This is a genomic window from Variovorax sp. GW821-FHT09D07, assembly GCF_059416345.1.
On sequence record NZ_JBWKOY010000004.1, the window covers coordinates 558,814 to 662,580 of the forward strand.

General features: G+C 66.9%; 107 protein-coding genes and 3 tRNA genes (1 of these 110 only partly in view). 77 read left to right on the top strand and 33 right to left on the bottom strand.

The annotated features are described in order from the left end of the window. Positions 1 to 230: the 3' end of an alpha/beta fold hydrolase gene (locus AC07OX_RS18260; RefSeq protein WP_495260968.1), read on the top strand. The gene continues 574 nt to the left of window position 1, outside the view; 230 of the gene's 804 nt are visible here — the last part of the coding sequence; the start codon falls outside the window, past its left edge; its stop codon occupies positions 228 to 230. Next, positions 227 to 1,105, top strand: coding sequence for a quinone oxidoreductase family protein (locus AC07OX_RS18265; RefSeq protein ID WP_495260967.1), 879 nt, complete (start codon positions 227 to 229; stop codon positions 1,103 to 1,105). The genes AC07OX_RS18260 and AC07OX_RS18265 overlap by 4 nt, the downstream gene beginning before the upstream one ends. Before the next feature lie 14 nt (positions 1,106 to 1,119). Here AC07OX_RS18265 and AC07OX_RS18270 read toward each other — a convergent pair whose 3' ends face one another. Next, positions 1,120 to 1,596: a MarR family winged helix-turn-helix transcriptional regulator gene (locus AC07OX_RS18270; protein WP_062475035.1), complete on the bottom strand. Its 477-nt coding sequence runs from the start codon at positions 1,594 to 1,596 to the stop codon at positions 1,120 to 1,122. Positions 1,597 to 1,740: 144 nt separating this feature from the next. Here AC07OX_RS18270 and AC07OX_RS18275 point away from each other — a divergent pair, with 144 nt between their 5' ends. The 24 genes from AC07OX_RS18275 to AC07OX_RS18390 all read left to right on the top strand — a co-directional run bounded on the left by AC07OX_RS18275 (position 1,741) and on the right by AC07OX_RS18390 (position 29,717). Beyond that, positions 1,741 to 3,933: a thiamine pyrophosphate-dependent enzyme gene (locus AC07OX_RS18275; protein WP_495260966.1), complete on the top strand. Its 2,193-nt coding sequence runs from the start codon at positions 1,741 to 1,743 to the stop codon at positions 3,931 to 3,933. A 4-nt stretch (positions 3,934 to 3,937) separates the two neighbouring features. Continuing rightward, complete coding sequence (locus AC07OX_RS18280) at positions 3,938 to 5,443, top strand: indolepyruvate oxidoreductase subunit beta family protein (RefSeq protein ID WP_495260965.1); 1,506 nt, start codon at positions 3,938 to 3,940, stop codon at positions 5,441 to 5,443. A 13-nt stretch (positions 5,444 to 5,456) separates the two neighbouring features. Beyond that, a complete protein-coding gene (locus AC07OX_RS18285; RefSeq protein WP_495260964.1) occupies positions 5,457 to 6,443 on the top strand; it encodes a PDR/VanB family oxidoreductase in 987 nt (328 codons plus the stop codon). Between the two features lie 32 nt (positions 6,444 to 6,475). Continuing rightward, positions 6,476 to 7,789 carry an aromatic ring-hydroxylating dioxygenase subunit alpha gene (locus tag AC07OX_RS18290; protein WP_095746383.1) on the top strand — a complete coding sequence of 438 codons (1,314 nt, stop codon included), beginning with the start codon at positions 6,476 to 6,478 and terminating at the stop codon, positions 7,787 to 7,789. Continuing rightward, positions 7,789 to 8,286: an aromatic-ring-hydroxylating dioxygenase subunit beta gene (locus AC07OX_RS18295; protein WP_495260963.1), complete on the top strand. Its 498-nt coding sequence runs from the start codon at positions 7,789 to 7,791 to the stop codon at positions 8,284 to 8,286. The genes AC07OX_RS18290 and AC07OX_RS18295 overlap by 1 nt, the downstream gene beginning before the upstream one ends. A gap of 10 nt (positions 8,287 to 8,296) precedes the next feature. After that, on the top strand, positions 8,297 to 9,922 hold the full coding sequence (locus AC07OX_RS18300) for an AMP-binding protein (RefSeq protein ID WP_495260962.1): 1,626 nt from the start codon (positions 8,297 to 8,299) through the stop codon (positions 9,920 to 9,922). Next, positions 9,919 to 11,091 (top strand): thiolase family protein, encoded by a 1,173-nt coding sequence (locus tag AC07OX_RS18305; RefSeq protein WP_159275707.1) that lies wholly within the window; start codon positions 9,919 to 9,921, stop codon positions 11,089 to 11,091. Before AC07OX_RS18300 ends, AC07OX_RS18305 begins: the two co-directional genes overlap by 4 nt. Beyond that, positions 11,088 to 12,341, top strand: coding sequence for an SDR family NAD(P)-dependent oxidoreductase (locus AC07OX_RS18310; protein WP_369646150.1), 1,254 nt, complete (start codon positions 11,088 to 11,090; stop codon positions 12,339 to 12,341). The genes AC07OX_RS18305 and AC07OX_RS18310 overlap by 4 nt, the downstream gene beginning before the upstream one ends. 16 nt (positions 12,342 to 12,357) lie before the next feature. After that, a complete protein-coding gene (locus AC07OX_RS18315; RefSeq protein ID WP_056571816.1) occupies positions 12,358 to 13,173 on the top strand; it encodes a cyclase family protein in 816 nt (271 codons plus the stop codon). Further along, a complete protein-coding gene (locus AC07OX_RS18320) occupies positions 13,170 to 13,904 on the top strand; it encodes an SDR family NAD(P)-dependent oxidoreductase (protein WP_159275709.1) in 735 nt (244 codons plus the stop codon). Before AC07OX_RS18315 ends, AC07OX_RS18320 begins: the two co-directional genes overlap by 4 nt. Before the next feature lie 61 nt (positions 13,905 to 13,965). Beyond that, positions 13,966 to 15,132: an ABC transporter substrate-binding protein gene (locus AC07OX_RS18325; protein WP_062474998.1), complete on the top strand. Its 1,167-nt coding sequence runs from the start codon at positions 13,966 to 13,968 to the stop codon at positions 15,130 to 15,132. A 37-nt stretch (positions 15,133 to 15,169) separates the two neighbouring features. After that, positions 15,170 to 17,635, top strand: coding sequence for a penicillin acylase family protein (locus AC07OX_RS18330; protein ID WP_495260961.1), 2,466 nt, complete (start codon positions 15,170 to 15,172; stop codon positions 17,633 to 17,635). A gap of 43 nt (positions 17,636 to 17,678) precedes the next feature. After that, positions 17,679 to 18,821 carry an ABC transporter substrate-binding protein gene (locus tag AC07OX_RS18335; RefSeq protein ID WP_159273269.1) on the top strand — a complete coding sequence of 381 codons (1,143 nt, stop codon included), beginning with the start codon at positions 17,679 to 17,681 and terminating at the stop codon, positions 18,819 to 18,821. A 140-nt stretch (positions 18,822 to 18,961) separates the two neighbouring features. Continuing rightward, positions 18,962 to 20,281 carry an aromatic ring-hydroxylating dioxygenase subunit alpha gene (locus AC07OX_RS18340; protein WP_495260960.1) on the top strand — a complete coding sequence of 440 codons (1,320 nt, stop codon included), beginning with the start codon at positions 18,962 to 18,964 and terminating at the stop codon, positions 20,279 to 20,281. Further along, complete coding sequence (locus tag AC07OX_RS18345; RefSeq protein WP_495260959.1) at positions 20,278 to 20,742, top strand: aromatic-ring-hydroxylating dioxygenase subunit beta; 465 nt, start codon at positions 20,278 to 20,280, stop codon at positions 20,740 to 20,742. The genes AC07OX_RS18340 and AC07OX_RS18345 overlap by 4 nt, the downstream gene beginning before the upstream one ends. Positions 20,743 to 20,781: 39 nt before the next feature. Continuing rightward, positions 20,782 to 21,945: an ABC transporter substrate-binding protein gene (locus AC07OX_RS18350; protein ID WP_070062348.1), complete on the top strand. Its 1,164-nt coding sequence runs from the start codon at positions 20,782 to 20,784 to the stop codon at positions 21,943 to 21,945. 55 nt (positions 21,946 to 22,000) lie between these two features. Then, positions 22,001 to 23,056: a branched-chain amino acid ABC transporter permease gene (locus AC07OX_RS18355; RefSeq protein ID WP_495260958.1), complete on the top strand. Its 1,056-nt coding sequence runs from the start codon at positions 22,001 to 22,003 to the stop codon at positions 23,054 to 23,056. Further along, entirely contained in the window at positions 23,053 to 24,840 is a 1,788-nt protein-coding gene (locus AC07OX_RS18360) for a branched-chain amino acid ABC transporter ATP-binding protein/permease (protein WP_062474982.1), read from the top strand. Before AC07OX_RS18355 ends, AC07OX_RS18360 begins: the two co-directional genes overlap by 4 nt. Then, positions 24,837 to 25,568 carry an ABC transporter ATP-binding protein gene (locus AC07OX_RS18365; RefSeq protein ID WP_095950531.1) on the top strand — a complete coding sequence of 244 codons (732 nt, stop codon included), beginning with the start codon at positions 24,837 to 24,839 and terminating at the stop codon, positions 25,566 to 25,568. The genes AC07OX_RS18360 and AC07OX_RS18365 overlap by 4 nt, the downstream gene beginning before the upstream one ends. Beyond that, the gene (locus AC07OX_RS18370; protein WP_495260957.1) at positions 25,558 to 27,147 is read left to right on the top strand and encodes an ATP-dependent acyl-CoA ligase; all 1,590 of its coding nucleotides are present in this window, start codon (positions 25,558 to 25,560) and stop codon (positions 27,145 to 27,147) included. The genes AC07OX_RS18365 and AC07OX_RS18370 overlap by 11 nt, the downstream gene beginning before the upstream one ends. Continuing rightward, entirely contained in the window at positions 27,144 to 27,893 is a 750-nt protein-coding gene (locus AC07OX_RS18375) for an SDR family NAD(P)-dependent oxidoreductase (protein WP_495260956.1), read from the top strand. The genes AC07OX_RS18370 and AC07OX_RS18375 overlap by 4 nt, the downstream gene beginning before the upstream one ends. A 53-nt stretch (positions 27,894 to 27,946) precedes the next feature. Continuing rightward, positions 27,947 to 28,723, top strand: a complete 777-nt coding sequence (locus AC07OX_RS18380) for an SDR family NAD(P)-dependent oxidoreductase (protein ID WP_495260955.1) — start codon at positions 27,947 to 27,949, stop codon at positions 28,721 to 28,723. Next, on the top strand, positions 28,720 to 29,253 hold the full coding sequence (locus AC07OX_RS18385; protein ID WP_062473285.1) for a MarR family winged helix-turn-helix transcriptional regulator: 534 nt from the start codon (positions 28,720 to 28,722) through the stop codon (positions 29,251 to 29,253). Before AC07OX_RS18380 ends, AC07OX_RS18385 begins: the two co-directional genes overlap by 4 nt. Then, entirely contained in the window at positions 29,250 to 29,717 is a 468-nt protein-coding gene (locus tag AC07OX_RS18390) for an acyl-CoA thioesterase (protein WP_495260954.1), read from the top strand. Before AC07OX_RS18385 ends, AC07OX_RS18390 begins: the two co-directional genes overlap by 4 nt. Positions 29,718 to 29,723: 6 nt before the next feature. Here the strand turns inward: AC07OX_RS18390 and AC07OX_RS18395 are convergent, their stop codons facing one another. Further along, complete coding sequence (locus AC07OX_RS18395; RefSeq protein WP_492699948.1) at positions 29,724 to 30,140, bottom strand: hypothetical protein; 417 nt, start codon at positions 30,138 to 30,140, stop codon at positions 29,724 to 29,726. A 3-nt stretch (positions 30,141 to 30,143) separates the two neighbouring features. Further along, the gene (locus AC07OX_RS18400; RefSeq protein WP_495260953.1) at positions 30,144 to 30,473 is read right to left on the bottom strand and encodes a hypothetical protein; all 330 of its coding nucleotides are present in this window, start codon (positions 30,471 to 30,473) and stop codon (positions 30,144 to 30,146) included. 283 nt (positions 30,474 to 30,756) lie between these two features. Between AC07OX_RS18400 and AC07OX_RS18405 the strand changes: the two genes are divergently transcribed. The 4 genes from AC07OX_RS18405 to AC07OX_RS18420 all read left to right on the top strand — a co-directional run bounded on the left by AC07OX_RS18405 (position 30,757) and on the right by AC07OX_RS18420 (position 31,902). Further along, positions 30,757 to 30,833, top strand: a tRNA-Pro gene (locus AC07OX_RS18405). A 140-nt stretch (positions 30,834 to 30,973) separates the two neighbouring features. Beyond that, on the top strand, positions 30,974 to 31,186 hold the full coding sequence (locus tag AC07OX_RS18410) for a short-chain dehydrogenase (RefSeq protein ID WP_495260952.1): 213 nt from the start codon (positions 30,974 to 30,976) through the stop codon (positions 31,184 to 31,186). Between the two features lie 35 nt (positions 31,187 to 31,221). Beyond that, a tRNA-His gene (locus AC07OX_RS18415) sits at positions 31,222 to 31,295 on the top strand. A 43-nt stretch (positions 31,296 to 31,338) separates the two neighbouring features. Continuing rightward, positions 31,339 to 31,902 carry an HNH endonuclease gene (locus AC07OX_RS18420; protein WP_159275721.1) on the top strand — a complete coding sequence of 188 codons (564 nt, stop codon included), beginning with the start codon at positions 31,339 to 31,341 and terminating at the stop codon, positions 31,900 to 31,902. A 128-nt stretch (positions 31,903 to 32,030) separates the two neighbouring features. On the opposite strand, the gene AC07OX_RS18425 is transcribed toward AC07OX_RS18420, so the two are convergent. After that, positions 32,031 to 32,207, bottom strand: a complete 177-nt coding sequence (locus AC07OX_RS18425; protein WP_157627325.1) for a hypothetical protein — start codon at positions 32,205 to 32,207, stop codon at positions 32,031 to 32,033. A 109-nt stretch (positions 32,208 to 32,316) separates the two neighbouring features. Between AC07OX_RS18425 and AC07OX_RS18430 the strand changes: the two genes are divergently transcribed. From AC07OX_RS18430 to AC07OX_RS18560, 27 genes are all read left to right on the top strand, one after another. Beyond that, positions 32,317 to 32,730 (top strand): hypothetical protein, encoded by a 414-nt coding sequence (locus AC07OX_RS18430; protein ID WP_369646165.1) that lies wholly within the window; start codon positions 32,317 to 32,319, stop codon positions 32,728 to 32,730. A 259-nt stretch (positions 32,731 to 32,989) separates the two neighbouring features. After that, positions 32,990 to 33,241, top strand: coding sequence for a hypothetical protein (locus tag AC07OX_RS18435; protein ID WP_492728214.1), 252 nt, complete (start codon positions 32,990 to 32,992; stop codon positions 33,239 to 33,241). A gap of 104 nt (positions 33,242 to 33,345) precedes the next feature. Beyond that, positions 33,346 to 34,917, top strand: coding sequence for a hypothetical protein (locus tag AC07OX_RS18440; RefSeq protein WP_495260951.1), 1,572 nt, complete (start codon positions 33,346 to 33,348; stop codon positions 34,915 to 34,917). 318 nt (positions 34,918 to 35,235) lie between these two features. After that, complete coding sequence (locus AC07OX_RS18445) at positions 35,236 to 36,084, top strand: HNH endonuclease (RefSeq protein ID WP_495260950.1); 849 nt, start codon at positions 35,236 to 35,238, stop codon at positions 36,082 to 36,084. Positions 36,085 to 36,376: 292 nt separating this feature from the next. Continuing rightward, a complete protein-coding gene (locus tag AC07OX_RS18450; protein WP_495260949.1) occupies positions 36,377 to 37,693 on the top strand; it encodes a tyrosine-type recombinase/integrase in 1,317 nt (438 codons plus the stop codon). Between the two features lie 90 nt (positions 37,694 to 37,783). Beyond that, positions 37,784 to 38,089 carry a hypothetical protein gene (locus AC07OX_RS18455; protein WP_495260948.1) on the top strand — a complete coding sequence of 102 codons (306 nt, stop codon included), beginning with the start codon at positions 37,784 to 37,786 and terminating at the stop codon, positions 38,087 to 38,089. Between the two features lie 205 nt (positions 38,090 to 38,294). Continuing rightward, complete coding sequence (locus tag AC07OX_RS18460; protein ID WP_495260947.1) at positions 38,295 to 38,729, top strand: hypothetical protein; 435 nt, start codon at positions 38,295 to 38,297, stop codon at positions 38,727 to 38,729. 16 nt (positions 38,730 to 38,745) lie between these two features. Continuing rightward, positions 38,746 to 39,354 carry a hypothetical protein gene (locus tag AC07OX_RS18465; RefSeq protein ID WP_495260946.1) on the top strand — a complete coding sequence of 203 codons (609 nt, stop codon included), beginning with the start codon at positions 38,746 to 38,748 and terminating at the stop codon, positions 39,352 to 39,354. Positions 39,355 to 39,449: 95 nt separating this feature from the next. Then, entirely contained in the window at positions 39,450 to 39,716 is a 267-nt protein-coding gene (locus AC07OX_RS18470; protein WP_495260945.1) for a hypothetical protein, read from the top strand. Then, complete coding sequence (locus AC07OX_RS18475; protein ID WP_495260944.1) at positions 39,716 to 40,102, top strand: hypothetical protein; 387 nt, start codon at positions 39,716 to 39,718, stop codon at positions 40,100 to 40,102. The genes AC07OX_RS18470 and AC07OX_RS18475 overlap by 1 nt, the downstream gene beginning before the upstream one ends. Further along, the gene (locus tag AC07OX_RS18480) at positions 40,099 to 40,374 is read left to right on the top strand and encodes a hypothetical protein (RefSeq protein WP_495260943.1); all 276 of its coding nucleotides are present in this window, start codon (positions 40,099 to 40,101) and stop codon (positions 40,372 to 40,374) included. Before AC07OX_RS18475 ends, AC07OX_RS18480 begins: the two co-directional genes overlap by 4 nt. Beyond that, complete coding sequence (locus tag AC07OX_RS18485; RefSeq protein ID WP_495260942.1) at positions 40,371 to 40,574, top strand: hypothetical protein; 204 nt, start codon at positions 40,371 to 40,373, stop codon at positions 40,572 to 40,574. The genes AC07OX_RS18480 and AC07OX_RS18485 overlap by 4 nt, the downstream gene beginning before the upstream one ends. Beyond that, positions 40,571 to 41,317: a helix-turn-helix domain-containing protein gene (locus AC07OX_RS18490; protein ID WP_495260941.1), complete on the top strand. Its 747-nt coding sequence runs from the start codon at positions 40,571 to 40,573 to the stop codon at positions 41,315 to 41,317. The genes AC07OX_RS18485 and AC07OX_RS18490 overlap by 4 nt, the downstream gene beginning before the upstream one ends. Then, positions 41,314 to 41,655 (top strand): hypothetical protein, encoded by a 342-nt coding sequence (locus tag AC07OX_RS18495; RefSeq protein ID WP_495260940.1) that lies wholly within the window; start codon positions 41,314 to 41,316, stop codon positions 41,653 to 41,655. The genes AC07OX_RS18490 and AC07OX_RS18495 overlap by 4 nt, the downstream gene beginning before the upstream one ends. After that, complete coding sequence (locus tag AC07OX_RS18500) at positions 41,646 to 42,614, top strand: DnaB-like helicase C-terminal domain-containing protein (protein ID WP_495260939.1); 969 nt, start codon at positions 41,646 to 41,648, stop codon at positions 42,612 to 42,614. The genes AC07OX_RS18495 and AC07OX_RS18500 overlap by 10 nt, the downstream gene beginning before the upstream one ends. Before the next feature lie 57 nt (positions 42,615 to 42,671). Then, positions 42,672 to 43,502: a hypothetical protein gene (locus AC07OX_RS18505; protein ID WP_495260938.1), complete on the top strand. Its 831-nt coding sequence runs from the start codon at positions 42,672 to 42,674 to the stop codon at positions 43,500 to 43,502. 11 nt (positions 43,503 to 43,513) lie between these two features. Then, positions 43,514 to 44,515, top strand: a complete 1,002-nt coding sequence (locus tag AC07OX_RS18510) for a helix-turn-helix domain-containing protein (protein WP_495260937.1) — start codon at positions 43,514 to 43,516, stop codon at positions 44,513 to 44,515. Positions 44,516 to 44,939: 424 nt separating this feature from the next. Further along, on the top strand, positions 44,940 to 45,173 hold the full coding sequence (locus tag AC07OX_RS18515) for a helix-turn-helix domain-containing protein (RefSeq protein ID WP_495260936.1): 234 nt from the start codon (positions 44,940 to 44,942) through the stop codon (positions 45,171 to 45,173). 1 nt (position 45,174) lies between these two features. Beyond that, complete coding sequence (locus tag AC07OX_RS18520; protein ID WP_495260935.1) at positions 45,175 to 46,020, top strand: hypothetical protein; 846 nt, start codon at positions 45,175 to 45,177, stop codon at positions 46,018 to 46,020. Continuing rightward, positions 46,017 to 46,349, top strand: coding sequence for a hypothetical protein (locus tag AC07OX_RS18525; protein ID WP_495260934.1), 333 nt, complete (start codon positions 46,017 to 46,019; stop codon positions 46,347 to 46,349). Before AC07OX_RS18520 ends, AC07OX_RS18525 begins: the two co-directional genes overlap by 4 nt. Beyond that, positions 46,346 to 46,936 carry a hypothetical protein gene (locus AC07OX_RS18530; protein ID WP_495260933.1) on the top strand — a complete coding sequence of 197 codons (591 nt, stop codon included), beginning with the start codon at positions 46,346 to 46,348 and terminating at the stop codon, positions 46,934 to 46,936. Before AC07OX_RS18525 ends, AC07OX_RS18530 begins: the two co-directional genes overlap by 4 nt. Before the next feature lie 73 nt (positions 46,937 to 47,009). Beyond that, on the top strand, positions 47,010 to 47,978 hold the full coding sequence (locus AC07OX_RS18535; protein ID WP_495260932.1) for a hypothetical protein: 969 nt from the start codon (positions 47,010 to 47,012) through the stop codon (positions 47,976 to 47,978). Continuing rightward, positions 47,975 to 48,598, top strand: a complete 624-nt coding sequence (locus AC07OX_RS18540; protein ID WP_495260931.1) for a hypothetical protein — start codon at positions 47,975 to 47,977, stop codon at positions 48,596 to 48,598. Before AC07OX_RS18535 ends, AC07OX_RS18540 begins: the two co-directional genes overlap by 4 nt. Next, a complete protein-coding gene (locus tag AC07OX_RS18545; protein WP_495260930.1) occupies positions 48,595 to 48,882 on the top strand; it encodes a hypothetical protein in 288 nt (95 codons plus the stop codon). The genes AC07OX_RS18540 and AC07OX_RS18545 overlap by 4 nt, the downstream gene beginning before the upstream one ends. Before the next feature lie 8 nt (positions 48,883 to 48,890). Then, positions 48,891 to 51,224, top strand: coding sequence for a hypothetical protein (locus AC07OX_RS18550; RefSeq protein WP_495260929.1), 2,334 nt, complete (start codon positions 48,891 to 48,893; stop codon positions 51,222 to 51,224). A gap of 148 nt (positions 51,225 to 51,372) precedes the next feature. After that, positions 51,373 to 51,558 (top strand): hypothetical protein, encoded by a 186-nt coding sequence (locus AC07OX_RS18555; RefSeq protein ID WP_495260928.1) that lies wholly within the window; start codon positions 51,373 to 51,375, stop codon positions 51,556 to 51,558. Between the two features lie 245 nt (positions 51,559 to 51,803). Then, positions 51,804 to 52,397 carry a hypothetical protein gene (locus AC07OX_RS18560; RefSeq protein WP_495260927.1) on the top strand — a complete coding sequence of 198 codons (594 nt, stop codon included), beginning with the start codon at positions 51,804 to 51,806 and terminating at the stop codon, positions 52,395 to 52,397. 211 nt (positions 52,398 to 52,608) lie between these two features. On the opposite strand, the gene AC07OX_RS18565 is transcribed toward AC07OX_RS18560, so the two are convergent. From AC07OX_RS18565 to AC07OX_RS18600, 8 genes are all read right to left on the bottom strand, one after another. Then, positions 52,609 to 54,015 carry a restriction endonuclease subunit S domain-containing protein gene (locus AC07OX_RS18565; RefSeq protein ID WP_495260926.1) on the bottom strand — a complete coding sequence of 469 codons (1,407 nt, stop codon included), beginning with the start codon at positions 54,013 to 54,015 and terminating at the stop codon, positions 52,609 to 52,611. Positions 54,016 to 54,065: 50 nt separating this feature from the next. Beyond that, a complete protein-coding gene (locus AC07OX_RS18570) occupies positions 54,066 to 56,039 on the bottom strand; it encodes a type I restriction-modification system subunit M (protein ID WP_495260925.1) in 1,974 nt (657 codons plus the stop codon). A 189-nt stretch (positions 56,040 to 56,228) separates the two neighbouring features. Beyond that, positions 56,229 to 56,304: transfer RNA gene (locus tag AC07OX_RS18575), tRNA-Thr, on the bottom strand. A 25-nt stretch (positions 56,305 to 56,329) separates the two neighbouring features. Further along, the gene (locus tag AC07OX_RS18580) at positions 56,330 to 57,343 is read right to left on the bottom strand and encodes a class 1 fructose-bisphosphatase (protein WP_495260924.1); all 1,014 of its coding nucleotides are present in this window, start codon (positions 57,341 to 57,343) and stop codon (positions 56,330 to 56,332) included. A gap of 23 nt (positions 57,344 to 57,366) precedes the next feature. Continuing rightward, positions 57,367 to 60,066: an aminopeptidase N gene (gene pepN / locus AC07OX_RS18585; RefSeq protein WP_062473310.1), complete on the bottom strand. Its 2,700-nt coding sequence runs from the start codon at positions 60,064 to 60,066 to the stop codon at positions 57,367 to 57,369. Beyond that, entirely contained in the window at positions 60,050 to 60,739 is a 690-nt protein-coding gene (locus AC07OX_RS18590) for an HAD family hydrolase (protein WP_070062371.1), read from the bottom strand. The genes pepN and AC07OX_RS18590 overlap by 17 nt, the downstream gene beginning before the upstream one ends. 3 nt (positions 60,740 to 60,742) lie before the next feature. Next, a protein-coding gene (gene prfB, locus AC07OX_RS18595; RefSeq protein ID WP_108137465.1) for a peptide chain release factor 2 occupies positions 60,743 to 61,847 on the bottom strand; the annotation gives its coding sequence in 2 pieces (ribosomal slippage) (positions 60,743 to 61,765 and positions 61,767 to 61,847; 1,104 coding nt in all). A gap of 126 nt (positions 61,848 to 61,973) precedes the next feature. Beyond that, positions 61,974 to 62,798: a MetQ/NlpA family ABC transporter substrate-binding protein gene (locus tag AC07OX_RS18600; protein WP_493193492.1), complete on the bottom strand. Its 825-nt coding sequence runs from the start codon at positions 62,796 to 62,798 to the stop codon at positions 61,974 to 61,976. Between the two features lie 235 nt (positions 62,799 to 63,033). On the opposite strand from AC07OX_RS18600, the gene AC07OX_RS18605 reads away from it, so the two are divergent. Genes AC07OX_RS18605 through AC07OX_RS18620 form a run of 4 tightly spaced genes read left to right on the top strand, consistent with a single transcriptional unit; the run spans position 63,034 to position 65,802 of the window. Beyond that, entirely contained in the window at positions 63,034 to 63,903 is an 870-nt protein-coding gene (locus AC07OX_RS18605; RefSeq protein ID WP_070062373.1) for a methionine ABC transporter ATP-binding protein, read from the top strand. Continuing rightward, positions 63,896 to 64,558: a methionine ABC transporter permease gene (locus AC07OX_RS18610; RefSeq protein ID WP_492728203.1), complete on the top strand. Its 663-nt coding sequence runs from the start codon at positions 63,896 to 63,898 to the stop codon at positions 64,556 to 64,558. The genes AC07OX_RS18605 and AC07OX_RS18610 overlap by 8 nt, the downstream gene beginning before the upstream one ends. Before the next feature lie 40 nt (positions 64,559 to 64,598). Beyond that, positions 64,599 to 65,423: a MetQ/NlpA family ABC transporter substrate-binding protein gene (locus AC07OX_RS18615; RefSeq protein WP_070062374.1), complete on the top strand. Its 825-nt coding sequence runs from the start codon at positions 64,599 to 64,601 to the stop codon at positions 65,421 to 65,423. Positions 65,424 to 65,451: 28 nt separating this feature from the next. Next, positions 65,452 to 65,802 (top strand): hypothetical protein, encoded by a 351-nt coding sequence (locus tag AC07OX_RS18620; RefSeq protein WP_369646171.1) that lies wholly within the window; start codon positions 65,452 to 65,454, stop codon positions 65,800 to 65,802. Positions 65,803 to 65,845: 43 nt separating this feature from the next. Here the strand turns inward: AC07OX_RS18620 and AC07OX_RS18625 are convergent, their stop codons facing one another. Next, entirely contained in the window at positions 65,846 to 67,147 is a 1,302-nt protein-coding gene (locus AC07OX_RS18625; RefSeq protein ID WP_495260923.1) for a D-amino acid dehydrogenase, read from the bottom strand. Positions 67,148 to 67,275: 128 nt separating this feature from the next. Here AC07OX_RS18625 and AC07OX_RS18630 point away from each other — a divergent pair, with 128 nt between their 5' ends. The 3 genes from AC07OX_RS18630 to AC07OX_RS18640 are packed head-to-tail and all read left to right on the top strand — an operon-like array spanning position 67,276 to position 68,651. Then, a complete protein-coding gene (locus AC07OX_RS18630; RefSeq protein WP_062473326.1) occupies positions 67,276 to 67,743 on the top strand; it encodes an Lrp/AsnC ligand binding domain-containing protein in 468 nt (155 codons plus the stop codon). Next, positions 67,740 to 68,219 carry a GNAT family N-acetyltransferase gene (locus AC07OX_RS18635; protein ID WP_495260922.1) on the top strand — a complete coding sequence of 160 codons (480 nt, stop codon included), beginning with the start codon at positions 67,740 to 67,742 and terminating at the stop codon, positions 68,217 to 68,219. Before AC07OX_RS18630 ends, AC07OX_RS18635 begins: the two co-directional genes overlap by 4 nt. 30 nt (positions 68,220 to 68,249) lie before the next feature. Beyond that, the gene (locus AC07OX_RS18640) at positions 68,250 to 68,651 is read left to right on the top strand and encodes an OsmC family protein (protein ID WP_070062377.1); all 402 of its coding nucleotides are present in this window, start codon (positions 68,250 to 68,252) and stop codon (positions 68,649 to 68,651) included. A gap of 131 nt (positions 68,652 to 68,782) precedes the next feature. On the opposite strand, the gene AC07OX_RS18645 is transcribed toward AC07OX_RS18640, so the two are convergent. Then, positions 68,783 to 69,136 (bottom strand): winged helix-turn-helix transcriptional regulator, encoded by a 354-nt coding sequence (locus AC07OX_RS18645; RefSeq protein ID WP_495260921.1) that lies wholly within the window; start codon positions 69,134 to 69,136, stop codon positions 68,783 to 68,785. A gap of 127 nt (positions 69,137 to 69,263) precedes the next feature. Between AC07OX_RS18645 and AC07OX_RS18650 the strand changes: the two genes are divergently transcribed. Continuing rightward, a complete protein-coding gene (locus tag AC07OX_RS18650) occupies positions 69,264 to 70,142 on the top strand; it encodes an NAD(P)-dependent oxidoreductase (protein WP_495260920.1) in 879 nt (292 codons plus the stop codon). Positions 70,143 to 70,145: 3 nt separating this feature from the next. On the opposite strand, the gene AC07OX_RS18655 is transcribed toward AC07OX_RS18650, so the two are convergent. Further along, on the bottom strand, positions 70,146 to 71,285 hold the full coding sequence (locus AC07OX_RS18655; protein ID WP_495260919.1) for an alpha/beta hydrolase: 1,140 nt from the start codon (positions 71,283 to 71,285) through the stop codon (positions 70,146 to 70,148). A gap of 165 nt (positions 71,286 to 71,450) precedes the next feature. On the opposite strand from AC07OX_RS18655, the gene AC07OX_RS18660 reads away from it, so the two are divergent. From AC07OX_RS18660 to lpxO, 3 genes are all read left to right on the top strand, one after another. Continuing rightward, entirely contained in the window at positions 71,451 to 72,134 is a 684-nt protein-coding gene (locus tag AC07OX_RS18660) for a response regulator (protein ID WP_062473337.1), read from the top strand. Beyond that, the gene (locus AC07OX_RS18665; protein WP_159275735.1) at positions 72,131 to 73,561 is read left to right on the top strand and encodes a sensor histidine kinase; all 1,431 of its coding nucleotides are present in this window, start codon (positions 72,131 to 72,133) and stop codon (positions 73,559 to 73,561) included. Before AC07OX_RS18660 ends, AC07OX_RS18665 begins: the two co-directional genes overlap by 4 nt. Before the next feature lie 93 nt (positions 73,562 to 73,654). After that, positions 73,655 to 74,551, top strand: a complete 897-nt coding sequence (gene lpxO, locus AC07OX_RS18670) for a lipid A hydroxylase LpxO (protein ID WP_062473341.1) — start codon at positions 73,655 to 73,657, stop codon at positions 74,549 to 74,551. 10 nt (positions 74,552 to 74,561) lie between these two features. On the opposite strand, the gene AC07OX_RS18675 is transcribed toward lpxO, so the two are convergent. Beyond that, positions 74,562 to 75,254, bottom strand: a complete 693-nt coding sequence (locus AC07OX_RS18675) for a phosphatase PAP2 family protein (protein WP_495260918.1) — start codon at positions 75,252 to 75,254, stop codon at positions 74,562 to 74,564. A 121-nt stretch (positions 75,255 to 75,375) separates the two neighbouring features. On the opposite strand from AC07OX_RS18675, the gene AC07OX_RS18680 reads away from it, so the two are divergent. From AC07OX_RS18680 to AC07OX_RS18690, 3 genes are all read left to right on the top strand, one after another. Beyond that, positions 75,376 to 76,056, top strand: coding sequence for a response regulator transcription factor (locus AC07OX_RS18680; protein ID WP_495260917.1), 681 nt, complete (start codon positions 75,376 to 75,378; stop codon positions 76,054 to 76,056). Between the two features lie 61 nt (positions 76,057 to 76,117). Continuing rightward, positions 76,118 to 77,470, top strand: coding sequence for a sensor histidine kinase (locus AC07OX_RS18685; RefSeq protein ID WP_495260916.1), 1,353 nt, complete (start codon positions 76,118 to 76,120; stop codon positions 77,468 to 77,470). Positions 77,471 to 77,486: 16 nt separating this feature from the next. Beyond that, complete coding sequence (locus tag AC07OX_RS18690) at positions 77,487 to 77,708, top strand: oxidoreductase-like domain-containing protein (RefSeq protein WP_062473346.1); 222 nt, start codon at positions 77,487 to 77,489, stop codon at positions 77,706 to 77,708. On the opposite strand, the gene AC07OX_RS18695 is transcribed toward AC07OX_RS18690, so the two are convergent. The 11 genes from AC07OX_RS18695 to AC07OX_RS18745 form a co-directional block, all read right to left on the bottom strand. Continuing rightward, the gene (locus tag AC07OX_RS18695; protein WP_495260915.1) at positions 77,705 to 79,138 is read right to left on the bottom strand and encodes a hypothetical protein; all 1,434 of its coding nucleotides are present in this window, start codon (positions 79,136 to 79,138) and stop codon (positions 77,705 to 77,707) included. The genes AC07OX_RS18690 and AC07OX_RS18695 overlap by 4 nt on opposite strands. 10 nt (positions 79,139 to 79,148) lie before the next feature. Then, positions 79,149 to 79,967, bottom strand: coding sequence for an aminoglycoside phosphotransferase family protein (locus tag AC07OX_RS18700; RefSeq protein ID WP_495260914.1), 819 nt, complete (start codon positions 79,965 to 79,967; stop codon positions 79,149 to 79,151). Further along, entirely contained in the window at positions 79,967 to 80,443 is a 477-nt protein-coding gene (locus tag AC07OX_RS18705) for a nucleoside deaminase (protein WP_062473350.1), read from the bottom strand. The genes AC07OX_RS18700 and AC07OX_RS18705 overlap by 1 nt, the downstream gene beginning before the upstream one ends. Before the next feature lie 11 nt (positions 80,444 to 80,454). Then, positions 80,455 to 81,225 carry an ABC transporter permease gene (locus tag AC07OX_RS18710; RefSeq protein WP_070062385.1) on the bottom strand — a complete coding sequence of 257 codons (771 nt, stop codon included), beginning with the start codon at positions 81,223 to 81,225 and terminating at the stop codon, positions 80,455 to 80,457. A gap of 10 nt (positions 81,226 to 81,235) precedes the next feature. Next, entirely contained in the window at positions 81,236 to 82,099 is an 864-nt protein-coding gene (locus tag AC07OX_RS18715) for an ABC transporter ATP-binding protein (RefSeq protein ID WP_492745334.1), read from the bottom strand. Next, a complete protein-coding gene (locus tag AC07OX_RS18720) occupies positions 82,099 to 83,133 on the bottom strand; it encodes an ABC transporter substrate-binding protein (RefSeq protein WP_495260913.1) in 1,035 nt (344 codons plus the stop codon). The genes AC07OX_RS18715 and AC07OX_RS18720 overlap by 1 nt, the downstream gene beginning before the upstream one ends. A gap of 155 nt (positions 83,134 to 83,288) precedes the next feature. Beyond that, positions 83,289 to 84,287, bottom strand: a complete 999-nt coding sequence (locus AC07OX_RS18725) for a TRAP transporter substrate-binding protein (RefSeq protein WP_495260912.1) — start codon at positions 84,285 to 84,287, stop codon at positions 83,289 to 83,291. A 49-nt stretch (positions 84,288 to 84,336) separates the two neighbouring features. Then, a complete protein-coding gene (locus AC07OX_RS18730; RefSeq protein ID WP_062473357.1) occupies positions 84,337 to 85,602 on the bottom strand; it encodes a TRAP transporter large permease in 1,266 nt (421 codons plus the stop codon). A 1-nt stretch (position 85,603) separates the two neighbouring features. Beyond that, positions 85,604 to 86,221: a TRAP transporter small permease gene (locus AC07OX_RS18735; protein WP_495260911.1), complete on the bottom strand. Its 618-nt coding sequence runs from the start codon at positions 86,219 to 86,221 to the stop codon at positions 85,604 to 85,606. 38 nt (positions 86,222 to 86,259) lie between these two features. Next, a complete protein-coding gene (locus tag AC07OX_RS18740) occupies positions 86,260 to 87,174 on the bottom strand; it encodes a dihydrodipicolinate synthase family protein (RefSeq protein WP_369629726.1) in 915 nt (304 codons plus the stop codon). A gap of 297 nt (positions 87,175 to 87,471) precedes the next feature. Further along, a complete protein-coding gene (locus AC07OX_RS18745; protein ID WP_495260910.1) occupies positions 87,472 to 88,251 on the bottom strand; it encodes an IclR family transcriptional regulator in 780 nt (259 codons plus the stop codon). Positions 88,252 to 88,411: 160 nt separating this feature from the next. Between AC07OX_RS18745 and AC07OX_RS18750 the strand changes: the two genes are divergently transcribed. Genes AC07OX_RS18750 through AC07OX_RS18760 form a run of 3 tightly spaced genes read left to right on the top strand, consistent with a single transcriptional unit; the run spans position 88,412 to position 91,970 of the window. Further along, positions 88,412 to 90,073, top strand: a complete 1,662-nt coding sequence (locus tag AC07OX_RS18750) for an OPT/YSL family transporter (protein ID WP_495260909.1) — start codon at positions 88,412 to 88,414, stop codon at positions 90,071 to 90,073. A 42-nt stretch (positions 90,074 to 90,115) separates the two neighbouring features. Next, a complete protein-coding gene (locus tag AC07OX_RS18755; RefSeq protein WP_390342157.1) occupies positions 90,116 to 91,165 on the top strand; it encodes an S-methyl thiohydantoin desulfurase domain-containing protein in 1,050 nt (349 codons plus the stop codon). 13 nt (positions 91,166 to 91,178) lie between these two features. Beyond that, positions 91,179 to 91,970: an aspartate/glutamate racemase family protein gene (locus tag AC07OX_RS18760; protein ID WP_495260908.1), complete on the top strand. Its 792-nt coding sequence runs from the start codon at positions 91,179 to 91,181 to the stop codon at positions 91,968 to 91,970. Between the two features lie 74 nt (positions 91,971 to 92,044). Here AC07OX_RS18760 and AC07OX_RS18765 read toward each other — a convergent pair whose 3' ends face one another. After that, positions 92,045 to 94,345, bottom strand: coding sequence for an NADP-dependent malic enzyme (locus AC07OX_RS18765; protein ID WP_495260907.1), 2,301 nt, complete (start codon positions 94,343 to 94,345; stop codon positions 92,045 to 92,047). A gap of 220 nt (positions 94,346 to 94,565) precedes the next feature. On the opposite strand from AC07OX_RS18765, the gene AC07OX_RS18770 reads away from it, so the two are divergent. Then, on the top strand, positions 94,566 to 95,906 hold the full coding sequence (locus tag AC07OX_RS18770; RefSeq protein WP_307637763.1) for an NAD(P)/FAD-dependent oxidoreductase: 1,341 nt from the start codon (positions 94,566 to 94,568) through the stop codon (positions 95,904 to 95,906). A 1-nt stretch (position 95,907) separates the two neighbouring features. On the opposite strand, the gene AC07OX_RS18775 is transcribed toward AC07OX_RS18770, so the two are convergent. Genes AC07OX_RS18775 through gcl form a run of 3 tightly spaced genes read right to left on the bottom strand, consistent with a single transcriptional unit; the run spans position 95,908 to position 99,445 of the window. Beyond that, positions 95,908 to 96,825 (bottom strand): 2-hydroxy-3-oxopropionate reductase, encoded by a 918-nt coding sequence (locus AC07OX_RS18775; RefSeq protein ID WP_495260906.1) that lies wholly within the window; start codon positions 96,823 to 96,825, stop codon positions 95,908 to 95,910. Positions 96,826 to 96,848: 23 nt separating this feature from the next. After that, positions 96,849 to 97,634: a hydroxypyruvate isomerase gene (gene hyi, locus AC07OX_RS18780; RefSeq protein ID WP_495260905.1), complete on the bottom strand. Its 786-nt coding sequence runs from the start codon at positions 97,632 to 97,634 to the stop codon at positions 96,849 to 96,851. Between the two features lie 17 nt (positions 97,635 to 97,651). Beyond that, a complete protein-coding gene (gene gcl / locus AC07OX_RS18785) occupies positions 97,652 to 99,445 on the bottom strand; it encodes a glyoxylate carboligase (RefSeq protein ID WP_062473376.1) in 1,794 nt (597 codons plus the stop codon). Between the two features lie 111 nt (positions 99,446 to 99,556). Between gcl and AC07OX_RS18790 the strand changes: the two genes are divergently transcribed. Continuing rightward, complete coding sequence (locus AC07OX_RS18790; RefSeq protein WP_062473378.1) at positions 99,557 to 100,459, top strand: LysR family transcriptional regulator; 903 nt, start codon at positions 99,557 to 99,559, stop codon at positions 100,457 to 100,459. A 141-nt stretch (positions 100,460 to 100,600) separates the two neighbouring features. Here the strand turns inward: AC07OX_RS18790 and AC07OX_RS18795 are convergent, their stop codons facing one another. Further along, positions 100,601 to 101,956 (bottom strand): LLM class flavin-dependent oxidoreductase, encoded by a 1,356-nt coding sequence (locus tag AC07OX_RS18795; protein WP_495260904.1) that lies wholly within the window; start codon positions 101,954 to 101,956, stop codon positions 100,601 to 100,603. Further along, positions 101,953 to 102,786, bottom strand: a complete 834-nt coding sequence (locus AC07OX_RS18800) for a MetQ/NlpA family ABC transporter substrate-binding protein (RefSeq protein ID WP_495260903.1) — start codon at positions 102,784 to 102,786, stop codon at positions 101,953 to 101,955. The genes AC07OX_RS18795 and AC07OX_RS18800 overlap by 4 nt, the downstream gene beginning before the upstream one ends. A 132-nt stretch (positions 102,787 to 102,918) precedes the next feature. On the opposite strand from AC07OX_RS18800, the gene AC07OX_RS18805 reads away from it, so the two are divergent. Next, on the top strand, positions 102,919 to 103,620 hold the full coding sequence (locus AC07OX_RS18805) for an aspartate/glutamate racemase family protein (RefSeq protein WP_495260902.1): 702 nt from the start codon (positions 102,919 to 102,921) through the stop codon (positions 103,618 to 103,620). Positions 103,621 to 103,767 lie beyond the last annotated feature (147 nt).

Below are 103,767 nucleotides of genomic sequence, written 5' to 3' on the forward strand. Positions count from 1 at the left end.
GCGCCGTGGCCTCGTACCGCATGGAAGACCGCATCGGCCGCGTCGCGCAGCCGACGCTCATCGTGCGCGCCACGCTCGACCCGTTTGCCGCACCGCATGCGGCAGAGCTGCAGCATCACCTGCCGCAGGCGCGCATCGTCGACATCGACGGCGGCATGGTGCCCTTGCCCGACCAGATGCCCGAGGCCTTCGCGCGCACGGTGCTCGACTTTCTGGCGACACGGCCATGAAGGCCGTTCGCATCCATGGCTTCGATGCGGTGCCGGTGCTCGAAGACGTGGCCGACCCCGTGGCGCGACCCGGCCGCACCCTTGTGCGCATGCAGGCCGCCACCGTCGGCCACATCGACCGCACCGTGTGGCAGGGCCGCTTCCTGCGGCATCCGCCGTTGCCGTACACGCCGGGCGTGGAAGCCGCGGGCGCTGTCGTCGCGAGCGAGCGATATGCCGAGGGGCAACGCGTGTGGTTGCGTGGCAGCGGCTTGGGCACGCTGTTCGACGGCACGTGGTGCGAGCTGATCGATGCGCCTGACGACGCACTTGGTGTGTTGCCCGATGCTGTGCCGATGGCGCTCGGCGCAGCGTTCTTCTCGCCCACCACGTCGGCCTGGGTCGCCTTGCATGAGGTCGCCCGATTGAAGCCTGGAGAGCAAGTGTTGGTGACGGGCGCAAGCGGCGCGGTGGGTTCGTTGGTGATGCAGCTGGCACGCGATGCAGGCTGCACCGCAACGCCTGTCGATCCAAAGGCCGCACCGCCTGAAGCCGCCAGCGCCGACCTGCTCATCGACACCGTCGGCGGCGACGTGCTCGCGGCGGCCTTGCCTGCCGTGCGCCCCGGCGGCCGCGCCGTGCTGGTCGGCTACACCGCGGGCCCGACGCTGCAGCTGGACATCGCGCACTTCCTGCAGCGCGACGTGGCGCTGCTGCCGCTCAACATGTTCCGGCGCGAAGCCGCAGGCCGCGCAGCCGCTCCAGAGTTGCTTGCGCGCCTGGCCGACGGCCGACTGCACCTCGACGTGCAGCCCTTCGCGCTCGCCGATGCAGCCCTCGCGCTCGACTGGATCGCGCAACGCGGCCATCGCGGCCGAGCCGTGCTCGTGCCCTAGCCCGGCCCCGCGCTTCAGTCTTCGTCCGGCACCTCGACCGGCACATGCACATGCAGGTCGATCATCTGCCGCAGCGTCTGCTTGAGCTCTTCGGCGCGTCGCAGGCCGAAGGGTTCGAGCACGCGGCGCTCGTGCTCGCGCGCCAGTTCCATCAGGTGCTCGACCGCCTTCAGCCCCGCGGGCGTGATGCGCACCAGCGTGATGCGGCGATCACTTTCATGGGGCAGGCGCTCGACCTGGCCGCGCGCTTCCATGCGGTCGAGCAGCCGCGTCACGGTCGGCTGCTTGGTCACCGTGACCTGTGCGAGCTGGCCGATGCTGACCGCGTCGCTGCCTGCCAGCGACGCCATCACGCGCCACTCCGACACCGAAAAACCCTGCTGCCGCGCCACCTCGTGGAACTCCGAAGAGATCAGCTGGCTGGCCTGCGCGAGCAACGCGGGCAGGTAGTCATCGACGAAGCGATGCGTTTCCTTGGATGGTTCAGACATGAAGGCGCCTCCTGTTTGCCGCAGGCATGCGGATTGCATGGCTAGGGTAATTCATGATTGTGGATACATTCATTTCTAAACATTATAGGAACCGTGATGTGACCCCGGGGCCGCATCCTCCCACGAGAAAGAAGAAGGACATCCATGGCTGAGCGTTCGTTCGTCGAAGAAGTCAAGAAGCTGCGACTTACTGGTGGAGAAGTGTTCCGTGGCGAAGGCATTCTGGCCGTCACCAAGGCCCTGCTGGAGTCGGGGGTGTCGTACGTGGCGGGCTACCAGGGCGCGCCCATCTCGCACCTGATGGACGTGCTGGCCGACGCGCAAGACATCCTGGCCGACCACGGCATCCGCTTCGAGAACAGCGCCAGCGAAGCCACTGCTGCCGCCACGCTGGCTGCTTCCGTCAACTATCCGCTGCGCGGCGCTGTGACCTTCAAGGCGACCGTGGGCACCAACGTGGCGTCCGATGCGCTGGCCAACCTGGCCTCGGGCGGTGTCACCGGCGGCGCACTCATCATCGTGGGCGAGGACTACGGCGAAGGCTCGTCGATCATGCAGGAGCGCAGCCATGCGTTCGCCATGAAGTCGCAGATCTGGCTGCTCGATCCGCGGCCCAACCTGCCGAGCATCGTCGATGCAGTGAAGACCGGCTTCGACCTCTCCGAGGCCAGTAACACGCCCGTGATGCTGCAGCTGCGCATCCGCGCCTGCCACGTGCACGGCCACTTCATCGCCGGCGACAACAAGCGCGCCAAGTTCACGCTGAAGGAAGCGCTGGAGAACCCGCAGCGCGACGTCAGCCGCATCGTGCTGCCGCCCGCGAGCTTCGTGCATGAGCAAGAGAAGGTGAAAGACCGCTGGCCCGCCGCCGTGCGCTTCATCGAGGAGCGCCAGCTCAACGAGTTCTTCTCGGCCGATGCCGACGACATCGGCATCATCGTGCAGGGCGGCAGCTACAACACGCTGCTGCGTGCGCTCGAACGCCTGGGCCTGGCCGACGTGTACGGCGAGACCCGCGTGCCGCTGTACGTGATGAACGTGGCCTATCCCGTCATCGAGAGCGAAGTCATCCGCTTCTGCGAAGGCAAGCGCGCCGTGCTCATCGTGGAAGAAGGCCAGCCCAATTTCGTCGAGCAGAACCTCGCGACCATCCTGCGCCAGGCCGGCTCCACCACCGCGCTGCACGGCAAGGACATGCTGCCTGTGGCCGGCGAGTACACGACGCTCGAACTGCTCAAGGGCACGCGCGCCTTCTGCGAGCGCTACGAACGCCTCGCGCCGCTGCCCGTGCCCGTACCGGTGCGCAAGGTGATCCCGCTGAAGGAAGTGGCGGCCATCGGCGTCGACGATGCACCCGAGCCCGCGCAGCCGTCGAGCGCGCTCGGCGATGTGGTGCATTCGCGCCCGCCGGGTTTCTGTACCGGCTGCCCCGAGCGCCCGATCTTCAGCGCCATGAAGCTGGTCGAGCGCGAACTCGGTGCGCACCACGTGAGCGCCGACATCGGCTGCCACCTGTTCTCGATCCTGCCGCCGTTCAACATCGGCAACACGACGATGGGCTACGGCCTCGGCGGCGCGGGCGCTTCGGCACTCAACGCACCGGCCGGCAAGCGCGCGATCTCGATGATGGGCGACGGTGGCTTCTGGCACAACGGCCTGACGAGCGGCGTGGCCAACGCGGTCTTCAACAAGAGCGACAACCTCACCATCATTGTCGACAACAACTACACCTCGGCCACGGGCGGGCAGGACATCCTCTCGTCGACCGCCGTCAACAAGACGCGCAGCACCGGCCACGAGATCGAACGCGCCGTGCGCGGCGTGGGCGTCGAATGGGTGAAGACGATGCGCCGCACCTACGACGTCGCCGGCATGCGCGATGCGCTGAAAGACGCACTCACCACCACGAAGAAGGGCCCCAAGGTCCTCATCGCCCAGTCGGAGTGCATGCTCAACAAGCAGCGGCGCGAGAAGCCGCTGGTGCGCAAGGCCATCGCCGACGGCAAGCGCATGGTGCGCGACAAGTTCGGCGTCGACGCCGACACCTGCACCGGCGACCACTCGTGCATCCGCCTGTCGGGCTGCCCCTCGCTCTCGATCAAGCCCAACCCCGACCCGCTGCGCGTCGACCCCGTTGCCACCGTGCTCGACAGCTGCGTGGGCTGCGGCAACTGCGGCGACGTCTCGCACGCCGCCGTGCTCTGCCCCTCGTTCTACAAGGCGCAGGTCGTGAGCAACCCGACCGCCTGGGACCGCTTCCGCCAGCGCGTGCGCACCACCGTCATCGGCTGGCTGCAGCGCGGCGATGCGCGCCGCCGCGACGCCTATGCCTTCTGACGCCATGACGAACAAGGTTCAACCGATAAAGATTGCCATCCTCGCCATGGGCGGGGAGGGCGGCGGCGTGCTCGCCGACTGGATCGTTGACATGGGCGAGGCCAACGGCTACGTCGCCCAGACCACCTCCGTGCCGGGCGTGGCCCAGCGCACCGGCGCGACCATCTACTACGTCGAGCTGTACCCCGACGCGCAGGCGCAGTCCGACGGCGGTCGCCCCGTGCTCGCGCTGATGCCGCTGCCGGGCGACGTCGACGTGGTGCTCGCCTCCGAGCTCATGGAAGCCGGCCGCGCGGTGCAGCGCGGGCTGGTCACGCGCGACCGCACCACGCTCATTGCCTCCACGCACCGCGTCTTCTCCATCGCCGAAAAGAGCGCCATGGGCGACGGCCGTGTCGACAGCGAGCAACTGCTCGCCCACACCGCGCGCGCCGCCAAGCGCTTCATCCGCTTCGACATGGCGCAGGCCGCCGAAGCCTCGGGCAGCGTGATCAGCGCCGTGCTGTTCGGCACGCTCGCGGGCTCGGGCGTGCTGCCGTTCGGCCGCGCGCAGTTCGAAGCCACCATCGAGCGCGGCGGCGTGGGCGTGAAGCCCAGCCTCAAGGCCTTCGGTGCAGCATTCGATCGCGCGCAGGACGGCGACGACGGCGAACCCGCCAAGGTCGCACCGGCCGCCACGCCCGCACCGCAGCCGCGCCACCCGGCCGTGCGCGCGCTGGTCGAACGCGTGCAGCGCGACTTTCCGCTGCCCGCGCACGACTTCCTGCTCGAAGGCGTGCGCCGCCTCATCGACTACCAGGACCTGGCCTACGCCGGCCTGTACCTCGACCGCATGGCCGCTGTGGCCAAGCTCCCCGACGACGCCCACCGCCTGCTGCGCGAAACCGCGCGCCACCTGGCGCTGTGGATGTCCTACGAAGACACGGCCCGCGTCGCCGCCCTGAAGACCCGCGCCACCCGCTTCGAGCGCGTGCACGGCGAGGCCGGCGTGCAGCCAGGCCAGCTGCTCGCCATCCACGAGTACATGCACCCGCGCCTGCAGGAAATCTGCGAGACGCTGCCCGGCGGCCTCGGCCGCTGGCTCATGCACTCCACGGTGCCCAAGAAGATCGTCGAGCGCTTCACGCAGCACGGCCGCGTGATCCACACCAGCTCGCTGCGCGGCTACCTGATGCTGCGCATGGTCGCGGCCTGCAAGGGCTGGCGCCGCTCGACGATGCGCTACGCCGACGAAAACCGCCGCATCGAGGAATGGCTGCAACGCATCGCCGCCACCGCGCCACGCAACCCCGCGCTCGCCGTCGAGCTTGCCCAGTGCCAGCGCCTGGTCAAGGGCTACAGCGACACGCACGAACGCGGCCTGCGCAACTACGACACCGTGATGCGCGCGTTCGAACGTGCGGGTGCCGCGCTGGCGCCCGCCACCCTGCGCGAACTGCGCGACGCGGCGCTCGCCGACGAACACGGCCACAAGCTGCAGGCCGCGCTGGTGCAGCACGCCTTGGCCTGAAGGGACCCGAACCATGACCGCCCCCACGCTCCAGCTTCGCGTCGCCGAAGCGCGCGCCCTCAACCCGTTGATCCGCCTGCTGCGCCTGCGCGCCGAAGACGGCCGCGCGCTGCCCGGCTTCGCCGCCGGCGCGCACATCCGCGTGCAGGTGACGCTGGCTGACGGCACCACCGACTGGCGCCACTACTCGCTCATCAACTTCGCGACCGAGCGCAACGCCACCAACGCCCCCACCGACTACGTGATCGCCGTGCGCAAGGAGGCCGAAGGCCGCGGCGGCTCGCGCTTCATGCACGAAGGTCTGGCCGAGGGCAGCGTGCTCACCATCGAGCCGCCGAAGAACGACTTTCCGCTGCACACCGGCCCCGGCGGCACGGTGCTGGTGGCCGGCGGCATCGGCGTGACGCCGCTCGCGTCGATGGCCGCGCGCCGCCGCGCCGAAGGCGCTGCCGTTCGCATGCACTACGCCGGCCGCAGCCGCGACCTGATGGCCTTCCTGCCCGAGCTGCAGGCGCTGCTGGGCGACGACCTGCGCGTGCATGCCGACGCCGAGGCCGGCGCGCCGCTGGACATCGACGCGCTGCTCGACGCCGTGCCCGCCGGCGACCGCCTCTACGTCTGCGGCCCCAAGGTCATGCTCGACGCCGTGCTCGCGCGCACCCAGGCCCGCGGCTGGGAGCATGACCGCGTGCACTTCGAGCTCTTCACCGAACCCGTCGTGGAGGAGGGCGACCAGCCCTTCGAGGTGGAACTCGCCCAGTCGGGCCAGCGCTTCACCGTGCCGGTCGGCCAGAGCATCCTCGATTGCCTCATCGAGCACGGCTGCGACCCGATGTTCGATTGCAAGCGCGGTGAATGCGGCGTGTGCGCCGTGCCCGTGATCGAGGGCGAGATCGACCACCGCGACTACGTGCTCACCGCCCGCGAGAAGGCGGAAGGCACCGTCATGCAGATCTGCATCTCGCGCGCCAAGGGAGCGCGCCTGGTGCTCGACCTCTGAGAAAAGCCAGCCAGGAAGGAGCCAGGAGAACCATGCCTTCGTACCGAGACAACCCCGATGCCGTTCGCGCGCTCGTGCAGAACGACCGCGTGCACCGCGACCTGTACACCAGCCAGGAGCTCTTCGAGCTGGAGCAGGAGCACTTCTTCGCCAACACCTGGAACTACGTCGGCCACGAGAGCCAGCTGCCGAAGTCGGGCGACTGGATCACCAACGAGATCGCGGGCCGCCCGCTGATCGTCGTGCGCCACAGCGACGGCAGCGTGCGCGTCATGATGAACCGCTGCGCCCACAAGGGCTCGCGCCTGGTGAACGGGCCCTGCGGCAACACCGGCAAGTTCTTTCGTTGCCCGTACCACGCCTGGACCTTCAAGACCGACGGCGCGCCGCTGGCCATTCCACTGAAGACCGGCTACGAGCACACGCAGCTGCACGAGTGCGAATCGGGCAAGGGCCTCACCCCCGTGAAGCACGTGCGCAGCCACCGCGGCTTCATCTTCGTGAAGATCAACGACGCGGGCCCCGACTTCGACGAGTATTTCGGCGACTCGCTGAGTTCCATCGACAACATGGCCGACCGCTCGCCCGAGGGAGAGCTCGAAATCGCCGGCGGCTGCCTGCGCTTCATGCACCAGTGCAACTGGAAGATGTTCGTCGAGAACCTCAACGACACCATGCACCCCATGGTGGCGCACGAGTCGTCGGCCGGCACCGCCAAGCGCATGTGGGCCGACAAGCCCGAGGACGAGCCCAAGCCCATGGCCGTGGAGCAGTTCGTGCCCTTCATGTCCGACTACAAGTTCTTCGAGGACATGGGCATCCGCACGTATGACCACGGCCACAGCTTCACGGGCGTGCACTTCAGCATCCACAGCAAGTACAAGGCGATTCCCGAATACGACGACGCCATGAAGGCGCGCTACGGCGAAGAGAAGACGGCGCAGATCCTGGGCATGGCGCGGCACAACACCGTGTACTACCCGAACCTCACGATCAAGGGCGCGATCCAGGCGATCCGCGTGGTCAAGCCCATCTCGGCCGACAAGACCCTCATCGAGAGCTGGACCTTCCGCCTCAAGGGCGCGCCGCCCGAGCTGCTGCAGCGCACCACCATGTACAACCGCCTCATCAACTCGCCGTTCTCGGTGGTGGGCCACGACGACCTGCAGGCCTACCGCGGCATGCAGGCCGGCCTGCACGCCAGCGGCAACGAGTGGGTGAGCCTGCACCGCGACTACGACGAATCGGAGTTGAAGGGCGGCGAGATCACCACGGGCGGCACCAACGAGCTGCCCATGCGCAACCAATATCGAAGCTGGGTGCAGCGCATGACGGAGACGATGTAATGGCCGCCGTCGACATCACCCGGATCACCCGCCAGGACCTCGTCGACTTCGTCGTCAACGAGGCGCGCCTGCTCGACACCCGCCGGTACGAGGAATGGAACGCGCTCTTCACCGACGACGCGTTCTACTGGATTCCGCTCGTGCCCGAGCAGGAAGACGGCCTCAACCACACCTCGCACCTGTACGAGGACAAGCTGCTGCGCGAGCTGCGCATCGAGCGCCTGAAGAGCCCGCGCGCGTTCTCGCAGCAGCCGCAAAGCCGCTGCCACCATCTGCTGCAGGTGCCCGTGGTCGAGACCTTCGACACCGAGGGCCAGCGCTTCGTGGTGCGCACCGAATTCCACTACACCGAGTCGCAGGGCGACGAACTGCAGTTCTACGTCGGCACCTTCTTCCACCACCTCACGGTGCAGGACGGCGCGCTGCGCATGACACTCAAGCGCGTCGACCTGCTCAACTGCGACGCGGCGCTTCCGGCCGTGCAGCTCTTCATCTGACAGGGACGCGATGACCCACGCCACCGTCCACCAGGTGTTCGCCGCCACGGCCGCGCGCACACCGCGGGCTGAATTCCTCTTCACCGAATCGGTGACCGCCGCCGCCTACGGCATCGCCGCCGGCGCCATCCGCTGGGGCGAAGCCGCCGCAGAAATCGAGCGGCTGCGCAGCGCCTACGCGCAGGCCGGCTACGGCCACGGCCACCGCGTCGGCCTGCTGCTGGAGAACCGGCCCGCCTTCATCTTCCACTGGCTCGCGCTGAACGCGCTGGGCGCGAGCGTGGTGCCGATCAACGCCGAGATGCGCTCGGCCGAGCTGGTCTACCTCATCGGCCACAGCGAGATCGGCCTGGCCGTCACGCTGCCCGAGCGCGCCGCCGACCTGCAGGCTGCCGCCGCGCAGGCCGGCGTGGCCTTCGAGACCATGGGCCCCGACGATGCCGTGCCGCCCGCGAAGACCGCCGCGCCGCGCGCCGGCGAGCCCGTGGGCACCGACACCGAATGCGGCCTGCTCTACACCTCGGGCACCACGGGCCGGCCCAAGGGCTGCATCCTGAGCAACGCGTACTTCCTGCGCGCCGGCGAGTGGTATGCCGCGCTCGACGGCGTGTGCAGCATCCGCCCCGACGCCGAGCGCGTGATCACGCCGCTGCCACTCAACCACATGAACGCGATGGCGTTCTCGACCATGGTGGTGCTCATTGCCGGTGGCTGCCTCGTGCAGCTCGACCGCTTCCATCCGAAGAGCTGGCTGGCCAGCGCGAAGGAAAGCGGCGCGACCATCGTCCACTACCTGGGCGTGATGCCCGCGATGCTGCTGTCGGCCCCCGCGTCGGCGGCCGACCGCGACCACGCGATCCGCTGGGGCTTCGGCGCCGGTGTCGACCGCAAGAACCACGCGCCCTTCGAGGAACGCTTCGGCTTCCCGCTGGTCGAGGCCTGGGCCATGACCGAGACCGGCGCGGCCGCCTGCATCATGGCCAACCGCGAGCCGCGCCTCGTGGGCACCAGCTGCTTCGGGCGGCAGGAAGACTTCGTCGAGATCCGCCTCATGGGCGAGGACGGCAGCGACGTGGGCACCGACATGCCCGGCGAACTGCTGGTGCGCTCGGCCGGCGCCGACCCGCGCCGCTACTTCTTCTCCGGCTACCTGAAGGACGAAGAGGCCACGCGCGAGGCCTGGGCCGACGGCTGGTTCCACACCGGCGACCTCGTGCGCCGCGACGCCGACGGCAACTTCTTCTTCGTCGACCGCAAGAAGAACGTGATCCGCCGCAGCGGCGAGAACATCTCGGCCGTCGAGGTCGAGAGCGTGCTCAACCAGCACCCGGCCGTGAAGACCTCGGCCGTGGCCGCCACGCCCGATGCGGTGCGCGGCGACGAGGTGCTGGCCTGCATCGTGCTGCGCGACGGCAGCGATGCGTCGCAGCGCGCGGCGGTCGCGGCCAGCATCGTCCAGCACGCGCTCGCGCAGCTGGCGTACTACAAGGCGCCCGGCTACGTGGCCTTCGTCGACGCGTTGCCGCTCACGCCCTCGCAGAAGATCCAGCGCGGCCAGCTGCGCGAGATGGCGCAGTCGCTGCCGGGCCAGGGCCATTGCATCGACACGCGCTCCATGAAAAAGAGGCAGGCATGACCAAGCGACGGCTCTCTTATGAAGGCGTCGCGGTCGCGGTGCCCGTCACCGTGCCCTACGTGCGCTACTCCACGCGCACCGCGCACTGGTTCGTCGGCCAGGCCATCGACGCGCTGGTGCAGGCCAGCGGCGTGGCCAAGGAACAGATCGACGGCCTGTGCCTGAGCAGCTTCTCGCTCTCGCCCGACACGGCCGTGGGCGTCACGCAGCACCTGGGCCTGTCGCCGCGCTGGCTCGACCACATGCCCACCGGCGGTGCTTCGGGCGTGATGTGCCTGCGCCGCGCGGCGCGCGCGGTGCAGGCGGGCGATGCCGACATCGTCGCCTGCGTGGGCGCCGACACCAACCACGTCGACTCCTTCCGCCAGACGCTGGGCAGCTTCAGCAACTTCGCGCGCGACGCCAGCTACCCCTACGGCTCGGGCGGCCCGAACTCGATCTTCGCGTTCATCACCGCCAACTACATGCGCACCTACGGTGCCACGCGCGAAGACTTCGGCCGTATCTGCGTCGACCAGCGCACCAACGCGCTGGGCAACCCCAACGCCATGTTCAAGAAGGGCCTCACGCTCGACGAGTACATGGCCGCACGGCCCATCTCCGACCCGATCCACCTGTTCGACTGCGTGATGCCCTGCGCCGGCGCCGACGCCTTCCTCGTGATGAGCGAGGAGCGCGCGCGCGACCTGGGCCTGGCGCACGTCGTGATCCGCGGCGCCATCGAGCGCCACAACGCCTACGCCGAAGACCCGGTGATGGTGCAGGGCGGCTGGCGCAAGGACCGCGACGACCTCTACGCACAGGCCGGCGTGCAGCCCGCCGCGCTCGACTTCGTGCAGACCTACGACGACTACCCCGTCATCGTGATGATGCAGTTCGAAGACCTGGGGTTCTGCGAGAAGGGCGAGGGCTCGGCCTTCGTGCAGGCCAACACCATGACCTTCGACGGCAGCTTTCCGAACAACACCAGCGGCGGCCAGCTCTCGGCCGGGCAGGCCGGTGCGGCGGGCGGCTTCCTCGGCATGGTCGAGGCGATCCGCCAGCTGACCGACCAGGCCGGCGCGCGCGCCGTGCCCAACGCCCAGCTGGGCCTCGTCGCCGGCTTCGGCATGGTGACCTACGACCGCTGCCTCTGTACAGGCGCGGTCATCCTGGGGAGACCCGCATGACGATGCCGATGATGCGCCCCCCGCGCAAGAACCCGGTGCTGCGCACCCGGCAGATGAACCTGCCGCCCGGCGCGCGCGGCCGTGTCGCGCTCGGCCTCACGGCCGCCGCCGCCGAAGGCCGCTTCGAGCTGCAGACCTGCGAGGACTGCGGCACCGTGCAGTACCCGCCGCGCGAGGTCTGCCACAAGTGCCTGTCGGCGGCGCTGCGCTGGCGCCAGCAGAGCGGCGAGGGCGCGCTGCTCGGCAGCACCACGCTGCACCACAGCAACGACCTGTTCTTTCGCGAGCGGCTGCCCTGGCGGCTGGGCCTGGTGCACCTGGATGCCGGCCCCACGCTCATGGTTCATCTGCACGGCGAGGTCGGCGATGCGCCCACGCGCGTGCGTGTCGGCGCCCGGCTCGACCGCGCCGGCCAGGCCGTCCTCATTGCTTTTCCGACTGAAGGGAGTCCTCACATGGCCGACGACAAGATGCTGCGCGAAATGACCAGCGACCCCAAGTTCCGCAAGGTGCTGGTGACCGACGGCAAGACCGAGACGGGCCAGGCCCTCGTGCGTGCGCTGGTGAAGGCCGGTGCCGACATCGTCTGGGTCGGCCATGCCGAGCCGTGGAAGAAGATGGGCGACGGGCTCGATGACATCTCGGCCCTGCCGCAGGTCACGCTCGTGCCGCTGGACCTCACCAACGGCCGCCAGGTGACCGAGCTGGCCGGCTCCATCGGCGGCAAGGTCGACATCGTGATCAACAACGCCGAGGTGCACCGCACCTTCGGCATCGGCGCGCGCCGCGGCACCGACGTGGCCAAGGCCGAAATGGACATCAACTACTTCGGCCTGCTGCGCCTGGCGCAGGAGTTCGGCCCCGCGCTCAAGGGCCGCTCGGCCGACGGCGCCACGGGCGCGACGGCATGGGTCAACCTGCTGTCGATCTATGCGCTGAGCAACTTCCCGCCGCACGGCACCTTCAGCGCCTCGAAGGCCGCGGCGCATTCGCTGGCGCAGTGCCTGCGTGCCGAGATGCGGCCCGCCGGCATCCGCGTGATCAACGTGTTCCCCGGCCCCATCGACGACGAATGGAACCAGCACACGCCGCCGCCCAAGCTGGCGCCCACCGCGCTGGCCAACGCCATCGTGAAGGCGCTGCGCGACGGCGTGGAAGACGTGTACCCGGGCGACGTGGCGCAGGAGTGGCTGGAGCGCTGGCGCGACAACCCGAAGGTGCTCGAACGCGAACTCGCGGCGGGCGGCTGAGCAGAGGAATCACACGATGACCACGACCACCAACGAACTGATGTCCGCCGCCGAAGTCCTCGGCAGCCTCGTGACCGCCATGGCCAGCGGCCGCATCCGCGTGATCGACCTCACGCAGACGCTCACGCCCGAGTTTCCGCAGATCGCGCTGCCGCCCGAGATGGGCCAGTGCTGGCCCTTCCGCATCGAAGAGGTGTCGAAGTACGACGAGCGCGGACCGGGCTGGTACTGGAACAACTTCTCCTGCGGCGAGCACACCGGCACGCACTTCGACGCGCCGATCCACTGGATCTCGGGCCGCGACCTGCCGAACAACTCGGTCGACACCATCCCCGTGCAGCACTTCGTGGCGCCGGCCTGCGTGATCGACTGCTCGCCGCAGGTGAAGGACGACCCCGACTACCTGCTGACGCTCGAAGACATCGAGGCCTACGAGGCCGCGCACGGCCGCATCCCCAAGGGCGCGTGGGTGCTCATGCGCACCGACTGGTCCAAGCGCACCGACCCCGAGGCCTACCAGAACTTCGACGAGACCGGCCAGCACACGCCCGGCCCGAGCACCGAGGCCGTGCGCTTCCTGGTCGAGCAGCGCGACGTGCTGGGCTTCGGCTCCGAAGCCATCGGCACCGACGCGGGACAGGGCTACCACCTGCGTCCGCCGTACCCCTGCCACTACTACATGCACGGCGCGGGCCGCTACGGCCTGCAATGCCTGAGCAACCTCGACCTGCTGCCGCCGTCGGGCGCGGTGCTGATCTGCCCGCCGCTGAAGATCGAGAAGGGCAGCGGCAGCCCGCTGCGCGTGCTGGCCCTGGTGGGAGCCACGGCATGAGCGCCGCCGCCCCCAAGGTCGCGGCCGTCACCGGCGGCAGCGCCGGCATCGGCAAGGCCATCTGCGAAGACCTGCTCGCGCAAGGCTACGAGGTGGTTTCGCTCGCGCGCCGCAAGGCCGAGATCGACCACCCGAAGATGCACAGCCTCGAGGTCGACCTGGCCGACCGCGCCGCCACCGGCCAGGCCGTGCGCGAACTCGTCGAGCGCTTCGCACCGACCACTCTCGTCCACAACGCCGGCGTGATCCGCGCCGCGCTGCTGCCCGACGTGAAGCTCGACGACCTCGACGCATTGGTCGACCTGCACCTGGGCTGCGCCATCCAGCTCGTGCAGGGCGCACTGCCCGCGATGCGTGCGCAGCGCTTCGGCCGCGTGGTGCTGCTGTCGTCGCGCGCCGCGCTGGGCCTGGCCACGCGCACCAGCTACTCGGCCACCAAGGCCGGCATGTTGGGCATGGCGCGCACCTGGGCGCTGGAGCTCGCGGCCGACGGCATCACGGTGAACGTGGTGGCGCCGGGCCCGATCCGCACCGACATGTTCTATGACGTGGTCGAGGCCGGCAGCGAGAAGGAGCGCGCGCTCGCGGCCTCGGTGCCCGTCAAGCGCCTGGGCGAATCGGCCGACGTGGCACGCGCCGTGCGTTTCTTCGCTGCGCCCGAGAACAGTTTCGTCACCGGCCAGGTGCTGTATGTCTGCGGCGGCACCAGCGTCGGCAGCCTGGCCCTCTAGTTTCATTTCAGCGTCCGTTTCGTTCCGTTCCATTCAAAAACATCACCTCTGGAGCATCGCCATGAAAGTCCTGAACCGAATTCGCACCCTCGCGGCCGTGGCCGCGGGCCTCGGCGCGCTGAGCGCCGCCAGCGCGTGGGCCGCCGATCTCAAGGTCGGCTTCATCACCTCGCTGTCGGGGCCGGTGTCGTCGCTGGGCATTCCGTACGAAAAGGGCATGAAGGCCGCGCTCGCCTACAAGGCCGACCTGGGCGGTCGCAAGATCCAGCTGGTGCAGCTCGACGATGCCTCCGACCCGACCACGGCCGCGCGCAACGCACGCAAGATGATCGACGAGGACAAGGTCGACGTGATCATCGGCACGGCCGGTTCGCCCGGCGCGCTGGCCATTGCCGGCGTGGCGCGCGAAACCAAGACGCCGCTGATCTCCATCGCCAACGCCAACCTGCCGGGCGAGGAGGGCGCGTGGATGGTCACGCTGCCGCAGCCCGCACCGCTCATGGTGAGCGCGGTGGTCGAGCGCATGAAGAAGTCGGGCGTGAAGACGGTGGGCTACATCGGTTTCTCCGACGCCTGGGGCGACCTGGTGTACGGCGCGCTGCAAAAGAGCGCCGAGCCGGCCGGCATCAAGATCGTGTCGAACGAGCGCTATGCGCGCGGCGACGCCTCGGTGACCGGGCAGGTGCTCAAGATCGTGGCGCTGCGCCCCGACGCGGTGATCACCGGCACCTCGGGCACGCCGGGCGCGCTGCCCTACCTGGCCCTCTCGGAGCGCGGCTACAAGGGCCAGATCTACGGCATGCACGCGCTCATCAACCCCGACTTCGTGCGCGTGGGCGGTGCCTCGGTCGAAGGCCTGCTGGCCCCCACGGGCCCGGTGATCGTGGCCGAGCAGCTGCCCAACGACAACCCGATCCGCAAGGTGTCGATGGACTTCCGCGCGGCCTACCAGAAAGCCAACGGCGCACCGCCGACCGACGCCTTCTCGGCCTACACCTTCGATGCATGGCTGGTGTACCTGGACGCCGCCCAGCGCGCGCTGGCCACCAAGGCCGAGCCCGGCACGCCGCAGTTCCGCCTGGCGCTGCGCGATGCCATCGTGAGCACCAAGGAGCTGGTGGGCACGCACAGCGTCTACAACTTCAAGCCGACCGAGCGTTACGGCTCGGACGACCGTTCGCGCGTCGTCGTGAAGCTCGAGAAGGGCCAGTGGAAGCTGGTGCCCTGAACGCCCTCGCGTCGATCCGATGAACGCCGCCCACCCCATGCACCCGCTGCTTCGTTCCCTGCGTCGCCGGCGCGCGACCGGCACCGTGCTGTTCGCCGCCGCGTTGCTGGCCGGCTGCGCCGCGACCGCCCCCGGCAATGGCGCGAGCAGCGGTGAAGTCACCATCAAGCGCGACCGCTACGGCGTGCCACACGTCTACGCCAGCGACACGCGCGGCCTGTTCCACGGCTTCGGCTATGCCGTCGCCGAAGACCGGCTCTACCAGCTGGAGATGGCGCGGCGCTCGGGCAACGGCAGCGTGGCCGAGGTGCTGGGGGCCGAGTTCGTCGCGACCGACAAGGCCACGCGCGCCAACATCGATCCGGTGTCGATCCGCCGCCAGATCGATGCGCTGAACACGGACGACCGCGCCATGTTCGAAGGCTACGCCGCGGGCGTCAACGCGCGCATCCGCGACGTGCTGGCCGACCGTGCGAAGTTGATGCCGCGCGAGTTCATCGACAACGGCTTCGAGCCCGCACCCTGGACCGCGGACGACGTGGCCATGGTCTGGATCGGCCTGATCCTCAACCGCTTCTTCGCGGGCACGGCGGAAGTGGCCAACCTCTCGCTGCTCAACCAGCTCAAGGCCGCGCGCGGCGACGCGGCCGGCCTGCAGCTGTATGAGCAGCTGCGCTGGCTCGAAGACCCGACCGCGCCGACCATCGTGCCGCGCGGCAACGCGAACCGGCTGGCAAGCGCCGAGCCCGGCGACGCCGCGCTCGCGCCGGTCTCCGCGCAGGCCGCGGCCGATTTCCGCGCCATGCAGGTCGCCCGCATGGGCCTGGCCGCCACCGAAGGCATGCCGACCGCCAGCAACGCCTGGGTGCTCGGCCCCTCGCGCACCAAGGAAGGCGTGGCCGTCCTGTACAACGGCCCGCAACAGGGCTTCAACAACCCGTCGTTCGTGCACGGCATCGGCCTGCACGGCGCGGGCTACGACCTCACGGGCCTCACGCCCATCGGCCTGCTGCCGGTGCTGTTCGGCACCAACGGCACCATCGCCTGGGGATCGACGGTGGGCTCGCTCGACACCAACGACATCTACCAGGAAGAACTGAACCCGGCCAACCGCCACGAATACAAGTACGACGGCGCTTACCGCCCGATGACCCGTCGCACCGACGTCATCCGCGTGAAGGGCGCCGCGCCGCAGAGCGTGGACATCTACGCCACGGTGCATGGCTTCGTGCAGAGCTGGGACGTGGACAACGCCCGCGCCTACACCGCGCGCAGCACCTGGCAGGGCCGCGAGGTCGAGACCATGCTGGGCTGGGCGCGTGCCGCCCGGGCGCGCGACTGGTCGGGCTTTCTTGCGCAGGGCGAGCGCGTGGCGGCGTCCATCACCTGGTTCTACGCCGACGTGGCGGGCAACATCGGCGCCGTCGGCCTGGGCCGCATGCCGCGCCGCCCGGCCACGCAGGACATCCGCTTTCCCGCACGTGGCGACGGCAGCATGGAGTGGCAGGGCAGCCTGCCGTTCAGCGCCAACCCGCGCGCCTACAACCCCGCGCAGGGCTACCTCGCGAGCTGGAACAACCAGATCGCCGAAGGCTTGCGCGCGGACGGCGCGAACTTCTCGCACGTCGACCGCGTGGCCGAGATCCATGCGCAGCTGCAGGGCGCGGCGAAGCTGGGCGCCGACGAGGTCTGGCGCGTGAGCCAGGGCGCCGCACTGGCCGACCTGAACGCACGCTACTTCGTGCCCCTCATCGTCGACGCGGCCAAGGGTCTGCCGGCCGGCGACCCCGCGCGCCGCGCGGCCGACCTGCTCGCGAACTGGGACCTGAAGAACCGCGTCGCCCCGGGCGGCGAGGTGTACGACAACCGCGCCACCACCGTGCTGCGCGCCTGGCTGGGTGCGATGTCGCGACGCCTGCTGGCCGACGACCTGCCGCCGGCCGTGTTCGCGACCTACGCCAACTTGGGCTACCCCACGCTCACGCCGCGCGGCTCGCCGGGCAGCGCCCAGCCCGCGGCCGTGGCCAAGCTGCTGTGGAACGCACTGAGCGGCCCGGCGTCGGGCGTGCCGCAGCGCCACGACTTCTTCAATGGACAAGACCCGCGCACGATGGTGCGCGCCGCGCTGACCGATGCGGTGGGCGAGCTGCGCACCCGCCTCGGGCCCGACATGGCCGCGTGGACCACGCCCGTGGTGCGGCACCGCTTCTCGCGCATCAACGCCATCGGCGTGCCGTGGGCCGGCGCGGGCGACGAGCCCGAGGTCAGTCCCTACATGAACCGCGGCACGCTCAACTACCGCGTCGTGATGCGCCCGGGCGCGCTCGACATGTGCTCGGTCGCGGCGCCGGGGCAGAGCGGCTTCGTGAGCCCGGCCGGCGTGCGCGACCGCCACTACGCCGACCAGCTGGCGCTGTTCGAGCGCTTCGAATGCAAGCCGGAGCGGCTCACGCCCGCGCAGGTCGACGCCGACCTCGAATCGCGCCGCACCTTGCGCTACTGATCCGTCCCTCGTCCCCATTCCAACCCCCGAAGAGGAAGCTCCCATGAAGAAAATCTCCCGCCTTGGCCTCGCGCTGCTGGCCGCCTTCACCGCCGTCGGTGCGGCCGCGGCAGACCTCAAGATCGGCTTCATCAGCTCGCTCTCGGGGCCGGTCGCGGCGCTGGGCGTGCCCTACGAGAAGGGCATCCGCGCGGCCATCGCCGAGCGGCCCGAGATCGGCGGGCGCAAGGTGCAGCTCATCGTGCTCGACGACGCGTCGGACCCGACCACCGCCGGGCGCAACGCGCGCAAGCTGGTGACGGAAGACAAGGTCGACGTGCTCATCGGCACCTCGGGCGTGCCGGGCGCGATGGCCATCGCCTCGGTGGCGCGCGAGCTCAACACGCCGCTCATCTCGCCCACGCCCGTGACCATCCCGGGCGCGGACGGCGCATGGACCGTCACCGTGTCGCAGCCGTTCCCGCTCATGGTGGCGGGCGTGGTCGAGCGCATGCAGAAGTCGGGCGTGAAGACGGTCGCCTTCATCGGCTTCTCCGACGCGCTGGGCGACCTGGCCTACGACTCGCTCGTGAAGAGCGCCGCCACCGCCGGCATCAAGGTGGTGGCCAACGAGCGCTATGCACGCAGCGATTCCTCGGTGGCCGGGCAGATCCTGAAGATCGTCGCGGCGCGGCCCGACGCGGTGTTCGCCGGCAACTCCGGCACGCCGGGCGCGCTGCCTTACCTGGCATTGGCCGAGCGCGGCTACAAGGGCAAGATCTACGGCACGCACGGCCTCATCAACGCCGACTTCGTGCGCGTGGGCGGCACGGCCATCGACGGCCTGCAGGTGCCCAGCGGCCCCGTGCTGGTGGCCGACCAGCTGCCCGACAGCAACCCGATCAAGAAGGTCGCGATGGGCTTTCGCGCTGCGTACCAGAAGGCGAACGGCGCGGTGCCCACCGATGCCTTCTCGTCGTACACCTACGACGCCTACCTGCTGCTGGCCGACGCGGCCTCGCGCACCAAGGGCGAGCCCGGCACGCCGCAGTACCGCACGGCGCTGCGCGATGCCATCGTGGGCACGAAGGAGCTGGTGGGCACGCACGGCATCTACACCTTCAAGCCCGACGACCGCTACGGCTCGGACCAGCGCGGCGTCGTGATCGTGCAGATGAACAAGGGCCAGTGGAAGCTCGTCCCATGAATTGGCTCGCCCCCAGGCTGCGCGCACTTCGTGTCGCTTCGCCAACCCCCTACCGGGGGCAACACCAGTGGCCCGGCGAAGCCGGTTCCACGGTGTTCCTCGGAGCACGCTGACATAGCTCGAAGCAGGAGCACGCTCACATGACCGCCTACCGCAACCGCCCCGATCTCGTCGCGGCGCTGGTCCGCGACGACCGGGTGCACCGCGACCTGTACCTCAGCGACGAGCTGTTCGCGCTGGAGCAGGAGCGCCTGTTCGCCCGCACCTGGGTCTTCCTGGGCCATGCCAGCCAGGTGCCGGCGGCGGGCGACTTCGTCACGCAGGAGATCGCGGGGCGCCCGCTGCTCATGGTGCGCCAGCCCGACGGCGCGGTGCACGTCATGTACAACCGCTGCGCCCACAAGGGCACGCAGCTGCTGACCGACGAGAGCGGCAACACCGGCCGCTTCTTTCGCTGCCCGTACCACGCGTGGACCTACAAGCTGGACGGCGCGCCGCTGGGCTTGCCGCTGAAGAACGGCTACGAGGGCACGCAGCTCAAGGCCTGCGAGTCGGGGCAGGGGCTGTCGGTGGTGAAGCACGTGAAGGTGTACCGCGACTTCGTGTTCGTGCGGTTGTCGGACACGGGCCCGTCGTTCGAGGACTACTTCGGCGACGTGCTCGGCGCGCTCGACAACATGGTCGACCGCTCGCCCGAGGGCAAGCTCACGGTGGGCGGCGGCGTGCTGCGCAACATCGTCCATTGCAACTGGAAGATGTACCTGGAGAACATCAACGACACGGTGCACCCGATGTCGACGCACGAGTCGGCCACCAAGGCCGCCGAGGCGCTGTGGGAAGGGCATGCGCCCACCGACCCCAAGCCGATGGCGATGGAGCAGATCCTGCCCTTCGGCTCGGGCTACGAGTTCTTCGACCAGATGGGCGGGCGGGTGTTCGCCAACGGCCACAGCGTGCTGGGCGTGAACTTCAGCATCCATTCCAACTACGCGCAGCTGCCCGAGTACGAGGCCGCGATGCAGGCCGCACACGGCGCGCAGCGCGCCGCCGACATCCTGCAGCGCTCGCCGCAGAACTCGGTGCTGTACCCGAGCCTGTCGGTCAAGGGCTCGCCGCAGGCCATCCGCGTGATCCGCCCGCTGGCGGCCGACCGCACGCTCATCGAGGCCTGGAGCTTCCGCGCGGCCGGTGCGCCCGCGCTCTTGTTCGAGCGCGCCATGAGCTACAACCGGCTCGTGTTCTCGCCCATGTCGGTGGTCGCGCACGACGACGTGCACCTGTTCGAGAGCATCCAGAAGGGCCTGCGTGCCGGCGGCAACGAATGGATCAGCCTGCACCGCAACCACGACCCGGCCGAGACACAGCAGGCCACGGTGACCACCAACGGCACCAACGAGCTGCTCATGCGCAATCAGTTCCGCGCCTGGGCCCGGGGCATGACGCCGGAGGTGGCGGCATGAACGACCCGCGCGACTTCATCGCCCACGAGGCGGCCCTGCTCGACGCGCGCCGCTTCGACGACTGGCTGGCCCTGTTCGCCGACGACGGCCACTACTGGGTGCCGCTGCTTGGCGCGGCACAGGCCGATCCGTTCTCGCACAACTCGCTGGCCTACGAAGACCGGCTGCTGCTGCAGCTGCGCGTGGAGCGCCTGAAGAACCCGCGCGCGCATTCGCAGCACCCGGCCAGCCACAGCCAGCACGTGCTGCAGCCCTCGCGCATCGAGGAAGAGGGCGCCGACGACGTGCGCCTGCGCACGCCCTTCCTCTACATCGAGGCGCGCGGCGACGACCAGATCCTGCTGAGCGGTACCGCCCGCCACCACCTCGTCCGCACCCCCACGGGCTGGTCCATCCGCGAGAAGCGCATCGACCTGCTCAATGCCACGCGCGCGTTGCCCGCGATCCAGTTGTTCATCTGAGTTTCTGTTCCTTCCATCCTTCCTCACTGGAGCTACGACATGAAGAACCTGATGCAGACCTTGACGCGCGGTGCCCTCGCCGCGGCGCTGACCGCCTGTGGTGTGGCGAGCGCACTGGCGGCCGACCTCAAGGTCGGTCTCAGCGTGTCGCTGTCGGGGCCCAACTCCTCGCTGGGCGTGCCGTACGCCAAGGGCATGCAGGCCGCGCTGGCCTACAAGGGCGAGGTCAATGGCCGCAAGATCCAGCTCGTGGTGCTGGACGACGGCTCCGACCCGACCACGGCCGGGCGCAACGCGCGCAAGCTCATCGAGGACGAAAAGGTCGACGTGCTCATGGGCACCTCGGGCGTGCCGTCGGCCATCGCGATGGCGCAGGTGGGCAAGGAGGCCAAGACGCCGATGATCGGCCTCACGCCCATCCTGCTCGACCCCAACGAGAACCCGTGGGTCATGACCGTGGCGCAGCCCACGCAACTCATGATCGATGCGGTGGTCGAGCGCATGAAGCGCAACAACGTCAAGACGGTGGGCTACATCGGCTTCTCCGACGCCTGGGGCGACCTGGTGTACGAGGCCCTCATGAAGGCCGCGCCGGGCGCCGGCATCAAGGTGGTGAGCAACGAGCGCTACGCACGCGCCGATGCCTCGGTGACCGGCCAGGTGCTGAAGATCGTGGCGCTGCGCCCCGACGCGGTGATGACCGGCGGCGCCGGCACGCCGGGCGCGCTGCCGTTCCTGGCGCTGCAGGAGCGCGGCTTCAAGGGCGGCGTGTACGGCCAGCATGGCCTGATCAACCCCGACTTCGTGCGCGTGGTCGGCGCGGCCGGTCAGAACGCGCTCATGCCCACGGGCCCGGTGATCGTGGCCGAGCAGCTGCCGGCCGACTACCCGACCAAGAAGATCGCGACCGACTTCCGCGCCGTGTTCCAGAAGGTCAACAACGCACCCACGAGCGACGCCTTCTCGGCCTACTCGTTCGACGGCTGGCTGGTGTTCGCCGACGCCGCCTCGCGCGCCATGAAGAAGGCCGAGCCGGGCACGCCCGAGTTCCGCGTGGCGCTGCGCGACGCGATCTTCAGCACCAAGGAGGTGGTCGGCACGCACGGCGTCTACACCTTCAAGCCCGGCAGCCTGTACGGCGTGGACGAGCGCGCCCGCGTGATCGTCAAGCTCGACAACGGCCAATGGAAGCTCGCCCCTTGAATCTCCTGTTTCCCTTCACGACAACGACAACGATGACTCCGACTGAGGTTTTTCTATGAACTGGGACGTGGCATTGATCCTCGTCACCGACGGCCTGGCCAACGGTGCCGTCTATCTGCTGGCCGGGCTCGGGCTGGTGCTGATCTTCTCGGTCACGCGGGTGGTGTTCGTGCCGTTCGGCGACATCGCGGCCTTTGCCGCGCTGTCGCTGGCGGCCTTCGAAACCGGCCGCGTGCCGCCGACCATCGGCATGGTCGCGGTGCTGGCCGCGCTGGCGCTGGCCACCGAGGTTGGCAGCCTGCTGCGGCGCGGCGAGGCCGCGCGCATTCCCAAGGCGGTGCTGACCTGGGGCGTGCTGCCGGCCATTCCGTGCGTGCTCGCCTGGCTGGCGGCGCGGCCCGGCGTGCCGGTGGCGGTGCACATCGCGGTGGCCGTGCTGCTGGTGGTGCCCATCGCGCCGCTGCTGGCGCGCGTGGTGTTCCAGCCGATCGCCGATGCCTCGGTGCTGGTGCTGCTGATCGTGTCGCTGGCGCTGCACTTTCTGCTGTCGGGCCTGGGCCTGCTGTTCTTCGGGCCCGAGGGCTCGCGCACCACGCCGCTCACGAGCGCGGTCTTCACGCTGGGCGACGGCTTCACGGTCAGCGGCCAGGTGGTGCTGATGGTGGGGGCGGCCGTCGTGCTGAGCGGGCTGTTCTTCCTGGTGTTCGAGCGCACGGTGGCCGGCAAGGCGCTGCGCGCCACGGCCGTGAACCGCGTGGGCGCACGGCTGGTCGGCATCCGGCCGGTGCGCACGGCGCTGCTGGCCTACGGCTGCGCCTCGCTGCTGGCGGGGCTCATCGGCGTGCTGATCGCGCCGGTGACCACCATGTACTACGACTCGGGTTTCATCATCGGCCTGAAGGCCTTCGTGGCCGCGATCATCGGCGGGCTCGTGAGCTACCCGATGACGGCCATCGGCGCGCTGGCGGTCGGCGTGGTCGAGAGCTTCGCGTCGTTCTGGAGCGGCGCGCTCAAGGACGTGATCGTGTTCAGCCTGCTGATCCCGGTGCTCATGCTGCGCTCCTTCATGGCGGCCCATTCGGAAGAGGAAGAAGACGAGGTGGACCAATGAACGGCAACACGAAACGCATGGCGTGGATCGCGGGCGTGATCGTCGTGCTGGCCCTGGTGCCGGCCGTGGCGGGCAGCTTCACGGTCTCGCTGCTCAACGACATCGGCATCGGCGCGCTGGTGGCGCTGGGCCTCGTGCTGCTCACCGGCGTGGGCGGCGCCACCTCGTTCGGCCAGGCGGCCTTCGTGGGCATTGCGGCCTACGCCACGGCGTGGCTCACGACCGCGCAGGGCCTGTCGCCGTGGCTCGGGCTCCTGTTCGCGCTGCTGCTCACGGGCTTGTCGGCGCTGGCCATCGGCATGCTCACGCTGCGCCTGGGCGGGCACTTTTTGCCGCTGAGCACCATCGCCTGGGGGCTGTCGATCGCGATGCTGTTCGGCAACGTCGACGCGCTCGGGCGCCACACGGGCCTGTCGAACATCCCGCCGCTGCAGATCGGCGGCTGGTCGCTGGCCGATCCGCGCGCGATGTACTACCTGATCTGGGTGGTGGTCGGGCTGGCCTGCCTGTTCAGCCACAACCTGCTGCAGTCGCGGCCCGGCCGCGCGATTCGCGGGCTGCGCGGCGGCGCCACGCTGCTGGCCAGCGTGGGGGCGGATGCCTACCGCGTGCGGCTGTCGCTGTTCGTCACGGCGGCGCTGTTCGCGGGGCTGGCGGGCTGGCTCTATGCGCACATGAACCGCTTCGTGAGCCCGTCGCCCTTCGACGTGCGCGCCAGCATCGAGTACCTGCTGATGGCCGTGGCCGGCGGGCTCGGGCAGTTGGCGGGCGCGCTGGTGGGCGCGGCGCTGGTGCTGGTGCTGAAGAACGGCCTGCAGGATGTGCTGCCGATGCTCACGCAGCGCGCCGGCCAGCTGGAGGCCGTGGCCTTCGCGGCGCTGTTCATCCTGCTGCTGCACTTTGCGCGCGGCGGCGTGATGGGCCTGCTGCGGCGCTGGACGCGCCGGCGCGCCGCGCCGCAGGGCGCCTCGCGCTACACCGGTGCGCCGGTCGAGCCGCTGCCGCACCGGCAGCTGCCGGCACGCGGCACGCAGGTGCTGTCGGTCAACGGCGCCGTGAAGCGCTTCGGCGGGCTGGTGGCGGTGAACGACGTGAGCTTCGACGTCAAGGCGGGCGAGATCATCGGCCTCATCGGGCCAAACGGCGCGGGCAAGTCGACCATGTTCAACCTGCTGACCTGCACGCTGCCGATGAGCGCGGGCCAGGTGCGCTTTCTCGAGCACGACATCGCCGGCATGCCGCAGCGCGCGGTGGCTCGGCTCGGGCTGGCGCGCACCTTCCAGCACGTGAAGTTGCGCCCGCACATGAGCCTGCTGGACAACGTGGCGCTGGGCGCGCACTCGCGCACGCGCTCGGGCATCCTGAAGGCGGGCCTGCGGCTGGACCGCACGGAAGAAAGCCAGATCCTGCAGGAGGCGCAGCGCCAGCTCGACCGCATCGGCCTGGGCGACCGCGCGCACGAGCTCGCGGGCAGCCTGCCGCTGGGCACGCAGCGCATTCTGGAAATCGCGCGTGCGCTCGCTGCCGACCCCGTGCTGCTGGTGCTCGACGAGCCTGCGGCCGGCCTGCGCCGCAAGGAAAAGATGGCACTCGGTGACCTGCTGCGCAAGCTGCGCGAGGAGGGCGTGACCATCCTGATCGTCGAACACGACATGGACTTCGTGATGAAACTGGTGGACCGTTTGGTGGTGATGAACTTCGGCTCCAAGCTCGTGGAGGGCGTGCCATCGGCGGTGCGCGCCGACGAGCGTGTGCAGGCCGCATACCTCGGGAGCGTCGTATGACCGCGATGCTGGAGATTGGCGATCTGCACGTGTCGTACGGGCAGGTCGAGGCCGTGCGCGGCGTGTCGCTCGACGTGCAGCGGGGCCAGATCATCTCGGTGATCGGCCCCAACGGCGCGGGCAAGACCACGCTGCTGGCCGCGGCCATGGGCCTGCTGCCGTGCAAGGGCACGCTGCGCTTCGAAGGTGAAGACCTGCAGGGGCTCGATGTGGAGTCGCGCGTGGAGCGCGGGCTGTGCCTCGTGCCCGAGCGGCGCGAGCTGTTCGGCGAGCTCACCGTGCTCGACAACCTGCAGCTCGGCGCCTACGCCAAGCGGCTGCGGGGCGACGCGATGAAGCGGCAGCTGCAATCGGTGTACGACCGCTTCCCACGACTGGCCGAGCGCCGCGCGCAACGCGCCGACACGCTCTCGGGCGGCGAGCGGCAGATGCTGGCTGTGGGCCGCGCGCTCATGTCGGCACCGCGCCTCTTGATGCTCGACGAGCCCAGCCTGGGCCTGGCGCCGCTGATCGTGCGCGACATCCTCACCATCGTGCGCAAGCTGCGCGACGACGGCGTGTCGATCCTGCTGGTGGAGCAGAACGCGCGCGCCGCGCTCGAAAGCTCGGACGAAGGCTATGTGCTGGAGACGGGCGAGATCGCGCTGTCGGGTGCTTCCGGTGACCTCGCGAGCGACCCGCGCGTGCAGGCCACCTACCTCGGCGGAGGCACGCACGATGACGAGTGACCCGCGCGCGGTGCCGCCGGCGCAACGCACGCTGCCCGCCATGCTGCAGCGGCAGGCGGCGCTGTTCGGCAGCCGCCCGCTGCTGCGCATCGCGGGCCGACAATGGACGCACGCCGACGCGGCCGACGCCGCGGCGACGCGCGCCGGTGCATTGGCCCAGCATGGCGTGGCGCGCGGCGACCGCATCGCCGTGATGTGCGGCAACCGCATCGAGTTCCTCGACACCTTCCTTGGCGCGGGCTGGCTCGGTGCGTCGGTCGTGCCGGTCAACACCGCGTCGATGGGGCCGCAGATCGAGTACTTCCTCGCGAACAGCGAGGCGAAGCTGCTGGTGATCGAGGCGGGCTTTCTCGATCGACTGGCCACGGCCGACCTGGCCCGTACGGCGCTGCGCGAGGTGTGGGTGGTGGGTGAGGCCGAAACGCCATGGACGCCGCCCGCCGGCGTGCGCGTGTCGGCCTACCCGCCGGGCGCGCAGGCCCTGCCGCCCGCTGCGGTGCAGCCGGGCGACCCGCTCGCCATCCTCTACACCTCGGGCACCACGGGCCCGGCCAAGGGCGTCATCTGCCCGCAGGCGCAGTACTTCTGGTGGGGCGTGAACAGCGCCGAGGTGCTCGGCGTGGGCCGCGACGACGTGCTGTGCACCACGCTGCCGCTGTTTCACATCAACGCGCTCAACACCTTCGCGCAGGCCGCGCTCACCGGGGCCGAGGTGGTGTTCGAGTCGCGCTTCTCCGCCTCGGGCTTCTGGCCCGCGATGCGCGCCAACGGCGCGACCGTGGTCTACCTGCTCGGCGCGATGGTGCCCATCCTGCTGGCCCAGCCCGAAGGCGAGGGCGAGCGCAACCACCGCGTGCGCACCGGCCTCGGGCCCGGCGTGCCTGCGGCGGCGGGGCAGGCCTTCAAGGCGCGCACGGGCGTGGCGCTGCTCGAAGGCTACGGCTCGACCGAAACCAACTTCGCCATCGCCACCGCACCCGATTCGCCGCGCGGCGGTGTCATGGGCTGGCTGCGCCCCGGCTTCCAGGCCTGCGTGGCCGACGAAGACGACGTGCCGCTGCCGCCCGGCGAAGCCGGCGAACTGCTGCTGCGCGCCGACGAGCCCTATGCCTTTGCCAGCGGCTACTTCCACATGCCCGAGAAGACCGTCGAGGCCTGGCGCAACCTGTGGTTTCACACCGGCGACCGCGTGGTGCGCGATGCCGACGGCGCGTTCCGCTTTGTCGACCGCATCAAGGACGCGATCCGCCGGCGCGGCGAGAACATCTCGTCCTTCGAGGTCGAGCAGGTACTGCTGAGCCACCCCGGCGTGGCCTCGTGCGCGGTGTACCCCGTGCGCTCCGAGCTGGCCGAAGACGAGGTGATGGCCGCGCTGGTGGCGCGCGACGGCGTCGCCATCGACCCGGCCGAGCTGGCGCGCTTCTGCGAGGGCCGGCTGCCGTATTTCGCGGTGCCACGCTACATCGACCTCCTGCCCGACCTGCCGCGCACCGAGAACGGCAAGGTGCAGAAGTTCAAGCTGCGCGAGCGCGGCGTGGGGCCGCAGACCTGGGACGGTCGGCCCGCTAAAGCCGGATGACACACGCCACCGCGCTTCCACTGGCAGGGCGCGTGGCCTTCGTGACGGGCGCGGGGCAGGGGCTGGGCGCAGCCATCGCGCGCGCCCTGGCGCAGGCCGGTGCGCGCGTCGCGCTGGCCGACATCGACGAAGCCAATGCCCAGGCCGTTGCCGCCGAGGTCAACGGCTTCGCGTTGCCGCTCGACGTGCGCGACGAGCAGGCCTTCAGCGACCGCTTCGCGCAAGCAGTGGCGCACTTCGGCGCGGTCGACATCCTGGTCAACAACGCGGCGCGCACGTCGACCACCTCGCTGTGGGACATCACGCCCGCCGAGTGGGACGACGTGCTCGCCATCAACCTGCGCGGCAGCTTCTTCGGCTGCCGCATCGCGGGAAGGCACATGCGCGAGCGCGGCGCGGGCCGCATCGTCAACCTGGCCTCCCTGGCGGGGCAGCAGGTCAGCAGCGCCACTGGCGCGCACTACGCGGCCAGCAAGGCCGGTCTGCTGGCGCTGACGCGTGCCTTTGCGCAGGAACTGGCGCCGCACGGCGTGACCGTGAACGCGCTGGCCCCCGCCGCCATCGACAGCCCCGCACTCGCCGCGCTGCCACCCGAGCGGCAGCAGGCGCTGAAGGCCGGCATCCCGCTGGGCCGCTTCGGGCTGGCCGACGAGGTGGCCGCCGCCGTCGTCTACCTGGCCTCGCCGGCCGCCGCCTTCATGACCGGGGCGACGCTGGACCTCAACGGCGGCCGTTTCATGCGGTAGCACCCTGCTGGTGCGCAAATGGCTAAAATGATTCAGAACTAAACCATTCAGGTATGCACACAAATTCGCTCACTGGCCGTCATGCCCTCATCACCGGCGCCGCTCGCGGCATCGGCGCAGAGATCGCCCGCACCCTCGCTGCCCAGGGGGCAGTGCTGACCTTGCTGGGCCGCGACGCGCAGGCCCTGCAGCGCGTGGCCGACACCCTGGCGGGCAGCGGCCACGGCGTGGTGGCGGCCGACGTGGCCGACCCGGAGGCTGTTCAGTCGGCCTTTGCGCAGGCGCGGGCCGAACGCGGGGCGGTGACCGTGCTGGTCAACAACGCGGGCGCCGCCGAGAGCGCGCCGTTCCTGAAGACCTCGGTCGAGCTGTGGCAGCGCATGCTGTCGGTCAACCTCACCGGCAGCTTCCTGTGCGCGCAGGCCGCGCTGCCCGACATGCTCGACGCCGGCTGGGGCCGCATCGTCAACATCGCCAGCACGGCCGGGCAGAAGGGCTACGCCTACGTGTCGGCCTACACCGCGGCCAAGCACGGCGTGATCGGCCTCACGCGCGCGCTGGCACTCGAGGTGGCGCGCAAGGGCATCACCGTGAACGCCGTGTGCCCGGGCTACACCGACACCGACATCCTGCGCAACAGCGTCGCCAACGTGGTCGGCAAGACCGGCCGCAGCGAAGCCGATGCGCTGGCCGAGTTCTCCAGCGTGAACCCGCAAAAGCGCATCGTGCAGCCCGCCGAAGTGGCCGACGCCGTGCGCTGGCTGTGCGGCGAGGGCGCCGCATCGGTCACGGGCCAGTCGATCTCCGTTTCCGGAGGAGAAGTCACATGAGTCGCAACGATGCCTCCCACGCCGTGCTGAGCGACGCCGAAGAACTCGGCCACGAAGCGCGCGCCGGCCACGAAGACCACGCCATGCTCAAGCTGTGGCTGCGCATGCTCGCGAGCACCACCCAGATCGAGGCCGAGATCCGGCGCCGGCTGCGCGAGCGCTTCGGCATCTCGCTGGCGCGCTTCGACTACATGGCGCAGCTGTACCGCTACGAAGACGGCCTGAAGATGCGCGTGCTCTCGCGCTACCTGATGGTGACCGGCGGCAACGTCACCGGCCTGACCGACGAGCTCGAGCGCGAAGGCATGGTGGCGCGCGCGCCCAGCCCCGACGACCGCCGCGCCTGGATCGTGAGCCTCACGCCCGAAGGCCGCAACGCCTTCGAAGCCATGGCCACCGAGCACGAGCAGTGGATCCTCGAGATGTTCTCGGGCCTGGACATGAAGACCGTCAAGCAGATGCACAACCAGCTCGGGCTGCTGCGCGTGCACGTGATGCGCGGCGACGGCGCGGTCGAGGACCGCGCATGAGCGGCGAGGGCGGTGGTGTGGAGTTCCAGCGCCCGCGCCTGATTCGTTTTTCCGACTGCGACCCGGCGGGCATCGTCTTCTATCCGCAGTACTTCGTGATGCTCAACGGCCTGGTCGAAGACTGGGTGAGCGAGGGGCTCGGCGTGGGCTACCACGCACTGATCGGCGAGCGCCGCGTCGGCCTGCCGACCGTGAAGCTCGACGCCGACTTTCGCGCCGTGAGCCGCATGGGCGACCGCGTGATGCTCGGCCTCTCGGTGGCGCAACTGGGCTCGCGCTCGATCACGCTGTCACTGCGCTGCTTCGAGCCCACCACGGGCGAGCTGCGCATGCAGGTGCGGCAGGTGCTGGTGACGACCTCGCTCGACACGCACCGCGCCATCGCCGTGCCCGACGACATGCGCGCGGCCATCCTGCGCGATGCGCCGGCGTTGGCTACTGCCGAGGCCGCTGGCAAGGCCTGAGCAAGGCTAGGGCGCCGGCGCAGGGCCGTCGGCAGGCTCGAGCGCCTTCTTCTCCAGCGCGTGCTTCTTCAGCCAGCCGCTGAGTTCCCGCTTTCCCTTCGCATTGGCCTGGCGCCACGCCTCACGCGCGGCGGCCACGAAGCGCTCTTCCGCCGCATCGGGCGGTGCTTCCGAAGGCGCAGTGTTGTCTTCGTCGAGCCAGCCGGCGGCCACGTCGCAATGCCGTTCGATCTGCCGTGCGAGCTTGTCACCGATGGGCCGCGCACTCTTGATCTGGCTCCACATGCTCGGAGAGATTTCGAGCTTGCGCGCGAAGGCCTGGTCGAGCCCCTTGGCGGGCAGGCCCGCCGCGACGGCGTCCTCGAGAAAGCGGCGATGCAGCACAAGCGCATTGCGGCGGCGCGCGACGGTGGTATGGGGCACTGTTCAAAAACAACAACAAGACAAGAAAAGATTGTCCCGGTTGTTGACGTCGCCGTAAACACTCTTTACAGTTGCCTCCAATTCACGGCACAAGCCGTCCCTTTTTTCCAACCCCTTACAGCCGACAGCGGCAATTTTTGACCAGGAACCATCGTGAACACCGCACTGACCCTCACCAGCATTCGACCCGCCTCGGGCCGACCGCTCGTGCGCGTCGGGTTCTGCCATGGTTTCGACATGCCGTCGCCCCTGTCGTTGTCTTCGCACCTGAACACCGCGTACGCCGCCAAAGCCGCAGCCCGTCTGCGCGTGGGTGGTCAGTTCGAGGCTCATCAGGTGCCCCCGGGTGGAGGTCGCGCGTAGGCGCGCATCTCTCAAGCTCTCTCGCAAAGAGGCCCGGACACCGCAAGGTTCCGGGCCTTTTTGTTTTGCCGCTTTCCATTTCGGGTGTGCCTTCACCCCACCGCCAGAAATTGCCGCGTCGACGGTCTGGCGGGATGTGCATGAGTTGATCACTCCTGTGCAGCGACGTTCGACGGGGCCGCGCCCAGCGCGCGGCCCGTCGCGTGAGGACACAACCGAAATGGAAGCGCGGCAGGCTTCTTTTGTTCTTCTTCCGTGTGTGGCGCAGCCTGGTAGCGCATCTGGTTTGGGACCAGAGGGTCGCAGGTTCAACTCCTGCCACACGGACCACACCCGAGCGGGACCGGGCCATGCCAACGCGTGGCCCGCCCGCGGAAACCGGCCGCAAAGATAGGGCGGCGCCGGAACCCGTCACCGGACATTTTTCAAGTCATCACTTTCTTTTTTCGTCACCCACCAAGGAGGCCCTCATGCGCAAGCGCAACTCACCGATCCGGATGATCGCCGTGCACCCGGCGCCGCTGCCGCGCAGGCACATGGTGTGGTCGCTGGCCCAGCGCTTCGGCGTGGGGCTCGGGCCGCGCTACGTGGCCGATCGCGCGTCGGCATTGCCAAGCGGCAACGAGGCGTCGCTCGACAGCCTCGACCTCGACCAGCGCGTGCGCGCGTCGGGCGAGTGGTAGCAGCTCAGCACTGCTCGTCTTCTGTTTCTTCAATGGTGCGTGTAGCTCAATGGTAGAGCCGCGGGTTGTGGTCCCGCTGACAACGGTTCGATTCCGTTCGTGCACCCCATCCGTTCACCACAAGCCATCGCCGCGAAGGGAGGCGATTCGTCATGCATTCACACGTCCTGCAACTCGATATTCAGGGCACGCCGCAAGCCTGGATCTCGCTGGAGCAGGCGGTGTTGCACTACGCCACCGGCAACGTGGCCTGGGAAGACGGCGCGCTGCCGCTGGCCACGCTGCGCGGCGGCTTCAACGTGGCGCGCGGCGTGCAGTCGCGCATCGACGTCGCGCCCATCATCGCGCTGCGCGGTGCGTCGAAGATCAACCTCTTCGACGTCGTGCCCGGCGTGACCAAGGCCAAGCTGCTGCGCCGCGACCGCCACACCTGCGCCTACTGCGCACAGGTGTTCGCCGACCGCGACCTGCAGTGCGAACACGTCATGCCCGAGTCGCGCGGCGGCCCGTGGAGCTGGACCAACCTCGTCAGCGCCTGCGCCGTCTGCAACAACCGCAAGGCCGCGCGCACGCCCGAAGAAGCGGGCATGCCGCTGGTCTACCTGCCGTACGTGCCGAGCCGCTTCGAGAACTTCCTGCTCGAAGGCCGCAACATCCGCGCGGACGTGCACGAGTGGCTGGCCAGGCGCCTGCCGCGCGGCTCGCGGCTGCAGTAGCGGCATGCGCACAAAGAGAAAAGCCCGCTGCCCGTTGGATCAACGGACAGCGGGCTTTGCCTTGTGCGGCTCGCGGTGCGCGAGCGATGCGTATGTGAGTGAATGAAGGCGCGAGTGGCTTGTTGTGTTCAGCGCCCCGCGCCGAAGAAGCTGTAGGCCACTGCTGTGGCTGCTGCCAAGCCGCCGAGCAAGATAAAGAGCACCTTCGTCGTACGGCGAGGGCCGCGCCGTGAACGGACCCAATGTTCCGGCCCGATCAGATCGATCGGAACCGTGGGTTTGCCTATGTCGGATGCCTTTTCCATGCCAAGAAATATAGCGCAGGCGCCAAGGCAAGAAGTTACAACGGCTTTTTGGCCCCATCGCACCGTGGCCGCTTGCCGACACCAGACAGAAACGTGTGAAATATTCCTCATGAACCAACAAATCATTCTCGAGAGCCTGGTCCGCGCCCTGGAGAGCTGGGTCCGCAACGCCTCCGCGGCCGAGCTGTGGCGCGTGCACCGCGAGGGCGGCCTGGGCGCATCGATCCGCACCGAAGGCGAGAGCGTCGTGCACGTGCGCATCGCGCTCGACGGACCGCCCGATGCGTTGTCGAGCATCGGCAAGACCGACGGCCGCCTGCCCATGACCGAAGCGTTCAGAGGCGCCAACGGCGAAGCAGGGTGGGGCACCCCGCCACCGCAAGGCAGCGCCGAGCGCGAGCAGTGGTTTCTGTCGAGCGATGTGGCGCAAGAGCAGGCGCGGCAGTACCTGTTGGCGGAGGTGGTGGCGCGGCGGGATGTGTTGGTGCGGCGGGTGGAGGCGTGGGCTGCGGGTGCTGGTTGAGGCCGGTGCGCGATTCGCACGGCGATCGTCTTCGCGTGCGCGACTACAAGTCGACGCGAGTCCTCATTTGTTCACCGTGAGAGGCTTCCGCTGACGCGCTTCTCTCCCTACATTTGAACGACCGCCGCGCCTCACGGCGGGACATCGATGCACACCGCAGCGATGTCGATGTGAGGCACAAAAGGCGACGGCCAGGGTGCGCTAACACCCTGACCGTCTGACCAAGTGACGTGCATGACTTTGGTAAGGAGCACACCAGATGGCTGATCAAATTATCGCCGGGCAAACCACGCCCGAATCCCACGACGCGAACCACCAGCCGGACGCGTCAGACATCCTTGAGAACAAGCTGACCCAGCTGCAGTCTTTGCTGAGTTGCTGCTATGGGGACGAGGGCGAGTGGTTCGAGGCGATTGGCCCTCGGCATCGGGACAACATCATGTGGATTGCCGCTGACTTGGCCGGCGATGCATCGAGACTGCTTCATCGTGCAATGGCAGACAGAATCTAGCGGCGTGCGTCAAGACTGATGCTGTGATCGAGTGGCCGATCGATTGATCTGGCGTCGCATGTTGCCAATCGAAGTAGGTGCGGTTGAACGGTACGATCCGCCGCATGAAGTCGCTGCCATTTGCTGAGCTGCCGCCGGGAACTCCGCTGTCCGCTTGGCACGACGCCCTCGCTGGTGATTCTCAAACAGACTCTGAGCGCTATTTGACGGCACTCGCTCGCAGAGCATTTCTTACGCTTTGGAGCTATCCAAATGTGTTCACGGACGAGGGGCGAAGCAAGGGAAAGGGCGATGGCAAAGAGCTTTGCGATCTGCTGGCAATTTTTGGCAATGACATCCTGATCTTCTCGGACAAACAATGCGAATTCATCCCACACGCCGACGTCAAAGTGGCCTGGGGACGGTGGTACAAGCGAGCCATAGAGAAATCAGCTAACCAATTGGCCGGCGCGAAATCTTGGATCCTTCGCCATGCCGATCGGCTCTATTTGGATAGGCAGTGTCAACATCGCCTCCCGATAGAGATCCCCGATCTCGAGCACTGCCGAATTCACCTGATTGCAGTTGCGAAGGGCGCTACCGAGCATGCCGCTAGATATTGGGAAACTGTTGCGGTGGAGCATGCGGAGACGGGGATGCTTTTCGATCCGACGTCTGGCCCCAGTTCCGGAAGTTTGATGATTCGTACTGAAATCGTGGGCACCGATCACAGGGCCACACCCTTCCAAGTGGGGTGGCCTCTTGGTAGAGCGCACATGATCCACGTGTTTGACGAGCAGACACTCGACGTAGTTTTGGGTGAGCTGGACACCGTCCCGGACTTTGTTGCGTATCTTCGCAAGAAAGAAGAGTTCTTTAGGCGAGAGGAGGTACTCCTTGTCATTCCTGGCGAAGAGGACCTGCTTGCGAGCTATCTCTCGTCATCAACTTACGAGCTTGAGGGACCGAAATTTCCTGACATACCCCCCGGTGCCATGTTTCTTCTCGGTGAAGGTGAATGGAAAGAGCTGAAGACGAGCAAGCGCTATCGGAATCGGGTGAAGGCAAATCGAGTCAGCTATCTGTGGGATGCCCTCATCGAGTTTCAGACCTCACACATATTGGCTGGGTCTTCGGGTGTAGTACGTTTACCCGCTTCGCTTAACAGTCTCGCTCCTTCAGTACAGCAGGAGATGATTCTTCGAAAAATGGCGGAAGAATCGCGATCGACTCGGCGGATGCTTGGCGCGGCCGTTGATCGAGCACGTAGTGTCAAAAAGAAAGATACGCGATACACGTCGACCGTGCTTGGGCGTCGCGATAGCACGAGAGCGTATGTCGTCATGGCGCTGCCAACGCCTCGCGACATGCCGTATGAAACCTATCTAGAGCACCGGCGGCATCAACTGATGACCTATTGCGAAGGGTGCAAGCTCAAGAATCCGCACTTGAAGGAAGTGCTTGGTATCGCAATGGAGCCTTATTCGACGAGAACGATCTCGGTGGATTTCTTGCTCATGATCGTGCGCGACGAAAATCTTGTAGCGGACTCGGCTGAAATTCTTCAACAGAAGTTGAACGAAGAAGGCATGTGGCAGCCAGAGAAAATGAAGTGGTCGCGAGCCTCACTTCATGAACTTCCTGGAGGTCCATCGCTATGGCACAGGATCTTGAGCAAGCTGCTTAAGCGTTCCTAGGATACGTAGACACCTTTGCAAGGTGCACAAGACGCGGTCCAGCTATCGCGAACGGGGCGCCACGCACTTGTTGCATCCCGATTGACTGCTAGCCCCTAGCACTGCGGGATGAGCATTCTGTTGTGCACGCCCATCAGTTGGCCCTGCCTCGAAGAAGCCAGCGGTTTCAGTACATCTGCTAGTCCATGCCGCACGGAAGACGCAGAGATCGTGGGTGTCAGATGCTTGCATGGGATTTTTAGGAGACATACGTTAAAGTGGGTTCACAACAGTGAACCGAACGTTAACTATGAGCTGCCTGTGCGGAGAGATGAGCCCGTGTCAGATCTGAATCTCGGTGTGCCCGAATTTACGTTGGGCAAGATCTATCGCCGTAAGACGGAGCTTCACGAACCATTTGGAGGCAGCGGACAAAGCGGTATTTCACCGTCCGCGCACTTCCTCGTAGTTTTCTTGTTTACCGGTGATAGCGGTGAGCAGTACGGCTACAAGGATCACTTCGATGAGGATGGGACCTTCTTTTTCACGGGAGAAGGTCGGCGTGGAGACATGGTATTCAAGCGGGGAAATCTCGCGATTCGCGATCACTCTTCACAGGGCAAGGCGCTGCATCTCTTTCGGACGGTCGGAAAAGGCAAAGGGCAGAAGTACCTTGGGGAGTTTGTCTATCAAGATCACGAGTGGGTTGACGCGATCGATGCAGATAAAAGAACTCGAAAGGCGATCGTCTTTCGACTTGTGCCGGTGGCCCGCCTTGAACGAGACGAACTTGGAGAGACGAGCGAAAAGCCAATAGGCCTGACGCTTGAAGAGGCAAGACGCCGCGCAGTTGCGGCGGCGAAAACCGACGCTTCAAAGGATGGTAAACAAGGGCATCGCATGCTTTACGAGAGAAGCCGCGCTGTTCGTGACTACGTGCTGCAGCGCGCCGCAGGTGTGTGCGAGCTTTGTGAACAGCCCGCACCGTTCCTTCGCAAAGGAGGAGGCCCTTATCTTGAGCCTCATCACACCACGCGCGTTTCAGACGGTGGACCGGACCACCCCCAATTCGTTGCCGCTCTTTGCCCCTCCTGCCACCGCGAAGTTCACTATGGCGAATATGCGCAAGCGAGGAATACGGGACTTATTGAGAAACTCCAGAAGATCGAGCAACGTGGCAACCGGTAGATGAAGGTCGCCGGAACGAACTTTTGTGGCCGACCATATGAAAAAAGCCCGCTATCTTTTGGATAGCGGGCTTTTCAATTGGTGCCGGAGAGATGAATCGAACACCCGACCTTCTCATTACGAATGAGGAAAAGATGAAATGGATGGAGATTGATGTGTGTTGATATTCCCTCTGTAAGCAAGAGGGAAATCGAAGAATTTGAGTTCGAATGATTCCGGATTGTTGATCTCTATTCCAAAAACTCTCTTACATCCTGCGTTACATCGAAGCCGATGTAAGAGAATCGGTCGTATGGCAAAAATCTCGTTCACTGCACCGCGTGTGGCTGCCTTCACGTGCCCATCCGACAAGGCCCAAGCGTTCCTGTGGGACGCCAAGGCACCGGGCCTCGGACTTCGGGTAACGCCGCGCGGCGCGCCCGCCTTCGTCTTCCAGGGCGTCTACCAGGGCAAGAGCTTGCGCGTCACGATTGGCGATGCGACGGCATGGCGTATCCCCGACGCGCAGGCCAAGGTTCGAGAACTTCAACGCTTGATCGACGAGGGGCGTGATCCGCGCGCGGTCAAGGCCGAAGCAATCGCGAAGGATGTCGCCCAGCGCGAGGCTGAGCGCCTCGAAGCCGTAACGGTCGGCGACGTGTGGCCGACGTATCTCGCCGAGGGTTCGCCGAAGCGGCGCGCCGCGTGGAAGCCCCGCTATCGGGCTGACCTTGAAGCGATGGCCGCAGCCGGCGGCGTCGCGAAGAAGAGAGGGAAGGGGCTCACTCGGCCCGGCCCACTGTATCCACTGCTCGCGTTGCCGCTCGCCAATGTGGATGAGGACGCGCTGAAAAGCTGGTACGACCGCGAGGCCAGGGCGGGGAAGCATCAAGCCGCTCGCGCATTGATGATGTTTCGCGGTTTCTTGCGCTGGTGCTCCGCCCGTCCAGCGTACCGTTCGGTCATTGATCGCGACGCAGGCAGGGGCGCGTCCATCGTTGAAGCGCTCCCGGCCAACACTCGCCGGACCGACGCCCTCGAAGGCGCGCAATTGCCCGGCTGGTGGGCCGGAGTGGAGGAGTTGAGCAACCGCACGGCGTCCGTGTACTTGCGCGCTTTGCTACTGACCGGCACACGCCGCGAGGAACTGGCTACGCTCCGGTGGGCCGACATCGACTTTCGATGGAAAAAGCTCACGATCGCCGACAAGGTGGACGCGACGCGGACGATTCCTCTGACGCCGTACCTCGGGCAGTTGCTGGCGACACTTCCACGCCTCAATGATTTCGTGTTCGCATCCACCAGCGGCAAGACCGGCCGAATCGCAGACGCACGCGCGAGCCACTCCAAGGCGCTCCAAAGTGCTGGCATTGATGGGTTGACCATTCACGGCCTGCGCCGCTCGTTCTCGCTGCTTGGAGAGGCCGCAGGCGCGCCTGCTGGCGCCATCGCGCAGGTGATGGGGCACAAGCCGAGTGCGACCGCCGAAGGGTATCGGCCGCGCAGTGTCGACGCGCTACGGCCGTTTCTCTCGATCATCGAGGAGTACATCTTGGAGAAAGCCAAGGTGCAGTGCATCGAAGAGCTGAAAGCGCTGCCGGGCAATGTCGTGCCGCTGAAAGCCGCCTGAGCTCTTGATGATCTATCGCTCGGCGTCGTCTGATCTAAGGGCGCGCGCCCTCTTTCTCTGGTGCACCTTGACACCGGCCCCTACCTGCCTGTGACCGACATCAACATGAGCTTCGACGCATTCAGTGCATCCATGCGTGCCTTCGTTGCTGCCCGTGAGCGCCAAGCGGACCGCGCTTACCTCAACAGCCTGATCGACGGCTCGGGCGACCTCCTGGCCGAGGACACGTTCGCGCGCCTTGAGCCGATGTTCGGGCGATATGCCGAGGGCACCGAAATGTTCTTCCTGCTGGAAAAGGCTGCGACGGTCTACGCCGATGCGGCTTGCGCCGCCGCCTATTGGGCAATGGCTGGCTGGGCGATCGCGGACGCGCAGCGCAGCTCACGAGGCCTTTGAGCGGGTCTGTGCGCCCGTGGCACATCCCACAAGCCCGCCGCTCGCGGGCTTTTTCATGCCCGACGGCTCGTCAAGAGCCGACTGAAGCACGGTGCTCAGATCGTTTCTCGTCGGCCATTGGCGGCACCACGTTGATAACACTTGTATGCTTGACAAGCATAGTTTGTGAAACCAACAATGCAGCCTCTACCAATCAGGACGCACCATGTCACCCATCAAATCAGAAGCAACCGATACTGAACTCCTGCAGCGCGCGTTGGCCGGGTACTTCCGTGCTGGCTCGACCATGCAGCCGTCGAAGAACAGTCGCGTTGTGATTCACGACGACCATCGATACGTTGTGCTCAGCAACGTGAACGGCTTGCTCGCTGTTTATCGCGTCCGCAATGACGGGGTGCTGAAGCGCCTCAAGCGCTGGCCGACCGGGCTGGACCTCCCCGAGAGCCCGATTGATTCGAGCACCGACCGCCTGCATCAGGCAGTCGAGATTGCCGACCGCCTGATCGCGAAGGCCGCCGGTGCGGAAAAGTCGGACCTGAAGAAGTTGCGGACGCTCATCGCGATAGCAGGCTTCGAGCTGGACTCGACCGATGAGAGCGCTGGCGAAGATCTGCGTGCGGTTTGGGGCTTGAGCGCCTGAGACGGGACGGACGCAAGTGAATGATCTGGTAAGAGCCTTCCTCATTGACGCTGCGCGCGACGACAAGAAGCGTACCGATGCGGAACGTCTGACCCTCGCAGATATTCAGGCGCCGCAGCCGACCGTACTGGACCGCGACGAAATGAAGCCGCTTCGGGAGATTGTGGCCTCGATGCTGGGTCTCAGGCCGATCGCGCACGCTTGGGCGGCAGAGTACGGCCCATGCATCAAGGACACTGCGGGGCGCGCTTCGCTGGCCCTGCTGGTGAAACGTACGAACCTGCTCGCGAACGAACTGAAGACAGGGGCGGCAGACCTGAGGCCGGGTGACAAGGTTCGCGTGGACAAGGTGCTCGACATCGCGGTCGCGCGGGGCTGGACGCCGCTGGCGGGCTTCCCCGGTACTCAAGCATGTGTCGGAACGAGCGCCAGTGCCAAAACTGAGACGCAGGAAGAGCGACAGGCGCGACGCTTTCAACTCTGTGTCGATGAAGGGCTCAAGATGCCGAATGACGACTACGCGCGCCTCCCAAACGGCATCCGCCGGCTTGCGGATCGCGAAGGTATCACGCGTCAATCGTTTGCTTCAGATGTGAAAGCCTACCTCGCCCGAACCAAACGGTAGGAAGACGGCAGGTAAGTGGCAGGCGCCTCCCTGCCGCTATATGACAAGAATTGATTTCCATGCACCGATAGGGATTGGTGCCATGGAGATTCACCTTGCAAGCCGACGCCAAGCTGCCGCCTATCGCGGCGGCAGACAAGAAGCCAAAGACCGAGCGCGCACCGCTCGATAGCTTCCCCCCGCTGATCGAGGTCACGAGCCCGACGGTCGACACAGACGTGGCAGCGTTCTATGTGAACCGCCTGCCGCAGACCCTCCGTAAGTGGGCCTGTCTCGACAACGGCCCGATCCGTCCCCTGCGCATCAACGGCCGCCTCGCGTGGCCTACAGCGGCACTGAAGACGCTGCTGGGTGTTGCGTAATGCGCGGCGACGACATCACCTTCGTCGGCCACGTCGGCCACACGCTGCCCGCCGAGCCCCGCGACAAACCGGCCGTCCAAAAAAATGCTACCGAGGGGCGCGAACACCCGGCGGCCAATGCCCTCGAAAGGGCTCCCCATGGAATCAACCCGCAGGATTGCATCGCCGAGGCTGCGATCGACCCCTGCCTTTCCGCCTCCGAAGAAGAGTGGCAAGCGGCGTTCCCTGACCAGTGCGTGCACCGCCGGGTGCCGAACCGCCAGCGCCTCGCGATGCGCTTTGCACAAGGCATGGTCCGCGCCGTGGCTCGCGGTGACTTCGAGGTCGCCGTCGTCTTCTTCAACCGGCTGCACAACATCCCGCGTTCGAACAAGGGGACCGCATGACGCAGAGCCACTCCCCGATCGACGCGATCAGCAAGGCCGCGATGCGGCTCACTCCGGATGACCTGCGCACGTTCAAGGCGCAGTTCGACCTCCTCCGCAAACTCGCACATCGCCTCGATCTCGAAACTACCAGCGACGGCCGCTTGCGATTTCTGATCGGCCACGCCGGCTGGTTTCGGCACATCGACTCGCTCGAAGGGGTGATCGAGTTCACCGATCGCGCCCAGACGTGCGCTGGGGTCGCAAATTCCCGGAAGCGAGTTGCCAATTGAAGCACCCCATTGATGCCCTGGAGCGCAAGGCCATCGCAACCCTCGCCGCCCGCTTCGCGCTGGCCGGCGGAAGCCTCACCCTCGAAACCGGCATCGACGGCCGCACGCGCTATCTCGTCGAACTGCGTGGTCGTGTCCATCCCTTCGACAACATCGGTCAGGTGGAGGCCCTCGTCGACATCCTTGAGGGCGCGCAATGAGTGTCCGCGTCATCTCGCGCGTCCTCGACGACTCCGCACACAGCGGCACAGACCTGCTCATGCTCATCGTGCTGGCCGACTACGCCGACGACGACGGCAACAGCTACCCGGCCGTGGCATCGCTGGCGCGCAAGTGCCGAACAACGCCGCGCAATGCCAACCGCATCCTGGCATCGCTGCGCGACAGCGGCGAGCTTGAGGTCCGCCAGAACGAGGGGCCGAAGGGGACGAACCGTTATCGCATCCTGTTGCAGGCGCTTGGCACCTCCAAGAGCGCGAAGGCTGCGCAAGCCCTGACTCCCACGTCACCCCTGACCTCGGCGTCACCCCTGACTCCCACGTCACCCCTGACCTCGGCGTCACCCCTGACGCCCATGTCCAGGCCCCCTGACGCCCATGTCCCGAAACCCCTGACGCCCACGTCAGACGAACCGTCATTGAACCGTCAAGAACCGTCAATGGCAAACACCGGCTTCGACCGTTTCTGGGCTGCATGGCCCTCAAGCAACCGCAAGGGTGCAAAGTCGAAATGCCTCGACGCATGGAAGAAGGCGCACGGCGAACGCGATGTGGAAGTGATCGTCGCGCACGTCGAAGCCCTGAAGGCGTCGGCCGGTTGGACGAAGAGCGGCGGGGAGTTCATCCCGGCCCCGCTGGTCTACCTCAACCAACGTCGCTGGGAAGGTGCGGATCTCGCCGACGGCTCCGCGTCGAGCGACCCGTGGGCGGGGGCGATCAATTGAGCGCCGAGGCCCTGGCGAAGCTGCGGTCGTCCGGCCGAGCCCCCGTTGCCGTCTGGGTCGTCGTCGGCGAATGCCAAGCCCGCCTGCGCGGCCTGCCGGACACCATCCACGTGCGTGCGACCGACAACCCGACCGGCATGGACTGGCGGCCCGTGATCGGCCTGCATGTTGACGTGTTCAACACGGGCGCAAGCGATGCGCTGCTGGACAAAACGCTGGAGGCGATTGAAGCCGCACAACCCAAGGCCGTCAGCGTGGCGTGCGAGCACGGCGTCGTCGGCCTATCGCACGAACACGAAATGACCCTGCATCGAATTTGGAGACACCTGTGCACGTAATCCCCGACGACATCGACTTCGACGCATACCTGCGCGAAACCGACGCGAAGACCCACGTGAAGCCGGCCTCGGTCTGGCTGCACGATCTGGTGGAGCGTCTGCGCAACCCCGACTTCACCAAGAAGGTCCATCTGCCGTGGGAGAGCGCTCGCGACGTGTTCGCCTTCCGCCCCGGCGAAGTCACGCTCTGGGCGGGGCAGAACGGCCACGGCAAGACCCAGGCTGTGAGCCAAACCGCGCTGTCGCTGATGGGTCAGGACGAGAAGGTCGTGATTGCGTCGTTCGAAATGAAGCCGGCGACCACCATGCAGCGCCTCGCCCGCATGTACGCAGGGACGAACCCATTCAGCCCGGAGTACCAACACGCCGACGGCATCGCGGCACTGGAGGCGCTCTACAGCGAGTTCGGCCAATGGACCGACGGCCGGCTGTGGATGTACGACCAGCAAGGCACGGTCAGCGCAGACCGCGTCATCGGCATGGCGCGCTATTGCGCGAAGGAACTCGGCGTTACGCACATCGTGATCGACTCCCTCATGAAGTGCGTGCGCGGCGAAGACGACTTCAACGCCCAGAAGGAACTGGTGGACGAACTGACCGCACTGGCTCGTGACAACGGTGTCCACGTGCATCTGATCCACCACCTGCGCAAGCCCCAGAACGAAGCCGCCATCCCCGACAAGCACGACTCGAAGGGCTCTGGCGCGATCACCGACCTCGTGGACAACGTGCTGATGGTCTGGCGGAACAAGCCCAAGGAAGACGACTTCAAGGCCAAGGGTGCGCGCTCAACCAAGCTGACCGAACACGACGCCGCGATCCTGTGCCGCAAGCAGCGCAACGGCGAAGACGAACCCACGATCCGCCTCTGGTTCGACCGCGACTCACAGCAGTTCAAAGGCGGCCCCGACGAGTCCCTGATGTTCTTCCCGAACTGGCCTCACCGCCCGACCCCATGACCCTCGCCAAACCAGCACGACAACCCGCAACCACCTCAATCAACCCCGCCTGACCACATGACCACGACGAACGCCAGCACCACCGACACTGCGGCATCCGCCGCCTACTCGAAAGCCGAGCCCGGCGCCATCGACCCCGCACGCTACTGCGGAAATTGCGCCCATCTGCGCTCCGACGTTGATCCGGGCGAGCACCCGGAGGGCATGTGTGGCCGCTTTGGCTGGGGCTTGCTCGACGAGAACATCGCGCGCTGCACCGGCCACCAGACAGACGGCGAGAAGGTCATCGGCCTGCACCGGCCCGCGAAGGCCATGAATGCTCCGACCGCATGGGGCACATCGGCGGCGTGCCTTGACGCTATGGCCGAGATGTTTCGCCTCAAAGAGGCCGGCGATACCGACTCCGCCGAGTTCTCGGCCGTCATGTGCACCATGATCGAAACGGCGCCGAAGAGCTACTTCGACGGGCTCGAAGCCGCGCAGGCCGGCGCCGCCGCCGAATGGCGGACGTGGGCGGCTGCCCATCGCGCGTGGCTGCAGGACCAACAGGACCGTGCCGACTATCCCGACTTTTTCGAGGGGCTGAAGAAGATCGGCGAAGCGGTCGACCTGCACGGCGAAGAAGCGGTGCACGGCAACCCCGAGTACGCCGGTCTGTTCGCCGACCTGATGCTCTGCGCACCGCCCCGTTTCAAAGCAGAGGCCGACCGCATTCTGGGGCCGCTGATCCCGAAGGCCACGCACGTCAACGACGACAGCGAGCCGGTGTTCAGCCTGGAGCAACTGAGTCAGACCCTCGGCGAGCCGGTTGAGAAGCTGCAGGCATTTGTCGACGAGCACGTCGACCCGACCCGGCTGCATCGCGGCCCGACCCATCCGATTCAGTAAGGACCAGCAACATGCAGACCATCTCTACCCGCATCCCCGCCCGCACCGCCGCAGCCCAGGCCGCCATTGTTCGTGCCTTGTCCGGCGATCCCACGCCCGCGCAGGCCCCGACGGTTGCAGTCAATGTCCTCAGGCATCAGCATCACCCCACCGTGCCGGAGCCGATGGTCATTCCCGCGGCGACTGAACCTGCCGATGTCGACCTCGACGAGTCCGAAGCCGATGAGCAGGCCGACCCCGCGCCCGCCGCCAACGTGTTCGCAGGCCTGATGGTCGACCGTTCGGCGGTTCCCGCCGCGAATGATGCCGAGGCCGATTGCAGCCCGGCAGATCAGCCTGCGAAGCGCGAGCACAGGAAGACTGGCGATGCAGGCGCCGATGTTGTGGCGCGCGGCGTCAGCGTCGATGCGAACGCGCGCCTGCGGAGCGTTGTTGGCCCCCGACTAGTGCGCGCGAGGCTCCTGTCCGGCTTGAGTCAAGGCGACGTGGCTCGGCTGCTCGGCTTCAAGAATCAAACGCAGGTCGCCCTCTGGGAAAATTCTCGTCGCTTGATCACTATGCCCGACTTGATCCGAGTGGCCGAGGTGCTCAGCGTGCCCGAGTCCTATCTGCTCGGCACTTCGGATGAACCGGAACGCGATCCTGCCATCGCCCTGCGACATGCGTGCCTTCGTGGTGTACGCGATATGCTGACGAAGGTTGCGTCGATCACGGTTGACGAAGTCGCGCGACATGCCCGGCTCGTCGGGCCGCATACCGGCACCGTTCGGGGCCTTGTCGACTCCGGCCATTGCCTGCTCGATGCATTGAACACCTTCATCCGTAGGAACAGCGGTGCTTTCGCCAATCAGCGCGGAAGTGCGTCCGTTGTGCGCTTTTCCGAAGAGTTCGAGGCTGCATTGAGTGACGCCCGCAAGCGGATCGCTCTGCACGACGCGCTCGACGCCGACCTGCGATGCGCACTGAACGAACTGCCCGACGCCGACCCCGCGCTGCCGGGCGACGAGGCTTGACGATGGGCATGACCGAGCGGCGCGCAGCCGCCACGCTCGCCGCTGCCCAGGCTTGGACCGATGCGCGCGGTGCGACGCGCGATCGACCGCGAGAAGCGCCTCCTGGCCCGGCTTGACCGCGAAGAAGGTGTCTGCGGAGACGGTCTTGCGGGAGGTCGCGCCACTCGTCCTCGCCACCTATTCCAGCGCCGTGCGTTCGCGCTTCCGGGCCTCGGCAAGGTCGGCCTCCGCCGTGTGCAGGCGGGCCGGGTCTTCGAGAAGATCGAGGAACCCCGTTCGTCGATGTCGATTTGGTGGCGCTGCCACGCGACTGACGAAACGAAAGGGCTGAAAACCGGCACCTTTCGTTTCGGAAAAGCCTCCCCTGATGTCCAGCGGCACCCGGACAAGATCGGGATTTTCCAGTCATTCACAGGGTTTCACAGTGCTCAACGACAACGCCGATCCCGCTGCGGACCCGCAGCTTCAGACCGAAGAGCAGGCTTCATTCATCCTGACGGTCTCTCCCGAAACGATGGCCGATTGGCGTCATCGCAACCGCCCCAATCGGCCGCCTCATGTTCGCGTCGGTGGTGCGATCCGCTACCGCAAGTCTGACCTGCTCAAGTGGCTGGAAGAGAACACGAACAAGCCCATGGCCGCTGCCCCAGAGGTCTGATATGCGCCTCGCCATCGCCAACCTGATCGAGGCAGCGCGCCTCAGCTTCAACGTCAACGCCGTTCCGAGCCCCGCCCAGCCTGTCAATTCATCCGTCTGTCCCATTACCAGCCCCATCGCCGCCGACCACCTCAAAACGCCGCAAAAGCAAATCACCATGAAGACCTTCACGCGTTCCCCGCTTGCCAGCTCCTGCGCCCTGTCCGCCCACGAGGTCGACGCTATCGACTCTGTTTTCAGCAACGACAGAGTGCAGCGCGTGGCGGGCCAACTGCATCTGAAGCGGGTGCGGTTGCTCGAAGTTGCAGGTTTTCGGAGTGCAATCGCCGAGGCCGTCGCGGCTGCTGATGAGCCGACCACCGTCACGCCCGAGCAGGTTGTCGCGATCCTTGACCGGATGGCGGCAGAGGTTGACGACGAGGTTGCTGCCGTTCGCGAAGATCGCGCTCGGCATGATGCCCGTCACAAAGCGCGCCTCGAACGCCTCACGCCCCTTCGCCGGGCAGTGGCGACGCGCATTGGTGCCCTGGCTAGCGAGAGGACGCACTGCGTCGAAAGCATCGACGCGGCGCGCCGCGCTTCGACCATGACGCACGCCGCGGAGCAGCGGCACGCCAACCTTGTCGCGGCCGGTCTCACCGCCGAAGAAATCCTCAAACTCCGCCCCGCCGCTCAGGCACCCGTAGATCAAGAGGCGGCGATCCGGGCGAGGATCAATGACATCGACGCGCAGATCACGCCGCTGCGGACCTTCCTGGCGAACGAGGCCGATGTGACGCCGCTCGTGGGCCTCGGTTTCGAAGCGCTGATCAACGCCCGTGCCGCCGCCGAACAGGAACCGGCATGAACGCTGTCAGCGAGCGCTATTTCCCGTGCGTGCCGCTCGGCGCCACGGGCGCGGATGAGGCGCACGTTTGGGTGATCGCCGATGTGCAGGCTGCCCGCCGCAACAAGCGCCTGCGGTCGCTGGCGAAGAGCGCGGCTCATCAACTGCGCCACCTGACCGACGCGGCGGCGATGGAGAGCTTTCTGTGTCGTGCTGCGCTGGCGGCGATGGAGGGCGCGAGCCCCACCGAGTGGCTCGAAGCCCAAGTTCGGGCCATCGAGGAAGAGCAGTCCGCGACCCGCGCGGAGCACGCTCGCATGGAATCGCGGGTCGCCGAGGCCAACGCATGACGATCCACGGCCCGACCGAACCCCGCAAGCGCGGCTCGCAGTCCGGCGTGGCGCGTGGCCCCTACAAGCCCCGTCGCATCAAGGCGGAGGAGCCGCAGACGCCCGAGGAGCTTGCCGCGCTGCGCGAGCGCGCGCGCGAGTACTGGGGCGACCTGTACGCCAAGGGGAACATGGTGTACGCCCGCGAACTAGGTCGATATGTCTCGGTGCTGGCCTACGTCCCGCCGCCCGAACTCGAACGGGGCACGGTCGAAAAGGAGGAAGTCACGTCAAAGGTTTGCTCTGGCTGCGGGCTCGAATGGGCGCTGCATCACTTCAGTCCGAGCCGCGGCGGGCGCGGCGGCGGCAAGTCCAAGTGCAAATCCTGCTGCGCCGAGTACGCCCGTGAGCACGCGAACACCACACAAGGCAAGGCCGCCCGCGCACGTGCGCAAGCGAAGTTTCAGGCCCATCTGGCAGCCGAGCAACGCGGGCTCGCGGCACGTGCTGCTTTCATCGAAGCCGCCGGCAAAACCCTGGCGGGACGCGCGCTCCTGGCCGCCGTTGGGGTGACCCAAGCGACACATGAGAAGGACGCGCAATGCTAAGTTTTGCTAAGTTTTTTCGTCAAATCTTTGAAATTGGCTATTGCCCGGTTCGGCGCGCCGAGGGGGAAAGTCAATGACGACGCCCCCGCGCATCGGCAACGCCATCTCGGCGTTGAATCGCCTCCGTCAGGACGAGCTGGAGAGCCGACGGGCGGCGCGCACGATCCTTCAGCCGAGCGAGGTCGCGGGCAAGCTGTCGCCCGCGCGTATGCTGACGACCCGGCTCGGTGGTGCCGGCGCCCGCCTCATCACGCCCGCCGATCTGGCTCACTTCAAGAGGGAAGTCGAAGCCCTTGGTGACAAGGCCCGGCAGGGCCTGACCGCGAAAGAGGCGCTGGGCCTGTCGCGGTCGATTGATATCGATCGTGCGAAGGCCGAAATCCGCTATTCAATGCCCGTCCGGCTTCAGGCCGGCAAAGTGCACCTCGTCACCGATTCGGGGCCGAACTCCAAGGTCACGCGGCATCACGTCAACTTGGAGTTCGCGCTGTACTCGGCTGCCTTGTCGCGGCCTGGAACAGCTTCGCAGGCTGCACAGTGGCTGATGAAGGAGTCTCCGCTGCGGTTTGAGTGCGACTGTCAGCATTTCCGCTACTTCCTGCGCTTCGTCGCGACGGCTGGGGGCTGGGTTGCGGGCCGTGCAGAACATGGCCTGCCGAAGCTAACCAACCCGACGCTGGACGGCGCGTGCTGCAAGCACTTGGCACGGGTGATGACGGACGTTCAAATGAGCGTCGGGATGCGCCAGCGTGTGACGCAGATGGTTGAAGCCGATCGCGCTCGTATCGACATGCCGGGCAAGGCCAAGCCCCGCACCTTCACGGTCACGCAGGCCGACGCCGAGCGCATGCTGCCGAAGAACGCGCGCCGCATCGTGGTGCCGGCGGCATCGCGAGGCGCCAAGCTGCCGCCGCCGGCCAGCGCAGCCGACATCCAGACCGCGCTCCAGGCCTTCACCGGCAGGCACGACACGAACAGCCGTGCAATCGCCCGCGCGCTGCAAAACCTGCTCCCAGCCCAGCAGAAAGCGGTACGCGCGTGACCATTCCCGAGAACCTCAAGAGCCGCGCCGCGCGCCTGCTTGCCCTCGTGGCGATCAGTCGCGCGCGTGCTCCGAGACCATCCCTGAACCCCGAAACGCCCGCAGGGCACCAGACCATGACCTACCTTGAACCCGAGCCGACCAACGAAGTGAAGGCCCTCACCGCTGAGTTGCTTGATCACCTTACCCTCAATGCCGATGGGCAGTCTTTCGACGACCGAGACACTGAAACTTGGCAGGCAGCCGATGAGGCCGAGTCCGAGGTCGTGAGCCTCGGCTTCGCGAAGTTCAAGATTGTCGATTCGGACGCGAACGACCTTGCCCTTGCGGCCGGAGCGATCGATGAGAACTCGCTTCCGACTCTGTGCCTGCGCGTGCGCTTCGCGGATGACGAAGACCAGCCCCCTCGGCGCGCCGGTCAGTACATCGCAATCGACACGGAGGCCGGGGTCAAGCTTTTGTTCCGCGTGTGGCTGACGGGCGAGGACGTTCACGATCCGGTGCCTGAAGGGTTCGATCTCGGCCCTGGTGCCGACAACGAGGCGCTCAACGTGCTCCAGCCCGGCGAAGCGCTGCTCGTGCAGGTCTTCGACGAGACCAACGAGGCGGAGGCCGCATGAGCCACGCACTCGAACGTGCTCGTGCCGTTTCGGCCGCCCTGGCTGCACATCACGCCCGGGGGAGGGCGCTTGATGACCTGATCGAGCTGTCCCAGCGGCGCGTCGCGGAGGGGTGGGCCGCGCTCGACGCTCACATCGAGGCGCAGCGGGTGCGGATCGCCAAGCTTGGTCCGACGCGAGTTGCTCCGCGGCTTGTCGACCCGCCTGCGGCATCGCTCCCGGCTTCGATGCCGGATCGCGACAACGATTTCTTCGCGGCCATAGCGCGCCGCCTTCAACATTGAGAATCAGCATGGCATCCAGCAGCTACCAGCACGACGCACAAGGCTTCCTGATCGGACAGGCCATCGAGAGCGCGCGCGACCTCATGCGCCTGCAAGGGCAGAGCTACGCGACGTTGAAAGACATCCGCGCCGACGTGCGCTTGATCGGCCGCGCGGTCGGTGCTCAGGTCGCGTCGCGCATTCGCGCAAGTCGTCCGAGCGCCGCACCGCGCGCAGTTGTGAGCAGCGGCTACCGCATCTCGGGAGGCCAGCGCGCCGCGGTGGCGACGACTGCCGAGCGCAGCGCGTCTGCACAGCGCGGCGGAGCTGGCGCGCGTGCCAGCGTGGCCGTGACTCAGCAGCGCGCGGCCAACGGGAGGTTCGTGGCCGGAGGGCAGCGGCCCGGCGGTGGTGGTGCCGGCGGCGCGGCCGGCGGCGGCGAGCGCGGCGGCACTGGCGTCATGAGCAAGCTGTCCGATTCGGTCGGGAAGCTCGCAGGCTCACTGGCGGCGGCGGACAACATCGACCCGACGATCAACGCGGCGAAGGAAATCAAGGATGTCGTGGCGCCGCTTGGCCGCGGCTTGACCTTCATGTTCGGGCGGACCGCCGAGCGCAAGAAAGAGGTGTGGTATCGCCGTTTCCTGAAGGCGCTCACGCCGTCGAAGAAGAACGGCGCGCAGGGCGTGGCGGTAGCCGGGGGCGGTGGCCTGTTCGGCCTGGGCGGTGGCGGCGGCCTCCTGAGCGGCCTGCTCGGTGCGGCCGGCGGCGGCGCTGCGGGCGGGGTGCTGGGTGCGCTCATGGGCAAAGGCAAGGCGCTGATGAAGGGCGGCGGCGGACTGCTGCGCAAGGTGCCGTTGCTCGGCGCGCTCCTGGCCGGCGGCGGTGCGCTGGCATCGGTCTTCGGCGGCGGGTCGCGTGAAGAGAAGTACAAGGGCGTCGGCGAGGCCGGCGGCATGCTGGCGGGCGGTCTCGCGGGTGCGAAGGGCGGGGCGATGCTCGGCGCGTTCGTCGGTCCGATCGGCGCGGCCGTCGGCGCATTCCTCGGCGGCGTCGGTGGTGCCCTGCTGGGCGAGAAGTTCGGTGACAAGGTAGGCGAGTGGACCATGAGCCTCGTCGACGCGGACCTGCCCGGCAAGGCGCTCGCGGCGTGGCAGGTCACGACCGCGGCGATCGGCGCTGCCTGGGACTCGCTGGCGGGCGACGCTCGCTCGGCCTGGGAGACGGTCACGTCGAAGGCATCCGAATGGCTCGATGCGGCCAAGATCGGCATCGATGCAGTCGGCAAGACTTTGGGCGACGCAGGCAACGCGATCAACACGTGGATCAAGGACAAGACCGGCATCGACGTGAAGGGTGCGGCCGAGAAGGTCGCCGAGAAGGTGGGTGAAGTCGCTGGTGCTGCCTGGGACAAGGCCAAGGGCGCCGCGAGCGCCGGCTGGTCGGCGGCAAAGGGCTATGGCTCGGATGCGCTCGACGCGGCGCAGGCCGGCGCCGCCGCAATGGTTCCGAACACCGTGAAGCGGGCCTACAACGCTGGCGCGGCAGCGGCCACGCAGGCGAAGGCGGGCTACGACGTGGCGCGCGGCAACGGAACTACCGCCGGGGCGCCGAGTGGCGCGCTGCAAAGTGGTGCGCGCGCCGCGGGCGGTGCAGCGGGTAATGGCATCAACAAGGTGCTCGCGACTGGCGCTGGCTACAACGTCACGCAGAACGCTGACGGCTCGGTGACGCGGCAGGATGGGGCGCGCAACTGGCGCAACAACAACCCAGGCAACATCGAGTGGAAGGCAGGCGGCTTCGCTCAGAAACATGGGGCCATCGGTTCGGATGGTCGTTTCGCGATTTTCCCCGACTACGCCACCGGCCGAGCCGCAAAGTCGGCGCTTATCTTCGAGAACATGAACTACAAGGACAAGAACCTCACCGACGCGATCGCCCGCTACGCGCCGCCGAGCGAGAACAACACGGCTGCTTATCAGAGTGCGGTTCTGGCGGCCGCGGGCGGCAAGAACAAGCCCATGAATCAGTACACGCCGGCCGAGCGTGAGGCCATCATGGACGCGATGCAGAAGGTCGAGGGCTACAAGGTCGGCAGGACCACGGCGGTGCCGAGCGGCGCCTACAACGTGCCGCCCGTTCGGTCGGCGGCCGTGCCGTCCTCGGTGCCGCTGGCGATCCCGCGCGCGCCGGAAGTGAAAGACCCGGCCGCGCCGCTCAATTCGCTGAGCGGCGGAGCTGGGCGCGAGCTGGTGCAAGTGAACGTTCCCGAGGCGATTGGTCAAAACGTCAGCGACCGGGGCGTCGCTCACATTTTGACCGGCGGCATCGGCATGGGCGGAGGCGCGACGGGCGGGTGGTGAAGCTGCACCCGCGACGGCGTGCCGGGACCGAAGCAGGAATTGCCGCCTCGCTGCGCCTTCCGGGGGATAGCGTTTTGCAGCCCCCTTGTATTCGGAGTGACCGACGGAAACACTGATGGCTTGATCCACGACCTCGCGAAAACGCCCGATGAGTGACCCAAGAACTGAACCGAAATTCGGCCTCTACCTGATGCAGGATGACGATGCCCTGTGGTGCTGGTGTTTCGCCAATCAGCCGCCTGGTGAATTGTTTCACGTGCACATTGACGAAGAACGCTTTACGACGCCAGACGCCGCGTTATTGGCCGGCCAACGTCACCACGGTCTGCGCTGATCCGCCCGATCGCCGCAAGGGGGTGCACAAACCGCATCCCCTTCAAGCGGGTCGCGGCAAGCCTAGCGCATGGCATTCTGTTTGGGGCACTACAGGAATCTTGTCGTGGCGCAGAAAAGCCTGCACGCGCGAAGGCCTTGGGATGTGCCAATGGCCCCAACGCGACCGCGCACCACCTTGGCAACTTCGCGCACGGGCTGCGGCAATGGCAACGACCTGAGGGTCTGCGGCTAACATCAACCAAAATGAAAGCAAAAATCCAAGACCGCTTCGACCTGAATATCTCGCGAGTAAAGAACCTCGTCACGATCTATGGAACGATTAAGGGGGCTGGTAAAGGTCGGCGGGGCCACAGCAAGACAGATGTTCTTCGTGCGGCAACTGTCCTGCTGCATGCGACAGTGGAGGACGTTCTTCGGAGTCTTGCCTACTGGAAGTTGCCGCTTGCCGCCCCTGCAGTACTGGAGGGCTACCCCCTTCCTGGTGCTGGCGTCTCTCCCAAGTTCCATCTCGGCCAGTTGGCGGCGCATCGCGGTAAGACAGTGGATGCAGTCATCACCGAAGCAGTTCACGCGTATCTGGAGCGCTCGAACTACAACAACACCTCTGAAGTCGCCAAGCTCCTCACCGACATTGGCGTCCCACTTCCTTCGCTGACGCCCACATTCCCTGAGCTTGAGAACCTGATGAAGCGGCGTCATCAAATTGTCCATCGCGCCGACCGAAACGAGGCTGGCGGAAAAGGGCACCACAAGGTGACCTCTATATCCCCGGCACAGGTGAATATTTGGATCGACACCGTGGAAACGTTTGTCACGGCTACGATGCTCTTGGTTTAGGACAGTGGGCCAGTTCGTTGTGTGGACCATCTCAGCGACGACCTTAACTACGCCGCGCCATTCGAGGACTTAGTGACGATCGGCACCAGTCCGATCTTTTGGCCCCCACGAAAGCCTCGGATGCACCGGAGACTCGAACCGTTGATTGTTCGGACGGTGCGGCGAAGAGGCCCGGCGTGGGGGCTGGGCAAACCAATGGCAGGTTGTGCTCTTATTCGGTATTGCGCTGGAAACCTGTCCAATCCCCTGTGAGTAGCTTATCGACCAAGCGGTCAACTTCTCCAGCTATCTCGTTTTCGATGATGTCAGCTTCGGCAAACATGCGCGCCCCTTCTTCGGCGAGATCTGCAATCTCATCCTCGAACTTCGACTTCAGACGCACCAATGGCAGGCATTTGACGTCTGCAACGTCGATATGGGGAATGCTGGATCCGTAAGCAATTGCCTTAACTATCGGGCGGCCGATAGTGGGATGCGAAAGTGCGGCGTACACATACCCGGTTCGCGCGCTGCAACGAGAGTTTGGTGCAATTCTGATGGCATCGTCCGAGATGACTTTACCCTCATGAAACTCATTGGCGATCCCTAGCGTCCCGTTCAACCCATAGGTTTGGCCGGATCGGGCTAATAGTAGCCAACCTCGTTCAACCCGTCCCTCATATTTGTCTCCAAAATCAGTGTTCGCAATGCGTTTTCGGAGATCTGGATTGATCTCGAATAAATCAGCACTCCCAACCAAAGTTAGCCCTTCTTCTGCAGGTATCCTTCGGAAACGTGTGGGAAGCCAAATATCGAAGCCGAGGTCGCCTAATTTTTCTGTGCGCAGACCCCTTAGTTCAAAATGCGATTGGACCTCTCGCACAGCTGGACTATGGAAAATTCCTTCAAATCTTCGACGTCCGGACATTAGCGAACTGGCTGAGACTGAGAAACCATCCTCGCCAAAATCCATGGTCATGGGAGTGCCGACTCTCGATTCAAACAGTGCCTCAGCCTTTTCCGTTAGCTCGACAGCAAGGTTTCGTGCACGAAGTACTCGATGAACTTCTCTCTGAAATTTCGCTGCCAAAGCTTCGCTCGGTTGCGGTATCGGCAGAGCCGAAAGATGGCTTGGTTCGAGGTGCTTGATGATGTGGCCATATTTGGCTGAAGTCATCATGGCCCTCGCCTTGGTTGATCGAAGGTAGGCATACAGCCATCCCCAAAGCTGCTCTTCCATCGGCTCGATCCGCAGCAGATCGTGCGAAATGAGGACTCCCGACAGCGCCTTTGTTGCCAATGTCGCCCTTCCGACTGTGCCAGAGCAGGTCAGGAGAATCGTTCCTTCGCCTGTGAAACGCTCGGCAGAGCTTTCAGTCCTTTCCAGTGCGAGAAACTTTCTGGCATTGGGTCGCATATCGAAAACCTGGGTCGCCGCCAGAAAGGGTACGCCGAAATCTTTGTCGACGGTAATTCCCTTTAGTCGCGAGGGTTGCCAAACTCGGGCCATATTTCCAAGGCGAGAACTGCTCTGCAGCAGAGCTTCCATCGCAAGGAAATGCCCATAGCCGCTCGACAAATAGTTTTCCGCCTCCATGCGGCGTTCGCCGGACCAAAGAGCGGAAGCTGGCAGGGCCATTGAATTGGCCTTGTGCCAGGGCCAATTTACTTGCTCCTCGCGGGGAGGGCTTAGTCTTGCTCGGAGAGCCATTTGCGAAATTGTTGTGCGACCTGCAACGTATTATCATCGGCGACCTTGCGAAGCATTTTTTGCTTCTTATAGACAGGCTGGCCGCCGTCATACTCTTTTACTGTCTCGTCAAGTTCTTCGACGATTTCATTTCCCTTTTTGTCTCTTACATATGTCTTGTTGCCGCGCTTGTCGTGACCAACGTGATTCGCCACAGCCATAAAAACGCTGTAGTCGTTCTTTTGGCCCTTTGCCTCCTCCAACGCCACCAGCTCATCTGTCTTGCGTTGCAGGACCAGAATGCTGGTCTGAACGCTCACATTTGGTTGAAATGTGTCGGGGTGCAGATCGATCGATGCCAATACGTAGGTTTTTTGGAGAATCCATTCACGGACGTAGCCGAGGCCAGGCGAGCCCAAGACTCCATCAGGTAGGACCATTGCCAGCCGACCTGTACCTTGTTTCAAAAACCGAACGCAGCGTTCGATAAATAAAATCTCAGGAGGCTGAGACTTCTGTATGCCGTCACCCATCGTCCATTGGTCAGACTTTTCATCGAACGCCCATGAATGGCCAAGATCGTATTTTTCAAGAATCGCCGGGTCGTCAACTGGAATTTTTGAACCAAAGGGTGGATTGGTAAATATGAGGTCCACATTTCCAATCAAATCCCGCTCGCGCAAGCCTTCTTCCCATGTCGCGGGACTCGCAAGTGAGTTGGCTTGATAGAGGCCCCCAGCACCGTCATTGTTCATGACCATGTTCATCTTCGTGGCTTTGACCAGCTCGGGGTTGAAGTCCAATCCCACGATGCTGGCGCCAGCGAACTTGGAGATGCGCGCCGCAATTTTCGGATCAGCCCGCTTTGGGTCGCCTTTCCACTTTGCCAGTTCTGCAACACGAATCTTTTCGATGACATGATTCATCGCAGAAATCAAGAACCCGCCTGTTCCGCATGCTGGGTCCAGAATTAGTTGGCCTTCCGAGGGGTCGAGCATCGACACGGCCATATTGCAGATGTTTCGCGGTGTAAAAAACTCACCTCTGTCGCCTCTGAGATTGGAGCCGACAATCTCCTCATAGGCGTGTCCCTTCACGTCGACGTCGCTCTCCAGAAGTGAATACATTTGGAGCTGCGAGACGATATAGGCAAGTACTTGAGGCTTTAGCGCAACGACATCGTTGGTTTGGAAGATCGCGGGATAATCAGCTTTAACTGCCTCGAAGAGGGCATCAATGCGTTTCTTAACCTTAAGTGGTCCGTTAATTCCGCCTCGCTCATTGCCGGCCGCAAAGAATTCCACGTCACTACTGTCGCGCTCGTCGTGGATCTTGCAAAAGATGAGCTTCAGTAGCTCCCAAAAGGCTTGTGGCTTTTGCAGACCTTGATTGCCGGCAATGTAGTTATGGCATCGGCGAAAGGCAAAAAGGAGGGCATCAGAAGAAGCGGGCTTAAGTTGGTCAAACGCAGGCCGATCCGACTCATCGCTCGATCGGCCGTAGCTCGGGAGATCGGGGATTTCTTCGAAGAGAAGTTTTCCTTTGCTCTCGATTTTGCGATAGCAGAACCGTTCAAGCCCGTTGGTCCACATGCCGTAGGCCACATTTGGACACGCTGCCATATAGCTGTGCAGTTGTCCGACGCCCTCCTTCTTGTCGCTGGATTTGACCTTCTGCTCCTTGCACTCGACGATGACATAGGCATTGGCTTGATCGCGGTCCTCGTCAGCGGCGAAGATCACGATGTCGGCCCTAGGCTTTCGGCTTCCGAGTCTTAGGGTGAACTCGATCGCGATATCGGTCTTCGGATACCTGTACTCGCGCACGAGGGACTTCGCGATCTCTTGTCGGACATACTCTTCGGGTGTTTCCTCGCGTTGAGTTTGTCCGTCGATGAAGTCGAGCGTCTTGCCTTGCTGAACGATGACCGCGATCAGCTTGTGCGGAGTTGCTTCTGCAATGGTGGATGCCATCCTTTTCTCTTTCTTGTGTGCGGCGTCAAGATGTCGCCTCCTGTCGGTCGCGGCCCCGCGATAGAGGCTCCGAGGCTATCCAGGCGAGCGCTACGAATCCGCTAGAAATTGTCTTACATCAGCCGTTACATCACAATGAAAAAAGGCCCGGATGCTATATTTTTTATAGCATCCGGGCCTTATCCATATTGGTGCCGGAGAGATGAATCGAACACCCGACCTTCTCATTACGAATGAGCTGCTCTACCGACTGAGCTACACCGGCGAAGCCTCAGATTATAGCCAAGAAATCAAGGCTTCTCGGCGTGGTACTGCGTCAAACGCTCCACTTCGTGACGCGAACCCAACATCACGCTCACGCGCTCGTGCAGTTTGGTGGGCTTCAGGTCGAGGATGCGCTGCTTGCCGTTGGTGGCGGCGCCGCCGGCCTGCTCGACGAGCCAGCTCATGGGGTTGGCCTCGTACATCAGGCGCAGCTTGCCGGCCTTTTCGGGCTCGCGCTTGTCCCACGGGTACATGAACACGCCGCCGCGCATCAGGATGCGGTGCACGTCGGCCACCATGCTGGCAATCCAGCGCATGTTGAAGTCCTTGCCGCGCGGGCCTTCCTTGCCGGCCAGGCATTCGTCGATGTAGCGCTTCACGGGCTCGTCCCAGTGGCGCATGTTGCTCATGTTGATGGCAAATTCCTTGGTGTCGACTGGAATCTGGATGTCTTCCTGCGTGAGCACGAAGCTGCCTTGCTCGCGGTCGAGCGTGAACATGGCCACGCCGTTGCCCACGGTGAGCACCAGGGTGGTTTGCGGGCCGTAGATGCAGTAGCCGGCGGCCACTTGCTGGCTGCCGGGCTGCAGAAAGTCGGCTTCCTGCACGCCGGGGGTGTCGTCGGGCTTCTTCAGCACGCTGAAGATGGTGCCGATGCTCACGTTGACGTCGATGTTGCTGCTGCCGTCGAGCGGGTCGAACATCAAGAGGTATTCGCCCTGCGGGTAGCGGTTGGGCACCACGTGGATGGTTTCCATCTCCTCGCTGGCCATGGCCGCGAGGTGGCCGCCCCATTCGTTGGCTTCAATGAGCACTTCGTTGGCGATGATGTCCAGCTTCTTCTGGATTTCGCCCTGCACGTTCTCGCTCTCGGCGGTGCCGAGCACGCCACCCAGCGCGCCCTTGTTGACGGCCTGGCTGATGCTCTTGCAGGCGCGGGCGACCACTTCGAGCAACAGGCGCAGCTGGCCGGGAATGAGGCCGTCGGCGCGTTGCTGCTCGACGAGGTAGCGGGTGAAGGAGATTTTTTGTTGAGCCATGGATCTTGTGGGGTTCAGTGGGTTCAGTTTCCGGCGAGGGCGCGCGTCACGACTTCGTGGGTGTCCTTGCTCAGGTCGGGCTTGGCGGCCACGCGGGCAATGGCTTCGCGCGCGGCGCTGCGGTAGGGCTCGGCCAGCTTGCTCCAGCGGTCGAGTGCGCGCGCCAGGCGTGCGGCCACCTGGGGGTTGATGGCGTCGAGCTCGATCACGCGCTCGCTCCAGAACACGTAGCCGGCGGCGTCGGCGCGGTGGAAGGCGCCGGGGTTGCCGCTGCAGTAGCTGAAGATCACGCTGCGCGCGCGGTTGGGGTTCTTCAGCGAGAAGTCGGGGTGCTTCATGAGCTGCTTGACCAGCGGCAGGATGTCGCCGCCGCGGTCGCTGGCGCCGGCCTGCAGCGAGAACCACTTGTCGATGACCAACGCCTCGTCCTTGAACATGGCGTGGAAGCGCGCAAGCGCCTGCGCCGCCAGGGTGTGGCCCGACGACACGAGGGCGTTGAGCGCGTTGAAGCGGTCGGTCATGTTGCCCGCGTCTTTAAAACGCTGCAGGGTCTTGCCGGGCCACACGGTGTCGCCCGAGGCGCGCGCCGCCAGGCACAGGAAGTTGAGCGCCATGCCGGCCAGCGCGCGGCGGCCCGACGAGGTCGGGTCGGGCGTGTAGGCGCCGGTGTCCTTGTTGTCTTCGTAGGCCTGTTCCCAGTCGGCGAAGAGGGCGGTGGCGAGCTGGGCGCGCATGGCTTCGCGCACGAGGTGCACGCGCTGCGGATCGACCACGTCGAGCTGTTCGGCGATGTAGGTTTCCGACGGCAGCGTGAGCACCAGTTCCTTGAAGGCGGCGTCGAGCTGCGGGTGGCGCAGCACGCCGCGCATGGCGTCGAGGTAGGCGTCGTTCAGCACCGGCGTGGTGTCGGTGGCGTGCGCGGCAATGGCTTGCAGCGCGGCGCGCAGGCCCAGGCGTTGGCCGGCTTCCCAGCGGTTGAACGGGTCGGGGTCGTTGGCCAGCAGGGTGAGCAGCTGGGCGTCGGTGTACGCAAAGTCGAGGATCACCGGCGCGCTGAAGCCGCGCAGGATGGACGGCACGGGCTCGGCGTCCAGGCCCACGAAGGTGATCTGCTCGCCGGCGCGCGACAGCACGATAGTGCGGGTGCCGCGTGCCACGTCGCTTTCGCCCTCGAGCTGCATGGGCAGCTCGCGGCCGGTGGCGGCGTCGAGCAGGCCGATGTTCAGCGGAATGACGAAGGGTTCCTTGGTCTGCTGGCCCGGCGTGGGCGGGCAGCTTTGCACCACGCTCAGGGTGTAGCTGCGGTTCTGCGCGTCGTACACGCCGTGCGCGGCCAGGCGGGGCGTGCCGGCCTGGCTGTACCAGCGCTTGAACTGGGGCAGCAGGCGGGCCAGTTCGGAGTCGGGGTTGGCGTCGGCAATGGCCTGGGCGAAGTCGTCGCAGGTCACGGCCTGGCCGTCGTGGCGCTCGAAGTACAGGGTGATGCCCTTTTCGAAGCCCTTGCGGCCGACCAGCGTCTGCATCATGCGAACGACCTCGGCACCCTTTTCGTAGATGGTGACGGTGTAGAAGTTGCTGATCTCGATGTAGCTGTCGGGCCGCACCGGGTGGGCCATGGGGCCGGCGTCTTCGGGGAACTGGGCGGTGCGCAGCACGCGCACGTCCTCGATGCGCTTCACGGCGCGGGCCGAGGCGTCGGCGCACAGGTCCTGGCTGAACTCCTGGTCGCGGAAGACGGTGAGGCCTTCCTTCAGCGACAGCTGGAACCAGTCGCGGCAGGTCACGCGGTCGCCGCTCCAGTTGTGGAAGTACTCGTGGCCGACCACGCTTTCGATGTTGCTGTAGTCGGCGTCGGTGGCGGTGGCCTGGTTGGCCAGAACGTACTTCGTGTTGAAGATGTTCAGGCCCTTGTTCTCCATGGCACCCATGTTGAAGTCGCTGGTGGCCACGATCATGAAGCGGTCCAGGTCCAGCGGCAGGCCGAAGCGGGCTTCGTCCCAGAGCACGGAGTTGACCAGCGAGTTCATGGCGTGCTCGGTCTTGTCGAGGTCGCCGGCGCGCACGTACACCTGCAGCAGATGTTCCTTGCCGCTGCGCGCTTTGATGCGCTGCTCGCGCGCCACGAGCTTGCCCGCCACCAGGGCGAACAGGTAGCTGGGTTTCTTGAAGGGGTCGACCCACTTGGCGAAGTGGCGGCCCTCGGGCAGCTCGCCCTGGTCGACCAGGTTGCCGTTCGACAGCAGCACCGGGTAGGCGGCCTTGCTGGCGCGCAGCGTGACGGTGTACATCGCCATCACGTCGGGACGGTCGAGGAAGTAGGTGATGCGGCGAAAGCCCTCGGCCTCGCACTGCGTGAAGAAGGTGTCTTCGCTCACGAACAGGCCCATCAGCTTGGTGTTCTTGATGGGGCAGCAGGTGGTGAAGAGTTCGAGCTCGAAGGCGTCGGGCAGACCGTCGATGACGAGCTGGTCGCCTTCCATGCGGAACGAGGCGCCCTGGCCGTTCACGAGCACGCGCGCCAGGTTGAGCTCGTCGCCGTCCAGGCGCAGCGGCTGGGCCGGCACCTCGGGGTTGCGGCGCAGCTGCATGCGGTTGAGCACGCGGGTCTTGGCGGGGTCGAGGTCGAAGGTCAGGTCGACGGTGTCGATCCAGAACGCCGGCGCGGCATAGTCTTCGCGGCGGATGGCAATGGGTTGCCCTTGGGCGTCACGCTGAAGCAGCATCGAGGGTCTCCAGAAAATTCGAATGGGCCAGTTCGTTGTAGTCGCGAACGGCGGCGATCACGTGGGGGCCGGCCAGCTCGGCGGCCGTATGGGTGCTGCACACGGCCACGGCGCGCATGCCGCCGCGGCGGGCCGCTTCGATGCCGAAGGGCGCGTCTTCGAAGACGATGCAGCGCTCGGGCGCCACGCCGATGCGGCGCGCGGCTTCCAGGAAGATCGCGGGCGTGGGCTTGCCCGAAAAGCCTTCGTCGCCGCCGACGATGGCCAGCGGCAGCGGGTCCATCTTCAGGCGCGACATGGCGAACGCGATGTTGTGCCTGTCGCCGGCCGTGCCGACCGCGACCTTCAGGCCGCGTGCCACCGCGGCCTTGGCGAAGGCGGTGAAGCCCGCCACTTCGGTGAAGTTGTCGTGGAAGAGCTCGCGGTAGATCTCTTCCTTCTCGTGCACCATGGCCTGGCACTCGGCATCGGAGAGCTCGCGTTCGAACAGCTCGCGCATGCTCTCGGTGCCGGTGCGGCCCGTGGTGCGCGCGAGGATCTCGCTCACGTCGAGCTGCACGCCGTGGCGCTGCGCGAAGGTCACCCACGAGCGCGCATGCCAGGGCATGGAGTCGATCATGGTGCCGTCCATGTCGAAGATCAGGGCTTCGACCCTGCCGGTGTTCAGGCTCATCGGTCAGACGCCTTGCTTGAGCGAGGCTTCGATGAACACGTCGAGGTCGCCGTCGAGCACCTTCTGTGTGGCCGAGACTTCGACGTTGGTGCGCAGGTCCTTGATGCGGCTGTTGTCCAGCACGTAGCTGCGGATCTGGTGGCCCCAGCCCACGTCGGTCTTGCTGTCCTCGAGCTTTTGCTGCTCTTCCTGGCGCTTGCGCATCTCGTGGTCGTACAGGCGCGAACGCAGGCGCTTCCACGCCACGTCGCGGTTGCTGTGCTGGCTGCGGCCGTCCTGGCACTGCACGACGATGCCGGTCGGGATGTGCGTCAGGCGCACGGCCGAGTCGGTCTTGTTGATGTGCTGGCCGCCGGCGCCCGAGGCGCGGAAGGTGTCGGTGCGCACGTCCGAAGGGTTGATCTCGATCTCGATCGAGTCGTCGATCTCGGGGTACACGAAGATCGATGCGAAGCTGGTGTGGCGCCCGCCCGACGAGTCGAACGGCGACTTGCGCACCAGGCGGTGCACGCCGGTCTCGGTGCGCAGCAGGCCGAAGGCGTAGTCGCCCTCGACCTTGATGGTCGCGCCCTTGATGCCGGCGGTGTCGCCGGGCGTTTCGTCTTCGATCTGCGTCTTGAAGCCCTTGCGCTCGGCGTACTTCAGGTACTGGCGCAGCAGCATGCTGGCCCAGTCGCAGGCCTCGGTGCCACCGGCGCCGGCCTGGATGTCGACGAAGGCGTTCAGCGGGTCGGCCGGGTTGTTGAACATCCGGCGGAACTCGAGCTGCTTGATGTCGGCTTCGAGCGTGGCGGCGTCATCGGCAATGGCCTGCAGGCCGTCCATGTCGCCGTCTTCCTTCGACATTTCGAAGAGTTCGGTGTTGTCCGAGAGCCCGTTGGTGAGCCGGTCGAGCGTGACGACCACGTCGTCGAGCGACTTCTTTTCCTTGCCCAGTTCCTGGGCCTTCTTCGGGTCGTTCCAGACGTTCGGGTCTTCGAGCGATGCGTTGACTGTCCTCAGTCGTTCAGCTTTGGCATCGTAGTCAAAGATACCTCCGTAAATCGACCGTACGGACGCTCAGGTCCGCGAGCATTGCGCCGATTTGGTTGATCTGTTCTGCGTCCATGGGGTGTCCTGACTGTGTGAGGTTGGTGTTCGGGGGAACCCGTCATTTTCTCACGGTCCGCCAACCCGCCAGGCAGCGCCCCTGTATTGCGCCTTCCCTCTCGGGGGGAAGGCGCGGGCACCGGAATCAGAACGCCGGAATCAGCGACCCCTTGAACTGCGTCTCGATGAAGCTGCGCACCTCCGGCGACTGGTAGGCCGCCACGAGGCGCTTGGCCCAGGGCTTGTCCTTGTCGGCGCGGCGCACGGCGATCAGGTTGGCGTAGGGGCTCTGGGCCGATTCCTTGATGACGGCGTCCTTGCCGAACGACAGGCCGGCCTTCTCGGCGTAGTCGTTGTTGATGGCCGAAATGGCCAGGTCGTCGAGCGAGCGCGGCAGCTGGGCGGCGTCCAGCGACACCAGCTTGAGCTTCTTGGGGTTGGTCACCACGTCCAGCGGCGTGGCGTTGTTGTTCTTCACGGCCTCGGGCTTGAGGGTGATGAGCTTGGCCTGTTGCAGCAGCAGCAGGGCGCGGTTGCCGTTCGAGGGGTCGTTCTGGATGCCGACCGAGGCGCCGTCGGCCAGCTGGTCGATCGACTTGATCTTGCGCGAGTAGAAGCCCAGCGGCGCGGTGATGGTCAGGCCCACGGGCACGAGGTCGAAGCCGCGCGCCTTGATCTGGTTGTCCAGGAAGGGCTGGTGCTGGAAGGCGTTGGCGTCGAGGTCGCCGGCGGCCAGCGCCGCGTTGGGCAGCTGGTAGTCGTTGAACACCACGACCTGGACGGTCAGGCCGTCCTTGGCGGCCACCTTCTTGACCACCTCGAACACCTGCTCGGCGCTGCCGACGGAAATGCCGACCTTGACGGTGTTCTTGTTGTCCTGCGCAAAGGCGGCGTTGCCAGCGAAAAGGGCGGTGGCGAGGGTGGCGAGGGTGGCGAGCGTGAGGCCGCGGCGGCGGAAAGTGGAATGCATGGTGGCGCGAAATCGAAGAAATGAAGGCGCCGAATGTGGCATTGCCGCCGCGGATCGGGAACGAACCAATCCTCATATCGATATGGCGTCCACTCGCTTCATGTGGTCTTTCTTATTTGATTTTTCATATAAGCACGAGCCGATTTGTTCGTTCCCTTTCGGTCTCTTTCTTTACATACTCGGCACCTTTTTGCGAACCTGCGCGATCGCGCCCTTGAGGCCTGCGCCTTCTTTCATGACCTTCCCTTCGCCTGATGCGGCACGCGGCAACGCGGCGCCGGTCATCCGTCTTCAATCGGTGCAGAAGTCGTTTGCCTTGCCCAGCGGCGAGGTGTTCGACGCCGTGCAATCGCTCTCGCTCGAGATCCAGCAGGGCGACGTGTTCGGCCTCATCGGCAAGAGCGGCGCCGGCAAGTCGACCTTGCTGCGCCTCATCAACCTGCTGGAGCGGCCCGACGCGGGCCGGGTGTTCGTCGGCGGGCGCGACCTCACGACGCTCTCGCGCCGCGAGCTGCGCGACACGCGCCAGAACATCGGCATGATCTTCCAGCAGTTCAACCTGCTGCAGAACGCCACGGTGTTCGACAACGTGGCGTTCCCGCTGAAGATCCACGGTCGCCACTCCAAGGCCGAGATCAACGAGCGGGTGCGCGAGTGCCTCGACCTCGTGGGCCTGGCCGAAAAGATCGACACCTACCCGGCCCAGCTCTCGGGCGGCCAGAAGCAGCGCGTGGCCATCGCCCGCGCGCTGGCGCCGCGCCCGCAGGTGCTGCTGTGCGACGAGCCCACCTCGGCGCTCGACACCGAAACCACCCGCGCGCTGCTCGAGACGCTGCGCGACATCAACCAGAAGATCGGCGTGACCATCGTGATCGTCACGCACGAGCTCTCGGTGGTCGAGGTGCTGTGCCGCAACGTGGCCATCCTCGAAAAGGGCCGCCTCATCGAGCAGTTCGCCGTCGATGCACCGAGCGAAGAGCGCAAGACCGCGCTGGGCCGCGAGATCGACGAACTGGTGCGCCGCCGCGAACGCGAGGCGCGCGAACCCGTGGCGCCGCGCGTGGCGACCGCACAGCGCAACGCGCAGGAGCTGGCCTATGTTTGAGAACATCACCCCCATCCTTCCCGAGCTGTGGACGGCCACGGGCCAGACCTTTTTGATGCTGGCCATCGGCCTGTCGGCGGCGGTGCTCATCGGTGGGCCGCTGGGCATCCTGCTGTTCCTGCTGGGCCCGGGCCAGTCGCTCGAGAACAAGCCGGCGTTCCACGTCCTCAACTGGATCGTGAACACGGTGCGTTCCTTCCCGTTCATCATCCTGCTGGTGGCGCTGGTGCCGTTCACGCGGATCATCGCGGGCACCTCCATCGGCCCGCTGGCGGCCGCGGTGCCGCTGTCGTTCGCGGCCATTCCGTACTTCGCGCGGCTGGTCGACCAGTGCCTGCGCGAGGTGCCGCGCGGCGTGATCGAGGCGGCGCATGCCATGGGCGCCTCGGAGCTGCAGATCGTCTGGCGCGTGCTGGTGGTCGAGGCGCGCTCGGGCCTGGTGCTCGCGCTCACCGTGCTGGCCGTGAGCTTCCTGTCGTACTCGGCCATTGCCGGCGTGGTGGGCGGCGGCGGCATCGGCGACCTGGCGATCCGCTACGGCTACTACCGCTTCCAGACCGACGTGATGGTGCTCACCGTGGCGCTGCTCGTGGTGCTGGTGCAGATCCTGCAGTTCGTGGGCAACACCACGGCGCGCCGGCTCGACAAGCGTTGATTTCTCTTTCTTCCTTTCCTCTCTTCTTTCTGCTCATTCCATGAAAACCGCACTGCTGCGCCGTTCCGTCCTCGCCGTTTCCCTCGTCGCGCTGTCGCTCGGCGGCCTCTCGCTGTCGGCGCAGGCGCAGGACGCCAAGAAGAACCTCGTGATCGGCGGCACCGCCGGCTCCAACGCCGACCAGCTCAAGGCCGGCATCATTCCGATCCTCGAGAAGAAGGGCTACAAGGTGAAGCTGGTCGAGTTCAACGACTACGTGCAGCCCAACCTCGCGCTGGCCCAGGGCTCGCTCGACGCCAATTTCTTCCAGCATCGGGTCTACCTGCAGAAGTTCTCGGCCGACCAGAAGCTGGACCTCGCCGAGCTGGTGCAGGGCCCGATCGCGCCCATGGGCGTGTACTCGACCAAGCGCAAGACGCTGGCCGACGTGAAGGAAGGCGACCGCGTGACGCTGCCGAACGACCCGAGCAACCTGGCGCGCGCGCTGGTGCTGCTGGAGCAGAACAAGCTGGTCACGATCAAGGCCGGCATCGATCCGCTGCGCGCGTCCGAGAAGGACGTGGCCGAGAACCCGAAGAAGCTCAAGTTCATTCCGCTCGAGGCCGCGCAGCTGCCGCGTTCGCTGGGCGACACCGAGTACGCCATCGTCAACGGCAACTTCGCGATCTCGTCGGGCCTGAAGCTCACCGAGGCCGTGGTGCTCGAGAAGACGCCCGACTACTACCTGAATGTGGTCGCCGTGAAGAGCGCCGACAAGAACGCCGCTTGGGCCAAGGACATCGCCGACGCCTACCGCTCGAAGGAATTCAAGACGGTGGTCGACAGCAAGTTCCAGGGCTACGCCAAGCCCAGCTTCCTGCAGTAATCCACCACGCTTCAGCGAAGGACGCCCCATGCCCGTGCTCGCCGTATTCGATGGCCAGGCCAATTGGCGCGACACGCACGTGTGCGACGGCTGGATCAGCGACCACCTCGCGCGCCACGGCGTGCGCTGGGGGCGCGGCGAGGCCGACGGCCAGCGCGTGCTCGACAGCGCGGGGCTGTTCTACCTGCCGACGGCGCAGGGGTATCTGGGGCTGTTGGTCGAAGGCGGGGAATGGGTCGCCATTCCCGCCGATGCGCCGCATTTCTTCGATGCGGGCGAGGCCGCTTCGCTCGACGGGCTGCCTGCCGCGTTGCCGCGCTTCGAGGCCTTTGTCGAAGAGGTGCTCGCGATGACGGGCAACGACGCCAGCGACGAGTAAGTCAGCGACGGGCCTGCGCGGCCCGTCGCATCCCCGGCGTCGGTCAGGCCGGCGCCGTCGTCGGGCTCGGGCGCGCCGAATGCGACGGCCCTTGCGTGTAGCGGTCCATCGCCAATCCATCTGTGCGGATCTCCGGCCGCTGGCCCGTCACCAGGTCCGAGATCAGCTTGCCCGAGCCGCAGGCCATGGTCCAGCCCAGCGTGCCGTGGCCGGTGTTCAGGAACAGGTTCGGGTAGCGCGTGGCGCCGACGATGGGCGTGCTGTCGGGCGTCATCGGGCGCAGGCCGGTCCAGAAGCTGGCGTTGGGCAGGTCGCCGCCCGGGAACAGGTCGCTCACCACTTTCTCGAGCGTGGCGCGGCGCGCCGGGTTCAGGCGCAGGTCGAAGCCGCCGAGCTCGGCCATGCCGCCCACGCGGATGCGGTTGTCGAAGCGCGTGACGGCCACCTTGTAGGTTTCGTCGAGCACGGTCGATTGCGGCGCGAGCGATTCGTCGAGCAGCGGCACCGTGAGCGAGTAGCCCTTGACCGGGTACACGGGGATGTCGAGGCCCAGCGAGGCGATGGCGGCGCGCGAGTAGCTGCCGAAGGCCATCACGTAGCGGTCGGCCGTGAGGATCTTGCCGGCGCGCGTGCGCACGCCGGTGATGCGGCCGCCGTCGGTCTCGAGGCCGTCGATGGTCTGGCCGAAGCGGAAGTCCACGCCCAGGCCGCGCGCGATCTCGGCGAGGCCGCGTGTGAACAGGTGGCAGTCGCCGGTTTCGTCGTTGGGCAGGCGCAGGCCGCCCGTGAGGCACTCGCGCGCGCCGGCCAGGCCGGGTTCGACGCGCGCCAGGGCATCGCGGTCGAGCAGTTCATAGGGCACGCCGCATTCCTCGAGCACGGCGATGTCGCGCTGCACCGCGTCGAGCTGCGCCTGCGTGCGAAAGAGTTGCAGCGTGCCGCCGGTGCGGTGCTCGTACTGCAGGCCGGTGTCGGCGCGCAGCTGCTGCAGGCAGCCGCGGCTGTATTCGGCCACGCGCATCATGCGTTCCTTGTTGACCGCGTAGCGCTCGGGCGAGCAGTTGCGCAGCATGGCGGCCATCCAGCGCAGCTGGAACAGCGTGCCGTCAGGGCGTATCGACAGCGGCGCGTGCTTCTGGAACATCCACTTGATCGCCTTCAGCGGAATGCCGGGCGCGGCCCACGGCGTCGAGTAGCCAGGCGACACCTGGCCGGCGTTGCCGAAGCTCGTTTCCTCGGCCGGGCCGGCCTGCCGGTCGAGCAAGGTGACTTCGGCGCCGGAGCGCGCGAGGTAGTACGCCGTGGTGGTGCCGATCACGCCGCCGCCGAGAACGATGACTTTCATGGTGTATCCGCTGATCTGAATGGAATGATGTGAATCTAAAGTGCACAATGCAGTGGATTCCATTGTTTTTAGGTCTTTGGCCGTGAAAATCGCTGCCGAAAACCGTCCAAGGCCCCGCGCGGAGTGAAATGCCCGAACTCGACCGAATCGACCGCAAGATCCTCGACCTGCTGCAGCGCCAGGGCCGCATTTCCATGACCGAACTGGCCGAGCGCATCGGCCTGTCGGCCTCGCCCTGCGCCGAGCGCGTCAAGCGCATGGAGCGCGACGGGGTCATCACCGGCTACCACGCGCACGTGTCGCCCGAGGCGCTGGGCAAGACGCTGCTGGTGTTCGTGGAGATCAAGCTCTCGGCCAAGTCGGGCGACGTGTTCGACAAGGTGAAGCAGGAGCTGCTGCACATGCCCGAGGTGCTCGAATGCCACCTGGTGTCGGGCAGCTTCGACTACCTCGTGAAGGCGCGCCTGAGCGGCATGAGCGAGTACCGGCACCTGCTGGGCGACATCCTGAAGAAGCTGCCGGTGGCGGCCGAGTCGCACAGCTACGTGGTGATGGAAGAGATCAAGGAAACGCTGATGCTGGCGGTGGACCGGTGAGCGCCACCGTCATCACCATCCGGCCCTGGCGCCTGGCCGACTTCGATGCGGTGAAGGCCATCCTCGACGACACCTTCGCGAGCACCTGGCTGCCGCAGCTCACGCCCGAGGCCGCGAAGGCCTATGCCGACAGCGGCGAGCCCGTGGGCTACATCGACGAGAGCGGCCCGGCCTTCTTCGTGGCGGAACTCGAGGGCGAGGTGGTCGGCATGGTGCACTGGGAACACGACTTCGTGCAGGCCCTGCACGTGCCCGCCGCGCACCAGCGCAAGGGCATCGCCCGTGCGCTCATGGCCTTTGCCGAAGCCGGCATGCGCGCCGACGGCGTGGCGCAGGCGCGGCTGGAGACCGACACCTTCAACACGCAGAGCCAGGGCCTGTATGGCGCGCTCGGCTACCGCGAGGCCGGCCGCTACCCCGACCTCGAATGGCACAGCGGATTCACGACCATCCTGTATGTGAAAGACTTGGCCTGAGCTTTCTTTCCCCCCTTCAAGGACATCGGCATGACCCTCTCGATCCGCCGCGACGGCACCACCGGCACGCGCCACATCCTCAAGATCCGTAACCACGAGATCCCCGTCGATGCCTCGCCCGCGGGCGGTGGCAGCGACGGCGGTGCCGAGCCGCACGACCTGTACGACGCGTCGCTGGCGGCCTGCAAGGCGCTCACGGTGCTGCTCTATGCGCGCCGCAAGGGCATTCCGGTGGAAGACATCGAGGTCGTGGTCGACCGCGACGACAGCGAGGAACGCAAGGGCATCTACCGCCTGAAGTCGGGTCTGCGTTTGACCGGTGACCTGACCGAGGCGCAGCGCGACGAGCTGCTGCGCGTGGCCGGCAAGTGCCCCGTGCACAAGCTGATGACCGAAGTGAAAACAGAAATCGAAACCGGCTGGGCCGACTGAAGGCGCAATAAACCTACTGCGCGTCCCGATCTCGCATCTGCGGTCCTCACCGTACGGGAGTACGGTTCCGGTCCTCGACGCGACCTCGGGGCGCTCGCTACGGTTTCTTCGCGCCTTCAGAGGCGCCGGTCTTACTTCGCCGCTTCGGCCTGCTTGCGCGCCGCCGCCACGCGCTTGGCATAGCGGTCGCCCCAATCGGCCAGCGGCCCCAGCGCCGCATTGAGCGTGGCGCCGAGCGAGGTCTCGGAATACTCGACGCGCGGCGGCACTTCGTGGAACACCTCGCGGTGCACGAGGCCGTCGGTTTCCATCTCGCGCAGCTGCTGGATCAGCATCTTCTCGCTGACCTCGGGCAGCAGCCGCTTCAGCTCGCCGAAGCGGTAGGGCTGCAGGTGCAGCTCCCACAGGATGACGGCTTTCCACTTGCCGCCGATGACCTCGAACGCGGGGCTGATGCCGCAGTTGTAGGGCTTCTTCGCTGCCATCTCTTGCTCCTTGCGATTCCAATACTTCCCATTTGGTAGGTACCTTACTTTATCGTAGGTACTTGACCATGTGGAAGTGTAATTTCTACCATGCAGGCGTCATCAACCACCACTGCATCGGATTGCCATGAGCAACACCAACAAGGAAGTTTCGGTTCTGGGCCTGGGCGCCATGGGCGTCGTCATCGCGCGGCTCTTTCTCGACCAGGGCTACAAGGTCACGCTGTGGAACCGCACGGCCGACAAGGCCGACGCGCTGGTCGCCCGTGGCGCCGTGCTGGCGCGCAGCGCGGCCGAGGCCTTGCGCGCGAGCCGCATGGCCGTGATGTGCGTGTACGACTACCGCGCCGCCGACGCGATCTTCGCGATGGACGGCGTGGCCGCCGCCATGGACGGCCGCCTGCTCGCGCAGCTCACCACCGGCAGCCCGAAGGACGCGCGCGAGGCCGAGGCCTGGGCGCACCGCCACGGCGCTGCGTACCTTGAAGGCGCGATCCAGGCTGCACCGGACCAGATGGGCCGGCCCGACACGCCGCTGCTGGTGTCGGGTGCGCAAGCCGTGTTCGCCGAGGCCGAGCCCTTGCTGAAGGTGCTGGCCGGCGGCATCGTCTACCTCGGCGAGAAGGCCAGCGCCGCCGCGGCCATGGACCTGGCCACGCTGTCCAGCATCTACGGCACGATGCTCGGCTTCCTGCACGGCGCGCGCATCGCCGAGCACGAAGGCTTCGACGTGGCCGAGTACGGCCGCATCGTGGCCGGCATCATGCCGACCTTCGCGGGCTTTCTCCAGCACGAGGGCGCGGTGATCCAGTCGGGCGACTTCGCGATCACGCAGAGCCCGATGCGCATCTCGGTCGAGGCCACGCAGCGCATCCTGCAGACCGCGCAGGAGGCGAGCATCAACACCGAGTTCCCGGCCTTTGCCGCGGACCTGTTCCAGCGCGCCGATGCGGCGGGGCTCGGCGGCGAGGAACTGGCGGCGCTGATCAAGCTGCTGCGGAAATAGACGTCAGGCCCAGCGCATCGACTGGATCGCGCGCACCACCTCGGCCTCGCGTTCCATGAAGAAGTCGGTGTGGTTGCAGTGGTCCAGCGTGAGCCGGTGCGAGGTCTGCAGCGCGGTGGCCAGGCGGTCGGCGTCGGCGCGGCGCACGCGGCGGAAGATGCGCAGGAAGTCGGCGGCGTCCTGGCCGGTTTGCGCGTCCAGCGGTCGTTCGAGCCAGGGGAACAGGTCGCGCTGGTCGAACGGCAGCGCGGTCACCACCAGCGCCGGCGCGCGCACCGGGCGGTAGTCGGGCGAGAAGCGGTGGGCCGCGGTGTCCATCGCGGTTTCCACGGCGTCGGGCGTGTTGGGGCGCACGCTGCCGTCGGCCAGCGCGTCGAGCGCGTCGCGCAGGTTGGCTTCGAGCGCCGGCCACCAGTTCTTCGACTTGCGCCGCAGGTACGCGATGGCCGCCTTCATCGAGCGGCCGTCCTCGGGCGTGGGTGCGGGCTCGTCGAGCCGGCGGTTCATCGGCGGGTCTTCGCCGCCGGTGTCGGCGTCCTTCGTGTAGTCGAAGGTGGTATCGAGGTACACCAGGCCGCGCACCCGCTCGGGAAAGCGGCCTGCGAAGCGCGTGAGTTCGTTGCCGGCGATCGAATGGCCGCCGAGCACCACGCGCGTGAGGCCGAGCGCGTCGCACAGCGCGGCCAGGTCGTCGACCAGCGTGTCGACCTCGTAGTGCTGCGTGGCGCTCTTCACCGGCAGCGGCTTGTCCGACAGGCCGTAGCCGCGCCGGCTCACGGCGAGCACGCGCGAGGCGGCGCCGGCCGCGACCAGCGCGGGCGCCAGGCTGTCGAAGCAGCGCGCGTTGCCGCCGAGGCCGGCGAGCAGCACGAGCACGGGGCCGCCGTCGTCGCTGCGCTGCCAGTCGCGCACCTGCAGCGAGACGTCGGGCGTGGTCGACACTTTCACGCGGCGGTCGGTGGCCGCCACGGGAAGGTCGTTGCCGATGGGGGCAGTGCCGGCGTTGCCGCCGCCACCACCGCCGCCGCAAGCGGCCAGTCCGGCCGCGCTGCCCAGGAGCACGGCGCGCAGCAGGTCGCGGCGCTGGAAGTGAAGCGGGTTCGCCCAGTGCGGGCGAACCGTGGAAAGGCAGGGGCGAGGCACGTCGATGCTCCAGGCAGGAGAAGAAAGTAAGAGCCTTGCAGTGTGGGCACGCCGCCTGAAGAAGCCCTGCAGCCTTCATGAAGGCTTCCTGAAGCGCAGCGACGGGGTGTGGCAGATACTTCGGCCACTTCCCGGAACCGGGCTTGTTCGCTTGGAATCCTTCCCATGAATCTTTTGCTTGTTGAGGACGATCTTGATCTTGGCAATGGCGTGCGCATTGCGCTCGCCAACCAGGGCCTGGACGTGGTGTGGGTCCGCCGGCTCGACGACGCCTTGCGCACCCTCGACAACGGCGCCTTCGACATGGTGCTGCTCGACCTGGGCCTGCCCGACGGCGACGGGCTCGACCTGCTGCTGCGCCTGCGCCGCACCCGCCAGATCCTGCCGGTGCTGGTGCTGAGCGCGCGCGACGCGCTCAACGACCGCCTGCGCAGCCTGGACGACGGCGCCGACGACTACCTCGTGAAGCCCTTTGCACTGGCCGAGCTGCTGTCGCGCGTGCGGGCTCTGGCGCGCCGCAGCTACGGCTTCAACGACGAGACCATCCGCATGCGCGGCCTGGCGCTGCACGAGCCCACGCGCGGCGTGATCGTCGACGGCGAGCCGGTGGAGCTGTCGCGCTGCGAGTTCGACCTGCTGGCGCTGTTGCTCAAGCGCACCGGCCGCGTGGTCACGCGCCGCGTGATGGAAGAGCAGGTGCTGCCCGGCGGCCAGGCCAACGGCAGCAACTCGCTCGAGGTGCACATCTCCAACCTGCGCAAGAAGATCGGGCAGGGCTACATCCGCACGGTGCGCGGCATCGGCTATGTGATCGACACCCAGTCGCTGGTGCGGAGCCCGTCGAAATGATGCGCCAGCTGGCGCGCGGCTGGAAGAATTGGAACCAGCCGTCCCTGATGCGCCGCCTGCTGGTGGCGCAGATGGCCGTGGTCGCGCTGCTGTGGACCTCGGCCGTGGGGCTGCTGCTGTACGACTCGTACAAGGACCCGGGGCTGCTCCGGTTCACCAGCATCTTCAAGGCGGCGATCTCCATTGCGCAGAAGCTGGAGGACCAACCCGAGCGGCAACGAGAGGCGCTCGAGGCCTTCGACGCCGCGCTCATCGAGGCGCTCAGCGACGGCGACGAAACCAACGAAGCCCTGGCGGTCATGCAGGTGTGGCAGCGCGGCAAGCTGATCTACAACTCGCGCGCCGGTGTGCCCGTGCTGCTGAACTCGGTGCCCGACCGCAACGAGACCGTGGTCGCGGGCGGCCGCGAGTGGCGCGCGCGCACGATGGCCTCGCCCATCGCCGACACCCGCGTGGTGCTGGCCGAGCCCAGCGTGTGGCGGCTGGCCGTCACCGTGCTGTCGCGCGGCTACTACCTGCTGCCGCTGGTGATCAGCCTGCCGTTCCTGGTCTTTCCCGCCTGGCTGTCGGTGCGGCTGGCGCTGCGTCCGTGGCGCCAGGTGAGCCGCGAGACCGCCGAACGCGGGCCCGACGACCTGACGCCGCTGTCGTATACGCCGCCGCACAAGGAGCTCAAGCCGATGGTGCAGAGCATCAACAGCCTGCTGCTGCGGGTGCGCGACAGCACCACGCGCGAGCGCAGCCTGATCGCCGACGCGGCGCACGAGCTGCGCACGCCGCTGGCGGCCATGCGCGTGAACGTCGAGGCGCTGAAGGAGCAGAGCAGCGACGAGGGCCAGCGCGAACTCATGGCCAACCTGCTGCGCAGCAACGACCGCGCGGCGCGGCTGGTGGGGCAGCTGCTGCAACTCATGCGCAGCGACGCGGTGGCCACCAACGCGCTGCCCGTGATGCTGTCGCTCGATGGGCTGGTGCAGGACCGGCTGGCCATGATCGAGGGCCTGGCGCGTGCGCGCGGCGTGGAGCTCGAACTGGTGTGCGACGACGCCGTGCCGGTGCTCGGCGAGCGCGAGAGCCTGGTCTCGATGATCGACAACCTGATCGACAACGCGATCAAGTACAGCCCCTGCGGCGCCACCGTGACGGTGCACGTGGCGCGCGAGGGCGCGCGGGCGCTGCTGACCGTGGCCGACACGGGCCCGGGCATTCCGCCCGCGCTGCGCGAGCGCGTGTTCGACCGCTTCTTCCGCAACCCCGACCAGACGCAAAGCGGCAGCGGGCTGGGCCTGGCCATCGTCAAGTCGGTGGTCGACCGGCACGGCGGCGATGCGGTGCTGGGCGAGGCCCCGGGCGGCGGCCTGCTGGCCACGGTGCGGCTGCCGCTGGCGCAGGCCGACGTGCCGCAGCCTTTGCTCGTCGGCGCCTGAGCCCGGGGGAAAAGGCCCCGGCCGGGCCTGTTCCGGGGCAAGGATTTACACTAGCCGGCTCCCCCGGCGCTCGTCTACAGGACACTTTCACCAATGAAGTGGGTCATTCTTGCCATCTTCGTGCTCAGCGCACTCTACGTTCACTTCCGTGGCCAGGTCCGGCACAAGTTCTTCAGACAGCTCTCTGATCACTCGACCTTCCTGGCGCCGCTGAACGTCTTCATGTACCTTTTCTCGAAGGTGCCCGGTACGCCGTACCTGTCGCCCGCGCAGTTCCCCGAGATGCGCATCCTCGAGGAAAACTGGGAAGTGATCCGCGAAGAAGCGCTGGCCATGCGCAACGGCGGCAGCATCAAGGCCTCGAGCCAGTTCAACGACGTGGGCTTCAACTCCTTCTTCAAGAGCGGCTGGAAGCGCTTCTACCTGAAGTGGTACGACGAGGCGCACCCCTCGGCCGCGGTGCTGTGCCCGCGCACCACTGAGTTGCTCAAAGGCATCGGCACCATCAAGGCCGCGATGTTCGCCGAGCTGCCCCCGGGCAGCCGCCTCGTGCGCCACCGCGATCCGTTCGCCGGTTCGCTGCGCTACCACCTGGGCCTGTGGACGCCGGGCGTCGAAGGCTGCTACATCGACGTCGACGGCCAGCGCTACCACTGGCGCGACGGCGAGGCCGTGGTGTTCGACGAGACCTACATCCACTACGCAGAGAACACCACCGACCACGACCGCGTGATCCTGTTCTGCGACATCGAGCGTCCGCTGAAGTACCGCTGGGCCAGCGCCGTGAACCGCTGGTTCGCCAAGAACCTGCTGGCCGCCGCCGCCTCGCCCAACGACGCGGGCGACAAGACGGGCGGCCTGAACCGCGCCTTCAAGTACATCTACCAGATCCGCGTGGTCGGCAAGCGCCTGAAGGCCTGGGACAAGCGCGCGTACTACCTCGTGAAGTGGACGATCTTCGGCGGCCTCGCCCTCTGGATCTTCTGGTAACCGACGGCGCTCACGCCTCGGCCAGCACGAGTCGAGCACGCGGCGCGCGACGCCAGCACACCAGGCCCGCCAGCAGCACACCGCCGAGCACGTCGAGCAGCACGTGCTGGCGCGTGGCCAGCGTCGAATAGACGATCCCCACGGCCCACAGCACGTTCACCCATTGCGTCCACGCGGGCGCCTGCACGCTGCGCAGTTGTCGGCCGAGCCACACCGCCGCGAACACGGCGAAGGCCACATGCAGCGACGGGAAGGCATTGCCGCCCGCATCGGCGCTCTTGAGGAACTGCAGCGCCGGGTACTGCGACCAGTCGATCGCGAAGCTCGGCACCACCGTCGGAAAGCACCAGAACACCGCCAGGCCGATGGCCGCCATGAGCGCGGCCCCGCGCGCGCAGGCCCACAGCTCGGCCTTGTTCTGCGTGAAGGCCGGTGCGAGCGAGATGTAGAACCACAGCGAGCTGTACAGCAGCATCGCGTCGTCGCTCACGTCCACCCAGTGGTCGATGGGGGTGAGCGGCATCACCGTGGGCACCGAGGGCGGGTGGTGCATCACCCAGAAGTACAGGACGAAGAAGCCCGAGATGCCGAGCGTGGTGCCGATCATCTTCACGACCCACAGCGTGGCGAAGCGCTGCCCCAGCGCCAGGTGCCAGGGCGTGACGGGGAGGGCGGCGGGGTTCGGGCGGGAGGGCAGCGTCACCGGTGCGCTTTCAGGAGAGGGAAGCGCCACAGCGTAGGCGCATGCATTGCGTGAACATTGCGTTACCTCATGTGGGGCTCTCTAGAATCACCCGCCTGTCCGGTCTCTCCCCATCCCCCCCATGAGAATCCTGCTTGTCGAAGACGAAGCCGACCTGGCGCAGGCGCTCGCGTCGGCGCTGCGCCAGAACCAGGCGGTGGTCGATGTGGCGAGCTCGCTGCGCGCGGCCGAGGAGGCCGCGCTCGGCGCGCCCTACGACGTGGTCGTGCTCGACCGCGGCCTGCCCGACGGCGACGGCCTCTCGCTCGTCGCGTTCCTCGCGCAGAACGACATTGCCTGCGCCGTGCTCGTGCTCACCGCCATGACCGACGTGGCCGAGCGCGTGTTGAGCCTGGATGGCGGCGCCGACGACTACCTGGCCAAGCCCTTCTCGATGGACGAGCTGCTGGCCCGCGTGCGCGCACTGGCACGCCGCCCCGCGGTGCGCGCCAACTTCATCATGACGCTCGGGCAGCTGCGCTTCGACCACCACACGCGCCAGGCCCATGTGGGCGAGGCCTGCCTCACGCTGCCCCGGCGTGAGCTGCTGGTGCTCGAGACGCTGCTCGAGCACCGCGGCCGCACCGTGCTGCGCGAGGCGCTGCAAGACCGCGTGTACGGCCACAAGGACGACATCCAGTCGAACGCGCTCGACACGCACGTCTCGCGCCTGCGCTCCAAGCTCGACAAGGCGGGCGCGCAGGTCGAGATTCATGCGATCCGTGGGGTGGGCTATCTCATGTGCGCGCCGCAGTCGGCATGAGCGCAGCGCCGGGCCGCCCCAAGCAAGCTCGCGCCGCAGTGCGAAGCACGAAGGCATACCCATGAGCCTCAGTCTGCTTTCGCTGCGCTGGCGGCTGATCTGGAGCCTGATCCTCTTGCAGGTGGTGGTGGGCCTGCTGGTGATGGGCGGCTTCCTCGGGCTGGCGTGGGCGTTGGGCCGCGTGGTCGACGAGACCGGCCACGAGACGGTGGCCTCCATCCAGCGCGCCTTGATGCGCGGCGCCGATGGCCAGCTGGTGGTCGAGCCCACGAGCGCGCTGCGGCGGCTGCAGAAGGCCGACCCGCAGTTCTGGTTCATCGTGCGCGACCCGAACGGCGTGCAGCTGCGCCACGGCGAGGTGCCGCCCACCTACCTGCGGCTGCTCGATGCGCTCGACGACACCGAGCGCGTGGCCATCGACCCCGAGAGCGACGGCACCCGCCCCAAGGCCCGCTTCGAGCGCATCGAATCGCGCGCCGGCCCGGTGGCCGTGATGGCGCAGACCGGCGGTCCGCTCACGGTGGAGAACACGCTCAAGGGCACCGGCATCGCCTTCCTGTTCCTGGTGGCGCCGATGGCGCTCGTCACCTGCCTGGGCGTGATCCTGGCGACGCCGTTCGTGGTCAAGCGCGGCCTGAAGGGCGTGGTGGCCACGGCGGAGCATGCCGAGGGCATCGACGTGCACGAGCGCACCACGCGCCTGCCACTGGCCAACGTGGCCAGCGAGATCCGTCCGCTGGTCAACGCGGTCAACCGCGCCTTCGACCGGCTCAACGAGGGCTACGACCGGCAGGAGCGCTTCCTGGCCGATGCCGCGCACGAGCTGCGCACGCCGATCACCACGCTGCAGATCCATCTCGAAGGCCTGCCCAACGACCCGCTGAAGATGAAGCTCATGCAGGCCTCGGCGCGGCTGGCCACGCTGGCCGAGCAGCTGCTCGACCTGCAGCGCCTGGACCACGGCCTGTCGCTGGACCAGCAGGTGGAGCTGAAGTCGCTGTGCGAGCGCGTGGCGGCCGACATCGCGCCGCTTGCCATCCGCAGCCGCTGCACGCTGTCGGTCGATGCGCCGCAGCCGCTCACGGTGCGCGGCGATGCGCCTTCGCTCGAGCGCGCGCTCACCAACCTGATCCAGAACGCCATCGAGCACGGCGGGCCGGGCTGCGACATCCAGGTGCGGCTGTGCGAGCCCTCGTGCATCGAGGTGCGCGACTCGGGCCCGGGCATCCCCGAGGCCGACCGCGAGCGCGTGGTGGCGCCGTTCCACCGGCTCGTGCCGCGCGGGCGCGGCGCCGGGCTGGGCCTGCACCTCGTGGCCGAGGTGGCGCGGCTGCATCGCGGCCAGCTGAGCATCGGATCGAGCGAATCGGGCGGCGCGAAGATGCGGCTCGAACTGATGAACCTCGAGGCCTGAAGAAGACCCGCCCACCATGAACGCCATCGACCGGCTGCCCGAACCCACGAACCTCGCCGGCGCACAGGCGCTGATCGCGCGCGTGCAGGCGATGCTCGATGCCGAAGGCGTGGCGATGCGCGCGCCGCCGCCGGAGCCCACCACCTGCTGCGGGCGCGGCTGCAATGGGTGCGTGTGGGAAGGGTGGCTGGCGGCGGTGGCCTATTGGCGGGATGAGGCGTCGCTGCTGCTGGGTTAGTAGATGCGGGGCCGCAGCACCTTGATCGTTTCTGCACCCGCCAGATGGTCGACAAAAAGATGCTCTGCGAAAAGGTAGCGCCCCACCACGCTGCGCAGATCAGGTGACTCGTACACCGTCACCGTCTCATGGCGCTCGGTGTACATCAGCTGGAAGGCCGGGCCTTCGTTCAGCATGTAGAAGCAGCCATCGCTGCTGATTCGCCCGGTCCTGATCTTGCCTTCGTACCAGCGAGCGGCCATCGCGTGGTCGACCAGCGCGTCGGCGTCGATGGTGAATACCGCTCGGCACTCGTCGGGCGTGAAGTCATCACGCAGGGCTGTGCCGTCTTCGCCGTTGTAGGCCTTGTGGATCAGGTCCAACGCTGTGTTGAGCAGCAGGGCGTCGAGTTGCGCTTGGCGGTCCGGGGGCTGCACCATCTGGTAAGGGACGATCAACGGAGGCGTGGCAAGGCTGGCGATGTGGAAAGGCTCGACACCCGTTTCCAGGCTGGTGGAAAGCTTCAGATACCAACGCTCCTGTGCTGCGCGCGGTGTCCTGCGAGTGGCTGTCACGCTGCCGGCATAGTGCACGCGGCGTTCGCCTGTACCGGTGGGCGTCGATGGAGCAGCTTCGGCACTGCCCGTGCCCCAGAACTGATCCCTCAACGACCAATCACCGTCCGCCGGATCGTTCAGGGTCTGGACGATGAGGTCCGCGAGGATCTGCGGCGGTGCCTGCGCGGGCTGGCCATCGACGGACACCGGCACCATGGCATCGACCCGAAACGCCATCGGCTCGCCGAGGCGAAAGCTTTCACCACGATCGACGTGAATCGCTTCCAGTGCCCGGCGCCGTGGTGGCGGCACGGTGCGTCGCACAAGGGTGTAGGCGGCCACGAGCGTCAGCACAGTGAAGATCGGAAACACCGGCAGCCCCACCAGCAGCCACAGCAGGTTCCAACCTCCATTCAACGACCAGCGCAGTGCGTTGAAACCGAAGGCGGCAAAGAAGGCCAGCACCGCCAGCGCGACCAGCGAACCCAGCCAGTCGGTGATGCTGGTTCGTGAAGGGGCATCTGAAGGCGGCGGCGCCGGAGACGCCCACGCCGTGTCATGCCGCTGCACGATGCGCGGCAGGCCGATCACGCGCGGGTCGGGCAGCGGTGTCCAGAAGCTGTCGTCCTGGGCGGCCAGCGCGATCGTGCGGATGCCATCGCGGTGTTCAAGCTGCAGCGCGGCCTGCGTGACGCCGTCCTGCGCCGCGTCTTCAAAGCTCAGAGGACGCGCATCGGGCACGCGGTGGTAGCGGCGCTTCTCGACATCGACGATCAATGCGTCTTCACCCGCTGATGCCGCGTGAAAGCGCTCGTCAGAAGACGCAAGGCCTTCCGATATCGGCAGCGCCAGGACCCGCGCAAGGACGTCGAGGTAGGAGTGAGGGCGAGACATGCGTCCGAATCTAGCCGGCGATCCCGAGCGCCGCAGCCGCCAGCTTCGCCACCTCCAGCGTGCTCCCGGGTGTCTCGCCGTCTTCCAGCATCCACACCGACGACAGCCCCGCCCAAGCCAGCACCCACTGCAGCAGTCGGCGCTGCTCGATGCCCGTGGCCTCCGCGATGACCTCGATGCGGTGCGCAAAGCGCCCCGACACCTGCGCGCTCTCGCCATCCGGGTTGCACAGGAGGTTCGCGTGGTCGAAGCCGCGCTCGCCGTGCAGGCCCTTGGGGTCGATGGCGAGCCAGCCGGCCGGACCGAAGTCGAGCACGTTGCCGTGGTGGATGTCGCCATGCAGCACGACCACATCGCGCGGCGCCGCCAGCAGTTCGCGCGCGGTGCGTGCGCTGTGGTCGAAGACGCCGCCGTGCGTGGCCGCGCCGGCCCACAGTGATTCGAACCAGCGCGCGAGCGGCACCAGTGTCGGAGGCGGCGGCGTGTCGCGCGGGGCATGCAGGCGCGCGGCGGCGGCGCACAGGATGCGCGTGGCCTCGTCGTCTCGACCGTCGTGGACCATCTGTGCGAGAGAGGCCGAGCCTTGCGCACGCACCATCAGCAAGGCTTCGCCGTCATGGGCCAGCACGGGCGCGGCGCCGTCGCCGTTCCACCAGGCCATCAACAGGCTGCCCGCCTGCTCCTCGGCCTCGTGCGACACCTTGAGCATGGCCACAACGCCCTGCTGGCGCACGGGCAGCAGCGTGCCGCTCAGCGAGGTGAAGGCCTCGCCGTCCGGCGTGAGATGCCAACGTTCCAGGTAAGGCGCGAACACGCCGTGCGGGTCCACTAGCGCGATTCCCAGAACCCCCGGTGCGTGGCGATCATCTCGTCGGCCACCTCGGGCACGGGGCCGATCACTTCGACGGGTTTCTGTCCGCGTGCGAAGACCTCGCGGCAGGGCAGGCTCAGCGTCGGGTTCTCGGGGTGGTCGCCGGTGAGGGCGAGCAGCGCGGATTCTTCCGCGCCGTACACGATGCGCCCGATGTTGGCCCAGTAGCTCGTGCCCGCGCACATGGCGCAGGGCTCGAAGGTGGTCACCAGCGTGCACTGCCACAGGTACTCGGGCGGCCAGTTCTGCGCCGCGTGGCGCGCGAGCGTGGCCTCCGCGTGGTGCACCGTGTCGATGTTGCCCTGCTCGGCGAGAACGGTCTCGCCGTCGGGTGCGACGAGCACGGCGCCGAAGGGGTGGCGGCCCATGGCCATGGCGCGTCGCGCCACGGCGTCGGCGCGACGCAGCGCGCGGGTGATCTGTTCGGGGGTCATGCCCCCATTATTTATGCGTTCTGCGAGCCGCGGTGTGCCCAGCCGGTGGTGTGCTTCTCGATGAGGCTGAAGAGTTCGTACATGATCATCGCCATCGCGCCCACCACCATCAGGCCCGCGAAGGCCAGGCCCATCTGCATGGCCGAGCCGGCCGAGATCAGCAGGTAGCCGATGCCCTCGTTGGCCGCCGTCATCTCCGACACCGTGGTACCGACGAAGGCCAGCGTGATCGCCACCTTCAGCGAGCCGAAGAAGTAGGGCATGGAGCGCGGCAGGCCGATCTTGACGAGCACGTCCCAGCGCTTGGCGCCCAGCACGCGCAGCACGTCTTCCAGCTCGGGCTCGAGCGTGGCCAGGCCGGTCGCGATGTTCACCATGATCGGGAAGAAGCTGATCAAGAACGCCGTGAGGATCGCCGGCCCGATGCCGATGCCGAACCACACGACCAGGATCGGCACGAAGGCCGCCTTGGGCAGGGCGTTGAAGGCCGTCATCAGCGGGTAGATCGCGGCATAGGCCAGGCGCGAGCTGCCGATCACGAAGCCCAGCAGCACGCCCACCACGATCGCCAGGCCGAAGCCCGCCATCGTGACCCAGAAGGTGCGCCAGGCGTGGCCCGCGATGATTTCCTTGAACTCCCAGAACTGCTCCCAGATGCGCAGCGGGCTCGGAAAGATGAAGTCCGACACGCCGAAGCCCGCGCAGATCACCTGCCACAGCAGGAGCACCGCCACGAGCAGCAGCCACGGCGACCAGCGCTCGAGTTGTTTGCTGTTTTTCATCGCCGGCTCCTCAGTGCGCTGCCGCCGCCGCAGCAGCGGAGGGGGTGGTGGCGTTGCCGCGGATGGCGCCGATGTGGCCGCGCAGCTCGAGCACGATGTCGGTGAACTCCTTGGTGTAGGTCAGCTCCAGCTCGCGCGGGCGCGGCAGGTCGATCTCGCGCTTGACCACGAAGCGCCCGGGGCTCTTGCTCATCACGTACACCGTGTCGGCCAGGAACACCGACTCGCGCAGGTCGTGCGTGACCAGGATCACGTTGAACTGCTGCTCGGTCCACAGGTCGCGCAGGATGCACCACAGCTCTTCGCGCGTGAACGCGTCGAGCGCGCCGAAGGGCTCGTCCAGCAGCAGCATCTTGGGCTCGTGAATGAGCGCGCGGCAGATGCTCGCGCGCTGCTGCATGCCGCCCGAGAGCTGCCACGGGAACTTGTCCTCGTAGCCGCCCAGGCCCACCTTCTGCAGTAGGCGGCGGGCACGCTCTTCGTATTCCTTGCGCTTGGCCTTGAAGTTCGAGCGGTAGGGCTCGACGATTTCCAGCGGCAGCAGCACGTTGTCGACCGTGGTGCGCCACGGCAGCAGCGAGGGCGCCTGGAAGGCCATGCCCGAGATCTTCAGCGGCCCGGTCACGGGCTGGCCGTCGATGCGGATCTTGCCCATCGAGGGCATCTTCAGCCCCGTGGTGAGCTTCATGAAGGTCGACTTGCCGCAGCCCGAGGGGCCGACGATGGCGATGAACTCGCCGCGCGTCACCTTCAGGTCGATGGCCTCGACCGCGAAGTGGTTGGCGCGCAGCAGCTCTTCGTTGTAGGCGAGCCAGACGTCCTGGAAATCGACGAAGGGGGCGGCTGCGTCGGGTGTCGTTGCGCCGGCCGCCATCACTTGCGCAGGATTCCGCTGAGCTCGGCCGCGGGCGGGAGCATGGCCGCGGTCCACACGGCGTCGGGGCTCACGCGCGTCTTGGTGTTGAAGGCATCGGAGACCTGCGAGGCCATGAGCGACATGCGGCCCGCGTTGACGGCGCCGAAGCCGTCGGTGCGCGCGTCGGCGCTGTTGATGACGGTGTCGATGGCCAGCTGCAGGCGGCGCGTCTCGAGCTTGCTGTCGATGATGCCGTCGCGCGCCTTCACCGACTCGATGCCCATGGCGGGGTTGGCGATGACTTCCTTGGCGCCCTTGGCGAAGGCCGAGAGGAACTTCTTCACCGCGGCCGGGTTGTCCTTGAGCAGCTTGGGCGAGGCGATGATCACGTTGCCGTACAGCTTCACGCCGTAGTCGGGGTAGGGCAGGATCACCACGTCGGCCGCCTTGGCGCCGCGCGCCTCCAGGTTGAGCAGCGAGGTGAAGGTGAAGCCCGTGATGGCGTCGATGTCGCCGCGCACCAGCATGGTCTCGCGCAGCGTTGGGTCCATGGCGGTCCAGTTCACGGCGCCGATGTTGTTGGCCTTGGCGAAGATCGGGAACGCGCGGCGGCCGGCGTCGAACACCGGCGCGCCGAGCTTCTTGCCGGCGAGGTCGGCCGGCTTGGTGATGCCGCTCTTCTTGAGCGCCATGACCGAGGCCGGCGTGTTGTTGTAGACCATCATCACGGCCACCGGCTTGTTCGGGCTGTCGGGGTTGTTGGCATGGAACTCCATCAGCGCCGCGAGGTCGGCAAAGCCCATGTCGTAGGCGCCCGAGGCCACGCGCGTCACGGTGCCGCCCGAGCCGTTGCCGGCGTCGATGGTCACGTCCAGGCCGGCGGCCTTGAAGTAGCCCTTGGCCGCGGGGTGCAGGAACAGCGCGGCCGGTCCTTCGAAACGCCAGTCGAGCTGGAACTTGATCGGCGTCGGGCTCTGGGCCATGGCCGAAGACAGGCCGAAGCTGAGGGCCGAGACGGCGAGGAAGGACTGGATCAGTTGACGCTTGTTCATGCGGGTTCCGTGAATGTGAATGCTTCGGCATTCAAGCAAAAACGGTGCCCGCACGCGATTGGTGCGAACCCTTCCGGTGAATCACCGAGGTGCGCGGTGCGCCCAGGGCGTGTGCGGCATGCACCGCGCCTGGGAATCGGGGTCTCGGGCCGCCGTCAGAGCGCGGCGCCGATCTTGCGCAGCTCGGCAATCTGCGGCGCCTTGGGCAGCCAGACCTTGTCGAACTCGGCGATCACTGGCGCGGGGTTGTAGTTGCTGGCGCTCTTGATCGCGATGCCGCTGGCCTTGAACTTGTTGATGAGGCCGAGCTCGGTGGTCACGATGTCCTTGATCTGCGCGTCGAGCTGCTGCTTCACGAGGTCGGTGATGAGCGCCTTGTCTTTCGCATCGAGCGTCTGCCAGATGCGGCCCGACACCAGCGGCGCGAAGGGCATGAACAGCGCGTTCATCGGCAGCAGGGTTTTCGAGACGCGGTCGAAGCGCTGGTTCCACGAGAACTCGATGTCGGCTTCGAGCCCGTCGACCTGGCCGTTGGACATGGCGTCGAACACGCCCGGCGTGGGAATGGGCGTGGGCGCGGCGCCCAGCAGCTGGTAGAAGTCGCGATACACCGGTGTGGGGTTGATGCGCAGCTTCATGCCCTTCAGGTCGGTGGGCGAGGCGATGTCCTTGGTCGCGAACACCACGCGCATGCCGGTGATGCCCCAGCCCAGGCCGATGGTGCCGGTCTCGCGCGGCAGCACGTCGAGCAGCTTGAGCGCCGCGGGCGTGCGCACGAGCGAGGCGACGTTGGTGGTCGAACGCACGAGGTAGGGCGCGTTGATGGCCGCCACGCTCGCCACGCGCGAGCCGAGCTCGGCGGCTTGAATCCAGCCCATGTCGAGCGCGCCCGACTGCAGCTGCTGCATCATGGCCGACTCGTTGCCGAGCTGGCCCGAATGGAACACCGTGGCGCTCAGGCGGCCGTCGGTGGCCTTCTTCAGCGCCTCGCCAAAACTCACTGCGGCGCGGTTCCACGAGTGGCCCGCGGGCGTGATGAGGCCCAGGCGGAATTCCTTGGCGGCGGCGGCACGCGACACGGTGCCGAAGAGGGCGGTCGACGCGGCGGCGGTGCCGGCGGCGGCCTGGACGAACTGGCGGCGAGAGAGGGGCATGCGAAGCTCCTGTGGGGTGAGGTGAAGGAACGGGAACGCGGATCAGCGCTTACTTGATGAGCGCCAGGGACAGACTCGGGAACAGCGACAGCAGCACCAGCGCCACGCAGCAGATCAGGAAGAAGGGCAGCGTGACGATGAACATCTTTCCGGGCTTGGCCCCGGTCACCGCCGACGCCACGAAGAAGCTCAGCCCCACCGGCGGCGTCATCAGCCCGAGCACGAGGTTGATGACCACCACCACGCCGAAGTGGCGCGGGTCGATGCCGTAGATCTCGGTCGCGATGGGCAGCAGGATCGGCACGGTCATGATGAGACCGGGAATGCCGTCGATCACGGTGCCGATCACCAGCAGGATCACGTTCACCAGCAGCAGGAAGGCGATCGGGTCCTTCGCCACGGTCTGTATCCACGCGGCCGTGGCCTGCGGCACCTTGCCGTAGATGAGCAGCCACGAGAACACCGCGGCGGCTGCCACCAGGAAGAGCACCACCGCCGAGTAGATCGCCGACTTCAGCAGGATCTGCGGAATCATCGCGAAGCGGAATTCCTTGGTCACGTAGCGCCCCACCAGCACCGCGGCCACCGCGCCCACCGCCGCCGATTCGGTGGGGTTGGCCAGGCCGCCGAGGATCGAGCCGACGATCACGATCGGAATGAGCAGCGTCGGGCAGGCCGTGAGGATCGTGTGCAGCCGCTGGCGGGCGGTGCGCTTCTCGGTGCGCGGGTAGTTGTAGATCACGCCCATGCCGGCGATGACGATGAAGAACAGCACCGTGAGGATCACGCCGGGGATGATCCCGGCGATGAGCATGTCGCCCACCGCCACCTGCGCGAGCACGCTGTACACCACGAACATCACCGAGGGCGGAATGATCGGGCCGAGCATGCCACCGTACACCGTGATGCCGGCCGCGAAGGTCTTGTCGTAGCCCTGCTTCTCCATCTCGGGCACCATGATCTGGCTCATGATCGCCACCTGCGCGGTGGCCGAGCCGATGATCGACGACACCAGCATGTTCGCCAGGATGTTCACGTAGGCCAGCCCGCCCTTCACCGAGCCGATGAAGGCCAGCGCGAGGTCGACGAGGCGGCGCGTGATGCCGCCGCCGTTCATGATCTCGCCGATCAGGATGAACAGCGGAATCGCAATGAGGCTGTAGCTGTCGACGCCGCCGAACATCTGCACCGGGAACGACTGGAACAGCACCGTGTCGCCCGAGTTGAGGATGTAGACGATGCCCGACAGGCACAGGCAGGCACCGATCGGCACGCCGACCAGCATGATCAGCAGGAAGAAGGCAGAGGTCAGCATTTCAGTTCACGGCGTCCGCGTTGGCGACATGGAACTCGTCGTGCGTGCGCTTGGGCTGCAGGCCGAGGTCTTCGAAGAGGTTGGCCAGCGCATGCACGCTGAGGGTGAGCGCGAAGATCGGCAAGATGAGCTGCACCACCCACGTCGGCCAGTCGAGCGTCTGCGTGCGCTCGGTGTAGAGAAAGTTGAAGCTCTCGGCCGCGAATTCCTTCGCGTCGAAGCCGTGGCGCACGATGCCCGCCGGGTCCATCCACAGCCAGCACATCGCGAGCAGGGCCAACCCGAGCAGCAGCACGCCGCCCGAGGCACTGGCCTTGGCGACGCGTACGGCCCGGGTGCCGAGCTTGTCGGTGAGCAGCGTCACTGCAAAGTCCAGCCGCAGCCGCGTCATCGCCGACGCACCGATGAAGGTGAGCCAGACCACGCAGTACACCGAGGCCTCGTCCACCCAGTACAGCGGAAAGCCGCCGTAGCGCGTGACCACGTTCAGCAGCACCAGCACGATGAGCAGCCCCATGAGGCTGCTGAGCAGGTGGCGCTCGCAGCGCAGGACGAGGTCCGACGCGCCGAGCACGCGGCGGGACAGGCCGCCGCTTTCTTTCAAGGCGTTTTCTTGCATGGTGTTCTGGGCCTTGCGGTGCGTCGTGTGCGCGGCGATTACATGACCGACTGGTACTGCGCGGGCCGCGTGGCCAGCGCCTTGGCGACGACCTTCTCGATGAAGGCGCGCTCCTCGCCGATGAGCGGCAGGCGCGGGCGGCGCATGTGCTCGGTGCCCACGCCGACCAGCAGGTCGATGAGCTTGAGGTTCTGCACCAGCTTGGTCGACACGTCCAGATGCAGCATCGGCGTCATCCACTGGTACAGCTTCAGGGCTTCGGCGAACTTGCCGGCCTTCATCAAGTCGTACAGCGCCACCGTCTCGCGCGGGAAAGCGCAGCCGACACCGGCCAGCAGGCCGTCGCAGCCCAGCGCCAGGCCTTCGTAGGCCAGGTCGTCCACACCCAGGAACAGCTGGTAGCGGTCGCCCACAGTGTTGCGCAGGTCGGTGATGCGGCGGATGTTGTCGGTGCTCTCCTTGATGGCCGCGATCCACTCGCAGTCGGCCAGCTCGACCATGTGCTCGGGCTTCAGGTCCACGCGGTAGGCCACCGGGTTGTTGTAGACCATGATGGGTTTCTGGGCCGCGTTGGCGATGGTGCGCACGTTGAGCATGGCCTCGCGCGCGTCGGCCACGTAGATCACCGAGGGCATGACCATGTAGCCGGCCACGCCCAGCTTGTTGGCGCCGTCCACGTAGCGCAGGGCTTCGCGGGTGCTGGTCTCCGACACGTTGGCCAGCACGGGGATGCGGCCGTCGGCGGCCTCCAGGGCGATCTTGGCGACCTGCAGTTTTTCTTCGAGCGTCAGCGTGCTGGCTTCGCCGAGCGAGCCGCAGGTGACGAGGCCGTGGATGCCGTTGCGGATCTGGAAGTCGATGTGGCGGGCGGTGCCCTCGGCGTCGATGCTTTCGTCGGCGTGGAACTTGGTGGTGATGGCGGGGAAGATGCCTTGCCAGCGGGGATTGCTCATGGGTGCGTACCTCGAAAAAAAGAAGAAAAGGGCGCTGCGGACAGCGGTCGAAACCAGGGCTTGAAGGCTTGGTTTTTAAATATATTAGTAAGATATGAGAAATATCTGCTCAGGGTATTAGCAGATTGCATGCCAGCCGAAATGGTGGTTGGAGGCTTCTGGAAAGGGCGTTTGGGCCCCCGGAAGCACCGCCTTGGCGCACCCTGCGCACGGAGGCGCCTCACGATGCGGCAGGCGAAAAAAAGCCCCGCAGCGGTGAACGCGGCGGGGCGTGCGGCTTGCGCCGGCGCGGTGTGGCTACGTCAGCGCGGCGGTCGCCCCGAAGCCCAGCCAGTACGGATCGCCCACGCGCTTGCCCACGCTGCTGGCGGCGTCGCGCACGGTGGCGCCGAAGCGTTCCACCAGCGCTTCCGACAGCTGCTCCGCGGGCAGCGCGATGCCGAAGGCGTAGGTCTGGCGCGTGGCGGGGTCGAGCACCGCCGACGAGATGCCCGCCACGTTGGTCACGTACTCGCCGCGCGACAGGGCCCAGCCGGTGTCGCGGATCACGGCCAGGCGCGCGAGCAGGTCCTTGCGCGTCTTCGGTGCGTGGCCGCGGCCCTGGTCGAGCCGGCTGCCGATCAGGGCACCCACTTCGTCGTCGCCCAGCCGGGCCAGCAGGGCGCGGCCCATGGCGCTGGAATAGGCGGGTGCGCGGCTGCCCGGCGGCGTGTAGATCTGCAGCGCGCCGGCACCGGTGCGCATCTGGATCACGAGCGTGTCGGCCCCATCGAGCACGTTGATGTAGCCCGTGCAGCCCGTCTCGCGCACCAGCGCGTCGAGCGCCTCCTCGACCAGCGAGGCCGTGTTGCGCGAGGCGCGGAAGTGGTACGAGGCTTCCATGATCACGCCGCCCGGGCGGTAGGCGCGCGTGGCCGCGTCGCGGTCCAGGAAGCCGTAGCCGGCCATCATGCTCAGCGTGCGGGAGGCCGAGCTCTTGGGCAGGCCCAGCTCGGTCACGACGTCCGTCACCGTGATGTCGCGGCGCAGCCGCGCGATCAGCTTCAGGACGTCCATGGCGTTGGCAAGGGTGCTCATCGTGTTCGGTAGGTTGGGGTGGGAATCATAGGTTCGGCGCCGGTGCGTCTTTTCGGCCGACCCGGGTGAACGCCCGCTTGACAGCCGAAAGTACGGTTTTATCATTCGGTTCAAGTTTATTGGACACGGTTCCAAAATATGGAACTAACAAGGAATGACCATGCACCATGAAGTGACCGCCGTCGCGCCGCTGGAAGACAAGGGCGCCGGGCACACCGCGTTGCCGCCGGCCGCGCTGCATCCCAAGGCGCTCGCGCCCGCCAACCTGATCCTCACGGTGGTGCTCAGCGTGTTCGGCGCCATCGTCGGCATCCAGATGCTGGCCAGCCTGGGCATCACGCCGAGCACCTCGCTGATCGGCGCGCTCGCGGCCATGACGCTGGCGCGCGTGCCGCTGGCCATGTTCCGGGGCTTCCGCTCGGTGCATGCGCAGAACCTGGCGCAGACGAGCATCTCGTCGGCCACCTTCGGCGCGGCCAACAGCCTGTTCCTGCCGATCGGCATTCCCTTCCTGTTCGGCCTGCCGCAGATGGTGGTGCCGATGCTCGTCGGCGTGAGCCTCGCGATGCTGCTCGACGCCTGGCTGCTGTACCGCATGTTCGACACGCCGGCCTTCCCGGCGAAGAACCCGTGGCCGCTGGGCATCGCCGCGGCCGAGGCCATCAAGGCGGGCGACGGCGGCGGCAAGCAGGCCTGGCTGCTGCTGGGCGGGCTGGCCACCGGCGTGGCGGGCGCGGTGTTCAAGCTGCCGATGTCGGCCTTCGGCGTGGCGCTGATCGGCGGGCTCGGCGCCATGACCGCCTTCGGCATCGGGCTGCTGGTGCGCGGCTATTCGGCGTCGCTGTTCGGCTTCGACATCGGCACGCGCTACGTGCCGCACGGGATGATGATCGGCGCCGGCCTCGTGGCGCTGGTGCAGGTGGCGCGCGTGGTGCTGAAGAAGCACGGGCGCGCGGCCGGCACCGACAGCACCGCCGCGACGACAGAGGCGCTGGCCGAGGCGCGCGGCGCCAGCGTGCTCGGCCGCTCGCTCAAGCTGGGCGGCGCGGGCTACCTCGCGATCATGGTGCTGCTGTGCGCGGGCACCGGCATCTACACCGGCATGTCGCCGGGCATGCTGGCCTTGTTCATCGTGTACGGCACCTTCGCGGCCTTCGTGCACGAACTCATCGTGGGCATCGCGGCCATGCACTCGGGCTGGTTCCCGGCCTTCGCGGTGGCGCTGATCTCGCTGCTGCTGGGCATCCTGATCGGCTTTCCGCCCGAGGCGCTGGTGGTGCTGGCCGGCTTCTCGGCCGCCACCGGCCCGGCCTTTGCCGACATGGGCTACGACCTCAAGGCCGGCCACCTGCTGCGCGGCGAGGCCTCGGGCTCGGCCTTCGAACTCGAAGGCCGGCGCGAACAGATGATCGCCGGCATGGTCGGCTTCGGCGTGGCGATCGTGGTGGTGGCCTGCGCCTACCCGCTGTTCTTCGCCAACCACCAGACCGCGCCGATCAACGCCGCCTACGTGGCCGCCATCAAGGCCGGCATCTCGGGCGAGACCGCGCGCAACCTCGCGCTGTGGGCCGTGCCCGGCGCACTGCTGCAACTGGCGGGCGGGCCGCGCCAGCAACTCGGTGTGCTGTTCGCCACCGGCCTGCTCATCGCCAGCCCGATGGCCGGCTGGATGGTCGCGGCCGGCATCGCCTGCCGGCTCGCGGTGCATGCCGTGCTCGGCGCCGCCGCGCGCGAACGGCTCGAGGTGTTCGCCGGCGGCGTCATCGCGGGCGACGCGCTCTACAGCTTCTTCTCGGGCGCGGTGAAGAGCCTGCGCAAGTAGTTCTCCTTCTTTCCTTTCATCACACACACAGGAATCGAATCCATGAAACGCAATCTGACCAGCGACGACGTCCGCGCGGCCATCTGGGGCGGCGCCATCCTCGGCGGCGGGGGCGGCGGGCTCATCGCGGCCGGCGAGCGCGCCGCACGGTTGGCGCTGCAGGTCGGCACGCCGCAGCTGTGGAGCGTCGACGAGTTCGACGACGCCGCGCTCACCGCCACCATGGCCCTGGTCGGCGCGCCGGCTGCGCCCGATCCGCACGTGCAGCCGGCGCACCTGCTGCGCACGCTCGACCTGCTGCGGCGCGAGCTGCCGGCGGGCCAGAAGCTGGTCGCGCTGCATGCCAACGAGAACGGCGCCGAGACCACGGTCAACGGCTGGTTCCATGCCGCCATGACCGGCCTGCCCGTGATCGACCTCGCGTGCAACGGCCGCGCCCACCCCTCGAGCGTGATGGGCGCGCTGGGCCTGCACACCGAGCCCGATTACCTCTCGGTGCAGGCCTACGCGGGCGGCGAGCCGCACCGCTACGTGGAGGGCGTGGTGTCGGGCCGGCTCGAGCAGACCTCGGCCGTGGTGCGCCGCGCCTCGGTGGAGGCGGGCGGCCTCGTGGCCGTGGCGCGCAACCCCGTGACCGTGGGCTATGCGCGCCAGCACGGCGCGCCGGGCGCCATCAGCCACGCCATCGCGCTGGGCCAGACCTTTCTCGATGGCGGCGTCGATGCCGTGGCCCGTTCGCTCGACGGCCGTCTCGTCGCCGAAGGCACGGTGCGCAGCTATCGCTGCGAGCAGCAGGAAGGGTTGGACGTCGGCGTGGTCGAGCTCGACGACGCGGCCGGCACCACGCTGCGCTTCATCAACGAGTACATGCTGCTGGCGCAGGGCGGCGAGCGCATCGCGCGCTTTCCCGACCTGATCATGACCTTCTCGGACGACGGCCAGCCCGTGGTGTCGGCCCATGTGCGCCAGGGCGCGCGGCTGCGCGTGCTGGTGGCGCCGCGCGCGCGGCTGCTGCTGTCGCGCACCATGTTCATGCCCGAGTTGTACCGCCCGCTCGAGAAGTCGCTGGGCGAAGCCTTCGCGCCGGCCTGAACGGAGACATGCCATGCCACTGCGCATCCGCTGGATCCGGGCCGTCGGCAACGACACCTACAACGCGCGCTTCGCGCAGGAGTTCGCCGAGGTGAAGAACCCCGGCACCGAGGTCGAGGTGGTGTCGCTGCGCAATGCGTCGGTGCAGCACCACGTCGAGTACCAGAGCTACGAGGCGCTGCTGGGCGCCGACATCGTGCGCGCCGTGCGCGACACCGCGCAGCAGGGCTTCGACGCCGTGGTGGTCGGCTGCTTCTACGACCCGGTGCTGGTCGAGGCGCGCGAGATATCGGGCCAGACGGTGGTGGTCGCGCCCTGCCAGGCCTCGTTCGAGGTCGCGTCCAACCTGGCGCAGAAGGTGTCGGTGATCGTCGGGCGGCGCAAGTGGGTGCCGCGCATCGAGGCGCGCGTGCGCGAGTACGGCCATGCACACCTGATCGCCTCGTTCCGCGCGCTGGAACTCGGCGTGGAAGACTTCCAGCGCGACCGCGACGAAACCGTGCGCCGCATGATCGCGCAGGGCCGCCGTGCCATCGACGAGGACGGCGCCGAGGCGCTCATCCTGGGCTGCACGCTCGAGTTCGGCTTCTACCGCCAGCTGCAGGACGCGCTGGGCGTGCCCGTCATCGATTCGGCGCTGGCTGCCTTCAAGCGCGCCGAGGCGCTGGCCGACATGAAACAGCGTTTCGATTGGAAGCCCAGCCGCGTCGGCGGCTGCGAGCCGCCGCCCGAAGACAAGGAGCTGCTGGCCTGGAATGTGTTCGACCCGGCCGACGTGCCCGTGGTGTCCCGCGTGCGCGCCTGAGCATTGCGCCATAAAAAACGCCCCGCCGCGGAGACCGCGACGGGGCGTTGTGTTTCATGGAGGAAACGTCGGCGTCAGTCCTGGGACTTCACCTTCGCCACGGCCAGCGCCGTCATGTTGATGATGCGGCGCACCGTCGCCGAAGGCGTCAGCACGTGCGCCGAGCTCGCGCCACCCAGCAGGATCGGGCCCACCGTGATGCCGTTCGCGCCCGTCATCTTCAGCACGTTGTAGAGGATGTGGGCCGAGTCGAGGTTCGGGCACACCAGCAGGTTGGCCTCGCCGGTGAGCGTGGTCTCGGGCAGGGCGGTGCGGCGGATCTCGTCGGACAGCGCGGCGTCGCCGTGCATCTCGCCGTCGCACTCGATGTCGGGCGCCATCTGCGAGAACAGGTCGCGCGCCAGGCGCATCTTGCGCGCCGAGCCGCGGCTGGAGGTGCCGTAGTTCGAGTGCGACAGGAAGGCCACCTTCGGCGGCAGGCCGAAGCGGCGGACCTCTTCGGCGGCCATCACGGCGATGCTGGCCAGCAGTTCGGCGCTCGGGTCTTCGTTCACGTTGGTGTCGGTGATGAACACCGTGCGCTTTTCGAGCGTGAGCGCGTTCAGCGTGGCAAAGCCGGGCGCGCCGCGCTTCAGGCCGATCAGGTTGCGGATGTGCTCCAGGTGCACGTCGAAGCGCCCGACCAGGCCGCAGATCATCGCGTCGGCGTCGCCCAGGTGCAGCATCAGCGCGGCGATGGTGGTGTTGGAGCGGCGCACCATGGTCTTGGCGGCCTCGGGCGTCACGCCGCGGCGGCCCATGAGCTTGTGGAAGCTCTCCCAGTAGGTGCGGAAGCGCGGATCGTCCTCGGGGTTCACGATCTCGAAGTCGGTGCCGGGGCGGATGTGCAGGCCGGCCTTCTGGATGCGTGCCTCGATCACCGCGGGGCGGCCCACCAGGATGGGCTGGGCCAGGCCTTCGTCGACCGCCCACTGCGCGGCGCGCAGCACGCGCTCGTCTTCGCCCTCGGCGTAGGCCACGCGCTTGGTGGTGGAGATCTTTGCGGCGCTGAACACCGGGCGCATGAACATGCCCGTCTGGTAGACGAAGCGCGTCAGGTGCTGGCGGTAGGCCTCCATGTCTTCGATCGGGCGCGAGGCCACGCCCGAGGCGGCGGCCGCCTTGGCCACGGCCGGCGCGATGCGCAGGATCAGGCGCGAATCGAAGGGCTTCGGGATGATGTAGTCGGGGCCGAAGGCCAGCTCCTGGCCGGCGTAGGCGGTGGCCACTTCTTCGCTGATGTCGGCCTTGGTGAGGTCGGCAATTTCGCGCACGCAGGCCAGCTTCATTTCTTCCGTGATCTTGCTCGCGCCGCAGTCGAGCGCGCCGCGGAAGATGTATGGGAAGCACAGCACGTTGTTGACCTGGTTCGGGTAGTCCGAACGGCCCGTGGCGATGATGCAGTCGGGGCGCACGGCCTTGGCCAGCTCGGGGCGGATTTCAGGCTCGGGGTTGGCCAGCGCCAGGATGATCGGCTGCGTGCCCATGGTCTTGACCATCTCGGCGCTCATGACGCCGGGGGCCGAGCAGCCCAGGAACACGTCGGCGTCCTTCACCACGTCGGCCAGGGTGCGCGCGCCGGTGTCCTTCTGGGCGTAGCGGGCCTTCGATTCGTCGAAGCCGCCCGCGCGGGCCATGTAGATCAGGCCCTTGGAGTCGCAGGCGTAGATGTTGGCGGGCTTGGCGCCCAGGCCGACCATCACGTCCAGGCAGGCGATGGCGGCGGCGCCCGCGCCCGAGACGGCGATCTTGACGTCTTCGATCTTCTTGCCGACCAGTTCCAGGCCGTTGAGCAATGCCGCGGCCGAGATGATGGCCGTGCCGTGCTGGTCGTCGTGGAACACGGGGATGTTCATGCGCTCGCGCAGCTTCTTCTCGATGTAGAAGCATTCGGGCGCCTTGATGTCCTCGAGGTTGATGCCGCCCAGCGTGGGCTCCAGCGCCGCGATGATGTCGACCAGCTTGTCGGGGTCGTTCTCGGCCAGCTCGATGTCGAACACGTCGATGCCGGCGAATTTCTTGAACAGGCAGCCTTTGCCTTCCATCACGGGCTTGGAGGCCAGCGGGCCGATGTTGCCCAGGCCCAGCACGGCGGTGCCGTTGGTGATGACGCCCACGAGGTTGCCGCGGGCGGTGTATTCGGCCGCGAGCGCGGGATCTTCCGCAATGTCGAGGCAGGGGTAGGCCACGCCCGGCGAATAAGCCAGCGACAGGTCGCGCTGGTTCAGCAGGGGCTTGGTGGGGGTGATCGAGATCTTGCCCTTGACGGGCGAGCGGTGGTATTCGCGCGCTGCTTCTCGAAGTGCTTCTTCAGCGGGGGACAGGGATGCAGCCATTTGAAAAGTCTCCTAGGTTCTGGCGGGCAATGAGGCTACCGCAAAAGCGCGGCCTCTTCTCTCGGGGGGAACGACGAGACCCTCTATCTTCCGCCTGATCGAGAGGGTCTGCCGACTCGCTAAACTTCAACACCCCCGTTTCCGGGGGGCAAATCCGTGCCGCACGGGCGGTGCGGCGAACCAACGTCCACAACCACAGAACAACACGGAGGGACATCGAATGACACCCGGACCTTTCACCGGCACCGAGCCGGATGTCGTGGTCATCGGCGGAGGCCCTTCGGGCTCCACGGTGGCTGCCTTGCTCGCAGACAAGGGCCACGACGTGGTGCTGCTCGAGAAAGCGCAGCATCCGCGCTTTCACATCGGCGAATCCTTGCTGCCGATGAACATGCCGCTGTTCGACCGGCTTGGCGTGCGCACCGAGGTCGAGGCCATCGGCCTGCGCAAGCACGGCGCCGAGTTCGTCTCGCCCTGGCACGACCACAGCAGCCACTTCGACTTCGGCCAGGCGATGGACAAGAGTTTTCCCTATGCGGTGCATGTGCGCCGTTCGGAATTCGACGAACTGCTGTTCCGCCACGCCGGCAAGCGCGGCGCGCGCACCTTCGAGGGCCGGCGCGTCACCGGCGTCGACATGGACGCGGGCAAGGGCACGCCCGACAACCGGGCGCTGGTGAAGGTCAAGGCCGACGACGGCACCGAGACCGAATGGCGCCCGCGCTTCGTGATCGACGCCAGCGGGCGCGACACGCTGCTGTCGAACCAGTTCGACGCCAAGCAGCGCAACCGCAAGCATGCGAGCGCGGCGCTCTATGGCCACTTCGCCAACGCCGAGCGCCGGCCGGGCCGCTTCGAGGGCAACATCTCGCTCTTCTGGTTCGACCACGGCTGGTTCTGGTACATCCCGCTGAAGGACGGCACCGTGAGCGTCGGCGCCGTGGCGTCGCCGGCCTACTTCAAGCGGCGCCAGGGCGCCTCGCTCGAAGACTTCCTGATGCAGACCATCGCGCTGGCGCCCAAGCTGGCCGCACGGCTGAAGAACGCCACGCTCATGGAAGGCGCCACCACCACCGGCAACTACGCCTACGACTCCAAGTTCTGCCGTGGCGACCGCTTCATGATGGTGGGCGACGCCTATGCCTTCGTCGACCCGATGTTCTCCTCGGGCGTGTACCTGGCGATGAACAGCGGCTTCGAGGCCGCGACCTGCGCCGACCACTGGCTCAAGGGCGAGGCGAAGGAGGCCGAGAAGGCCTTCCGCCATTACGAGAAGGTGATGAAGCACGGGCCGAAGATGTTCTCGTGGTTCATCTACCGCATCACCTCGCCCGCCATCCGCCGCCTGTTCATGGCGCCGCGCAACATCTGGCGCATGCAGGAGGCGCTCCTGTCCATCCTGGCCGGCGACCTGTTCCGCAACACGCCCATCGGGCCGCGCTTCTGGGGCTTCAAGGTGACGTACTACGCGTCGTGCATCGGCATCCTGCCGCAGGCCGTGAAGACCTGGGCATGGCGCCGACGCAACCTGAAGGAGTCCCTGGAGACTGCAAAGAGCTAGTTCAGTCTGGAGCGACGGTGTGCTGGGCGAGGGCTTCGAGGGCCTTCACCAGCGCCGAGTGATCCAGCTGGCCATAGCCCATCGCCGCGCAGGCGTTCATCAGCTGCGCTGCGTTCGCGGTCTGCGGCAGCGCCACGCCGAGCGAACGTGCGCTCTGCATCGCCAGGTTCAGGTCCTTCTGGTGCAGCGAAATGCGGAAGCCCGGCGCGAAGGTGCGCTTGATCATGCGTTCGCCGTGCACTTCGAGGATGCGCGAGCTGGCAAAGCCGCCCATCAGCGCCTGGCGCACCTTGGCGGGGTCGGCGCCGGCCTTCGAGGCGAACACCAGGGCCTCGCTCACGGCGGCGATGTTCAGCGCCACGATGATCTGGTTGGCCACCTTGCAGACCTGGCCGTCGCCCGCGCCGCCCACCAGCGTCACGTTCTTGCCCATCTTGTCCAGCAGCGGCTTCACGCGGCCGAAGGTGCCTTCGTCGCCGCCGCACATGATCGTCAGGCTCGCGGCCTTGGCGCCCACTTCGCCGCCCGAGACCGGCGCGTCGATGTAGCCGGCGCCCAGTGCCACGATGCGGCGCGCGAATTCCTTGGTGGCGATCGGGTCGATGGAGCTGCAGTCCACCACGATCTTGCCCTGCGAACCCTTCAGGCCGTCGGCCACGCCTTCCGCGCCCGGTGCGCCGAACAGCACTTTTTCCACGTCAGGGGTGTCGGGCACCATGATGAAGATGATGTCGGCCTTGCGCGCCACTTCGGCGGCCGAGCCGCAGATGGTGGCCTTGGAGACGAAGGGCTCCGGCGTGTTGCCGTGCGTGTTCACGAAGAGCTGGTGGCCTGCGTCGAGCAGGTGGCCCGCCATGGGCGCGCCCATGATGCCCAGGCCGATGAATCCGATTTTTTGTGCAGTTGCTGCGGTGGTCATGTCTCTGTTTCCTTCGTGAACGTTCATTGCTTCTTCGTGAGGGCTTCGCGCCAGCCCAGGCCTTCCACCGTGGTGGCGCGGGGCTTGTATTCGCAGCCGATCCAGCCGTCGTAGCCCAGCGCATCGATGTGCTGGAACAGCCACGGGTAGTTGATCTCGCCCGTGCCCGGCTCGCCGCGGCCCGGGTTGTCGGCCAGCTGGATGTGGCCGATGCGCGCCAGCTGCTTGGTGAGCGTGTTGCCCAGCTCGCCTTCCATGCGCTGCGCGTGGTAGATGTCGTACTGCACGCGCAGGTTGTTGGAGCCCACCTCGTCGATCAACGCCAGCGCCTGGTCGGTGCGCGTGAGAAAGAAGCCGGGGATGTCGAAGGTGTTGATCGGCTCGATCAGCAGGCGCAGGCCCGCGGCTTCGAGTTCGCGCGCTGCGAGGCGCAGGTTCTCGACCACGGTCTTGTGGGCCACTTCAGTGCTCACGCCCGCCGGCACCTTGCCGACCAGGCAGTTGAGCTGCGGGCAGCCCAGCGCCGTGGCGTAGTCGATGGCCAGCGCGATGCCTTCGCGGAACTCGCCGGTGCGGTCCGGGTGGCAGGCGATGCCGCGCTCGTCCTTGTCCCAGTCGCCGGCCGGCAGGTTGTGCAGCACCTGCTGCAGGCCGTTGGCGCGCAGGGCGGCCACGAGTTCCTTCTTGTCGAAGGGGTAGGGGAAGAGGTACTCCACCGCCTTGAAGCCGGCCTTGGCGGCCGCCTCGAAGCGCTGCATGAACGGCAGCTCGGTGAAGAGCATCGTGAGATTGGCTGCGAACTTGGGCATGTCTCTTGTCTCCTCGGTCAGTCCAGCATCGCCACCGCGAGGGCGGTCGGTGCGTCGGCCGTGCTTTCGGCCAGCGGTTCGAATTCGTTGATGGCGTCGATCTCGGTGCCCATCGCGATGTTGGTCACGCGCTCCAGCATCACCTCGATGACGACCGGCACCTGGAACTCGGCCATGAGCGCTTCGGCGCGGGCGATGGCAGGGGCCATCTCTTCCTGCTTGTGCACGCGGATCGCCTTGCAGCCCAGGCCCTCGACCACCTTGAGGTGATCGACGCCGTAGCTGCCTTCGATGCCGGCGTCGGCCGGTGCGTTGATGTTGTCGAAGGCCAGCTGCACGCAGTAGTCCATCTCGAAGCCGCGCTGCGACTGGCGGATCAGGCCGAGGTAGGAGTTGTTGACCACGATGTGCAGGTAGGGAAGCTTGAACTGCGCGCCCACGGCCAGCTCCTCGATCATGAACTGGAAGTCGTAGTCGCCCGAGAGCGCGACGATCTTGCGCGTCGGGTCGGCGGCGCGCACGCCCAGCGCGGCGGGAATGGTCCAGCCCAGCGGGCCGGCCTGGCCGCAGTTGATCCAGTGGCGCGGGTTGTACACGTGCAGGAACTGCGCGGCCGCGATCTGCGACAGGCCGATGGTGCTCACGTAGCAGGTGTCGCGCTCCAGGTGGTTGTTCATGCACTGGTACACGCGCTGCGGCTTCATCGGCACGGTGTCGAAGTTGGTCTTGCGCAGCAAGGTCTTCTTGCGCTCGCGGCATTCGCCGGCCCAGGCGCCACGGTCGGTGAGCTTGCCGGCGGCCTTCATTTCCTCGGCCACTTCGACGAAGAGCTCGAGCGCGGCCTTGGCGTCGGAGACGATGCCGAAGTCGGGCGTGAACACGCGGCCGATCTGCGTGGGCTCGATGTCCACGTGCACGAAGGTGCGGCCCTTGGTATAGACGTCGACCGAGCCGGTGTGGCGGTTGGCCCAGCGGTTGCCGATGCCCAGCACGAAGTCCGAAGCGAGCACAGTGGCGTTGCCGTAGCGGTGGCTGGTCTGCAGGCCGCACATGCCGGCCATGAGCGGGTGGTCGTCGGGAATGGCGCCCCAGCCCATGAGCGTGGGGATCACCGGCACGCCGGTGGCTTCGGCAAAGCGCACGAGCAGGTCGGACGCGTCGGCGTTGATGATGCCGCCGCCGGCCACGATCAGCGGGCGCTCGGCCGCCTGCATCATGCCGATGGCCTTCTCGATCTGGGCGCGCGTGGCGGCCGGTTTGTAGGGCTTGAGGGGCTCGTAGGCGTCGATGTCGAACTCGATCTGCGCCATCTGCACGTCGAAGGGCAGGTCGATGAGCACGGGGCCCGGGCGGCCCGAGCGCATGAGGTGGAAGGCCTGCTGGAACACCTGCGGCACCTGGCCGGGTTCGCGCACGGTGACCGACCACTTGGTGACGGGCTTGGAGATCGACTCGATGTCGACCGCCTGGAAGTCTTCCTTGTACAGGCGGGCGCGCGGTGCCTGGCCGGTGATGCACAGGATGGGAATGGAGTCGGCCCAGGCCGAGTACAGGCCCGTGATCATGTCGGTGCCCGCCGGGCCCGAGGTGCCGATGCACACGCCGATGTTGCCGGCCACGGCGCGGGTGTAGCCCTCGGCCATGTGCGAGGCGCCCTCGACGTGGCGCGCGAGGATGTGCGAGATGCTGCCGCGCTGGCGCAGGGCCGAGTACAGCGGGTTGATCGCCGCGCCCGGCACGCCGAAGGCCTGCGTCACGCCTTCTTTTTCCATCACCAGAACTGCGGCCTGGACCGCTGTCATCTTTGCCATTTGAAAGTCTCCTTGAGGTGGCCTCACTGTAGGAAGCGGGGCGCATTCCAAGAAGACGGCTGGGGGCCATAAAACCTATTCCGCCATGGAATAACTGGCTACCATCCGGCCATGGACCGTTTGTTGGCAATGGAAATGTTCGTGCGGGTCGTCGAGACCGGCAGCTTCTCGAAGGCGGCGCGCGAGTTCAACACCACGCAACCCACCGTGACCAAGCAGGTCGCGGCCACGGAGGCGCGCCTGAAGGTGCGGCTGCTCAACCGCAACACGCGCGGCGTGAGCCTCACGGAGCCGGGCGCGCTGTACTACGAGAAGTGCAAGACCATCGTGCGCGACGCCGAGGAGGCCGACAGCATCGTGCAGCTGCGCCAGAACCAGGCGCAGGGGCTCTTGCGCGTGGGCACGTCGGTGGCCTTCGGGCGGCGCGTGGTGGTGCCGCTGGCGCTGGAGTACATGCGCCGGCATCCGCAGGTGCAGCTGGACCTGAGCTTCGAGGACCGCTATGTCGACCTCATCGCGCAGGGCATCGACGTGGCGATCCGCATGGGCAAGCTGGCCGATTCGTCACTGGGCGCGCGCTACCTGGGCGCGAACCCGTGGGTCATGGTGGCGTCGCCGGCCTACCTGAAGAAGCACGGCACGCCCAAACGCGCGCAGGACCTGAGCGCGCACGTGGCGCTGATCTACAGCAGCGTGGTGGGCGACGAGTTCTGGCGCATGCACACGCCCAAGGGCGATCCGGTGACGGTGCCGGTGTCGGGGCGCTTCCGGTCGAACAACCTGTCGGCGGTGCTGGCTGCGGCGCGTGATGGGTTGGGGATCGCGTTGATGCCGCGCTATGTGGCGAGTGAGTCGCTGGCTGCTGGCAAGGTGAACGCCGTGCTGGGGGACCATGCGTTGCCTGAGCAGGAGATCCACGCGGTGTTTCCCTCACCGAAGTTGGTGCCTGGGAAGGTGTCGGGGTTCGTGGCGTTTCTGCAGGGGCGCTTCGACGAAGGGTGGTGGGAGGCCTGAGCCGGCTGTTCAGGGCGCGTGCCCAGGCCACCGGGTACTTCCCTCCGCGAATGTCCCCCGGCCTGCGGCCTCCTCCTTGATTTCGCTGCGGGAAGCACCCAGTGTCCTGGGCACAGGGCACGCTGTGGGGGAGCGGAACCCTCAGGCTGCCAGCCGTTGCGCCGCCCGCCCAGCAGGCCGCGCCAACCCGAGGTGATCGCGTAACGTGCGCCCCTCGTATTCCGTGCGAAAGATGCCTCGCTTCTGCAGGATCGGCACCACGCCGTCCACGAAGTCCTGCAGCCCATGCGGCAGCGCGTCGGGCATCAGGTTGAAGCCGTCTGCTGCACCGCCCTTGAACCAGCGTTCGATGTCGTCGGCGATCTGCTCGGGCGTGCCGACGATCACGCGGTGCCCGCCGCCGCCTGCGAGTTCGCGGATCAGCTGGCGCACCGTGTAGCCGTGCGTGCGTCCGGCCGCGACCACGGCGTTGAAGAAGGTGTGGTTGCCGTTGCCGTTGCCGGGCAGCGGCAGGTCGTCGGGCAGGCGCTCGTCGAGCTTGAGGCGGTCGGGCGTGATGCCCAGCGTGCCGGCCAGGCGCGTGAGGCTGTAGTCCCAGGGAATCAAATCGACCAGCGCATCGCGGCGGCGAAGCGCTTGCGCTTCCGTGGCGCCGACGATGGTGGTGAGGCCGGCCAGCACCTTCACTGCGTCGGGGCCGCGGCCCAGTTCGGCGGCGCGGGTCTTGAGGGCGCGTGCGTAGGCCTGCGATTCTTCGAAGGATTGCGAGGCGGAGAACACGGCTTCGGCGTGGCGCGACGCGAGCTCGCGCCCGTCGGCCGAGGCGCCGGCCTGCACCAGCACCGGGTGGCCTTGCGGCGGGCGCGGAAGGTTGAGCGGGCCCTGCACTGCGAAGTGCTCGCCGCGGTGCGCGAGGGCGTGCACCTTGGCGGGGTCGATGAAGCGGCCGGCGGCCTTGTCGCCGACGAAGGCGTCGTCTTCCCAGCTGTCCCACAGCGCCTTGACGATGTCGGCGAACTCCGAGGCGCGGGCGTAGCGTTTCGCGTGGTCGGGCGTGGTGTCCAGGCCGAAGTTGCGCGCCGAGGGCAGGTCGGCCGTGGTCACCATGTTCCAGCCGGCACGGCCGGCGCTCACGTGGTCGAGCGTGGCGAAGCGGCGCGCGAGGTTGTACGGCTCGTTGTAGCTGGTGGAAGCAGTGGCGATGAGGCCGATGTGCGTGGTCGCGGCGGCCACGCAGGCCAGCAGGATGGTGGGCTCCAGCGCGGTGATCGGGCGGAAGTGGATCTGGTCGACGATGGCCGCGTTGTCGGCCAGGAACACGGCATCGAGCTTGGCCGCCTCGGCGATCTGCGCGGTGCGGATGTAGTGCTGGATGTCGGCGAAGGCCCACGGGTCGCTCTCGGGCAGGCGCCAGGCCGAAGGCACGAAGCCCGAGTGCAGGATGTTGACGTTGAGGTGCAGCTGCCTGCGCGGCGTGGAGTTGTTGTGATTGCTCATTGGCTGAAATAGTCCGGCAGCCGGTAGCCCGCCCACACGGGGTTGGCCTTGAAGAACTTCTGGAACTCGGGCGACTGGTAGGCGGTGGCGATGTCCTTCGCGAACTTCGCGTTTTCGTTGCTGCGCTTGACGGCCACCACGTTGACGTAGGGCAGCGTCATGTCTTCGAGCTTCAGCGCCTCGGTGAGCTTCAGGCCGGAGGCCACGGCGAAGTTGCCCTGCACGGCCGCGAGGTCGGCGTCGGCCAGCGAGCGCGGCGCCTGTGCGGCGTCCAGCGGCACGATCTTCAGGCGCTTGGGGTTGCTCGCGATGTCGCGCTCCGACACGCTCAGCGGACTCACGCCCGGCTTGAGCGTGACCCAGCCGATGGCCGCGAGGATGTTGAGCGCACGCGCCGCATTCACCGGGTCGGCCGGCAGCGTGACGGTTGCGCCGTCGGGCACGGCGTCGAGCGTCTTGTGGCGGCGCGAGTACAGGCCCATGGGCGGCGTCGGCACGTGCACCACGGGCACGAGGTCGAAGCCCTGCTGCTTGTTGGTGGCGTTCAGGTACAGCGAGTGCTGGAAGATGTTGGCGTCGATCTGGCCGCGCTCCACCGCGTCGTTGGGCTGCACGCCCTGGCTGAACTCGACGTACTTGATGCTGTAGCCCAGCTTCTTCAGCTGGGGCTCGATGCCGTGGGTGAAGGCGTCGCGGTAGGGGCCCGGCATGAAGCCGACGCGCAGGTCGTCCGCGTGGGCGGGGGCCAGCAGCAGCAGGCTCAGTGCGAGCCCGCCGGACAGCGGGGCGAGGCGGCGCAGCCACGAGGGGGCGCGCGAAAGGAAAGACATGGCGACAACTCCGGGAGACGGCAAGGGGAGTCGGGCACTCTAGGACGCACGCCGCGCGCCGCGAACGAAGATTTGCGCGCTTGCATATCCGCAGGCCGGATAACCCGCGCCGGCTTTTGTAGGATGCGCCCCATGACCCTGCACATCGGAATCGTCGGCTGCTCCGCCGAAGGCGCGGCCCTTTGCTACAAGACCATCTGCATCGAGGGCGCGGCGCTGCTCGGCCCGCACGCGCACCCCGAGGTGTCGATGCACACGCCCTCGCTCGCGGAGTACACGCGCTGCCTGGACGCGGGCGACCTGGCGGGCGTGGGCGCGCTGATGCTCAGCTCCGCGCACAAGCTCGCCGCAGCGGGCGCGGATTTCCTGATCTGCCCCGACAACACCATCCACCAGGCCTTCGACCACGTCGCGCCGCGTTCGCCGCGGCCCTGGCTGCACATCGCCGAGGTGGTGGCCGACGAGGCCGTGCGCCGGGGCTTTCGCCGCATCGGCATCACGGGCACGCGCTGGCTGACCGACAGCGAGGTGTATCCCGAGAAGCTCTCGGCGCGCGGTCTTGAATACGTGCGCCCCACCGTCGAAGAGCGCGCCGAGATCGGCCGGATCATCATGGACGAGCTGGTCTGCGGCATCTTCAAACCCGAGGCCGTGGCGACCTTCCAGCGCGTGATGCAGCGCCTGAAGGACGCGGAGGGCTGCGACGCGGTGGTGCTCGGCTGCACCGAGATCCCGCTGATCATGAGCGACGCGAACTCGCCGCTGCCGACGCTGGATTCGACGCGGCTGCTGGCGCGCGCGGCCTTGCGCCGCGCCACGCAGAAGGCCGACTAGGGCCTGTTTACCCTATTTCTGGCGTCGCGTTGGCTGGCAAAGGGGCTGGCTGCAAGGCGCCCGTGCGCAGCAAGGCTGAGGCCTTGCAAGCGCGGGCAACGCCGCAGACGGCCCCTTTGCCAGCCAACCCGAAGGGAAGGTCTGCCA

What these genes read in the sequence shown, in the direction of transcription:
- AC07OX_RS18265 (WP_495260967.1), top strand. Translation starts at nt 227, where the DNA reads ATGAAGGCCGTTCGCATCCATGGCTTCGATGCGGTGCCGGTGCTCGAA.
- AC07OX_RS18270 (WP_062475035.1), bottom strand. Translation starts at nt 1,596, where the DNA reads ATGTCTGAACCATCCAAGGAAACGCATCGCTTCGTCGATGACTACCTG.
- AC07OX_RS18275 (WP_495260966.1), top strand. Translation starts at nt 1,741, where the DNA reads ATGGCTGAGCGTTCGTTCGTCGAAGAAGTCAAGAAGCTGCGACTTACT.
- AC07OX_RS18280 (WP_495260965.1), top strand. Translation starts at nt 3,938, where the DNA reads ATGACGAACAAGGTTCAACCGATAAAGATTGCCATCCTCGCCATGGGC.
- AC07OX_RS18285 (WP_495260964.1), top strand. Translation starts at nt 5,457, where the DNA reads ATGACCGCCCCCACGCTCCAGCTTCGCGTCGCCGAAGCGCGCGCCCTC.
- AC07OX_RS18290 (WP_095746383.1), top strand. Translation starts at nt 6,476, where the DNA reads ATGCCTTCGTACCGAGACAACCCCGATGCCGTTCGCGCGCTCGTGCAG.
- AC07OX_RS18295 (WP_495260963.1), top strand. Translation starts at nt 7,789, where the DNA reads ATGGCCGCCGTCGACATCACCCGGATCACCCGCCAGGACCTCGTCGAC.
- AC07OX_RS18300 (WP_495260962.1), top strand. Translation starts at nt 8,297, where the DNA reads ATGACCCACGCCACCGTCCACCAGGTGTTCGCCGCCACGGCCGCGCGC.
- AC07OX_RS18305 (WP_159275707.1), top strand. Translation starts at nt 9,919, where the DNA reads ATGACCAAGCGACGGCTCTCTTATGAAGGCGTCGCGGTCGCGGTGCCC.
- AC07OX_RS18310 (WP_369646150.1), top strand. Translation starts at nt 11,088, where the DNA reads ATGACGATGCCGATGATGCGCCCCCCGCGCAAGAACCCGGTGCTGCGC.
- AC07OX_RS18315 (WP_056571816.1), top strand. Translation starts at nt 12,358, where the DNA reads ATGACCACGACCACCAACGAACTGATGTCCGCCGCCGAAGTCCTCGGC.
- AC07OX_RS18320 (WP_159275709.1), top strand. Translation starts at nt 13,170, where the DNA reads ATGAGCGCCGCCGCCCCCAAGGTCGCGGCCGTCACCGGCGGCAGCGCC.
- AC07OX_RS18325 (WP_062474998.1), top strand. Translation starts at nt 13,966, where the DNA reads ATGAAAGTCCTGAACCGAATTCGCACCCTCGCGGCCGTGGCCGCGGGC.
- AC07OX_RS18330 (WP_495260961.1), top strand. Translation starts at nt 15,170, where the DNA reads ATGCACCCGCTGCTTCGTTCCCTGCGTCGCCGGCGCGCGACCGGCACC.
- AC07OX_RS18335 (WP_159273269.1), top strand. Translation starts at nt 17,679, where the DNA reads ATGAAGAAAATCTCCCGCCTTGGCCTCGCGCTGCTGGCCGCCTTCACC.
- AC07OX_RS18340 (WP_495260960.1), top strand. Translation starts at nt 18,962, where the DNA reads ATGACCGCCTACCGCAACCGCCCCGATCTCGTCGCGGCGCTGGTCCGC.
- AC07OX_RS18345 (WP_495260959.1), top strand. Translation starts at nt 20,278, where the DNA reads ATGAACGACCCGCGCGACTTCATCGCCCACGAGGCGGCCCTGCTCGAC.
- AC07OX_RS18350 (WP_070062348.1), top strand. Translation starts at nt 20,782, where the DNA reads ATGAAGAACCTGATGCAGACCTTGACGCGCGGTGCCCTCGCCGCGGCG.
- AC07OX_RS18355 (WP_495260958.1), top strand. Translation starts at nt 22,001, where the DNA reads ATGAACTGGGACGTGGCATTGATCCTCGTCACCGACGGCCTGGCCAAC.
- AC07OX_RS18360 (WP_062474982.1), top strand. Translation starts at nt 23,053, where the DNA reads ATGAACGGCAACACGAAACGCATGGCGTGGATCGCGGGCGTGATCGTC.
- AC07OX_RS18365 (WP_095950531.1), top strand. Translation starts at nt 24,837, where the DNA reads ATGACCGCGATGCTGGAGATTGGCGATCTGCACGTGTCGTACGGGCAG.
- AC07OX_RS18370 (WP_495260957.1), top strand. Translation starts at nt 25,558, where the DNA reads ATGACGAGTGACCCGCGCGCGGTGCCGCCGGCGCAACGCACGCTGCCC.
- AC07OX_RS18375 (WP_495260956.1), top strand. Translation starts at nt 27,144, where the DNA reads ATGACACACGCCACCGCGCTTCCACTGGCAGGGCGCGTGGCCTTCGTG.
- AC07OX_RS18380 (WP_495260955.1), top strand. Translation starts at nt 27,947, where the DNA reads ATGCACACAAATTCGCTCACTGGCCGTCATGCCCTCATCACCGGCGCC.
- AC07OX_RS18385 (WP_062473285.1), top strand. Translation starts at nt 28,720, where the DNA reads ATGAGTCGCAACGATGCCTCCCACGCCGTGCTGAGCGACGCCGAAGAA.
- AC07OX_RS18390 (WP_495260954.1), top strand. Translation starts at nt 29,250, where the DNA reads ATGAGCGGCGAGGGCGGTGGTGTGGAGTTCCAGCGCCCGCGCCTGATT.
- AC07OX_RS18400 (WP_495260953.1), bottom strand. Translation starts at nt 30,473, where the DNA reads ATGAGCCTCGAACTGACCACCCACGCGCAGACGGGCTGCGGCTTTGGC.
- AC07OX_RS18410 (WP_495260952.1), top strand. Translation starts at nt 30,974, where the DNA reads ATGCGCAAGCGCAACTCACCGATCCGGATGATCGCCGTGCACCCGGCG.
- AC07OX_RS18420 (WP_159275721.1), top strand. Translation starts at nt 31,339, where the DNA reads ATGCATTCACACGTCCTGCAACTCGATATTCAGGGCACGCCGCAAGCC.
- AC07OX_RS18425 (WP_157627325.1), bottom strand. Translation starts at nt 32,207, where the DNA reads ATGGAAAAGGCATCCGACATAGGCAAACCCACGGTTCCGATCGATCTG.
- AC07OX_RS18430 (WP_369646165.1), top strand. Translation starts at nt 32,317, where the DNA reads ATGAACCAACAAATCATTCTCGAGAGCCTGGTCCGCGCCCTGGAGAGC.
- AC07OX_RS18435 (WP_492728214.1), top strand. Translation starts at nt 32,990, where the DNA reads ATGGCTGATCAAATTATCGCCGGGCAAACCACGCCCGAATCCCACGAC.
- AC07OX_RS18440 (WP_495260951.1), top strand. Translation starts at nt 33,346, where the DNA reads ATGAAGTCGCTGCCATTTGCTGAGCTGCCGCCGGGAACTCCGCTGTCC.
- AC07OX_RS18450 (WP_495260949.1), top strand. Translation starts at nt 36,377, where the DNA reads ATGGCAAAAATCTCGTTCACTGCACCGCGTGTGGCTGCCTTCACGTGC.
- AC07OX_RS18460 (WP_495260947.1), top strand. Translation starts at nt 38,295, where the DNA reads ATGTCACCCATCAAATCAGAAGCAACCGATACTGAACTCCTGCAGCGC.
- AC07OX_RS18475 (WP_495260944.1), top strand. Translation starts at nt 39,716, where the DNA reads ATGCGCGGCGACGACATCACCTTCGTCGGCCACGTCGGCCACACGCTG.
- AC07OX_RS18480 (WP_495260943.1), top strand. Translation starts at nt 40,099, where the DNA reads ATGACGCAGAGCCACTCCCCGATCGACGCGATCAGCAAGGCCGCGATG.
- AC07OX_RS18490 (WP_495260941.1), top strand. Translation starts at nt 40,571, where the DNA reads ATGAGTGTCCGCGTCATCTCGCGCGTCCTCGACGACTCCGCACACAGC.
- AC07OX_RS18505 (WP_495260938.1), top strand. Translation starts at nt 42,672, where the DNA reads ATGACCACGACGAACGCCAGCACCACCGACACTGCGGCATCCGCCGCC.
- AC07OX_RS18510 (WP_495260937.1), top strand. Translation starts at nt 43,514, where the DNA reads ATGCAGACCATCTCTACCCGCATCCCCGCCCGCACCGCCGCAGCCCAG.
- AC07OX_RS18520 (WP_495260935.1), top strand. Translation starts at nt 45,175, where the DNA reads ATGCGCCTCGCCATCGCCAACCTGATCGAGGCAGCGCGCCTCAGCTTC.
- AC07OX_RS18525 (WP_495260934.1), top strand. Translation starts at nt 46,017, where the DNA reads ATGAACGCTGTCAGCGAGCGCTATTTCCCGTGCGTGCCGCTCGGCGCC.
- AC07OX_RS18530 (WP_495260933.1), top strand. Translation starts at nt 46,346, where the DNA reads ATGACGATCCACGGCCCGACCGAACCCCGCAAGCGCGGCTCGCAGTCC.
- AC07OX_RS18535 (WP_495260932.1), top strand. Translation starts at nt 47,010, where the DNA reads ATGACGACGCCCCCGCGCATCGGCAACGCCATCTCGGCGTTGAATCGC.
- AC07OX_RS18545 (WP_495260930.1), top strand. Translation starts at nt 48,595, where the DNA reads ATGAGCCACGCACTCGAACGTGCTCGTGCCGTTTCGGCCGCCCTGGCT.
- AC07OX_RS18550 (WP_495260929.1), top strand. Translation starts at nt 48,891, where the DNA reads ATGGCATCCAGCAGCTACCAGCACGACGCACAAGGCTTCCTGATCGGA.
- AC07OX_RS18555 (WP_495260928.1), top strand. Translation starts at nt 51,373, where the DNA reads ATGAGTGACCCAAGAACTGAACCGAAATTCGGCCTCTACCTGATGCAG.
- AC07OX_RS18560 (WP_495260927.1), top strand. Translation starts at nt 51,804, where the DNA reads ATGAAAGCAAAAATCCAAGACCGCTTCGACCTGAATATCTCGCGAGTA.
- AC07OX_RS18565 (WP_495260926.1), bottom strand. Translation starts at nt 54,015, where the DNA reads ATGGCCCTGCCAGCTTCCGCTCTTTGGTCCGGCGAACGCCGCATGGAG.
- AC07OX_RS18570 (WP_495260925.1), bottom strand. Translation starts at nt 56,039, where the DNA reads ATGGCATCCACCATTGCAGAAGCAACTCCGCACAAGCTGATCGCGGTC.
- AC07OX_RS18580 (WP_495260924.1), bottom strand. Translation starts at nt 57,343, where the DNA reads ATGGCTCAACAAAAAATCTCCTTCACCCGCTACCTCGTCGAGCAGCAA.
- pepN (WP_062473310.1), bottom strand. Translation starts at nt 60,066, where the DNA reads ATGCTGCTTCAGCGTGACGCCCAAGGGCAACCCATTGCCATCCGCCGC.
- AC07OX_RS18590 (WP_070062371.1), bottom strand. Translation starts at nt 60,739, where the DNA reads ATGAGCCTGAACACCGGCAGGGTCGAAGCCCTGATCTTCGACATGGAC.
- AC07OX_RS18600 (WP_493193492.1), bottom strand. Translation starts at nt 62,798, where the DNA reads ATGCATTCCACTTTCCGCCGCCGCGGCCTCACGCTCGCCACCCTCGCC.
- AC07OX_RS18605 (WP_070062373.1), top strand. Translation starts at nt 63,034, where the DNA reads ATGACCTTCCCTTCGCCTGATGCGGCACGCGGCAACGCGGCGCCGGTC.
- AC07OX_RS18610 (WP_492728203.1), top strand. Translation starts at nt 63,896, where the DNA reads ATGTTTGAGAACATCACCCCCATCCTTCCCGAGCTGTGGACGGCCACG.
- AC07OX_RS18615 (WP_070062374.1), top strand. Translation starts at nt 64,599, where the DNA reads ATGAAAACCGCACTGCTGCGCCGTTCCGTCCTCGCCGTTTCCCTCGTC.
- AC07OX_RS18620 (WP_369646171.1), top strand. Translation starts at nt 65,452, where the DNA reads ATGCCCGTGCTCGCCGTATTCGATGGCCAGGCCAATTGGCGCGACACG.
- AC07OX_RS18625 (WP_495260923.1), bottom strand. Translation starts at nt 67,147, where the DNA reads ATGAAAGTCATCGTTCTCGGCGGCGGCGTGATCGGCACCACCACGGCG.
- AC07OX_RS18630 (WP_062473326.1), top strand. Translation starts at nt 67,276, where the DNA reads ATGCCCGAACTCGACCGAATCGACCGCAAGATCCTCGACCTGCTGCAG.
- AC07OX_RS18640 (WP_070062377.1), top strand. Translation starts at nt 68,250, where the DNA reads ATGACCCTCTCGATCCGCCGCGACGGCACCACCGGCACGCGCCACATC.
- AC07OX_RS18645 (WP_495260921.1), bottom strand. Translation starts at nt 69,136, where the DNA reads ATGGCAGCGAAGAAGCCCTACAACTGCGGCATCAGCCCCGCGTTCGAG.
- AC07OX_RS18650 (WP_495260920.1), top strand. Translation starts at nt 69,264, where the DNA reads ATGAGCAACACCAACAAGGAAGTTTCGGTTCTGGGCCTGGGCGCCATG.
- AC07OX_RS18660 (WP_062473337.1), top strand. Translation starts at nt 71,451, where the DNA reads ATGAATCTTTTGCTTGTTGAGGACGATCTTGATCTTGGCAATGGCGTG.
- AC07OX_RS18665 (WP_159275735.1), top strand. Translation starts at nt 72,131, where the DNA reads ATGATGCGCCAGCTGGCGCGCGGCTGGAAGAATTGGAACCAGCCGTCC.
- lpxO (WP_062473341.1), top strand. Translation starts at nt 73,655, where the DNA reads ATGAAGTGGGTCATTCTTGCCATCTTCGTGCTCAGCGCACTCTACGTT.
- AC07OX_RS18680 (WP_495260917.1), top strand. Translation starts at nt 75,376, where the DNA reads ATGAGAATCCTGCTTGTCGAAGACGAAGCCGACCTGGCGCAGGCGCTC.
- AC07OX_RS18685 (WP_495260916.1), top strand. Translation starts at nt 76,118, where the DNA reads ATGAGCCTCAGTCTGCTTTCGCTGCGCTGGCGGCTGATCTGGAGCCTG.
- AC07OX_RS18690 (WP_062473346.1), top strand. Translation starts at nt 77,487, where the DNA reads ATGAACGCCATCGACCGGCTGCCCGAACCCACGAACCTCGCCGGCGCA.
- AC07OX_RS18695 (WP_495260915.1), bottom strand. Translation starts at nt 79,138, where the DNA reads ATGTCTCGCCCTCACTCCTACCTCGACGTCCTTGCGCGGGTCCTGGCG.
- AC07OX_RS18705 (WP_062473350.1), bottom strand. Translation starts at nt 80,443, where the DNA reads ATGACCCCCGAACAGATCACCCGCGCGCTGCGTCGCGCCGACGCCGTG.
- AC07OX_RS18710 (WP_070062385.1), bottom strand. Translation starts at nt 81,225, where the DNA reads ATGAAAAACAGCAAACAACTCGAGCGCTGGTCGCCGTGGCTGCTGCTC.
- AC07OX_RS18715 (WP_492745334.1), bottom strand. Translation starts at nt 82,099, where the DNA reads ATGGCGGCCGGCGCAACGACACCCGACGCAGCCGCCCCCTTCGTCGAT.
- AC07OX_RS18720 (WP_495260913.1), bottom strand. Translation starts at nt 83,133, where the DNA reads ATGAACAAGCGTCAACTGATCCAGTCCTTCCTCGCCGTCTCGGCCCTC.
- AC07OX_RS18725 (WP_495260912.1), bottom strand. Translation starts at nt 84,287, where the DNA reads ATGCCCCTCTCTCGCCGCCAGTTCGTCCAGGCCGCCGCCGGCACCGCC.
- AC07OX_RS18730 (WP_062473357.1), bottom strand. Translation starts at nt 85,602, where the DNA reads ATGCTGACCTCTGCCTTCTTCCTGCTGATCATGCTGGTCGGCGTGCCG.
- AC07OX_RS18735 (WP_495260911.1), bottom strand. Translation starts at nt 86,221, where the DNA reads ATGCAAGAAAACGCCTTGAAAGAAAGCGGCGGCCTGTCCCGCCGCGTG.
- AC07OX_RS18740 (WP_369629726.1), bottom strand. Translation starts at nt 87,174, where the DNA reads ATGAGCAATCCCCGCTGGCAAGGCATCTTCCCCGCCATCACCACCAAG.
- AC07OX_RS18745 (WP_495260910.1), bottom strand. Translation starts at nt 88,251, where the DNA reads ATGAGCACCCTTGCCAACGCCATGGACGTCCTGAAGCTGATCGCGCGG.
- AC07OX_RS18750 (WP_495260909.1), top strand. Translation starts at nt 88,412, where the DNA reads ATGCACCATGAAGTGACCGCCGTCGCGCCGCTGGAAGACAAGGGCGCC.
- AC07OX_RS18755 (WP_390342157.1), top strand. Translation starts at nt 90,116, where the DNA reads ATGAAACGCAATCTGACCAGCGACGACGTCCGCGCGGCCATCTGGGGC.
- AC07OX_RS18760 (WP_495260908.1), top strand. Translation starts at nt 91,179, where the DNA reads ATGCCACTGCGCATCCGCTGGATCCGGGCCGTCGGCAACGACACCTAC.
- AC07OX_RS18765 (WP_495260907.1), bottom strand. Translation starts at nt 94,345, where the DNA reads ATGGCTGCATCCCTGTCCCCCGCTGAAGAAGCACTTCGAGAAGCAGCG.
- AC07OX_RS18770 (WP_307637763.1), top strand. Translation starts at nt 94,566, where the DNA reads ATGACACCCGGACCTTTCACCGGCACCGAGCCGGATGTCGTGGTCATC.
- AC07OX_RS18775 (WP_495260906.1), bottom strand. Translation starts at nt 96,825, where the DNA reads ATGACCACCGCAGCAACTGCACAAAAAATCGGATTCATCGGCCTGGGC.
- hyi (WP_495260905.1), bottom strand. Translation starts at nt 97,634, where the DNA reads ATGCCCAAGTTCGCAGCCAATCTCACGATGCTCTTCACCGAGCTGCCG.
- gcl (WP_062473376.1), bottom strand. Translation starts at nt 99,445, where the DNA reads ATGGCAAAGATGACAGCGGTCCAGGCCGCAGTTCTGGTGATGGAAAAA.
- AC07OX_RS18790 (WP_062473378.1), top strand. Translation starts at nt 99,557, where the DNA reads ATGGACCGTTTGTTGGCAATGGAAATGTTCGTGCGGGTCGTCGAGACC.
- AC07OX_RS18795 (WP_495260904.1), bottom strand. Translation starts at nt 101,956, where the DNA reads ATGAGCAATCACAACAACTCCACGCCGCGCAGGCAGCTGCACCTCAAC.
- AC07OX_RS18800 (WP_495260903.1), bottom strand. Translation starts at nt 102,786, where the DNA reads ATGTCTTTCCTTTCGCGCGCCCCCTCGTGGCTGCGCCGCCTCGCCCCG.
- AC07OX_RS18805 (WP_495260902.1), top strand. Translation starts at nt 102,919, where the DNA reads ATGACCCTGCACATCGGAATCGTCGGCTGCTCCGCCGAAGGCGCGGCC.